The organism is Streptomyces sp. NBC_00207 (assembly GCF_045160965.1).
Taxonomy (GTDB): Bacteria; Actinomycetota; Actinomycetes; order Streptomycetales; family Streptomycetaceae; genus Streptomyces.
On record NZ_CP130715.1, the window covers coordinates 8,247,536 to 8,362,878 of the forward strand.

Annotated in this window: 93 protein-coding genes and 4 pseudogenes (2 of these 97 running past the window's edge); 51 read left to right on the forward strand and 46 right to left on the reverse strand. The window is 71.5% G+C overall.

The features are described 5' to 3' along the window. From OG472_RS38210 to OG472_RS38255, 10 genes are all read left to right on the forward strand, one after another. On the forward strand, window positions 1–537 hold the final stretch of the coding sequence (locus OG472_RS38210) for an amino acid adenylation domain-containing protein (protein WP_405942680.1). 3,888 nt of this gene lie to the left of the window's left edge; 537 of the gene's 4,425 nt are visible here — the last part of the coding sequence; the start codon falls outside the window, past its left edge; its stop codon occupies window positions 535–537. After that, entirely contained in the window at window positions 534–5,045 is a 4,512-nt protein-coding gene (locus tag OG472_RS38215) for a condensation domain-containing protein (RefSeq protein ID WP_405942681.1), read from the forward strand. The genes OG472_RS38210 and OG472_RS38215 overlap by 4 nt, the downstream gene beginning before the upstream one ends. After that, the gene (locus OG472_RS38220) at window positions 5,042–6,622 is read left to right on the forward strand and encodes a GNAT family N-acetyltransferase (protein WP_405942682.1); all 1,581 of its coding nucleotides are present in this window, start codon (window positions 5,042–5,044) and stop codon (window positions 6,620–6,622) included. Before OG472_RS38215 ends, OG472_RS38220 begins: the two co-directional genes overlap by 4 nt. A gap of 59 nt (window positions 6,623–6,681) precedes the next feature. After that, the gene (locus OG472_RS38225; protein ID WP_405942683.1) at window positions 6,682–7,998 is read left to right on the forward strand and encodes an MFS transporter; all 1,317 of its coding nucleotides are present in this window, start codon (window positions 6,682–6,684) and stop codon (window positions 7,996–7,998) included. Between the two features lie 196 nt (window positions 7,999–8,194). Then, window positions 8,195–9,538, forward strand: coding sequence for a class I adenylate-forming enzyme family protein (locus OG472_RS38230; RefSeq protein ID WP_401606092.1), 1,344 nt, complete (start codon window positions 8,195–8,197; stop codon window positions 9,536–9,538). After that, complete coding sequence (locus OG472_RS38235) at window positions 9,535–10,302, forward strand: SDR family NAD(P)-dependent oxidoreductase (protein WP_401606094.1); 768 nt, start codon at window positions 9,535–9,537, stop codon at window positions 10,300–10,302. Before OG472_RS38230 ends, OG472_RS38235 begins: the two co-directional genes overlap by 4 nt. Further along, on the forward strand, window positions 10,296–10,562 hold the full coding sequence (locus tag OG472_RS38240; protein ID WP_405942684.1) for a phosphopantetheine-binding protein: 267 nt from the start codon (window positions 10,296–10,298) through the stop codon (window positions 10,560–10,562). The genes OG472_RS38235 and OG472_RS38240 overlap by 7 nt, the downstream gene beginning before the upstream one ends. Before the next feature lie 12 nt (window positions 10,563–10,574). Next, window positions 10,575–11,354 (forward strand): thioesterase II family protein, encoded by a 780-nt coding sequence (locus OG472_RS38245; RefSeq protein ID WP_405942685.1) that lies wholly within the window; start codon window positions 10,575–10,577, stop codon window positions 11,352–11,354. Next, on the forward strand, window positions 11,354–11,812 hold the full coding sequence (locus OG472_RS38250; protein WP_405942686.1) for a hypothetical protein: 459 nt from the start codon (window positions 11,354–11,356) through the stop codon (window positions 11,810–11,812). Before OG472_RS38245 ends, OG472_RS38250 begins: the two co-directional genes overlap by 1 nt. Before the next feature lie 170 nt (window positions 11,813–11,982). Next, window positions 11,983–12,738: a thioesterase II family protein gene (locus OG472_RS38255; RefSeq protein ID WP_405833648.1), complete on the forward strand. Its 756-nt coding sequence runs from the start codon at window positions 11,983–11,985 to the stop codon at window positions 12,736–12,738. 75 nt (window positions 12,739–12,813) lie between these two features. Here the strand turns inward: OG472_RS38255 and OG472_RS38260 are convergent, their stop codons facing one another. Further along, on the reverse strand, window positions 12,814–13,233 hold the full coding sequence (locus OG472_RS38260) for an arsenate reductase ArsC (protein ID WP_405833650.1): 420 nt from the start codon (window positions 13,231–13,233) through the stop codon (window positions 12,814–12,816). Window positions 13,234–13,327: 94 nt separating this feature from the next. Here OG472_RS38260 and OG472_RS38265 point away from each other — a divergent pair, with 94 nt between their 5' ends. From OG472_RS38265 to OG472_RS38285, 5 genes are all read left to right on the forward strand, one after another. After that, window positions 13,328–13,642, forward strand: coding sequence for an ArsR/SmtB family transcription factor (locus OG472_RS38265; protein ID WP_405942687.1), 315 nt, complete (start codon window positions 13,328–13,330; stop codon window positions 13,640–13,642). Window positions 13,643–13,682: 40 nt separating this feature from the next. After that, complete coding sequence (locus OG472_RS38270) at window positions 13,683–14,459, forward strand: aquaporin (protein ID WP_405942688.1); 777 nt, start codon at window positions 13,683–13,685, stop codon at window positions 14,457–14,459. 71 nt (window positions 14,460–14,530) lie between these two features. Next, on the forward strand, window positions 14,531–15,265 hold the full coding sequence (locus tag OG472_RS38275; protein ID WP_405942689.1) for a hypothetical protein: 735 nt from the start codon (window positions 14,531–14,533) through the stop codon (window positions 15,263–15,265). Window positions 15,266–15,477: 212 nt separating this feature from the next. Beyond that, complete coding sequence (locus tag OG472_RS38280) at window positions 15,478–19,737, forward strand: trypsin-like peptidase domain-containing protein (RefSeq protein ID WP_405942690.1); 4,260 nt, start codon at window positions 15,478–15,480, stop codon at window positions 19,735–19,737. A 106-nt stretch (window positions 19,738–19,843) separates the two neighbouring features. Next, a complete protein-coding gene (locus OG472_RS38285) occupies window positions 19,844–20,227 on the forward strand; it encodes a CU044_2847 family protein (protein ID WP_405942691.1) in 384 nt (127 codons plus the stop codon). 40 nt (window positions 20,228–20,267) lie between these two features. On the opposite strand, the gene OG472_RS38290 is transcribed toward OG472_RS38285, so the two are convergent. Continuing rightward, entirely contained in the window at window positions 20,268–20,912 is a 645-nt protein-coding gene (locus tag OG472_RS38290) for a TetR/AcrR family transcriptional regulator (protein ID WP_401606122.1), read from the reverse strand. 127 nt (window positions 20,913–21,039) lie between these two features. On the opposite strand from OG472_RS38290, the gene OG472_RS38295 reads away from it, so the two are divergent. The 9 genes from OG472_RS38295 (at window position 21,040) to OG472_RS38335 (ending at window position 34,102) form a co-directional block, all read left to right on the forward strand. Then, window positions 21,040–22,734 carry an ABC-F family ATP-binding cassette domain-containing protein gene (locus tag OG472_RS38295; protein WP_405942692.1) on the forward strand — a complete coding sequence of 565 codons (1,695 nt, stop codon included), beginning with the start codon at window positions 21,040–21,042 and terminating at the stop codon, window positions 22,732–22,734. A gap of 58 nt (window positions 22,735–22,792) precedes the next feature. After that, window positions 22,793–23,710, forward strand: coding sequence for a virginiamycin B lyase (locus OG472_RS38300; RefSeq protein WP_401606127.1), 918 nt, complete (start codon window positions 22,793–22,795; stop codon window positions 23,708–23,710). Window positions 23,711–24,116: 406 nt separating this feature from the next. Then, window positions 24,117–25,175, forward strand: a complete 1,059-nt coding sequence (locus OG472_RS38305; protein ID WP_401606129.1) for a 3-oxoacyl-ACP synthase III family protein — start codon at window positions 24,117–24,119, stop codon at window positions 25,173–25,175. Window positions 25,176–25,178: 3 nt separating this feature from the next. Continuing rightward, on the forward strand, window positions 25,179–26,033 hold the full coding sequence (locus OG472_RS38310) for a hypothetical protein (protein ID WP_405942693.1): 855 nt from the start codon (window positions 25,179–25,181) through the stop codon (window positions 26,031–26,033). 5 nt (window positions 26,034–26,038) lie between these two features. Next, on the forward strand, window positions 26,039–28,093 hold the full coding sequence (locus OG472_RS38315) for a fatty acid CoA ligase family protein (protein ID WP_405942694.1): 2,055 nt from the start codon (window positions 26,039–26,041) through the stop codon (window positions 28,091–28,093). Further along, the gene (locus OG472_RS38320) at window positions 28,078–29,232 is read left to right on the forward strand and encodes an NAD-dependent epimerase/dehydratase family protein (RefSeq protein ID WP_405942695.1); all 1,155 of its coding nucleotides are present in this window, start codon (window positions 28,078–28,080) and stop codon (window positions 29,230–29,232) included. Before OG472_RS38315 ends, OG472_RS38320 begins: the two co-directional genes overlap by 16 nt. Further along, window positions 29,229–32,630, forward strand: a complete 3,402-nt coding sequence (locus OG472_RS38325) for an amino acid adenylation domain-containing protein (RefSeq protein WP_405942696.1) — start codon at window positions 29,229–29,231, stop codon at window positions 32,628–32,630. Before OG472_RS38320 ends, OG472_RS38325 begins: the two co-directional genes overlap by 4 nt. Further along, window positions 32,627–33,328: a formyltransferase family protein gene (locus tag OG472_RS38330; protein WP_405942697.1), complete on the forward strand. Its 702-nt coding sequence runs from the start codon at window positions 32,627–32,629 to the stop codon at window positions 33,326–33,328. Before OG472_RS38325 ends, OG472_RS38330 begins: the two co-directional genes overlap by 4 nt. A gap of 144 nt (window positions 33,329–33,472) precedes the next feature. Beyond that, window positions 33,473–34,102 (forward strand): hypothetical protein, encoded by a 630-nt coding sequence (locus OG472_RS38335; protein WP_405942698.1) that lies wholly within the window; start codon window positions 33,473–33,475, stop codon window positions 34,100–34,102. Window positions 34,103–34,191: 89 nt separating this feature from the next. Here OG472_RS38335 and OG472_RS38340 read toward each other — a convergent pair whose 3' ends face one another. Beyond that, complete coding sequence (locus OG472_RS38340; protein ID WP_405833671.1) at window positions 34,192–34,686, reverse strand: GNAT family N-acetyltransferase; 495 nt, start codon at window positions 34,684–34,686, stop codon at window positions 34,192–34,194. After that, entirely contained in the window at window positions 34,683–35,045 is a 363-nt protein-coding gene (locus OG472_RS38345; RefSeq protein WP_405942699.1) for an ArsR/SmtB family transcription factor, read from the reverse strand. Before OG472_RS38345 ends, OG472_RS38340 begins: the two co-directional genes overlap by 4 nt. A 112-nt stretch (window positions 35,046–35,157) precedes the next feature. Here OG472_RS38345 and OG472_RS38350 point away from each other — a divergent pair, with 112 nt between their 5' ends. Further along, a complete protein-coding gene (locus OG472_RS38350; protein ID WP_405942700.1) occupies window positions 35,158–36,519 on the forward strand; it encodes an NAD(P)-binding domain-containing protein in 1,362 nt (453 codons plus the stop codon). A gap of 13 nt (window positions 36,520–36,532) precedes the next feature. Here the strand turns inward: OG472_RS38350 and OG472_RS38355 are convergent, their stop codons facing one another. Beyond that, a complete protein-coding gene (locus OG472_RS38355) occupies window positions 36,533–37,420 on the reverse strand; it encodes a hypothetical protein (RefSeq protein ID WP_401606152.1) in 888 nt (295 codons plus the stop codon). Window positions 37,421–37,486: 66 nt separating this feature from the next. On the opposite strand from OG472_RS38355, the pseudogene OG472_RS38360 reads away from it, so the two are divergent. Next, a pseudogene (locus OG472_RS38360) lies at window positions 37,487–37,654 on the forward strand (IS5/IS1182 family transposase); the annotation flags it as partial. Window positions 37,655–37,672: 18 nt separating this feature from the next. On the opposite strand, the gene OG472_RS38365 reads toward OG472_RS38360, so the two are convergent. Together OG472_RS38365 and OG472_RS38370 are read right to left on the reverse strand one after the other, a co-directional pair. After that, window positions 37,673–38,326 (reverse strand): hypothetical protein, encoded by a 654-nt coding sequence (locus tag OG472_RS38365; RefSeq protein ID WP_405942701.1) that lies wholly within the window; start codon window positions 38,324–38,326, stop codon window positions 37,673–37,675. A gap of 67 nt (window positions 38,327–38,393) precedes the next feature. Further along, window positions 38,394–38,936, reverse strand: a complete 543-nt coding sequence (locus OG472_RS38370; protein WP_401606154.1) for a GNAT family N-acetyltransferase — start codon at window positions 38,934–38,936, stop codon at window positions 38,394–38,396. A gap of 170 nt (window positions 38,937–39,106) precedes the next feature. Between OG472_RS38370 and OG472_RS38375 the strand changes: the two genes are divergently transcribed. Continuing rightward, complete coding sequence (locus OG472_RS38375; RefSeq protein ID WP_405942702.1) at window positions 39,107–39,604, forward strand: DUF6069 family protein; 498 nt, start codon at window positions 39,107–39,109, stop codon at window positions 39,602–39,604. Between the two features lie 44 nt (window positions 39,605–39,648). Further along, on the forward strand, window positions 39,649–39,996 hold the full coding sequence (locus tag OG472_RS38380) for a hypothetical protein (protein ID WP_401606159.1): 348 nt from the start codon (window positions 39,649–39,651) through the stop codon (window positions 39,994–39,996). A gap of 130 nt (window positions 39,997–40,126) precedes the next feature. Here OG472_RS38380 and gdhA read toward each other — a convergent pair whose 3' ends face one another. Together gdhA and OG472_RS38390 are read right to left on the reverse strand one after the other, a co-directional pair. After that, complete coding sequence (gdhA, locus tag OG472_RS38385) at window positions 40,127–41,482, reverse strand: NADP-specific glutamate dehydrogenase (RefSeq protein WP_405942703.1); 1,356 nt, start codon at window positions 41,480–41,482, stop codon at window positions 40,127–40,129. A 280-nt stretch (window positions 41,483–41,762) separates the two neighbouring features. Further along, a complete protein-coding gene (locus OG472_RS38390) occupies window positions 41,763–42,530 on the reverse strand; it encodes a DeoR/GlpR family DNA-binding transcription regulator (RefSeq protein WP_401606164.1) in 768 nt (255 codons plus the stop codon). A 168-nt stretch (window positions 42,531–42,698) separates the two neighbouring features. Between OG472_RS38390 and OG472_RS38395 the strand changes: the two genes are divergently transcribed. The 3 genes from OG472_RS38395 to OG472_RS38405 are packed head-to-tail and all read left to right on the forward strand — an operon-like array spanning window position 42,699 to window position 44,553. After that, entirely contained in the window at window positions 42,699–43,925 is a 1,227-nt protein-coding gene (locus OG472_RS38395; RefSeq protein WP_405833681.1) for an MFS transporter, read from the forward strand. 26 nt (window positions 43,926–43,951) lie between these two features. After that, complete coding sequence (locus OG472_RS38400; RefSeq protein ID WP_405942704.1) at window positions 43,952–44,104, forward strand: hypothetical protein; 153 nt, start codon at window positions 43,952–43,954, stop codon at window positions 44,102–44,104. After that, window positions 44,101–44,553: an HAD family hydrolase gene (locus OG472_RS38405; protein ID WP_405942705.1), complete on the forward strand. Its 453-nt coding sequence runs from the start codon at window positions 44,101–44,103 to the stop codon at window positions 44,551–44,553. Before OG472_RS38400 ends, OG472_RS38405 begins: the two co-directional genes overlap by 4 nt. Before the next feature lie 61 nt (window positions 44,554–44,614). Here OG472_RS38405 and OG472_RS38410 read toward each other — a convergent pair whose 3' ends face one another. Together OG472_RS38410 and OG472_RS38415 are read right to left on the reverse strand one after the other, a co-directional pair. Then, on the reverse strand, window positions 44,615–45,265 hold the full coding sequence (locus OG472_RS38410) for a fasciclin domain-containing protein (RefSeq protein ID WP_405942706.1): 651 nt from the start codon (window positions 45,263–45,265) through the stop codon (window positions 44,615–44,617). Window positions 45,266–45,349: 84 nt separating this feature from the next. After that, a complete protein-coding gene (locus OG472_RS38415) occupies window positions 45,350–46,936 on the reverse strand; it encodes a sulfite oxidase (protein WP_405942707.1) in 1,587 nt (528 codons plus the stop codon). Window positions 46,937–47,304: 368 nt separating this feature from the next. Here OG472_RS38415 and sigK point away from each other — a divergent pair, with 368 nt between their 5' ends. The 5 genes from sigK to OG472_RS38440 all read left to right on the forward strand — a co-directional run bounded on the left by sigK (window position 47,305) and on the right by OG472_RS38440 (window position 50,845). Continuing rightward, a complete protein-coding gene (gene sigK, locus OG472_RS38420; RefSeq protein ID WP_405942708.1) occupies window positions 47,305–47,964 on the forward strand; it encodes an ECF RNA polymerase sigma factor SigK in 660 nt (219 codons plus the stop codon). After that, on the forward strand, window positions 47,961–48,710 hold the full coding sequence (locus tag OG472_RS38425; protein ID WP_401606178.1) for an anti-sigma factor: 750 nt from the start codon (window positions 47,961–47,963) through the stop codon (window positions 48,708–48,710). The genes sigK and OG472_RS38425 overlap by 4 nt, the downstream gene beginning before the upstream one ends. A gap of 57 nt (window positions 48,711–48,767) precedes the next feature. Continuing rightward, the gene (locus OG472_RS38430; RefSeq protein WP_405942709.1) at window positions 48,768–49,286 is read left to right on the forward strand and encodes a MarR family winged helix-turn-helix transcriptional regulator; all 519 of its coding nucleotides are present in this window, start codon (window positions 48,768–48,770) and stop codon (window positions 49,284–49,286) included. A gap of 106 nt (window positions 49,287–49,392) precedes the next feature. Next, window positions 49,393–49,857: a hypothetical protein gene (locus tag OG472_RS38435; RefSeq protein WP_405833693.1), complete on the forward strand. Its 465-nt coding sequence runs from the start codon at window positions 49,393–49,395 to the stop codon at window positions 49,855–49,857. A gap of 133 nt (window positions 49,858–49,990) precedes the next feature. Further along, window positions 49,991–50,845 (forward strand): NmrA family NAD(P)-binding protein, encoded by an 855-nt coding sequence (locus OG472_RS38440; protein WP_405942710.1) that lies wholly within the window; start codon window positions 49,991–49,993, stop codon window positions 50,843–50,845. Window positions 50,846–50,970: 125 nt separating this feature from the next. Here OG472_RS38440 and OG472_RS38445 read toward each other — a convergent pair whose 3' ends face one another. The 3 genes from OG472_RS38445 to OG472_RS38455 all read right to left on the reverse strand — a co-directional run bounded on the left by OG472_RS38445 (window position 50,971) and on the right by OG472_RS38455 (window position 54,740). Beyond that, window positions 50,971–51,669, reverse strand: a complete 699-nt coding sequence (locus tag OG472_RS38445) for a hypothetical protein (RefSeq protein WP_405942711.1) — start codon at window positions 51,667–51,669, stop codon at window positions 50,971–50,973. A 311-nt stretch (window positions 51,670–51,980) separates the two neighbouring features. Continuing rightward, entirely contained in the window at window positions 51,981–53,324 is a 1,344-nt protein-coding gene (locus OG472_RS38450) for a hypothetical protein (protein ID WP_405942712.1), read from the reverse strand. Between the two features lie 120 nt (window positions 53,325–53,444). Continuing rightward, complete coding sequence (locus tag OG472_RS38455; protein ID WP_405942713.1) at window positions 53,445–54,740, reverse strand: DUF2254 domain-containing protein; 1,296 nt, start codon at window positions 54,738–54,740, stop codon at window positions 53,445–53,447. A 232-nt stretch (window positions 54,741–54,972) separates the two neighbouring features. Between OG472_RS38455 and OG472_RS38460 the strand changes: the two genes are divergently transcribed. Then, window positions 54,973–56,820 (forward strand): glycoside hydrolase family 15 protein, encoded by a 1,848-nt coding sequence (locus OG472_RS38460; protein ID WP_405942714.1) that lies wholly within the window; start codon window positions 54,973–54,975, stop codon window positions 56,818–56,820. Here OG472_RS38460 and OG472_RS38465 read toward each other — a convergent pair. The 10 genes from OG472_RS38465 to OG472_RS38510 form a co-directional block, all read right to left on the reverse strand. Next, window positions 56,817–58,595, reverse strand: a complete 1,779-nt coding sequence (locus OG472_RS38465; RefSeq protein ID WP_405942715.1) for a cation:proton antiporter — start codon at window positions 58,593–58,595, stop codon at window positions 56,817–56,819. The genes OG472_RS38460 and OG472_RS38465 overlap by 4 nt on opposite strands. A 60-nt stretch (window positions 58,596–58,655) precedes the next feature. Continuing rightward, a complete protein-coding gene (locus OG472_RS38470; RefSeq protein ID WP_405942716.1) occupies window positions 58,656–59,708 on the reverse strand; it encodes a cytochrome d ubiquinol oxidase subunit II in 1,053 nt (350 codons plus the stop codon). Then, entirely contained in the window at window positions 59,708–61,195 is a 1,488-nt protein-coding gene (locus OG472_RS38475) for a cytochrome ubiquinol oxidase subunit I (protein WP_405942717.1), read from the reverse strand. Before OG472_RS38475 ends, OG472_RS38470 begins: the two co-directional genes overlap by 1 nt. 39 nt (window positions 61,196–61,234) lie before the next feature. After that, on the reverse strand, window positions 61,235–62,074 hold the full coding sequence (locus OG472_RS38480; protein WP_405942718.1) for an SDR family oxidoreductase: 840 nt from the start codon (window positions 62,072–62,074) through the stop codon (window positions 61,235–61,237). Window positions 62,075–62,234: 160 nt separating this feature from the next. After that, the gene (locus OG472_RS38485; RefSeq protein ID WP_405942719.1) at window positions 62,235–63,815 is read right to left on the reverse strand and encodes a GMC oxidoreductase; all 1,581 of its coding nucleotides are present in this window, start codon (window positions 63,813–63,815) and stop codon (window positions 62,235–62,237) included. Window positions 63,816–64,041: 226 nt separating this feature from the next. Beyond that, complete coding sequence (locus OG472_RS38490; protein ID WP_405942720.1) at window positions 64,042–64,965, reverse strand: cyclase family protein; 924 nt, start codon at window positions 64,963–64,965, stop codon at window positions 64,042–64,044. Window positions 64,966–64,997: 32 nt separating this feature from the next. Beyond that, window positions 64,998–66,572: a gluconokinase, GntK/IdnK-type gene (locus OG472_RS38495; RefSeq protein ID WP_405942721.1), complete on the reverse strand. Its 1,575-nt coding sequence runs from the start codon at window positions 66,570–66,572 to the stop codon at window positions 64,998–65,000. A gap of 139 nt (window positions 66,573–66,711) precedes the next feature. Continuing rightward, complete coding sequence (locus tag OG472_RS38500; RefSeq protein ID WP_405833713.1) at window positions 66,712–68,139, reverse strand: chloride channel protein; 1,428 nt, start codon at window positions 68,137–68,139, stop codon at window positions 66,712–66,714. 34 nt (window positions 68,140–68,173) lie between these two features. Next, the gene (locus OG472_RS38505; protein ID WP_401606207.1) at window positions 68,174–68,479 is read right to left on the reverse strand and encodes an SHOCT domain-containing protein; all 306 of its coding nucleotides are present in this window, start codon (window positions 68,477–68,479) and stop codon (window positions 68,174–68,176) included. Window positions 68,480–68,653: 174 nt separating this feature from the next. After that, the gene (locus OG472_RS38510) at window positions 68,654–69,394 is read right to left on the reverse strand and encodes a hypothetical protein (RefSeq protein WP_405833716.1); all 741 of its coding nucleotides are present in this window, start codon (window positions 69,392–69,394) and stop codon (window positions 68,654–68,656) included. An 89-nt stretch (window positions 69,395–69,483) separates the two neighbouring features. Between OG472_RS38510 and OG472_RS38515 the strand changes: the two genes are divergently transcribed. The 3 genes from OG472_RS38515 (at window position 69,484) to OG472_RS38525 (ending at window position 73,561) form a co-directional block, all read left to right on the forward strand. Next, on the forward strand, window positions 69,484–70,086 hold the full coding sequence (locus OG472_RS38515) for an HAD family hydrolase (RefSeq protein WP_405833718.1): 603 nt from the start codon (window positions 69,484–69,486) through the stop codon (window positions 70,084–70,086). Between the two features lie 82 nt (window positions 70,087–70,168). Then, window positions 70,169–71,287, forward strand: a complete 1,119-nt coding sequence (locus tag OG472_RS38520; RefSeq protein ID WP_405942722.1) for a serine hydrolase domain-containing protein — start codon at window positions 70,169–70,171, stop codon at window positions 71,285–71,287. 1,044 nt (window positions 71,288–72,331) lie between these two features. Then, the gene (locus OG472_RS38525) at window positions 72,332–73,561 is read left to right on the forward strand and encodes a serine hydrolase domain-containing protein (RefSeq protein ID WP_401606477.1); all 1,230 of its coding nucleotides are present in this window, start codon (window positions 72,332–72,334) and stop codon (window positions 73,559–73,561) included. A 46-nt stretch (window positions 73,562–73,607) separates the two neighbouring features. Here OG472_RS38525 and OG472_RS38530 read toward each other — a convergent pair whose 3' ends face one another. Then, window positions 73,608–74,438: an alpha/beta fold hydrolase gene (locus OG472_RS38530; RefSeq protein ID WP_405942723.1), complete on the reverse strand. Its 831-nt coding sequence runs from the start codon at window positions 74,436–74,438 to the stop codon at window positions 73,608–73,610. Window positions 74,439–74,594: 156 nt separating this feature from the next. On the opposite strand from OG472_RS38530, the gene OG472_RS38535 reads away from it, so the two are divergent. After that, entirely contained in the window at window positions 74,595–76,478 is a 1,884-nt protein-coding gene (locus tag OG472_RS38535; protein ID WP_405942724.1) for an APC family permease, read from the forward strand. A gap of 96 nt (window positions 76,479–76,574) precedes the next feature. Continuing rightward, window positions 76,575–77,523, forward strand: a pseudogene (locus tag OG472_RS38540) (hypothetical protein); the annotation flags it as partial. Between the two features lie 61 nt (window positions 77,524–77,584). On the opposite strand, the gene lysA reads toward OG472_RS38540, so the two are convergent. The 7 genes from lysA to OG472_RS38575 form a co-directional block, all read right to left on the reverse strand. Further along, window positions 77,585–78,919, reverse strand: a complete 1,335-nt coding sequence (gene lysA / locus OG472_RS38545; RefSeq protein WP_405833725.1) for a diaminopimelate decarboxylase — start codon at window positions 78,917–78,919, stop codon at window positions 77,585–77,587. Between the two features lie 13 nt (window positions 78,920–78,932). Then, complete coding sequence (locus OG472_RS38550) at window positions 78,933–79,268, reverse strand: SAV_915 family protein (protein WP_401606222.1); 336 nt, start codon at window positions 79,266–79,268, stop codon at window positions 78,933–78,935. 300 nt (window positions 79,269–79,568) lie between these two features. After that, window positions 79,569–82,076 (reverse strand): SpoIIE family protein phosphatase, encoded by a 2,508-nt coding sequence (locus OG472_RS38555; protein ID WP_405942725.1) that lies wholly within the window; start codon window positions 82,074–82,076, stop codon window positions 79,569–79,571. A 139-nt stretch (window positions 82,077–82,215) separates the two neighbouring features. Further along, a complete protein-coding gene (xdhC, locus tag OG472_RS38560) occupies window positions 82,216–83,082 on the reverse strand; it encodes a xanthine dehydrogenase accessory protein XdhC (protein ID WP_405942726.1) in 867 nt (288 codons plus the stop codon). A 1-nt stretch (window position 83,083) separates the two neighbouring features. After that, complete coding sequence (gene xdhB, locus OG472_RS38565; protein WP_405942727.1) at window positions 83,084–85,483, reverse strand: xanthine dehydrogenase molybdopterin binding subunit; 2,400 nt, start codon at window positions 85,481–85,483, stop codon at window positions 83,084–83,086. After that, window positions 85,480–86,955 (reverse strand): xanthine dehydrogenase small subunit, encoded by a 1,476-nt coding sequence (locus OG472_RS38570; protein WP_405942728.1) that lies wholly within the window; start codon window positions 86,953–86,955, stop codon window positions 85,480–85,482. Before OG472_RS38570 ends, xdhB begins: the two co-directional genes overlap by 4 nt. A 426-nt stretch (window positions 86,956–87,381) precedes the next feature. Beyond that, window positions 87,382–87,825, reverse strand: coding sequence for a cytochrome P450 (locus tag OG472_RS38575; protein WP_405942729.1), 444 nt, complete (start codon window positions 87,823–87,825; stop codon window positions 87,382–87,384). Between OG472_RS38575 and OG472_RS38580 the strand changes: the two genes are divergently transcribed. The 4 genes and pseudogenes from OG472_RS38580 to OG472_RS38595 all read left to right on the forward strand — a co-directional run. Then, entirely contained in the window at window positions 87,800–88,144 is a 345-nt protein-coding gene (locus OG472_RS38580) for a hypothetical protein (RefSeq protein WP_405942730.1), read from the forward strand. The two genes, OG472_RS38575 and OG472_RS38580, sit on opposite strands and share 26 nt — an antisense overlap. 66 nt (window positions 88,145–88,210) lie before the next feature. Then, window positions 88,211–88,456 (forward strand): annotated as a pseudogene (locus tag OG472_RS38585) (EF-hand domain-containing protein); the annotation flags it as partial. 77 nt (window positions 88,457–88,533) lie between these two features. Further along, entirely contained in the window at window positions 88,534–88,755 is a 222-nt protein-coding gene (locus OG472_RS38590; protein ID WP_405943263.1) for a hypothetical protein, read from the forward strand. Between the two features lie 93 nt (window positions 88,756–88,848). Beyond that, a pseudogene (locus OG472_RS38595) lies at window positions 88,849–89,037 on the forward strand (hypothetical protein); the annotation flags it as partial. Between the two features lie 18 nt (window positions 89,038–89,055). On the opposite strand, the gene OG472_RS38600 reads toward OG472_RS38595, so the two are convergent. The 3 genes from OG472_RS38600 to OG472_RS38610 form a co-directional block, all read right to left on the reverse strand. Continuing rightward, window positions 89,056–89,397 carry a HopJ type III effector protein gene (locus tag OG472_RS38600; RefSeq protein WP_401606243.1) on the reverse strand — a complete coding sequence of 114 codons (342 nt, stop codon included), beginning with the start codon at window positions 89,395–89,397 and terminating at the stop codon, window positions 89,056–89,058. Between the two features lie 373 nt (window positions 89,398–89,770). After that, entirely contained in the window at window positions 89,771–90,646 is an 876-nt protein-coding gene (locus OG472_RS38605) for an NADP-dependent oxidoreductase (RefSeq protein ID WP_405942731.1), read from the reverse strand. 109 nt (window positions 90,647–90,755) lie between these two features. Beyond that, window positions 90,756–92,432 (reverse strand): PucR family transcriptional regulator, encoded by a 1,677-nt coding sequence (locus tag OG472_RS38610; protein ID WP_405942732.1) that lies wholly within the window; start codon window positions 92,430–92,432, stop codon window positions 90,756–90,758. Window positions 92,433–92,716: 284 nt separating this feature from the next. Here OG472_RS38610 and OG472_RS38615 point away from each other — a divergent pair, with 284 nt between their 5' ends. Further along, window positions 92,717–95,107 carry a xanthine dehydrogenase family protein molybdopterin-binding subunit gene (locus OG472_RS38615; RefSeq protein WP_405942733.1) on the forward strand — a complete coding sequence of 797 codons (2,391 nt, stop codon included), beginning with the start codon at window positions 92,717–92,719 and terminating at the stop codon, window positions 95,105–95,107. A gap of 47 nt (window positions 95,108–95,154) precedes the next feature. Here OG472_RS38615 and OG472_RS38620 read toward each other — a convergent pair whose 3' ends face one another. The 7 genes from OG472_RS38620 to OG472_RS38650 form a co-directional block, all read right to left on the reverse strand. After that, on the reverse strand, window positions 95,155–95,412 hold the full coding sequence (locus tag OG472_RS38620; protein WP_405942734.1) for a hypothetical protein: 258 nt from the start codon (window positions 95,410–95,412) through the stop codon (window positions 95,155–95,157). A 297-nt stretch (window positions 95,413–95,709) separates the two neighbouring features. Next, entirely contained in the window at window positions 95,710–97,059 is a 1,350-nt protein-coding gene (locus tag OG472_RS38625; RefSeq protein ID WP_405833743.1) for a carotenoid oxygenase family protein, read from the reverse strand. Window positions 97,060–97,094: 35 nt separating this feature from the next. Continuing rightward, entirely contained in the window at window positions 97,095–97,535 is a 441-nt protein-coding gene (locus tag OG472_RS38630) for an SRPBCC family protein (protein ID WP_405942735.1), read from the reverse strand. Window positions 97,536–97,628: 93 nt separating this feature from the next. After that, a complete protein-coding gene (locus tag OG472_RS38635; protein WP_405942736.1) occupies window positions 97,629–99,119 on the reverse strand; it encodes an MFS transporter in 1,491 nt (496 codons plus the stop codon). A 112-nt stretch (window positions 99,120–99,231) separates the two neighbouring features. Beyond that, complete coding sequence (locus tag OG472_RS38640) at window positions 99,232–101,232, reverse strand: AAA family ATPase (protein WP_405942737.1); 2,001 nt, start codon at window positions 101,230–101,232, stop codon at window positions 99,232–99,234. 153 nt (window positions 101,233–101,385) lie between these two features. Further along, the gene (locus tag OG472_RS38645) at window positions 101,386–101,778 is read right to left on the reverse strand and encodes a nuclear transport factor 2 family protein (protein WP_405942738.1); all 393 of its coding nucleotides are present in this window, start codon (window positions 101,776–101,778) and stop codon (window positions 101,386–101,388) included. Window positions 101,779–101,825: 47 nt separating this feature from the next. Beyond that, complete coding sequence (locus OG472_RS38650; RefSeq protein ID WP_405942739.1) at window positions 101,826–103,067, reverse strand: cytochrome P450, cyclodipeptide synthase-associated; 1,242 nt, start codon at window positions 103,065–103,067, stop codon at window positions 101,826–101,828. Between the two features lie 287 nt (window positions 103,068–103,354). Here OG472_RS38650 and OG472_RS38655 point away from each other — a divergent pair, with 287 nt between their 5' ends. Then, window positions 103,355–103,900, forward strand: coding sequence for an SMI1/KNR4 family protein (locus OG472_RS38655; RefSeq protein WP_401606267.1), 546 nt, complete (start codon window positions 103,355–103,357; stop codon window positions 103,898–103,900). A gap of 55 nt (window positions 103,901–103,955) precedes the next feature. On the opposite strand, the gene OG472_RS38660 is transcribed toward OG472_RS38655, so the two are convergent. Next, the gene (locus OG472_RS38660; RefSeq protein WP_405942740.1) at window positions 103,956–108,539 is read right to left on the reverse strand and encodes a hypothetical protein; all 4,584 of its coding nucleotides are present in this window, start codon (window positions 108,537–108,539) and stop codon (window positions 103,956–103,958) included. Between the two features lie 508 nt (window positions 108,540–109,047). Then, window positions 109,048–109,620, reverse strand: a complete 573-nt coding sequence (locus OG472_RS38665) for a TetR/AcrR family transcriptional regulator (protein ID WP_401606272.1) — start codon at window positions 109,618–109,620, stop codon at window positions 109,048–109,050. A gap of 139 nt (window positions 109,621–109,759) precedes the next feature. Between OG472_RS38665 and OG472_RS38670 the strand changes: the two genes are divergently transcribed. Both OG472_RS38670 and OG472_RS38675 read left to right on the forward strand, forming a co-directional pair. Beyond that, a complete protein-coding gene (locus OG472_RS38670; RefSeq protein ID WP_401606275.1) occupies window positions 109,760–110,551 on the forward strand; it encodes an SDR family NAD(P)-dependent oxidoreductase in 792 nt (263 codons plus the stop codon). Window positions 110,552–110,673: 122 nt separating this feature from the next. Further along, the gene (locus OG472_RS38675) at window positions 110,674–113,133 is read left to right on the forward strand and encodes a CehA/McbA family metallohydrolase (RefSeq protein ID WP_405942741.1); all 2,460 of its coding nucleotides are present in this window, start codon (window positions 110,674–110,676) and stop codon (window positions 113,131–113,133) included. A gap of 21 nt (window positions 113,134–113,154) precedes the next feature. Here the strand turns inward: OG472_RS38675 and OG472_RS38680 are convergent, their stop codons facing one another. Next, window positions 113,155–114,273, reverse strand: coding sequence for a nucleotide disphospho-sugar-binding domain-containing protein (locus tag OG472_RS38680; protein ID WP_405833757.1), 1,119 nt, complete (start codon window positions 114,271–114,273; stop codon window positions 113,155–113,157). Between the two features lie 143 nt (window positions 114,274–114,416). Here OG472_RS38680 and OG472_RS38685 point away from each other — a divergent pair, with 143 nt between their 5' ends. Continuing rightward, window positions 114,417–114,770: a VOC family protein gene (locus OG472_RS38685; RefSeq protein WP_405833759.1), complete on the forward strand. Its 354-nt coding sequence runs from the start codon at window positions 114,417–114,419 to the stop codon at window positions 114,768–114,770. Between the two features lie 109 nt (window positions 114,771–114,879). Here the strand turns inward: OG472_RS38685 and OG472_RS38690 are convergent, their stop codons facing one another. Further along, a protein-coding gene (locus OG472_RS38690; RefSeq protein ID WP_405942742.1) for a PKD domain-containing protein crosses the window boundary here: on the reverse strand, window positions 114,880–115,343 show its end. Its footprint extends 1,222 nt past the window's final position; the window shows 464 of its 1,686 coding nt (coding positions 1,223–1,686); its start codon lies off the right edge, out of view — the gene reads right to left on this strand; the stop codon is at window positions 114,880–114,882.

Consider the following 115,343-nt stretch of genomic DNA (forward strand, 5'->3'; position numbering starts at 1 on the left):
GATCCCGTACACGCCACGATCGTCGGCTCGGCGATCAACAACGACGGCAACCGGAAGGCCGGTTACACCGCGCCCGGAACGGACGGCCAGGTGGGCGTGTTCCGCAACGCGCTGCGGTTCGCGGGCCGCGACGCCGGACACCTCGGATTCGTCGAGACCCACGGCACGGGCACCCGGCTGGGAGACGCGGTGGAGGCGACGGCGCTGGGCGAGGTCGTCGGGGAGCGGGCCGCTCCGCTGCCCGTCAGCTCGGTGAAGTCCGCGATCGGCCACTGCAACACGGCAGCCGGTATCGCAGGCCTGCTCACCGCGGTCTACGCGCTGGGGGAGAAGGTCCTTCCGGGCACGGTCAATTCCGGCGACCCGATCGAGGAACTCACGCAGAACGGGAGCCTTCGCCTGCTGACCGCGAACGAGGAGTGGCCGGCCGGGGACGCACCGCGGCTCGCCGGAGTGAGCTCGTTCGGAATCGGCGGTACCAATGCCTGCGTGCTCGTGGAGGAATTCATCGAGCCGACTGGGGGGACCCATCAGTGACTGTACAGAACAGGGTTGAACCGCCCTTCATCCTTCCGCTCTCCGCGCGGGGCGCAACGGCCCTGGCGCACACCTCGACCGGTCTTGCGGACTTTCTGGAAGACCGGTGGAACACCGGCCTGGGGGACGCGGCGCACACGCTCGTCCACGGCCGGGAGGGGTTCGAGCACCGCCTCGCCGTACTCGCCGATGACACGGAATCCGCCGCGGCCCTGCTCCGGCACCCGAAGGCCCCCTCGGCCGCCCTCCGGACGGGCGTGGCCGCCGAAGGCGCATGCCGTACGGTCTTCGCCTTCACCGGTCAGGGAAGCCAGTACACCGGCATGGCTGCGGGCGCGTACGCCGCCTACCCCGAGTTCCGGGAGTGGATCGACCGGGCTCACGCGCTTCTGGACGGCGTGATGCCGTATCCGCTCCTGGACTGCCTGTTCGACGCGGGCAGGGCCGATCAGCTCGGCCGCACGGACGTCGCGGCCCCCGCGCTGCTCGCCGTCCAGTTCGGTCTGGTGCGCGTGCTCGCGAGGTACGGCATCCGTCCCGATGCGGTCCTGGGGCACAGCGTGGGCGAGTTCGCCGCCGCGGCCGTCGCGGGAGCGGTGTCCGAGGAGGACGCGCTCCTGCTGGTCGCCGAGCGCGGCCGGCTGATGGTCGAGAAGACGGAGCCGGGCACCATGCTGTCGGTCCGCTGCCGCCCCGGTTCCGCCTGGGACACCGGCAGGGTGGCCGCTCTGGCCGCCGACGAACCCCTGGTGGCGATCGCCGCCGTCAACAGCCCCCGGGACCTGGTGCTGAGCGGTGACCGGCGGTCCCTGGAGCGGATCGAGGAGGTGCTGGGCGGCGAGGGCGTGCGGACGCGCCGGCTGCCGGTCTCGCACGCCTTCCACTCCCCGCTCCTCGACCCGATGGCGGACGACTTCCACCGGGCAGCGGACGCGATCACCTGGTCGGCGCCCACCTCCGCCGCGTGGTTCAGCTGCGCCGCCGGCCCGATGGACACGGCGCCCGGCGCCGCACACTGGCGGGAGCACCTGCTCCAGCCGGTGGAGTTCTGGAATGCCCTGTCCCAGGTGTGCACCGCGGGAACGCCGACCGTCCTGGTGGAGATCGGCCCGCACCCCACGCTCATCCAGCTCGCCGGCCAGCTGGCCGACCCGCCGGCGCTGGTGCCGACGCTCGACCGTGAGCGCGACGCGGCCGTCGCCGTGGCGGGAGCCGCTGCGCAGGCATGGTGCCTGGGCGCCCCCGCAGACCTCACCGGCGGCGGGCCCGGGCGCAGGATCCACCTGCCGGGCTACGGATTCGACCGGCGGGTCCACTCGGAGCGACCGGCACCGAAGCCGAACACGAATACGAGCACGAGCACGGCTCCGGCCGTCGCAGCGGCCGCCGCCCGGCCCGTGGCGCGTGACGTGCTCGAAGGCATCTGGACCGACCTGCTGGCCGTCACCCCCGACGCCTGTCCCTCGTTCGTCGAGGCCGGCGGGGACTCGCTGGCCCTGCTGCGGCTGCGGCAGCGGCTCGAAGCGGAACTGGGCACCGCACCCGGCCTGGGAGATCTGCTGGACGCCGGGACCTTCGCGGGCATGCTCGCGCTGCTGCCCGACCACGCGGAAGAGCCCTCCTCCACGCCCCCGGCGCCGGCCGCCTCCCCGACGGCGGTGACCTCGTACCCGCCGTCCCTGGCCCAGCAGCGCATGCTGTTCGTCGACCTGATGCAGGACGACTCCAACCAGCACAACGTCACGCTCGCGGTGGACATCGCCGGCCGGGTGGACCCGGCCGCGATGCGCGGGGCCTTCACCGACGCCCAGCGCCGCCACTCCGGTCTGCGCACCGTGTTCCACCAGAAGGGCGGACGGTTCGAGACCGAGATCCTCGGCGAGCCCGGCGTGGAGCTCTCCGTCCTCGATACGGCGCTCGGACCGGAGCGGGGAACGCCCCGTCCGCTCACCGGGGACGACGACGTCCGGGAATGGGTGCGCGAGCTGGGCGAACCTCCCCTGCGCTGCTTCGCCGAACCGCCCGTACGCGCGACGCTGGTCCTCGGCCCGGCACGGAGCCTGATGGTGATCACGGTGCACCACGCGGTGACCGACGCGACGTCCATGGGCGTCATGGTCGAGGACCTGGCGGAGGACTACCACCGCCGACGGGCCGGGGACGACACGCCGGCCCGGGCCAACCCCCACCAGTTCCACGACGTCCTCGCCGAACTGGAGCGGGCCGAGCAGAACGACACGACGCAGAGCAGCGCCTACTGGCGGGAACAGCTCGAAGGCGCGCCGGACCTGGTGCCCCTTCCCACCGACCGTCCCCGGCCCGAGGCGCGGGCGGGCGCCGGCGCGATGTGGGGCTGCGACCTGGACCCCGAGCTGGCGTCACGCATCCGCGCACTGTCCGCCGAGCTGAACGCCACACCGTTCAGCACGATGCTGGCCGCCTACGCGGTCCTGCTGCGCCACCACAGCGGCGCGGACGACATGGCGATCGCGACACCGGTCACCAGCCGGTCCACGGAGGCGTCGCAGCGGGCCTTCGGACTGATGCTGAACACCCTGGTGCTCAGGGTGGCGCTCGGCCGGGACGACTCGTTCGCCTCCTTGGCGAGGACCGTGAGCACGGTCGTACTCGACGGCATCCGGCACTCGGCGTTCCCGTTCGACAGGCTGGTCGCCGAGCTGAACCCGAAGCGCCACCCCGGCCGCACCCCGCTGTTCTCCGTGATGTTCGCGATGCCGGTGGACTTCCCCCTGCCCGCCTTCGACGGCATGCCCAGCCGACCGGTCGAACTGCCCGGCATCGGAGCGAAGTTCGACCTGACCCTGTACGTCACCCCGGCCGCGGACGGCGGTCTGCACCTGGACCTGGAATACGATCCGGCGCTCTTCGACGAGGGGACGATCCGGCAGTGGGCCGCCGACTACACGCGGCTGCTGGAAGCCGTGGTGGCCGATCCCGGCATCCGGCCGTCCCTGCCCGAGTCCGAGGCGTCCGCGGCGAAGGCCGGCACGACGGAAGGTTTGAGCATGACCAGAGGCGGCGACCGGCCGTTCAGCGACCTCGAACGCTATGTCGCGGACCTGTGGTCCGAGACGCTGCAGGCCGAGGTCAAGCGCCCCGAGGACGACTTCTTCGAGATCGGCGGACACTCCCTGCAGGTGCTGGCCTGCCTGGTCGAGATCCAGGAGCGCTACCCCGACACCACCATCCAGGACTTCTTCGCGTACCCGACCGTGCAGGAGTTCGCCGCCCGTCTGGCGGAACTGGACGCGCAGACGCCCGCGCCCTCCGCCCCGGAGACGGCCGGGCGCAGCGAGGCGGTCCCCGTGGCGCGACCGGTCCGGAACACCGCGCCGGCGCCGGCCGATGGCGGCGAGGTTCTCCTCACCGGTGCGACGGGATTCCTCGGCGCGCACCTGCTGGCCGCGCTGCTGCGCGAGCCCGGCCGTCCGCTGGCGTGCGTGGTGCGGCGGAGCGGGGACGTCCCGGCGATGGACCGGCTCGCGAAGGTGGTCGAGTACTACGCGCCGGACGTTCTCTCCGAACTGCCGGGGCGAGTACGGATCATCGAGGGCGACCTCGCCGCGATCAGCCCCGAAGAACTGGCGGCTGCCACCGAAGGGGTCGGGGAGGTCATCCACGCGGCCGCCGAGGTGCGCCACTACGGCCGCGACGACCACTACTCCGCGAACAACATCGTCCCGACCGCCATGCTGGCCCACCTGGCCCTGGCCCGCGGCTGGCGGATGGCCCACATGTCCACGCTGGCCGCCGTCGGCCCCGCGCCCGGCGACGGACCCCTGGTGACCCTGCGGGAGGACGACTTCGACCGGGGCGAGGCCTTCGACAGCCCCTACGCCCGGTCGAAGTACGAGGCCGAACTCGTCGTCAGGAAGGCGATCGCCGACGGGCTGGACGCGACGGTGCACCGCGTGGGCACACTGGTCGGCAACACCCGGACAGGCACCTTCCTGCCCGATCCGAGCGTGAACATGATGTACCAGATCCTGCGGGTGATCCTCAGCTGCGGCCTCGTCCCCTCGGCACCGGGGTGGGGCATGGACCTGACCCCCGTCGACTTCGCGGCCGACGCCATCCTGGAGCTCTCCCGGAACCCGGCCCACTCGGGCCGTACCTTCCACCTCTGCAACCCGGTGCGGCTCCCCTCGCCCGACCTCGTGACGATCCTCCGCGACCTCGGCTATGCCGTGATCCCCGCCGCCCCGGAGGCGGTGGGGGAGTGGCTGGGACGGCCGGGAGCCGACGCCATCGATGCCAACGCCTATGCGTTCCTGGCCCAGTTCGTCAAGCCCGTGCCGACCATGGTCGAGTACGACGCGCAGGCCACGGCGGACGCCCTGGGTGATCTGCGCTGCCCCGAGCCCGACGCGGCCCTGCTGCGCACCGTTCTGGGCCACGGCATCGAAACAGGTTTCTTCCCGAAGTCGCGGCTCTGGGACTTCGCCACTCACCTCGACAACCCGAATGCGTTTGGAGCAGCACAGTGATCTATGACGTCGTCACCAACGACGAGGGCCAGTACTCGACCTGGCCGGTCGGGCGAGAGCTGCCCGACGGCTGGAAGCCGACCGGCTTCCAGGGCGGCAAGGAGGAGTGCCTCGGCCACATCGAGGGCGAGTGGACGGACCTGACGCCTCTGTCGGTGCGCGAGCTCATCGAACCGCAGACCAACTCGCTCACGACGGAACGCCTCACCCTCCGGGAGCTGACGCCCGCCCAGGTGGCCGTGCTGCTCGACGAGAACGCCACCTCCGACGACTGGATAGCCGGTTACCCGCTGCCCGGCAGCAAGTTCGCCGCCGGGGGCTTCGGGCGCCGCACCGCCGACCAGATGAGGCACGGGTTCGGCATGTACCAGCTCGTCCGCGCATCGGACGGCCTGGTGATCGGCGAGATGGGCTTCCACGCGCCGCCGAGCGGCGGTGTCGTCGAGGTCGGATTCGGCCTCGCGGAGTCCTGCCGCGGTGCGGGCTACGCCACCGAGGCCCTGACCGAGCTCGTCCGCTGGGCCTTCTCCCAGGCGGGCGTCGACCAGGTGGTGGGTCGCACGATGGCCGACAACACGCCCTCCCAGGGTGTGCTGACCCGGACGGGCTTCCAGCACGTATCCCGAGACGGGGACATCGAGCGCTTCGTCCTCGGCGCGGCGGACCTCGCGCCCGTCTCCGCTCCCCTCGAACTCGACGACGAGGGCCGCGCCCTGATCGCCGGGGTGATCGAGGGACGCCTGTCGGGCGGCCGGCGCCACGAGCTGGCCTTCGCGCCCGGGACCGACCCGATGATCCGGGCGATCCGCGAGGACGGCCACACGCTGGCGTTCGTCCAGTGCGGCGGCCTGAAGGGCGTCGACGACCAGGACAACCACTTCCTGGACATCGTGGTGCGCCCGGAGGCCGCACGCCGCGGCCTCGCCTCGCGCCTGCTCGCCGAGGCCCGTGTCTTCGCCCGCGGCGAGGGCAAGACCGGCCTGGTCGCGGCCACCGCCGACGAGGACGAGATCTCCGGCGCCTGGGTGCGCAAGCACGGTTTCGAGGTGATCGGCCTGCACGGCGTGAGCAAGCGGACGCCCGACGCCCCGACCGCCGAGGCTCCCGCCCACCTGACCGTCGAGCATGTGGACCGCAGCGACGCCGAGGCCGTCGAGGAGTTCGTCGCCCTCGCGGTGGCGACCTTCGCCCAGGTGGTGCTGCCCGGCGGCGTGAAGCTCAGGCTGGAGCCGGAGACCGTTCGCCAGATCGTCCTCGGAGACGGCGGCGGCCTGCTGCTCGCCTGCCGTCGGGACGGGCGCGCCGTCGGCTGGCTCGCGACGGACTCGGTCCAGGACGGCGCCGTGAACCTGGTGGACGCCCAGCTGCTCGCCGAGTGCGCCGGCGACGGCGTGCCGGAGGCGCTGCTCGCCTCGGCGGCCCGCTGGGCGGACCGCGAACGGATCACGGTGACCGCCATCATCGAGGAGAAGGGGCAGGCCGAACTCGCGAAGGCCCTCGCCCGGTTCGGCTTCGATCGCAAGAGCGGCAGGACGATCTGGCGGCTCACCATCGACACCGCCGCCGCCCAGTCCTGAACCACTCTGCCGGAGCCCGGGCACCGGCAGTTCCCGTCGAAGCGAAAGATGCCTCCCCCATGTCCTCAACCAAGCAAAATCCGCTCCGCGTGATCGGGTTGCTGCCACGCCGCGCTCAGGCGCTGCTGGTGGCCAACGCGGTGAACTCGTTCGGCGCCGGGCTGGTCATGCCCTTCCTGCTGGTGTACTTCGGAGACATCCGCGGCCTGGACATCCGGATCGGCCCCGCCGCGATCGCCGTCACCGGCCTGTGCTCGTTCGGCTCCGGGCTGGTCTGGGGCCACCTGCTGGACAAGCTCAGCTACCGGCTCGTGATGCCGGTCGTCATGATCATCGCCGGTGTCGGAACCGGCCTCTACGCCATCGCGGACCGGCCGTGGATCGCGCTGGCCGTCTCCGCCCTCTACGGCCTCGGCATGGGCGGCGTGGGCACGGTCACCAAGACGATGTTCGCCACGGTGGTGCCGAAGGAGCAGCGCACGCTGACCTTCGGCCTCGAGTTCACGCTCTTCAACGCCTTCGTCGGACTCGGCGTCCTGGTCGGCGGCCTGGTGGCCTCGGGCACCCTGCGCAGCTACCAGCTGCTCTACCTGGGTGACGGGCTCTCCTTCGTCATCACCGCGGCGGCCTTCCTGGTCCTCCTGCCGAAGACCGCGGAGAAGCAGCACCCCAAGGCCGCGGCGGACGCCGACGCCCCCGCGCCCTCCTACCGCTCCGTTCTCCGCATCCCCGCGCTCGCGCTGGCCCTGTTCTGCATGCTGCTGTGCGCGACCGTCTCCCTCAGCCAGTTCCAGTCCGCGCTGCCCGGCTACGTCACGGTCAACGACGCGGTCACGCCGGGCGGGATCTCGGTGGCCTTCATCGCGAACGTCGTGGTGATCGTCCTCGCCCAGTTCCTGCTCATGCCGCGGCTGGACGGCGTGCGCAGGAGCACGCTGATCTCGGCTTCGGGCGTCCTCTCGGCGGCCAGCTGGGTGTGCGTCTTCTTCGCGGGCATGACCTCCGGGACCGCCGCGCTGGTGACGCTCATCGCGGGTGTCGCGATCTTCTCGGTCGCCGAGGTCATCGTGATCCCCATCGTCGCCGCCCTCATCAACGGACTGGTCACCGACGAGGTCCGCGGGCGCACCAACGCCCTGTTCTCCTTCGTCATCTCGGGGGGCATGATCCTGGGCCCCCTGCTCACGACCGCCCTCCTCGAGGTCGACCACGGCAGAGCGCTGATCGTGGTCCTGGCGGTCGGCAGCCTGCTCGTCCCCCTGGCCGGCCTCAAGCTTCGCCGGAGCCTGCCGGACGAGCAGGACATCCCCGCGGCGAAGGCCGCGACCACGGCCGAGGCCGAGTCGGACGGCGAACTGGCCGCCGCGACGGCCTGATCTCCGGGCTCCGGGCCGGACGGCATCGTGCCTTTCGGCCCGGCGGCCCGGCGGCCCGCGCCCCCGCGTCGGGCGCCACGAGCCGCCCTGGACGACGACCGCCTCGTCCTCGCCTGCGATGCGATGCCGGAGGTTCGCCGCCCCATGCCCTTTTCGAAAGAAGGCAACAGCTGATGACGAACACAACGAGGAAGCCGTGACGAGTTCACTGATCGATCGATTCCGTGCCTTCGGGGACGGTGACGCCCTCGTCGTCGACGGAGTCCGGTACACGTACGCGGCGCTGGCGGAACGCGTCCGGGACTGGCAGGCCTACCTCGACGAGCACGATGTCGGCGCCGGCCACGTGGTGGCCCTGGAAGGGGCCTGCGACGTCGACGTGGTCGCCGCGTTCGTCGCACTGGCCGACCGGGGCGGGATCGTCGTCCCGCTGCCCCGGTCCTCCGGTGCCAAGCGCGCCGAATACCACGAGACCGCCGAGGTGGAAGTGGCCATCACCGTGGCCGGCGAGGCGGGGCGCGCCATCGAGCGGACCGGCCTGCGGGCCACGCACGCACTCCACGGACGCCTCCGGGACGCCGGGACACCGGGCCTGGTGCTGTTCAGCTCGGGAACCACGGGGCGCAGCAAGGCGATCGTGCTCGACCTGGGCACGATGCTCGCGCAGTACGGCGAGCCGTCGCGGGCCCGCCGCACCCTGGGCTTCCTCAGCATCGACCACATCGGCGGGATCAACACCCTGCTGCACACGCTCAACCACGGCGGCACCCTGGTCACGGTCTCCGACCGCAGGCCCGACACGGTGTGCTCGGCGATCGCCGCCTTCGGCGTCGAGGTCCTTCCCACCACGCCGACGTTCCTCAACATGCTGCTCATCTCGCACGCTCACGAACAGCACGACCTGTCGTCGCTGGCACTGATCACCTACGGCACCGAGCCCATGCCCCAGCGCACGCTCGAGCTGCTCAACGAGGCGCTGCCGTCGGTGCGGTTCAAGCAGACGTACGGCCTTTCGGAGCTCGGCATCATGGCGACCAAGTCGAAGGGCGACGGGAGCCTGTGGGTCAAGCTCGGCGGCCCGGGGTTCGACTACCGGATCGTCGACGGAATCCTCTGGGTGCGCTCCGACACGGCCATGCTGGGCTACCTCAACGCGTCCGCCCCGTTCGACGGCGACGGCTACTTCAACACCCAGGACGCCGTGGAGACCGACGGCGACTACGTACGGATCCTCGGCCGCGTCACCGAACTGATCAATGTGGCCGGCGAGAAGGTCTACCCGAGCGAGGTCGAGAGCGTCCTGCTCGAAATCCCGAACATCGCCGAGGCCACGGTCTCCGGCAGGCCCAGCCACGTGACGGGCATGGTGGTGAAGGCCACCGTGAAACTGGTCAGCCCCGCGGACGCGCGCGAAGTCGCCCGCCAGGTCCGCGAGTACTGCGGCCGACGGCTGGAAGCGTACAAAGTGCCGCTCGTCGTGGAAGTCTCCGACGCCGACCAGCACTCCGACCGGTTCAAGAAGGTGCGTACTCCCGCATGACAGAGAATCTCAGCACAGCAGTGGAGAAGGGCGTCGGCGAAGGACGGGTGGCCGTCGTCAGCGGCGGCAGCCGCGGGCTCGGACGCGTCCTGGTCGAGCGCCTGCTCGCCGACGGATGGCGCGTCGCCACCTTCAGCCGCTCCGCCTCCGAATTCATCGCCGAATCGAGCGCGGCCCACCCGGAATCCTTCTACTGGGAGGCCGTCGACCTGGGTGAGCCCACGACGGCGCGGGCCTTCGTCCGGAACGTCCACCGCGTGTTCGGCAGGCTGGACCTGCTCGTCAACAACGCGGGCCTGGTACGCGAGGAACTGCTCTTCACCATGCCGCCGAAGGCGATCGAGGCGCAGATCACCGCCAACCTGGTCGCCCCCATCATGCTCACCCAGGCCTGCGCGCGACTGATGACCCGCCAGGGCGGCGGGAACATCGTCAACATCTCGTCCATCAACGCCGTCCGCGGCTATCGGGGCGTCTCGGTCTACGCGGCGGCCAAGGCCGGGCTCGACGGGTTCACCCGGAGCCTGGCCCGTGAACTCGGCGGCAACGGAATCCGCGTCAACTCGGTGGTGCCCGGCTACTTCGACAGCGCGATGACCGCGGAGATGCCCGCCGCGTACCGCCAACGCATCGAGCGCCGGACCCCCCTCGGCAGGCTCGCGGCGGCGGACGACATCGCCGACGCCGTTCTCTATCTCAGCTCACCCCGGGCGGAATTCGTTACCGGGCAATCCCTGGTCATTGACGGAGGTCTCACATGCTGAACGCACAAGAGTCGATCGAAGCGGAAATCCTTCGCCTGCTGCAGGGCGCGGACGGGGAAACCCCCACCATTTCCCCGACGAGCGACCTGGTCGGGCTCGGCCTCACCTCGCTCATGTTCGCCGAGTTGCTCATCGGCATGGAGATGGAGCTCGGAGTGGACCCCTTCCAGGGCGAGACCTCGATCGTCGAGATGCGGACGGTCGGCGACCTGGTCGACGCCTACGACGCTGCGCTCCGCGCAGAGTCCGCACGAGGGTGAGGGAGCGGGACCTTGAGCATCTGCGTTCTCCGCGGCCGGTCGACCGTCGCCGTGGAACCCGCTGAACTGACCTTGATCCTCCTGCCCCACGCGGGAGGGTCGGCGGGGAGCTTCGTACCTCTCCTGCCCCACCTGCCCGAGAGCTGGCGGATCCTGGTCCCGGAGCTGCCGGCGCGAGCGACCGCACCCAAGCAGCCGGTCTGCCCGAGCATCGAGAGCGCGGTGGACTCGTTCGCCGGGGACCTGGCCGGAGAACTGTCCGGACCCTACGCGGTCTTCGGCCACTGCCTCGGTGCGCTGATCGCCTTCGAGCTCGTCCACGAACTCGCGAAGCGGGGGCACCAGCCGCTGTGGACCGGTGTGTCGGGGAGCCCGGCGCCCCAACTCGTCGTCTCCGAACCGGCGAACGGCCGGCCCGAGGACTGGACGCGCGACCAGTACGTCGACTACATGCGCTGGCTGGGCAACACCCCCGAGGCGCTGTGGAACAACACCGTACTGGCGGACCGCATGATCGCCGCGCTCCGCAACGACCTCATCGTGAACCACGGATACCGGTACGGGGGCCACGAACCCTTGACCTCTCCGCTCTCCGTCATGAGGGGAGACTCCGATCCGCTGGTCAGCGCCGAGGAGATGCAGGCCTGGGCCGATCACGCGGGCGCCACCGATTTCCGCACCTGGCCGGGGGACCACTTCTACGTCTTCGACCGCGCGCCCGAGGTATCCGCCCGGATCGTCGGCGCGATCGCCGAAGCAGCCGCACAGACCGACATGATGGGGAGTCGTTGATGGCCACCAGATCTGCCCGCGCCGTATGGCGGGGCCCGTTGTTCGGCGACCGGCCGAAGGACGCCGGGGAAGGCACGGTCTCCCTCGATTCGGTGGGCGCCGACCTGCGGATGCGATGGAGCAGCAGGACCTCCGAGCCTGCCGGCGAGAGCACCCCGGAGGAGCTCGTGGCGGCCGCGCTGGCCATGGACTACGCGCAGTGCCTCACCCACAAGCTCGAAGAGCGCGGCCACCTCGCCCGCGAACTCGATGTCGAAGCCACGCTCCACCTGGAACTCGTCGAACCCGGCCGCCACTCCCTCACCTCGGGCTCCCTGACCGTCCGCGGTGTGGCGGACGTGCCCCTCGCCCTGTTCCAGGACCTTGCCGTGATCGCCCACAAGGAGTGCTTCCTCGTCATAGCCCTGGACCTCCCCATCTCGGTCCGGGCAACCCTGGCCGGCCCCGGCGAAACGTAGGCGGCACCGCCCCGGCCGGCCTCCGCATCGCCGGGCCCGACGGCCACGCCGTGCGGGGGCGGCCGCCCGGGCCCCGATCACCGGGGACGACACGTCCCCGCGGCCGCCCTGCGCAGCGGACCGCGTGCATACGAACAGCCGACAGACCCGACGACGAGGTGCACACGAGCATGACCACCGGTACGGACAGCGACACGTGGTTCCGCAGGTACTCCACGACGGCCACACCCCGCCGCCGCCTGGTGGTTCTGCCGCACGCGGGCGGCTCCGCAACCTTCTTCCACCCCTGGGGCAGCTCCTTCGGCAGTGACACGGAAGTCCTGGTGGCGAAGTACCCGGGCCGGCACGAGCGGCTCTCCGATCCCTTCATCTACACCATGGACGTGCTCGCCGACCAGGTCACCGCGGCGCTGCTGCCTCTCGCGGACGTACCCATGACGTTCTTCGGCCACAGCATGGGGGCCTCGCTGGCCTACGAGGTGGTGCAGCGTCTGGAGAAGCGGCACGCCGTTCTGCCCGCCGCCCTCCACGTGTCCAGTCGCGAGGCACCGCACCGGGTGCTGCCCCGTTCGCTCTACCGGGAGGAGGACGCGGCGCTGATCGCCGAGCTGCGCAGGCTCGGCGGGACCGACTCCGCCCTCCTGGACGACCCGGACGTCCAGGAGTTCGTACTGCCGGTGATCCGTGCGGACCTCACCATCGCGGACACCTACGGTCCGCGCCCCGCCACCCCGGTCGGCTGTCCCGTCCACGCCTGGATCGGCGACGCGGACCCGTCCACGCCGGCGGGGGAGATGAATGCCTGGGGCGATGTCGCGCCCCGCGGATTCCAGCTGCGGGTCCTGCCCGGCGGCCACTTCTACCTGGTCGAACAGCACGGCGTGGTGGTGCGCGAGCTCTCGGATCAACTGGCGGGCGTGGGCTGACGGTCGGCGGCGGTCAGGAGGCTTCCCCGGCTGCGCGCCGGTGGTGTGGAGGGGGTCGCGGTCGCGTCGTGCGCCTCAGGCCTTCGGCCTGGCGTCGATCTCGGCGATGAGGCCCACGACGAGGTCCCTGATCTCGTCGCGGATGGGGCGGACGGCCTCGACGCCCTGGCCGGCCGGGTCTTCGAGCTGCCAGTCGAGGTAGGTCTTGCCGGGGAAGTAGGGGCAGGCGTCTCCGCAGCCCATCGTGATGATGTAGTCGGAGGCCTGGGCGGCCTCGGGGGTGAGGACCTTCGGCTTCTGGCCGGAGATGTCGATGCCCAGCTCGGCCATGGCGGCGACGGCGGAGGGGTTGATCTGCTCGCCGGGCACGGAGCCGGCGGAGCGGACCTCGACGCGGTCTCCCGCGAGGTGGCGCAGGAACCCGGCCGCCATCTGGGAGCGGCCCGCGTTGTGGATGCAGACGAACAGGACGGAGGCGGCTGGGGCGGAGGGCATCTGTACTTCCTTGGGTTCCCTGGATCCCGTTCAAGGAGCCAATGAGGTCAGCTCGGGCTGGTGTCAGCCTCAGCTGATGTGACAGTATCAGTCCATGATGACGTCAGTCGACACTGATCTGATCCGGGTTCTGGCCGACCCGCTCAGGCTCCGGATCGTGACCCTGCTCGCCCGCGAGACCCTCTGCACCACCCACCTCGTGGAGGAGACGGGCGCGAAGCAGACGAACCTCTCCAACCACATGAAGGTGCTGCGGGAGGCCGGGGTCGTGGATACGGAGCCGTGCGGGAGGTTCGTCTACTACCGCCTGCGCCCGGAAGTCATCGAAGCCCTCTCCGGTCAGTTCGCCGACCTCGCCCGGACCGCGCGGGCCACCGCAGAAGCGAACGTCAAGCGGTCCTGCCCGTAGCCTTCCGCGCTTTGCCTCACCTGCCCGAGGAGAACCCGCCTTGACCGCCACCCAGCCCGTCGGCACCCCGATACCTGCCGACGTGCCCCAGCCCGCACCGGGCGCGACTCCGCCCCGCACCCCGCTGATCGCCCGCGCCGCCGCCGAGCTGGTCGGTACCGCAGCGCTCGTCGCGGTCGTCGTCGGCTCGGGCGTCCAGGCCACGAAACTCACCCAGGACGCGGCCCTGCAGCTGCTGGCCAACTCCACCGCCACCGTCTTCGGTCTCGGCGTCCTCATCGCACTCCTCGGCCCGGTGTCCGGGGCCCACTTCAATCCGGCCGTGACGCTGGCCGAGTGGTGGACCGCCCGCCGCGGCGGCGCCGGAGTCGGCGCCCGCGAGGTGGCCGTGTACGTGCCCTCGCAGATCGTCGGTGCGGTCGCGGGCGCGATCCTGGCGGACGCGATGTTCGGCGAGCCGCTGGTCAAGTGGTCCACCCACGACCGCTCCGCCGGGAACCTCCTCCTCGGCGAGGTCGTGGCGACCGCCGGCCTGATCCTGCTGATCTTCGGCCTGGCCCGAACCGACCGCCTCCGCTTCGCACCCGTCGCCGTGGCCTCCTACATCGGCGCCGCGTACTGGTTCACCTCCTCCACCTCTTTCGCCAACCCGGCGGTCACGATCGGCCGCGCCTTCACGGACACGTTCGCGGGCATCGCCCCGGCCTCGGTGCCCGGCTTCATCGGCATGCAGCTCGTGGGCGTCGTCGTGGGCCTGGCCCTGGTGGCGGTCATCTTCATGCGCGGCACGACGGACAGCGGGACGCCCGGGGCGTGACGCGGTGCTCGGATGCGCGGCACCAGCTGGGATGGCCAGGGATTGGCACCGCCCAGGGATATGGTCCAGTTGTGGCAGGAACAAAGTGGCAATTGCGGTGGATCGCGCTGATGTTCGCTGGCGCAGGCATGTTCCTCGCGGTTCTAACGATCTCCAACCTCGAGGTGGGAGGCGTACTCCACCGCCGTCCCGAGTCGGCCGGAATCTCCGAACCCGACGAGTCCCCATTCCGACGGGCCATCCTCAGGGACCGTACCCAGCTCTTTGACGGAGAGCTCGACTACGATCTCCCCTTTCGGGTGAGAATGGGCGATGACATCGAGGTACTGGCCTCGATCACAGCCGTGAAGCACGAGGCTTCGCTCAATCCGCCGGCCCCAGGACACGATTCCGTCGAACGTGAGTTCCGGGTGGGTGGAGTTCAGAAGGCATACCTCTCGGATCCGGGCGACGATCTCGTCATCAAGCAGCTCGGCTCGCCGAACGGCAGCAGCATCGCCGCCGTGGGGGACTCTGCACAGTGGCGTTGGTATGTCACACCTCGCAAGCCGGGCAGCTTCACGCTGGACCTCGTGATCGAGACCTACCAGCGGGACACCGATGTCCTCCTCGCGCGCACGGAGCCACCCGTCAACATTGCTGTGACCGTGACGAACACCTGGAAGTACCGCATCTCGTCGGCGAAGGAATGGCTCTTCGCCGCCGCAGCCGTTCTCGCCGCTCTCGGGGCGATCTCGGCCTTCTTCCGGAAGCCCTTGACGGCCTTCCTCGCCCGGTTCATGGCGGGCAGGGGCAATCAGCCCTGACCGCGGACGGGCTGCTGCGGAGGGGTTCGCCCGAGCTCATGTGGCCCGAACCGCAGGGTCGTGCGATGCGGATGTGGCGAGGTGGGTCTCCTGCGGAGCGCAGCCGTGCTTATCTGCAACTGGTGCTTCGGCAAGGCGAGTTGTGCAGGCTGGTCGCGCCGATGATGCTGGCCTGAGGCATGGCAGAGGACCGGTTGAATACGGGGGAGTTCATGGCCGCTGTGCGGGGGAGCGACGTGCTCGAGGCGTCGCAGGTGCGGGTCTTATCGACCGAGGGGGAGGTGGTCGGTGCCGGGTTTCTCATTGCCGCCGATGTGGTGTGCACCTGTGCCCACGTCGTGGCGCAGGCGCTCGGAATGCCGAACGGTGCGCAGGAGGCGCCGGGCGAGCCGGTGGATCTCGATTTTCCGCTCTTGGACGGCCGCCCCAGCGTGCGGGCGAGCGTGGTCTCCTGGCGGCGCGGCGGGCAGGATGTAGCGCTGCTGAGACTGGAGACGGCCGTCGAGGGCGCGCGGCCGGTGAACCTGGTCGACGGGAGCGGCGTATGGGGCCACACGTTCCGTGCGCTGGGATACCCGGGCGGCGCCGATCGCGGGGTGTGGGCCTCCGGCATCCTGCTCGCCGGGCAGGGGTCGGGCTGGGTGCAGATGGAGGTCCAGGGGCCGGGGCCGCGGATCTCGGGAGGGTTCAGCGGGTCGCCGGTCTGGGACGACGCGCAGGACGGCGTCGTCGGCATGACGGTCGCCGCACACGTGGGAGAGCGCACCGCCTACCTGCTGCCGTCGGCCGAGCTGATCGACGAAGAGACGCTGCAGTCGCGCTGCCCGTTCCAGGGCCTCGCGGCCTTCTCGGAGGGCAGCGCGGAGTTCTTTCACGGGCGCGAAAGTGACATTGCACGTGTGTACAAGGCCGTCCGCAGGCGGCCGGTGACCCTCGTCGCCGGGCCCTCGGGGTGCGGGAAATCCTCGCTGGTGGGGGCGGGGGTACTGCCCCGGCTGCGGGCCGAGGGAATGGGCGTGACGGAGCTGCGGCCCGTGCCGGGTGTACGGGCGTCCGCGGTACTGGCCACGGCGCTGATCGGAGTTCTGGAACCGGGTCTCGGCGAGATCGAACGGCTGACCGGGGTGGAGGAACTGGCACGCCTGCTGGAGAGCGACGAGGACGTCCCGGCAGGGTTGCGAGGACGGATCCTCGCCCGCGGTGAGGGAGCCGGCCATCTGTTGTTCGTCGACCAGTTCGAGGAATACGCGGGCGCCGAGCCGGCTGCTGCCCGCAACCTGTTGGAGCTGCTCGCCGCGCTGGCCGGCAAGGAGGGCGCGGCGGTGCTGCGGGTCGTCGCGACGGCACGGCCCGATTCCCTCGACGCGTTGGTGACGGCCGATACGTCCGATCTGGTCAGCGACGCCGTGGAGTTTCTGGCGCCGCTGGCCGCCGAGGGCCTGGAGCGGGCGGTGACCGCGCCCGTCGACAGCGTGCCGGGGCTGTGGTTCGAGCCGGGACTGCCGGAACGGATCATTACGGATGCGGGCGACGAGCCCGGCCGGATGACCCTGGTCCAGTTCGCCCTGACCGAGCTGTGGGAGCGGCGCAGCCGGTCGATGCTGACCCACGCGGCCTACGACGAGCTGGGTGGAGTGGCAGGGGCTCTGGTCGGATACGCGGATGACACGCTCGACAGGCTGACACCATCCCGGCAACGACTCGCCCAGCGGCTGTTCGTGCAGCTGGCCCGCCCGGACGGCGAAGCCTTCCTCCGTCGTCCTACCCCGGTCGCCGACCTGGCTCCCGAACTCGTCGAGTTGGCGAGGGAGCTGGCGCCGAGCAAGCTCGTCGTCCTCTCCCGGGCCCCGGGCGGCGCCGAAGAGATCGTCGATCTGGCGCACGAGGCCCTGACCCGGCTCTGGCCGAACCTTCGGGAATGGCTGGCCGACTCCCGGGACTTCCGCGCCTGGCAGGAGCAGCTCCGGGCCGACTTGCGACGGTGGCATGCACAGCAGAGGGAGAACGCCCGGCTGCTGAGCGGTACCGATCTGGCGGAGGCCGATCGTCGGCTGACCGCGCATGCCGACGACATAGCCGCCGAAGAGCGCGGATATGTCCTCCTGAGCCTGCGCCACTCCCGGCGCGGCACCCGGATCAAGCAGGCCGCCCTGGCGGGGCTGTCCATTCTCACCGTGCTGGCCTTCGTACTGGCGCTGTCCACCGTGCAGAGTCTTCGGAAGACCGAGGAGCAGTTACGGACCCAGGCGGCGGGGCTGCTCGCTCAGGACGCGGAGGACACGCCTGCCAGCAACCCCACCACTGCCATACAGCTGGCCCTGGCCGGGTGGAGGACTCAGCAGACCCCAAAGACCCGCGATGCGCTGATGCACCAGTACGCACGGGGGCAGTACCTGGTGGGCGCCTATCCGTCGGTGTGGACGGGCCAGGTCAAGGGCATGGACGCCACACCGGACGGCCGTACCCTTGTGGTGGTGTCGAAGCCGGCGGGCGGTGACGTCTTCACGTTCACCGTGGTCACGGGCGCCCTCGAAGGCAAAATCCGGACCAGCGAACTCAGCGGAGTCCCCGAGGGAAATTTCGTGAGCAGCATCAGCCCCGACGGCCGCCTTTTCGTCGTGGCCGCAGAGGATTCGATCCGGCTGTGGCGGTTGAGCAACCCGAAGGAACCCATCGTCCTGAACCGCGGCGAGCACAAGATTGCCCAACAGACCGGAGGGACCCTTGACTTCAGCAGCGACGGGAAGCGGCTGCTGCTCACGATGGACGACCATTCCGTGGACTGCAACAACGACGCCCAGCGGTGTGTGCCGGCCTTCGCCGAAGCGTGGGAAGTGCCCTCCGGCGACCGATTGCCCGTCGCGGACAGCCTCGTGGCCGGGCACAGGGTGGACGAGGCGGCCTTCACCACAGACCCCGGCACCGTGGCCGTGTCCAGCTTCGACGGGGCCGCTCGGCACGTCGAAGTCAAGGATCTGACCACCGGACGACACCTCTACAGTCCGGGCCCGATGCCCGAGGGAACCTCCTCTGCCGCGATTCTCGGAGCCGGAGGTGAGACCGCGATCTGGTCGGCCGACGGACAGACGTACAGCCAGGCACTGGGCCGTACACCCGGCCCGAGCACCGCGATTCCCGAAGTGGGCGAGCCCGACGACGCCACGGGAAACTACGAAGTCGAAGGCAGGGCGGACATCGGGGAAGTCGACGAGGGCGGGTACGTCGAATCGACCTTGACCGATGTGCGAACCGGACAGGTCTACCGCACACGCCTGCCTACCTCCGGTGGCCTGCCCGCTGGGTACACGGGTGTCGCGGCGGTGCCGGGGACGGACGGCGAGCTCACCGTTCTCGTGCCCGTCGGCACGACGCTGATGGCAGTGCGGGCCGAGCGGTCGGGCCGTGAACGGTTCCGGCCCGGGAACGGTAACGGCAAGGAAGGCAGGTTCGCGCTTTCGCCCGACGGGCGCGCCGTCGCCAGGGCCCACGAGAAGACCCTTGAGATCCTGGATGCCTCCCGCACGGTCCTGCGGTCCGTGGAGCTGCCGGCCCCTGCGGAGCGCAGCGACTGGATGGTCACCTGGACCCCCGACTCCCAATCGGTCGTGGTGTGGGGGCGCGAGGCCGGCCTCCATCGCGCCTACGCGGCATCCGACCTCAGCAGGAGTGTGCCGCTCCCCCAGGAGGCACAGAAGGGGGAGAGGATCGACAGCGTCGTCGGTGTGCAGCGGAGCGAGTTCGTCCTGTTGACCAAGAACGGCACGCTGGCGCGTCTCGACGCCACCCGTGGGACCGTCCTCACCCAGCCCTTCGCCTCCCACCCAGGACCCAACTCCAACGGCGGTCTCGGCGATCTCTTTCTGTACGGGCAGCTCATGGCCCGCCCCGGGCACCCCGGACAGGTCGCCGTCGTGACCAGGACAGGAGGCGGCCACGGCGAGATCATGCTGTGGGACACCCTCGCCCCAACGCAGGTCGCGATGCTGCCGGGCCCCGCCATCAGCGTCCCGTACACGGAGGATTCGCTCGGCAGCGGGATCGTCTTCACCCCCGACGGCTCGCGGCTCGCCGTACAGAACACCGACGGACAGGTGCGCCTCTGGGACGTCGACCGCCAGGAACCGCTGCGGGAAGAGGTGCCCCACCCGACCGGGATGCAGCTGATCGGGTTCACCCCGGACGGCAGACTCGTCACGTACCTCGACCGACGGGTCGAAGTCCATGACCTGACGGACGGCTCCTCCGTCTCGCTGGCCGTGGCGGACTGGAGCACGGAGGAGGTGACCGCGACGACGGCACAGCTCACACAAGACCACCAGCTGGTGATCGACAACAGTGAAGGGCGCCGCGCCTTCGACCTCCGGCCCGAAGCCCAGTTCCGTACCCTGTGCGCCGGCGCGGCACGCGACTACACCAAGGACGAACGCAAGCGCCTCCCGAAGGGAACCCCGTCCAGGCCGCCCTGCTCCTGAACGTCCCCTCGCGTCTCCGGCGGCTCGTGGAGCTCCAACTGCCACTGTCTTGTACCAAGTTGGTCTTTTCCCGGATCCCCCGGAATCCCTTCTGCACACTCCTTCCATGACCGGTTCAGAGAACTTCCATCTCAACGACGGCACCACGGTTCGCTTCCTGCTGACGAACGTCGGCCCACCTGCTCACAAGGACGACGACTTGGCTGACGGTCTCGGCCCGATCGTCCCCGTGGGCCGGCGGGCGGACGCCGTGGCCGCGGTCGCCGCCGACGCGCTGCGCAGCACGCTCAGGCCGCTGGGCACCCTGGTCCAGGAAGTCCACGCCGCCATGACCACGGTGCCCACACCACCCACAGAGATCAGCGTCACGTTCGGCATCCAGCTCACCCAGGACCTGAAACTCGGCATCGTCAACGGCAACGGCCAAGCCCACCTGACCGTCACCGCCAGCTGGAGCCCGGAGCAGGACGCCCCCGCCCCGCCCGCCTGACCGGGAGCCGCTGCGGCGGCGCAGCGGCGGGCCTGCGGAGTCATGGCGGCGTGCCGAAGGTGCCGGCCCGGGCCGCCGCGGCGGCGGCCCGGGCGGCGCGGTGCGGGAGCGCCGGGTCGGGGGCGGCCCGGATCAGCAGCAGTTCGTGGTAGAGCGGGGCGGTCGCCGCGACGAGCAGGGCCCGGCTGTCGGCGGGGCCCGGCAGTTCGCCCCGGTCGGCTGCTCGGGTGACGACCACCGCGCACCGTGCGTAGCGGTCCTCCCAGAAGCGTGACAGTGCCGCCGCCGCCTGCGGCGAGCGGAATCCGGCGGCGATCAGAGCGGTGGTCAGGTTCGGCCCGCCGCCCGCCAGCGCCTCGTACACCTCCTGGTTGAGGGCGGTCAGGTCGTCCTCCAGCGATCCGGTGTCCGGGGGGCTCCACGTGTCGTCGGACGCGGTGTCGAGTACGTCGGCCAGCAGGTGTCCGACGTCGCGCCAGCGCCGGTAGACGGTCGTGCGGTGGACCCCGGCGCGTTCGGCGACCGCGTCGACCGTCAGCCCGTCGTACCCGGCCTCCAGGAGCAGTGCGCCCACCGCCTCCAGCACCTGGGTGCGGACGCGGGCGCTCCGGCCGCCCGTCCGGCGCCGCCTCGTGGCCGGTTCCTGCCGGCCGGAATCTTCGCTTGCCTGCGCGGTGGAATCCATGCCAGCATTTTAACGCAACATTCGTCGCTTTAAAGGAGAAGTCCTGTGCTCATCCCCCGCGTTGCCGCCCACCACACCGCCGTCGTGCCGACCCCCGCCCCCGCCCCCGAATCCCTGGAGCCGCCCTGTGACCGCACAGCTCACCGCGTCTGACCTCACCAAGTCCTACGAAGGCCGCCTGGTCCTCGATTCCGTCGACTGCTCCGTCCCCACCGGCGAACGTCTCGGCATCGTCGGCGAGAACGGCTCGGGCAAGTCCACCCTGCTCCGGCTGCTGGCCGGGGCCGAGCGCCCGGACCGCGGCGAGGTCGTCCTGCACGCCGAAGGCGGCGTCGGCCACCTCGCGCAAGAGGAAAGCCTCCCCCCGCACCTGACCGTCCAGCAGGTGGTCGACCGAGGCCTCGCCGAGCTGCGTGCCCTGGAGCGGGACCTGCGCCGGCTGGAGGCCCTCATGGCCGGCGGCGACGCCACCGCCGTGACCCTCACCGCGTACGCCGAAACCCTCACGGCCTTCGAACTGCGCGGCGGGTACGAGGCGGACGCCCGTGTGGAGCGTTCCCTGCACGGCCTCGGCCTGCCGGGCCTGCCCCGCGAGCGCGCCGTCGGCGGCCTGTCCGGCGGCGAGGCCGTACGCCTGCGGCTGGCCGTACTGCTCGCCGCCGCCCCGGAGGTGCTGCTCCTCGACGAGCCCACCAACCACCTCGACGGCGCCGCCCTGACCTGGCTGGAGGACCACCTGCGGGCCCGGCGCGGCATCACGGTCGCCGTCTCCCACGACAGGGCCTTCCTGGAACGCGTCGCCACCTCCCTCCTGGAGGTCGACGGTGACCTGCACAGGACCGTGCGGTACGGCAACGGCTACGCCGGCTACCTGGCGGAGCGCGCCGCCGAGCGGCGGCGCCGCGCCGAGGCCCACGCCGCCTGGAGGGCCGAGGCGGCCCGGCTGCGCGAGGCCGCCGCCGTCACCGCCCGCCGGGTGGCGCCCGGGCGGGCCATGAAGGACGGCAACAAGATGGCGTACGACCGCGCCGCCGGCCGGGTCCAGCAGTCCGTCGCGAGCCGGGTCCGTAACGCCGAGGAACGGCTCGCCCGGCTGCTGGCCCGGCCGGTGCCCGCCCCCGCGGACCCGCTGCGGTTCACTGCCGTGCCGCGCACCGCCACCACCGCCACCGCCACCACCGCAACCGGGCCCGGGGCGCCCGCCGGGCCGGCCGGATCCGGCGACGCGCGACGGGTACTGCTGGCCGCGGCGGGCGTCGCGGTCGAGGGGCGGCTCGCGCCGGTGGACGTGACCGTGCGGGACGGCGGCCGGCTGCTGGTCACGGGCCCGAACGGGGTGGGCAAGAGCACCCTGTTGCACGTACTGGCCGGCGTCCTGGACCCCGACCTCGGGCAGGTCGTCCGGTACGGCCGGACCGGGCTGCTGGCCCAGCACACCGACGCCGGCACAGGCCGCGGGACGCTGCTCGCGGCCTACGCCGAGGGCCGCCCCGGGACTCCCGAGGAACACGCCGAACGGCTCCTGTCGCTCGGCCTGTTCGCCCGCGACCGGCTGTCGGCTCCGGTCGGCTCCCTGTCCGTCGGGCAGCGGCAGCGGCTGGCCCTGGCCCGACTGGTCACCGAACCGGCCGACGTCCTGCTGCTCGACGAGCCCACGAACCATCTCTCCCCGGCACTGGCGGAGGAACTGGACGAGGCGCTGGCCCGGTTCGCCGGCGCAGTGGTCGTCGTCAGCCACGACCGGCGGCTGTGCGCCCGCTGGCCGGGCGACCGGCTCACCCTGCGCGCCCCGGCGCCCGCCGCAGCCGGCGCCCGCCCGTGACGGCAGTCCGCTCCTCCGCTCCCGCCCGCACCTCCTCCCCGTCGAAAGGACGCCCCGCTTGACCACCTCCGCAAGCCCGCTCGGCACCCTCACCCCGCCCACCGCCGATTCCGGCCCGTACGCGCTCGCGGTCGGGCCTGACGGCGCTCTGTGGTGCACCCTCGTCCACGCCGGGCGCATCGCCCGCCTCACCCCGTCGACCGGCCGCGTCGAGGAGTTCGCACTGGATTCCCCCGACTGCGGCCCCACCCTGGTCACCGCCGGAGCGGACGGCGCGCTGTGGTTCACCCGGTACCGCGACCACCGGATCGGCCGGATCACCGTGGACGGCGAGACCCGCTCGTACGCGCTTCCCGGCGGTGCGGGCGGGCCGTACGGGATCGCGGCCGGCCCCGACGGCGCCGTGTGGTTCACCCTGACGAACACCGACCGCATCGGCCGGATCGACGCGGACGGCGAGGTCCGCGAGTTCCCCCTGCCGTGCGAGGGGGGATTCCCGTCCTCGCTCACGGCGGGCCCCGACGGTGCCCTGTGGTTCACCCTCAACCAGGCGAACGCGATCGGCCGGATCACCGTCTCCGGCGAGGTCCGGCTCCACCCCCTGCCCACGCCCGGCGCCGCCCCGGTCGGGATCGCGGCCGGCCCGGACGGGAGTCTGTGGTTCGCCGAGATCGGCGCCGGGCGGATCGGACGGCTCACGACCGGCAGGGCAGGCGTGGAGATCACCGGGTTCGCGCTGCCCGAAGCCGACTGCCGCCCCCACGCCGTCGCCGTCGCCGCTGACGGGACCTGCTGGTTCACCGAGTGGGCCACCGGCCGGATCGGCTCCGTCACCCCGGACGGGACGGTCACCGAGCACCCCCTCGCACGCCGGGACCGCGAACCCCACGGGCTCGCTTTCGGCCCGGACGGCACCTTGTACGTCGCGGAGGAGCGCAGCGGCATCTCCAGGTGGGCGGTACACCACGCCGCCTGAGACCCGAAGGGACGGTAGGCCGACAGAACGGCCAAGGCGGTGACGGCCTGGTCCACACCGATCCCGGCGCCGAGGCGGCCCATCGCGCCCCCGACGTCAACGCACGGGACGGCGGCAGGGGGGCACGCCCCGTGCAGTGGACCGAGTGGTTCCGGACAGGTTTTCGAGGGTGTGGGCGTCGCCGAGACGGGCCGAGGCCCTGGTTCTGCCTGGTATCGCGGTGGGAGCGGGTGGCCGGTATTGAATCAAATACTCCGTATTTGCGAATCTCCGGCGGCTCGGCAGCACCTCCGTACGCTACGGTAACTTGACTGTCCGTTACCTTCCGGACGTCCCTCGAATCCCCTGCCAACCACCGCCCAGGTACTCCCATGCCTCGGTGGACCGTCACGGAGAGCGACACGAAATGAGCACCACCGCACACAGCCGAATAGAAGCCTTAGGCGTCTGCCTTCCGGCAGCCGTCCAGACCACCCCCCAACTCGCCGCCCTGGTCCCGGGGCTGGGGGAGGCGGACATCGAGAAGATCACCGGGATCGCCGAGCGGCGCGTGTACGACCCCGAACCGGCCGCTGGCGAGGACTCGTTCGGGATGGCCCTGTCCGCCGCCCGGGACGCGCTGGAGTCCTCCCGCTACCGGGCCGCGGACCTCGACATCGTCATCTCCGCCTCGATCACCCGCTTCAAGGACGGCAACCGCTTCACCTTCGAACCGTCCTTCGCGGCGATGCTGGCCAGAGAGCTGGGCGCCGGCTCCGCCATCCACTTCGACGTCTCCAACGCCTGCGCCGGAATGATGACCGGCGTGTGGCTGCTCGACCGCATGATCCGCTCCGGTGCCGTGCGCCGCGGCCTGGTCGTCAGCGGCGAGCAGGCCACCCGTGTCGCACAGACCGCCGCACGCGAGATGACCGGCTCCTACGACCCGCAGTTCGCCTCGCTCTCCGTCGGGGATTCGGCGTCCGCAGTCGTCCTCGACGTTTCCGCCGACGCCGCCGACCGCATCCACTACATCGAGCTGATGACCTGCTCCGAGTACTCCCACCTGTGCATGGGCATGCCCAGCGACCGCACCCCGGGCATCGCCCTCTACACGGACAACAAAAAGATGCACAACCGCGACCGGCTCAAGCTGTGGCCGCGGTTCCACGGGGACTTCCTGGCCAAGCGCGGGCGGTCGTTCACCGGTGAGGACTTCGACTACGTCATCCAGCACCAGGTCGGCACCCGTTTCATCGACTACGTCAACCAGACGGCCGAGGCCGAGTTCGCCGCCCCCATGCCCGCCTCCCTCTCCGTGGTCGAGCGGTACGGGAACACCGCCACGACCTCGCACTTCCTGACGCTGTGCGAGCACCTCAGGGCGGGCAGCGCGCGCCCCGGGTCCAAGTACCTGCTGGTGCCGGCCGCCTCCGGCGTGGTCACCGGTGCCCTGTCCGCGACGCTCACGAACGTGGGGGTCTGAGCCATGGCCATGGTCATCACGGCAGCCGGCACCGCCCTGCCCGACACGTCCGCCCCGACTTCCGTCGTGGACCTCGCAGGCCGGGCCGCCCGCGGCGCCCTGGCCCGGGCGCGGGTGTCGGCATCCTCGATCAGCGTGCTCATCAACGTCGGCGTCTACCGCGAGCACAACACCTTCGAACCGGCCATGTCGGCCCTGGTCCAGAAGGAGGTCGGCATCAACCTCGACTACATCGCCGACCCCGAACCGGCCGCCGGCTTCTCCTTCGACCTGATGAACGGGGCCTGCGGCGTGCTCAACGCCGTCCAGGTGGGCCAGGCCCTGCTGGAGACCGGAAGCACCGAGCGGCTGCTGATCACCGCTGCCGATGTCCACCCCGGCGGCGCCGCGGACCGCGACACCGGCTACCCGTACGCGGACCTGGCCGGCGCCCTCCTGCTGGAGCGCAGCGCCGACCCCCAGGCCGGGTTCGGGCCGGTACGCCACTACACCGCCGACCGGCCCACCGATGTCGAGGGCTACCTCGACACCGACACCATGGGCCGGCACGGGCGGACCACGATCACCGTCCGGCGCGAGCCGGGCCACGCGGAGCGGCTGAGCGAGTTCGCGGCGAGTGCCGCCGCCGACTACGCGCAGGAGATCGGCATCGACCTGGACAGGACGCTGGTGATCGGCCCGTCCGCGACCGTCGACGGCGCCGGGGTGAGGGGCGAGCCGCACACCGCGGCGCCGGTCCTCGGCTACCTCCGGGCGCTGGACGCCGCCCGCCGCGACGACTACGAGCAGCTCCTGTTCGTGTCGGTCGGCGCCGGCCCCAGCGCGGCATGTGCCCTCTACCGGCCCGAGGGGTGGTGAGCTCCGTGCCGCAGACGACGTCGACCGGCGGCGGCCCCGCCCTGGAGCAACCGGCCACCGACACGGACAGCGTGGCCGGGTGGCTCGAGCGAAACGCCCGCGCCTTTCCCGACAAGCCGGCCGTCATCCACCCCGACGGCCGCGACTCCGGCGGCTACGCCACCCTCACCTACGGCGAGTTGCAGCAGACGGTCGAGGAGCTGGCCCGCGGATTCCGGAGCGCCGGGATCACCCGGGGCACCAGGACGGTGCTCATGGCCCCACCCGGGCCGGAGCTGTTCGCCCTCTGCTTCGCGCTGTTCCGGGTCGGGGCCGTGCCCGTCGTCGTGGATCCCGGCATGGGCGTACGGCGCATGCTCCACTGCTACCGGGCCGTCGGCGCCGAGGCGTTCATCGGACCGCCCCTCGCCCAGCTCGTGCGCGTCCTGGGCCGCCGCACCTTCGCCGCGGTACGCGTGCCCGTCACCCTGGGACGGCGCCGGCTCGGCCGCGGCCACACCCTGGCCGCGCTGCGCACCACCCCCGCGACCGGGAGCAGTACGGACGCGGCGGCACCGACCGGCGGGGACGACCTGCTGATGATCGGCTTCACCACCGGGAGCACGGGCCCGGCCAAGGGCGTCGAATACACCCACCGCATGGCGTTGTCCATCGCCCGCCAGATAGAAGCCGTCCACGGCCGCACCCGCGACGACGTATCCCTGGTCACGCTGCCCTTCTACGGAGTGCTCGACCTCGTCTACGGATCCACCCTGGTCCTCGCGCCGCTGGCCCCCGCCCGGGTCGCCCGGGCGGACCCGGCGCTGCTCGTGGACGCGCTGGAACGATTCCGCGTCACCACCATGTTCGCCTCGCCCGCCCTGCTGCGGAACCTGGCCGGGCACCTCACCGGATCCGCCCGCGGCCGCCACCCGCTGCCCGACCTGCGCTGCGTCGTCTCCGGCGGGGCCCCGGTGCCCGACGCGGTCGTCGCCGCGCTGCGCGGCGTACTCGACGAGAAGGCGAAGATCCATGTGACCTACGGGGCCACGGAGGTACTGCCGATCACCTCGATCGAGGCGGCCGAGATCCTCGGCGACGACGACGTCGGGAACGACCGCGAAGACGGTGGTACCGCGGCCCGCGCCGCCGCGGGCGAAGGGACCTGCGTCGGCCGGCCCGTCCCCGGCACCCGCGTGACCATCGCCCCCGTCACCGACGGCCCGCTCGCCCGCCTGGACTCCACAACCAGCCTGCCGGCCGGGCACGTCGGCGAGATCCTGGTCCACGGCGACTCCGTCAGCCGGCACTACCACCGGGCGCCCCAGTCCGACATCGCGCACAAGGTGACCGAGGAACGCCCCGGCGGCGAAGACCCCCGAACCTGGCACCGGACCGGCGACCTCGGCCACCTCGACGCCGAAGGACGGCTGTGGTTCTGCGGGCGCGCCGCGCAGCGGGTCCGCACCGGCTACCGGGACCTGCACACCGTGCGCTGCGAGGGAGTCTTCAACGCCCATCCCCTGGTCCGGCGCACCGCCCTGGTCGGCATCGGGCCGGCCGGCGCGCAACGGCCCGTCGTCTGCGTCGAGATCGAGACCGGGGAGGGCGGGGAATCCGGGGCAGCGCTCGACGAGGGCGCGTGGACGAAGCTGGTCGCCGAGCTGCGCACGATGGCCGAGGCGCACGCCGCGACCACCGGCCTCCAGGAGTTCCTGCGCCACCCCGCCTTCCCCGTGGACATCCGGCACAACGCCAAGATCGGCCGCGAGGAGCTGGCCCGCTGGGCCGAACGGCAGCAGGCCCGGCCCCTGTCGTCCCCGGGCTGGCGTGCGGTCCGGATCGTGCCGCTCGCCGGATGGGCGTACCTCGTCGGCGGGGCCGTGTGGGCCGCGACCGGGGGAGTCCCCGACGTCCCGGTGCTGCGGTGGCTGTGGTGGGTGGACGCCTTCCTCAGCATCGGCGTGCACGCCGCGCAGATCCCGCTCGCGCTGCCGCGCGGCCGGGCGGCCGGACACGGGACCGCCTCCGTGGTCGGGCGCACCATGCTCTACGGCGCGACCTGGTGGCGGGCGCTGTGAAGATCCTGGTCACCGGGGCATCCGGATTCCTGGGCGGACACCTGGTCGACGGCGCCCTGCGCCAGGGCCACCGGGTCCGCGCCCTCGTACGGCCCGGCAGCGACGCCGTACGGCTGCGCTCCCTGCCCGGCGTCGAGGTCGTCACCGGCGACCTCACCGACGACGGTTCGCTCGGGCGGGCGACACACGGCTGCGACGCGGTCCTGCACAGCGCGGCCCGGGTCGTCGACCACGGCAGCCGGGCGCAGTTCGAGGCCGCCAACGTCACCGGCACGCAGCGGCTGCTGGCGGCTGCGAGGTCGGCGGGGGCGCGGCGGTTCGTGTTCGTGTCCAGCCCGAGCGCGCTGATGCGGGTCCGGGAGGGCGACCGTCTCGGCATCGACGAGAGCACCCCGTACCCGAAGCGCTGGTTCAACCTCTACTGCGAGACGAAGGCGATCGCCGAACAGTACGTACGGGCGGCCGACGGCCCGGAGTTCACCACCTGCGCCGTACGGCCGCGCGGCATCTGGGGGCCGCGCGACCACGCCGGATTCCTGCCGCGCATGGTCGACGCCATGCGCGCGGGCCGGCTGCCCGACCTGTCGGGCGGCAAACGGGTCCTGGTCTCGCTCTGCCACGTCGACAACGCGGTGGACGCCTGCCTGCGGGCCGCACTCGCCCCCGCCGGGCAGGTCGGCGGCAAGGCCTACTTCGTCGTGGACCGCGAGGAGACGGACCTGTGGCCGTTCCTGGCCCGGGTCGGCGCCCTCTTCGACTGCCCGCCGCCCGCTCCGCGCATCCCGCTCGTCCTCGGCCGCGGGATCGCGGCAGCGGTCGAGACGGGCCGGCACCTGCGCCGCCGGTCCGCGGGCGGCGGCAGCGGCCCCGCAGGAGGTACGGACGCCGCTCCGCCCCTGAGCCGCTACATGATGGCGCTGCTGACCCGCTCGGCGACGTACGACACCCGTGCCGCCCGACACGACCTCGGCTACGCGGCTCCGTGCACACGGGCCGACGGGCTGCGAGCACTGCAGGAGTGGGTCACGGAGGTGGGCGGCGTCGCGGCCTGGACCGCCGGACCGGCCGCCTGGACCGGCACCACCGCATCGGCCGGCCCCGCACCCGACCACACCGAACAAGGGAGCACGCACTCATGACATCCCACCACGTCGATGCCGGCACCCGTGCCCGTGCCGGTGCCGACGCCCGCTACCGGCGTCCGGTATCGCCCACCGAACGCCTCTACCTCTCCGCCGGTGACACCCGCGGGACCATGGCCCTGCGCATCGTCGTCGAGGGCAACGGCGTACCCGATCCCCAGCGCCTCCAGGCAGCCCTGGCACAGGCCGCCGAGTCCTGCCCGGGGTCGCGGCTCGTACGCGCCGGGGCGATGTGGCGCGCCGAAGGGCCCCCGCCGCAGGTGCGGTACGACGTACCGCGCGCCGGTGCGTACGCCGACTCCGCGCCGGGGACGATCGAGTTGCCTGCCGAGCCGTGGCGACGAGCGGAGCCGCCGGGCTGCGAGGTGCTGATCGTGCCCGGCGCGGACGGGACGGCCACCACCGTCGTCTTCAGCGCCTCGCACGCCATGATGGACGGTCACGGCGCCCTGACCTGGGTACGGGAGGTGTTCCGAGCCCTGCGCGGCGAGCCCGCCCGGCCCGCGCTCGACGCGGACACCGACGCCGGGCTGCTGCGCAGGCTCGGCAGCACCGGGCCGCGGCCCACGCCGAGTCCTCCCCGCCGCTCCCCGCTCGGCACGGGCAGCCGCGACAGCCGCCCGCCCCGGACGCTGTGGCTGCGCCGCACCCTGCCCGGCCGCCACCTCGCGCTCACCGCCCGCCTCGCCCAGGCACTGACCGACGCCGCACGGCTCGACACCCGTGTCATGGTCCCCGTCGACCTGCGCCGCCACTGCCCCGGGATCGAGGCCACGGGCAACCTGAGCCTGCCGCTCTTCCTGGACCTGCGCCCGGGGGAGGACTGGACGGCCGCGCACACCCGCCTGCTGACCGCCCTGGCCGGGGGCCGCGAACTCGCCGCCGGATTCGAGACCGCCCTCGCACCCCTGCCGCTGCCCGTGACCGCGGGTCTGCTGCGCGCCGCCCAGGCCGTGGCGTCACGCACCGACCGGCACCTCGCCTCGGCCGTCGTCTCCCACCTCGGCCGCCTGGACCTGGCGGAACTCTCCGGCGGCGGCTTCACGGCGTCCACGGCCTACGCGCTGCCGGTGCATGCCCCACTGGTCCCGCTCTCCTTCGTCGCCGCCGAGAGCGGGACGGCGACCGAGATCACGCTCGGTGTCCGCGGCAGGGGCCGGGACCTCGAGGCCCGCGCCGCGGAGTTGCTGGACACGGTCCTGGCCGGCTTCGAAGCCGAGGACATGGCGGTGGTCCACCCTGCGCCGGCTGCCGAAGCGGAGCGCGTGCTCGCGGTGTCGCCCGAGGCCCGGTCGGTGACGGCAGCGCGGCTCAGCCCGGGCACCGGCACCGGATCCGGCCGGCGGGCGACCACTCCGGCGACCGCATCTCCTGTCGCGTCGGCGCCGATTCCGGCGCACGGTCCTGCCGGAGCGGACGCCTCGGCCACCGGCCCCGCACCACAGGCGGCGCAACCGAATCCGGCCGTCCCGGACCCGAATCCGGCGGCCGTCCCGGACCCGGACCCGGCCGTCCCGGATCCGGGGATCCCCGAGCTCACCGTCGTGGACGCCTTCCGCGCCCAGGCCGCCCGCACCCCCGATGCGCCCGCGCTCGACGGGCCCGAGGGCGTGGTCACGTACGCCGAACTCGACCGGCGCTCCGACGCCGTCGCGGCCGGGCTCGCACGGCGCGGCGTAGGGCGCGAGGACCTGGTGGGACTGGTCGTCGACCGCACGTCCGCCGGAGTGTGCGCCCTGTGGGGCATCCTCAAGGCGGGCGCCGCCTACGTGCCGCTCGACCCCGGCCATCCCGGCGCACGGATCGGAGAGATCCTCCATGGATCGGCCGTCGCCCTCTGCCTGACCGGGCGACACCTGGCCGAGGAGCTCGCCCCCTTCGTACCCGGGACCCTGCTCGCGGTCGAGGACCTCCTCGACGCTCCTGCCCCCGGCCCCTGCCCCGGCCCGGACACGGCTGCGGAGGACGCCCGCGAGGACCGTTCCGCCGGATCCGCCGCCGCAGCAGAAGTGCGGCCCTCGGACCTCGCGTACGTCATCCACACCTCCGGTTCCACCGGCCGCCCCAAGGGCGTGCAGATCGAGCACGGCAGCCTCATGGGATTCGTCCGCTGGATGACCGGCGTCTGCCGGGTCACCGGTCGCACGCGCTTCGGCTTCGCCTCCTCCTACGCGTTCGACATCTCGTGCTTCCCCCTCTTCCTGCCGCTGCTGGCCGGCGGTACGGCCGTCCTCGCCCCCGGCACACCCTCACCCGCCGCCCTGCGCGAGCTCGTCGCCGAGCACCGCGCGGACACCCTTGCGCTCACGCCCTCCCACCTCGCCCTCCTCGGCGCCGCGGGCAGCGGTCCCGCGCACGGCCTGCGCACCCTGCTGCTGGGCGGCGAGCCCCTCACGCCCACCGCCGTACGGTCCGCACGCGCCGCATTCGGGGCTGATTGCCGTGTGATCAACGCGTACGGGCCCACCGAGGCGACCGTCGCCGTGCTCGCCCACACCGTGGACGGCGGCGAGAGCGGCGCCACCGTGCCGATCGGCCTTCCCGGCCCGTACGCCCGGGTCGACCTCGTCACCGACGACGAGATCATCGGCAGCGGACCGGGCGACACCGGCCGCACCGGCGAGATCGTCGTACGCGGGGTCCAGGTGGCCCGCGGCTACCTCGGGGCGTCCGACGGCCGTCCCTCACCCTTCACCACCGGCCCCGACGGCGTCCGCGCCTATCGCACCGGTGACCTCGGACGCCGACTGGCCGACGGCTCCGTCGAGTTCGCCGGGCGCATCGACGAACAGGTGAAGATCGCCGGGCACCGCGTCGACCCCGCCGAGGTCGTCGCCGCCCTCGAAACCCACACAGCCGTCCGCCGCGCCGTCGTCGTGCCCCGCCGCCGCCCGCACTCCACGGCGTCCGTGCTCTGTGCGTACGTACTGCCGGCCGCCACCGTCGACCCCGCGGAACGCGCGGATCTGGCCCCCGCCCTGCGGACCGAGCTGGCCCGGACGCTCCCCGCGTACCTCGTCCCCGCCCACGTCGTCGTGATCGACACACTGCCCAGCACGGTGAGCGGCAAGGCCGATCTCGACGCCCTGCCGGACCCCTTCGCCCACACCGCGCCGACCGCCCCCCTACCCGAAACCCTGGAGGCGCGGGTCAGGCACCACTGGGCGGAGATCCTCGGCGTCGACGGCGCGCTGCTGTCGGCGGGCTCCGACTTCCACGCCCTCGGCGGCGATTCCCTGGCCCTCGTCGAAATGCTCACCGCCGTCTCCTCGGATCTGCTGACTCCCGGTCAGGCCCAGCGGTTCACAGGCCGTCTCGACTGCCTCGTACGGAACCTGACGCTCGAGCAGGTCTGCGAACACCTGACCACCGCCCGCGAGGAGGCCGCCGCATGATCTTCGTCGGAGAGGGAGCCCTGCTCCGCCGCGCCGTCACCCACGCGGCCGCCCGCGCCCACCCGGTCGACCTGGTCTGCTCCGCCGACCCACTGGACGCCGCGGCCGCCGACGCACCCCACCTCGCGGCGGCGGACATCAACGCCCACGCCGGCACGCTGGCACGGGCCTGCACCGACGGCATCGTCTGGTCCCTCAACAACCGGCAGATCTTCCGGGAGCCCCTGCTTCGGGCCGACGGTCTGCGCATCATCAACATCCACAACGGTCTGCTGCCACGGCATCGCGGACTGCCCTCCGTGGCCGTCCTGTTCGCCCTGCTGCAGGGTGACACGGAGTACGGCGCCACCGCCCATGAGGTCGACGCCGGCATCGACACCGGTCCGGTCCTGGCCGAACGCCGTTTCCCCATCGGGCCCGAGGACCGCTACCACCAGGTCATGCTCCGCGGGATCCGCGCCTGCCAGGACCTGTTCGAGCAGATCCTCCCGGCCGTCGCCGCCGGAACCGCCCACCCCGCACGCGCTGCGGCGGCGGAACCGTCCGCGTACTACGGCCTGCGCGCCCTGGACCGGCTCGGCGCCCATCGCGACCACCCCGCCTACGCCCGCGCCACCGACCTCGGCCCCTTCGCCGCCCATGCTAACGAGCTCACAAGGGCGCTGCTGCGGGTGTCCCCACCGGTCTCGGCCCCATGAGGGCCACCGGCGGGCCCGACTCTGCCCTGTCCTACGGACGTTCCCCGCGGAGATGGCGGGTTGCCGCCATAGCCCCACGGCCGGGATTCGACCGTGGGAAATCAAGGAGGGGCGGGACGGGCGGTGCGGCTAAGGTGGCGCCTCATGAGCGAGCACACCAGCCGGCCTGGATCAGCCGCCACCCGCGTCCGTATGCGTGTGGTCGGTGGCCTGCTGGTGTGTTCGGTGTTCCTGCTGGCCGGCTGTACGGCCAGTGGCGATCAGTCGGGCAAGCCGACGGGCGCCGCGCACTCGCCGTCACCTGCGTCCGGCACGCCCTCACCCTCGCCGACGAAGACGTGGAGCTCCCCGGCGTTTCCCGGTCCCAAGGCTGACGCGATCATGGGCCAGATCGCCACGCGGTGGGGCATGGAGGTCCACAGGACGGGCCGCTACGGCCAGGGACCCATGGAGGCGAAGCGGGTCCTCCCGGAGGGGTACACCCTCTGGGTGCGGATGAGCAGCGATGACGACGGCCGGGCGCGTCACATCGAGTGCATGGCCCTGAACTCGATGTCGGAGAAGGTCGCAGCCACACTGGCGGAGTGCGCGGACATCGCGTTGAACGGGAACGCGACCACTCGGCACAAGGAGTGGATCTCCGCGCAACTGGCCATCGCCGACAAGCCGGACGGCCCGCAGGAGTCCACCGGCACCCTCGCCGAGAACGGCTTCGACATGCGTCTCGTCGCACGGGTCACCGGAACCATCCTGACCGTCACCGCCGCTGCGTAGCCGACAACGCCCCACAGGAGCTCTTGGGCGCAGCGACGGATGGGCCATCGGCACGGCCGCCAACACCGCCCTCTACGCAGTCGAGACGTTCAGCCGATCCGCGGGCTGCGCCGCTCCAGCAGGACGACGTCGCGCCACACGCCCCGGTGGCGCCCGATGCGCTCGCGGGTGCCGATGACGCGGAAGCCGGCCCGCGCGTGGACGGCGAGGCTGGCGGTGTTCTCCGGGAAGATCCCGGACTGGATCGTCCAGATCCCCGCGGCCTCGGTCGACTCCACGAAGGCCGCCAAGAGCTGACCTGCGACACCGCGGCCGCGGGCGGTGGGGTGGACGTAGACGGAGTGTTCGACGACTCCGGCGTAGGCGCAGCGGTCGGAGACCTTGGTGGCGGCGATCCAGCCGAGCACCCTGCCGTCGGCGTCGAGCGCGGCGAAGCGGTGTTCGGGCAGCTTCGCGGCATCGAAGTCCGCCCAGGTCGGGGCGGTGCTCTCGAAGGTGGCGTTGCCCTCGTCGATACCGGCCTGGTAGATCGCCAGGACCTCGTCCGCGTGCGCGCGGGTCAGTGGCGTGATGGTGATGGTCATGTAGTGGCCGCGTGGGTGAGGAGCCGGCCCATGGCAGCGAGAACGGACGGCTCGACCCGGTAGTAGACCCAGGTCCCGCGCCGCTTGGAGGACAGCAGTCCGGCCTCGCGGAGCTTCTTCAGGTGGTGGGAGACCGTCGGCTGGGAGACGCCGACGTCGGAGATGTCGCACACGCACGCCTCCCCGCCCTCATGGGAGGCCACCAGGGAGAACAGCCGCAGCCGCACCGGGTCCCCGAGGGCCTTGAACATGACCGCGGTCCGCTCGGCTTCCTCGGCCGTCAGCGGACGCTCCGACAGGGGCGGGCAGCACGGTGCCACGGTCTCCGGCTGCAGCAGCGGCAACACCTTCGTCGTCATGCGTCCATCATCCCGGCAACTTCGACAGATGTCTATGTTGACGAACGTCGATATGGTGTCCACGCTGGAGTTCAGGACATCGGCAATCGTCGAATCAAAGGAGAGCCCCGTCGTGAACGCATCCACCGAAGCCCTGCCCGTGGTCGTCATCGGGGCCGGCCCCACCGGACTCGCGGCCGCCGCACACCTCGTCGACCGCGGCATCGAACCCCTGGTCCTGGAGGCCGGCCCCGCCGCCGGATCCGCCGTCCGCGCGTGGTCGCACGTACGGCTGTTCTCCACCTGGGGCGAGGTCGTCGACCCGGCCGCCGAGAAGCTCCTCGCCCCCACCGGCTGGGTCAGGCCCGACCCGGCCGCCTACCCCTCCGGCGGGGACTGGGCCGAGCGCTACCTCCAGCCCCTCGCCGACGTCCTCGGCGAGCAGGTCCGCTACGACGCGACCGTCACCGGCGTCTCCCGCACCGGCCGCGACCGCATCGTCGACGCCGACCGCGAAAGCCGGCCCTTCGTGGTCCAGTACGAGACCGGCGACGGACGTGAACGACGAGTCCTGGCGCGCGCCGTCATCGACGCCTCCGGCACCTGGTCCACCCCCGGCCCGGCCGGCGGCAGCGGCCTGCCGGCCCTCGGCGAGAAGGCGGCCCAGGACCGGATCTCCTACCGCATCCCCGACGTCAACGACCCCGCCGTCCGGTCCCGTTACGCCGGTCGGTGCACCGCCGTCATCGGCTCCGGCGCCTCGGCCTTCACCGCGCTCGCCTACCTCGCCGACCTCGCCAAGTCCGACGACGGCCAGGGGACTCACGCCACGTGGATTCTGCGCCGCGGGATCTCCGGCTCCACCTTCGGCGGCGGCGAGGCCGACCAGCTCCCCGCCCGCGGAGCCCTCGGCCTCGCCGCGAAGGCCGCCGTGGACGGCGGGTACGCGGACGCGGTCACCGGCTTCCGCACCGGCGCCGTCGAGCGGGACGGCGACGGCCTCGTCATCCTCGTCGGGGAGGACGGCCGCCGCCTGGACCCGGTCGACGAGGTCATCGTCCTCACCGGCTTCCGCCCCGACCTCTCCTTCCTCGACGAGCTCCGACTCGGTCTCGACGAGCGCCTCCAGGCCCCGACAGCACTCGCCCCGTTCATCGACCCCAACCAGCACTCCTGCGGCACCGTCTACCCCCACGGCGTGAACGAGCTCTCCCACCCGGAGAAGGACGCCTACCTCGTCGGAATGAAGTCCTACGGCCGCGCCCCCACCTTCCTGGCCATGACCGGGTACGAACAGGTCCGCTCCATCGCAGCCCACCTGGCCGGCGACCACGAGGCCGCCGAACGCGTCGAACTCACCCTCCCCGAGACCGGAGTCTGCGGCGGCGCGGGCCTCTTCGACCAGCCCGAGGCCGCGGACGAGACCGGCGGAGGCTGCTGCGCAGCCCCGACGACCCTCACCATCGGCGCCCCGGCCCGTTCCGGAGGCTGCTGACCCCGGAGGGCGGCTACGGACCGGGCGGGGCGAGTCGTGCGGGCGGGAGCGTCCGATGGACCATCCGGAGGACGAACGAGCGCGGAGGCTGCCAGACGTACCGTTCCTCGAACGGCCAGGCATAGATCGGGGCTCCGTCGCGGACGCAGCCGAGCAGGCCCGGCGCCGAGAGTTCGTGGGCCGACCACTCGTAGAGCTGTTGCAGTCGCGGAACGATCATCCCGAAATCGAGGAGGCGGCCGAACCCGATCTCCCTCTCGAGGTGGGACTGGACCGTGCCGCCGAGTGGGTACTCGTCGGGGAGCACACGCGACAGCTGCAAGAAGATCCCGGTCATGCCCAGCCTCGGATCACCGAGGAACGGGGCGAGCGGACGCAGCGGGCCGAGTGAGATCCGGGGCGCCGCGACGAGGGTGTGGGCGTAGAGCACGCGGCAGAGGACGACGTTCATGAAGAACCGCTCGGCCTCGTTCTCCGCCTCCGCGAGGCCGCGGTTCTCGAGATAGGCGGCGACCACGCTCCCGTTGTGCGCCCGGTACCAGGCCCGGGCGGTGGGGCGGTCGGCGAAGGACAGCCAGTGGTCGACCGTACGCGAGGAGGCCGGCCCGGAAAGTCCGCCGCTGAGGCCGACCGCCTCGCAGCCGTCCCGGAGAATGCGTTCGTTCACCGCACGCCACCACGGACTGCCGGGCCGGTCGTCCGACGGCGGCCGCAGCACGCCCCGCCGTACCTGCCAGCCCATGAACGACAACGCAGCCCGGCGGAACGGCAGGTGCCGGGGCGCCTTGCCGAACGGGCCGGAATAGCAGCGCTCCATCAAGGCCGTCCGCCCGGCGGCGTCATCGCGGACCCGGGCGACCTGTCGTGCCGCCCACGCCGCGGCCGTGACCTCGGACGTCATGCCCACAGGATGCCACGCACCAGGCCCGCGGCACCGGAACCGGACCCCGGTTCCGGCTTCGATGAGGTTCCACAAGCCCCGGACCAGGTCGCCAACCGCAAGCGGCTCGGCCGGCTCGGCAGCCGTCCGCCGGCCTTCGACCGCGAGGCCTACAAGCAGCGGAACACGGTCGAGCGCTGCACCAACAAGCTCAAGCAGTGGCGCGGCCCGGCCACTCGCGACGACAAGACCGCCACCATCCACCGCAGTGGGTCAGCCGGTGATCGAGAAGAAGATCGAGCCGTCCTCGGCCCACCACCAGGCGCCCTCGCCCTCGTTCCACTCCGAGGCCCAGCCGTCGAGGGCCTCGATGAGCTCCCCGAGGTCGTACCGTAGATCGGCGTCGACGCGGTCCAGCACCGCGCGGTAGGCCTCCACCGCGGGGCCGGCCTTCGCGAGGGGCCAGCAGCCGATCTCCGGTGAGCCCTCCAGGGGATGGGGTATGTGGAACCCGATCTCCGAGGGCGGGCCGCTGAAGACGTACTGGTAGGGCAGCAGGTCGGCCGGGACGCCCGCCGAGCTGAGGGCGTCGTCCAGGGCGGAGAAGTAGGTGACGGGGCTCCGGTAGCTCGCCAGGGTCGAGCTGTCGCTCGCGTTGTGGTCGATGATGATCTGGAGGGCCGCGTAGTAGGCGCAGCCGGCGTAATCGGCGGAGGAGTCGGCCCGGCCGGAGACCAGCTCCTCCAGGGCGTCCGGGACCGACAGCCCCCAGTCCACGCCCTGGTGATCGAGGCTGTCCTGACGTGCCTTCGCCCTGACGCGCATGTTGTCCAGGCGCCGTGATTCGTCGGCGGTCAGGTCCTGGGCAGGCACGAAGTGCACGACCTCGCCGCGGTTCGCCATGCTGTAGTTCACTACCTTGCTCATGGGCTCATGCTGCCAAAGGGCACTGACAGCCCGGTGTCCGGGACCGGCGTGATCCGGAAGGGACGGCCTAGCCCTGCGAGTCCGGCTTCCAGTCCTGGGCGAGGAGTCCGAGCAGCACGTCGTCCAGGAACTCGCCCATCACCCAGGCCGAGGACCGCAGCACGCCCTCGCGGACGAAGCCGTTGCGCTCGGCGGCGCGCAGCATCGCGGCGTTGTCGGACAGCGTCTCGATCTGCAGCCGCTGCAGGCCCCGCACGACGAAGCCGTAGTGACACATCACCGCCACCACGTCGGTGCCGTAGCCCTTGCCGCGAGAGGACGGCCGCAGCCCCATCCCGATGTGCGCGGACCGGTTGTGGTCGTCGATGCCCCACAGCGTCACCGTGCCGACCAGCGAGCCGCCGTCCAGCTCCACGACGGAGAACGAGACGTGCCCTTGCTCCTTGTCGTCCACCACCAGCCGCGATTCCTTCGAGCCGGGCGTGATCGGCCGCCACGGCCGCAGTTCGGACCGCGAGTAGTTGACCACGTCGTCGTAGAGCTCGGTCTGCAGGATCGGGATGTCGTCCTCGTGCCGGGCCCTGAGCCCGACTTTTCTGCCCCTCAACATGCAAGGTTCCTATCCGACCGGGCTGCTCGGCGGCAAACCATTTGGCAGGCCCGCTCTGATCTCGCAGGGCCGGGGCGGGGCTTGACCTCAAGTGAGGTTCGGGTCGGAGGCTTCCTCGTGTGCCGCCGGCCGTGGCGCGGCGCAGCAGCTCTCACGTTGGAGGAAGTCTCATGTCGAGCAGTGCCGTTCCCCGTTCCGGGCCCGCCGGGCCCGCCGTTTCCCCCGCACCCTCGGTCCGCCGTTCCGGCCTCACCTGGTGGAAGGCGCTGGTCGCCGGCGCGGTCGGTGCGGCCGTGGTCAATCTGATCGTTCTCGCCGTCGCCAGGCTGGCCGGTGCCTCGCTCATCGTCGCCGACGGCGGCGAAGAGCACCCGATCACGGTCGGGGGCGTCATCGGCGCCTCGGTCGTCCCGCTCGTCGTCGGGACGGGCGCTGCCCTCCTGACGGCCATGTGGAAGCCGGTGTTCCTGCGGATCGCGCAGTACGCGGGCGGTGGGCTGGCACTGTTGTCGGTCGCCGGCCCGTTGTCGTCCGACGCCGACGGCGGCACCGTCGCCGCACTGTCCCTCATGCACCTCACCCTCGGCGTGGCGGTCGTCGTCACCCTGAACCTCCACCGCCGCCACCGTGCGCGCGGGGTGAGTACGGGCGCACGTGCAGCTGAGTAGCCGGACGGACTGTGCCGGGCCTGAAGTCCCTGTTGGATCAGGGCATGAACACAGCCTCCACCTCAGCGATTCCCCCGGACCGGGCGACGCTCCCGGGAAGGGACCGCTCCCGCCTCTGGGCCGGCCTGGCGGCCGCGCTCTTCCCCGCGGCCTGCCTGGCGGCAGGCGTCCTGCTCCTGTCGTCCGTGCAGGTGTCGGGCTGCATCACGCACGGGGTCCAGTGCACCAAGGGGCTGCCCGGGTGGTTGTTCGTCTGGAGCGCCGGCATCGGCGCCGTGGCGTTCATCGTCGCCCTGGCCGCACCCGCCCGCCAGGTACGGCAGGCAGCGCTCACCACCCAGCTCCTCGCGGAATGCACGGCGCTGCTGGTGATCCTCAGCTACTACGCCTGAGGGGCCCGGCCGCACCCGCGAGGAGGCGGGACGCGGCAGAGCGGCCCGGGAGGCACGTCCCGGACCGCTCCACCAGGTCACGAGCGCAGCAGGCCCGCCCGGTGCAGCCGGGCGCGGCGTGCCCGCCGGATCAGATGACGCCCTGCGCCAGCATCGCGTCGGCGACCCGCTCGAAGCCGGCGATGTTCGCGCCGGTGACGTAGTCGCCCGGGGCGCCGTACCGCTCGGCGGTCTCGTGGGCGACGAAGTGGATCGAGCGCATGATGCCGGCGAGCTCGTCCTCCACCTGCTGCGCGCTCCAGGCCACCCGGCCGGCGTTCTGGCTCATCTCGAGGGCGCTGACCGCGACCCCGCCCGCGTTGGCGGCCTTGCCGGGCCCGAACGCGACCCCGGCCTCCTGCAGGATCCGTACGGCCTCGGGGGTGGTCGGCATGTTGGCGCCCTCGGAGACCGCCTTGACCCCGCCCCCGACGAGCGTACGGGCGTCCTGCGCGTCCAGTTCGTTCTGCGTGGCGGAGGGGAAGGCGACGTCCGCCGGCACCTCCCAGACCCGCCCGCCGGGCACGAACCGCGCCGAGGACCCGCGCCGTTCCGCGTACTCGCTCACGCGCCCGCGCTCGACCTCCTTCACCTGCTTGAGCAGTGCGAGGTCGATGCCCTTGTCGTCGACGACGTAGCCCTGGGAGTCCGAGCAGGTCAGCGGGTTCGCGCCGAGCTGCTGGAGCTTCTCGATCGTGTAGAGCGCGACGTTGCCGGAGCCGGAGACCACTGCGGTCAGCCCGTCCAGCGACTCGCCCCGGACCTTCAGCATCTCGGCGGCGAAGAGCACGCTGCCGTAGCCGGTCGCCTGCGGCCGGATGGCGGAGCCGCCCCAGCCCTGCCCCTTGCCGGTCAGGACGCCGGCCTCCCAGCGGTTGGTGATGCGCCGGTACTGGCCGAAGAGGTAGCCGATCTCGCGGCCGCCGACACCGATGTCCCCGGCGGGCACGTCGGTGTGCTCGCCGATGTGCCGGTGCAGCTCGGTCATGAAGGACTGGCAGAACCGCATGACCTCGGCGTCCGACCGGCCGTGCGGGTCGAAGTCGCTGCCGCCCTTGCCGCCGCCGATCCCGAGGCCGGTCAGCGCGTTCTTGAAGATCTGCTCGAAGCCGAGGAACTTCACCACACCGATGTCCACCGACGGGTGGAAGCGCAGGCCGCCCTTGTACGGGCCGAGCGCACTGTTGAACTCGACGCGGTAGCCGCGGTTGACGTGGACCCGGCCCCGGTCGTCCTGCCACGGAACGCGGAAGAGGATCTGCCGCTCGGGCTCGGTGAGCCGCTCCACGAGGGCCACGGCCGGGTCGGCGTACTCGGGCCGGGCTGTGAAGACGGGGGCCAAGGTCTCGAGGACCTCCCGTACGGCCTGGTGGAACTCGGGCTGTGCGGGGTTGCGGCGCTCGATCTCGGTCCGCAGTGCTTCCAGCCTGTCCTTCGAGTCCTTCACGTGTGTCCTCCAGGGAGTGCGCGGTGCGCAGACGACGGCAGGTGCATGGTGCCCGCGGGGCGGCGAGTACCGGTCGATTTCGAGTGCAGCGCCCTCCGAACGCACGCTTTCGGAAAAGACTTTCCGGAGGGCGGCCCCCTTGCGGAGGCTACCGCGCAGGGCGCTGCCCTGGGGAAAGCTTCTGTCCCGCGGACAAAAAACGTCCCGCCGGCACGTCGCCGGGCAGCGTGGTCGGCCGCGCCCGGCCGACCCGCGCGGCGCCGGCGGGCAACTGCCGGGTTCAGTCGTCCGCCGGATGGACGACCTCGACGCCCCGGTCGCGGAGCGCTTCGACCGCGGGGGAGTCCGCGGGGGCGTCCGTGACGACGAGGGCGATCTCCTCCATGGTGCAGATGCGGCCCAGTGCCGCACGGCCGATCTTGTCGGCGGTCGCGACGAGGATCACGCGCTGCGCGGAGGCGACCGCTGCCCGCTTCACCTGTACGTCTTCGAGGTTGTAGGCGGTGGCGCCCTGGACGGGGTCGACCCCGCAGCAGCCCAGGATGAACGTGTCGAAGCACAGGTCCTTGAAGGTCTGCACGGGTGCGTGGCCGTAGAAGGACAGCTCCTCGGGCCGCACCTGTCCGCCGGGCATCACCAGTTGGATGCCGGGGTGCGCGGACAGGGCGAAGGCCGCGTGCAGTGAGAGGGGCGCGACGGTGAACTGACGGTCCGACATGGCCTTCGCGACGGCGACAGCCGTCGTGCCCGTGTCCAGTGCGACGGTCTCGCCGTCGGTGAGCAGTTCGACGACGGCGCGCGCGAGCCGTTCCTTGGCCTGTGCTCCGGACATGGCCCGGATCGCGTAGGGAGGCTCGACGCCGCCGGGCAGGCTGCTCACGGCACCGCCGCGCACCCGGCGCAGCGCTCCCCGGGACTCCAATACCTCCAGGTCCCGGCGGATGGTCATCTCGGATGCCCCGGTGGCCTGGGCCAGTTCGGCCACCGTCGCGCGGTTCTGCTGCATCAGCAGTCCCACGACGAACTTGTGCCTCTCCATCACGTTCATGTGTCTGCTTTTAGCACATAGGGCGGCGGGGGCGTCTCGTTGAGCATTCCGCACATCCACACTGTTGAAACGAACATTCTTGGTGTGTAACGTGAGCGAAGTAGTGTGAATTTTCTGCCGCTGTGAACGTTGATTGTGTTCATTCGGCCGCGACCGATGAGGAGATCCGTGACCGTCACCAGCGAGGCCGGCCTGCCAGAAGGAGGGAAACCCCTCCTCAGCACCGTCGCGATCGTCGCCTCGTGCCTGGCGTTCGCGGTGATCGGCGCCCTCCAGGCGCTCTACGGTCCGGCGATCCCGGCCCTGCGGGCCGAGTACGGCATCAGTCCGGCCGTGGCCGGGCTGAGCCTCAGCGCGCACTTCGTCGGCGCCCTCCTCGGCGTGCTCGTCTACCACCTCCTGCGGGGCCACCTGACCAACCGGGCGCTGCTCGGCGGCTCCTACGTGCTCATGGCCGTGGGCGCGGTCGTCTTCGCCTCCTCCCCGAGCTGGGCCCTCGCCCTCACCGGCACGTTCGTCATCGGCCTGGGCTTCGGCGGCATCGACTACGGCCTCAACCACCTCTTCGCCATCGGTTTCGGGCACCGGAGCACCGCCATGCTCAACCTGCTGAACGGGCACTTCGGCATAGGCGCGATCGCCGGCCCGGCCCTGATCGGCCGGCTCGGGGCGGACAGTTACCCGGAGATCTTCGTCGGCACCGGCGTGATCAGCCTGCTGATCCTCGTCACCCTCGGCGGGGTGGCCGCCCGGGAGCCCGCTCCCGCCCCCGCGGAGGGAGCCTCGACCGGCGGCGCCCGGGTGCTTCCGATCATCGGGGTGTTCATCGGGGTCTACGTCCTGCACGTCGCCATCGAGACCGGCGTCGGCGGCTGGGAGCCCACCCACCTGGAAGCCGTCGGATACGGCGCCGCCACCGCCGCGACCGCGACCTCCGCCTACTGGGCCGCCATGACCATCGGCCGGTTCGTCGCCGCGCCGATCAGCCTGCGCTGGTCCGCGCCGTCGATCCTCCTCGTCTGCTGCGCCGGCATGGCCGGCTTCCTCCTCCTGGCGACGGTCCCGGCCCTCGCCCCGTACGCGTACTTCGGCGTCGGCCTGATGATCGCGCCGATCTTCCCGACCTGCCTGCCCTGGCTGAACCGCGCCGTGCCCGGCGTGGCCGCCGCCGGCGCCTACGTGATCGCCGCCTCGATGATCGGCGGGGTGGCGTTCCCGCCCCTGCTGGGCGCGGTCATCGACACGATGGAGGTGAAGACGGCGCCGCTGCTGCTGTTCCTGCTCGCCGTCGTCTGCGGCGCGCTGAGCCTGTGGCTGCGCCGCAACGCCCCCGACCCCGGCGGCACGCCCAAGCCGCGCGACCCCGCGCGCACGGACTCCGTCACCACACCCTGAACCCGTAGAACGTGAGGAACCGAAGGATGAAAGCCGTCCTCTTCGACCTGTTCGGTGTCATCGCGCGCGTCCAGTCGCCCGAGTCCATGGCCCTCCTGGAACGCACGGCCGGCGGCGACCCCGACCGCTTCTGGGCGGCGTACTGGTCACAGCGGCCCCCTACGACCGCGGCGAGGTGACGGGGCCCGGCTACTGGCGGGCGGTCTGCGCGCGACTGGGCGTCCCGTGCGACCGCCGGCTGACCGACGAGCTGACCGCCGCCGACCTGGCCGGCTGGAGCGAGGTCGACCACCGCACCGTGGACCTGCTCGGCCTCCTCGCCGACAGGGGAATCGTGCTCGGCCTCCTCTCCAACATCCCCGAGGACCTGGCCGTCCTCTACGAGGCCACCCAGCCGTGGCTGGAGCGGTTCGCGGTCCGCGGACTGTCCTGCCGGATCGGCAGCGCCAAGCCGGAGCCCGCCGCCTACGAGTGGTGCATCCGCGAGCTCGGACTGCCGCCCGGGGAGATCCTGTTCGTCGACGACCGGCCCGAGAACGTGCACGCCGCACGCCGACTGGGCCTCCAGGGCCATGTGTTCACCTCCCCCGAAGCGCTGCGGGACGCGCTGGAGGAGGTGTTGCGGTGACGGCGCCACGCAGTTCCACACCTGGCTGGGCCGCTGCCGTACGGACGGCCGCCGCCGGCTGCTACTTCGGCATGAGGACGGTGTCGATGATGTAGACGTCGGCGTTGGCGGTCTTCACGTTGCCGCACACCACCCCTGCGGTGTTGTTGACCTTGTAGGCCTCGCCGGAGCCCTTGGTGGTGACCATGCCCTTCTGCAGGGTCTCGAAGGAGCCGTTCTCCAGCTGCTTCGGAGTCAGCTTCCGACCGACGACGTGGTAGGTGAGGATCTTGGTCAGCAGCTCCTTGTCGGCCAGGACCTTGTCGAGGTCGGCCTTCGGGATCTTCGCGAAGGCGTCGTTGGTCGGGGCGAAGACGGTGATGTCCTTGGCATTGTTCAGGGTGTCCACGAGACCGGCCTGCTTGACCGCGGTGACCAGGGTGGACAGTGCGGGGTTGTTGGACGCGGCAGTGGCGACCGGGTCCTTGGCCATCCCGTCGAAGGAGCCGGCGCCTTCCCTCGGTACGCCTGCACAGGCCGGGCCGAAGGGCTGCTCCGTCGTCATCGCGTCTCCGGCAGGGGTGCTCCCACCCGTCGTGGCCGGGTCGCCGGCGGCCGCGCCCGGGGCGGCCTTGGTGTCGCTGGAGGCATCGGAGCAGGCGGCCAGGGAGAAGGGCAGCAGGACGGCTGCGGCCACGGCGATACCGGCACGGCGGATCTGAATGCTGTTCATGATCATTTCTCCTCGGGAGAGATGGTTCGGATGGCTGGGGTGGTTCGTGCCGGACCGTGCGTCGGTGAGGCCGGTCCGGTGGTCTCAGGGGACGGTGACGAAGACGCTGTGCCAGCCGCTCGCCCCGTCGGGGACGGTCCGGGCGCGCTGCTCGGTCTGCACCGCTCCCGTGCCGTCGGTGGCACGGACGGCGAGCGTGTGCCCGCCCGGGGTGGCCTGCCAGCGGTGGGACCACTGGCGCCAGGTGTCGAGGGTGTCCTGGGCGGCGAGGTCGGCGTCCTGCCAGGGCCCGTCGTCGACGCGGACCTCCACGCGGGTGATGCCGCGGTGCTGGGCCCAGGCGACTCCGGCGATCACGACGGTGCCGGCGGCGGGGCGGGCGAACGGCCTGGGGGTGTCGATGCGCGACTGGGTCTTGACCGGAGCCCGGCGAGCCCACTTGCGTGTGACCCAGTACGGGTCGTAGGCGTCGAACGTGGCGAGCTCGATGTCGGTGATCCACTTGCACGCGGAGACGTACCCGTACAGGCCCGGGACGAGCATGCGCACGGGGAAGCCGTGGTCGAAGGGGAGGGGCTCGCCGTTCATTCCGACCGCGAGCATGGCGTCGCGTCCGTCCATGAGGTCCTCGACGGGGGACCCGAGCGTCATGCCGTCCACGGAGCGGGCGACCAGCTGGTCGGCCCCGCCGCCCTTCGACGGCGGCTTGACACCGCATTCGGCCAGCAGGCCGGCCAGCGGAACACCGAGCCAACGGGCGTTGCCGGTGTACGGGCCGCCCACCTCGTTGGAGACGCAGGTGAGGGTGATGTCCCGTTCGATCAGCGGGCGGGCCAGGAGCTGGTCGAGGGTGTAACTGCGGGGACGGGTGACGCCCTTGCCGTGGATGCGCAGCCTCCAGGTGGCCGCATCGACCTTCGGGACGACCAGGGCGGTGTCGACCCGGTAGAACTCCCGGTTGGACGTGGTGAAGCCGCTGATCCCCGGAACCTTCAGCTGGGCCCCGGACGCAACCGCGGGAGCCGGTGAGGCGGGGGCGGGCAGAGCGAGCGCGTTGCGGGACGCGACGGCGCCCCGGCCTTGCCGCCCGGACAGGGCGCGACCCAGCGCGCCTGCACCGGTGGCGGCCGCGGCCGTCACGGCCGCCGCGGTGAGGAACCCCCGCCGGCTCCAGCCGCCCCCGGTGCCCTCATCACCCGACGGGGAGCCGGCGGGGGTGGCCTTGCCCGCCAGAACGTACAAGACGGCAGCGCCGGCAAGGGCGCCGGTGAGCGAGGGAAGCACATCACCGGCCCCGCCGGAGTCGGGCCTGCTCAGGGCCGCGGCCGCGCCGACGATCCCGAGCACCAGGACCCCGGCCGCCCCCGCGCTCCGATGGCGCAGGGCCACAGCACCCAGGACGACCGCGAACAGGGCCGACACGAGCAGGATGCCGAGCTGGAGGACGAGCTTGTCGTCCTCGCCGAACGTGCGGATCGCGAAGTCCTTCACCGAGGCCGGGGTCCGGTCGATGACAGCGCCACCGACCACCGTCACCGGTCCGGCGGCCGGCCGCAACAGACCCGCCACCAGCTCGGCCGCGGCCAGCGCGGTGAACCCGGCCAGAAGCCCGGCCAGTGCGCCGCGTGCGGTGCGGATGATGGTGTTGCGGAAGCTGCTCACACCCGGCATTCGGCTCGACCCACCCGGCGGATTGGTCTGTCACCCGAACGAGTGGCGGCCTCCGTTCCCGAGCACGTCAGGGCCTGCGTACAGGGGCGCCCCACGTCCCGACCCCTCCGCAGAACCTCACAAGGAAGGAATGAGGCCACCAAGTGCGGGGCCCGGGGCCGAAGATGAGGACGGGGACCTGGACCAGGCTGCCCGAGCCGACACCGGGCGCGTACGCGGCCGCAGCCTGCACCCCCGGGTTGTCGGCAATGGCCTCCCATCCGTACGCCCTTCGTCTACGAAGTACCGGTCAGACACCCACACGGCTCCGTGGCCGGACCGCCCCACGGCGGTGGTTCGGCCCGCTCTACGACAAGGACCGCCATGCGATGGACACCCCACCCCGGGGCGGCCGGCCCCGGCCGCCCCTTCGCCTGGTCGCCACAGCCGGAGTCCACCCGGTGAACCAGGCCCTCCCGCTCGGTTCCGCAGGGCACACCGGCCGTGCCGACCTCGCCGAGCTCATGCAGAGGGTCGCCCGCGGCGACAAGGAGGCCTTCTCGGCCCTCTACGACGCTCTCGCGCCCATGGTCTTCGGGATCGCGATCAGAGTCGTGCGCGACCGGGCCCAGTCCGAGGAGGTCGCGCAGGAGGTCATGCTCGATCTGTGGCGCCGGGCCGCCCGCTACCGGCCGGACTCCGGCAGCGTGAACACGTGGGCGGCGACCATCGCCCACAGGAGGGCCGTCGACCGGGTCCGCTCGGCGCAGGCCGCCGCCGACCGTGAGCACGCCCAGGCCGCACGCGAGCACCGAACGGCCTTCGACGAGGTGGCCGAGCAGGTCGAGACCCGTCTGGAGAGCGAGCAGGTCCGGCGCTGCCTGCGCGGTCTGACCGAGCTCCAGCGCCAGGCCGTGACCCTGGCCTACTACCGGGGCCTCACCTACCGTGAAGTCGCCCAAACGCTCCGCACGCCGCTTCCGACCATCAAGACACGCATGCGCGACGGACTGATCCGGCTTCGCGACTGCATGGGGGTGACCGCATGAAACACCATGCATCCGAGGTCCATGTCCTGGCTGCCGCGTACGCGCTGAACGCCCTGGAAGCCGATGAGCGCGAGGAGTTCGCCGCGCACCTCGCCGGGTGTGAGTCATGCCGGCGGGACGCAGCCGACTTCGAGGCCACCGCAGCGCGCCTGGCAGCTGCCGCGGCCGAGGTCCCGCCCACCGTGATGAAACAGCGGACGATGGCGACGCTCGACCACATCCGCCAGCTCCCGCCCCGCGTCCCCACCGCCTCCCCGGTCTCCTTCCGCGGCTTGCTGCGCCGCAGGGCGGTCCCTCTGGCCCTGGCTGCCAGTCTGGCCGCCGCCGCGTCGTTTGCGGGCCTGGCCGCCTGGCAGAACCAGGAGAAGCGGCAGCTCGAACAGCAGGCCCGGCAGAGCGAGCGGCGCCTCGACGACGTGAGCACCGTACTGGCCGCCCCGGACGCCCGCACCGTTCACGGGCGGGCCAGTAACGGGGCCTTCACCACCGTCGTCGCCTCCGACCGGCAGAACAAGGCCGTCTTCACCGCCACCGGCCTGCCCGCCCCGGCCACGGGCAAGACGTACCAGCTGTGGCTCGACCACGGGGGAAGCATGCGCCCGGCCGGATTCATCGGCCAGGACGGCACCGTCCTGATCGACGGAGACACCGCCGGCGCCGGCGCCGTCGGCCTCACCCTCGAACCCGCGGGCGGATCCCCGCAGCCCACCACCACCCCCCTGCTCCTGATGGCCATCCGCGCCTGAACCACAGCCCCCGGCCCCGCCCTTGCCGACGAAGTAGTTAGCTGCCATATTAATGACATGACGAGGAACGAGGCCGACGGCGAGCAGCCCACACTGGAGCAGGCGAGGTGGCAGGTCGAGCACTACGGCCTGCAGGCCGATCCGCAAGCCGTACTGGTCGCGGTGCGGCTGATCTCCGCCGGCGCGAGGGTGGGGCGGGCGGCCGAGGCGCACTTCGCGAGGTTCGGCCTGTCGACGGGGCGCTACCGCCTGCTCGCCGACCTCGAAGCCCACGGCGGGGAGAAGTCGCCTTCGCGTCTTGCGGCCGACCTCGACGTCTCCAGGGCCACGGTGACCGGCCTGCTGGACGGCCTCGAGCGTGAGGGCCTGATCGCCCGGCGCCCGTCCGTGGAGGACGGGCGCGGCACGGTGGCCATCCTGACGGCGCGTGGTGCGCAGCGCCTGCGGGACCTGGCGCCCGAGCATTTCGGGCGGCTGGAGGCGATGGTGGGCGGGCTTTCCGTCGAGGAGCGCGCGGTGTTCCTCGATCTGCTCGCCCGTGTGGTGCGCGGCAGTGCGGCCTTGGCCGACGACTGATCCGGCTGTCGGCCGGCTTGGCCCCGCCCTCCGGGCAGGGCCTTTTTCACACACTGATAGTTAGCCAGCTAATTACATGTCCGACGCGAACGAGAAAGAGGTCAGCATGCCCTCAACGAAGGACAGAACCGGCCGGAGCCGGGCGATCCCCCGGCCGTTCATCCTGTGGCGCGAGGTGCTGACCGCCTACGCCGCCCCCGCACTGACGGCCGGCGCCGCCGGAGTCGTCACCGGGCAGATGGACCTGGCCGTGGCCGCCTGCACCTCCATCGCCGGCACCTCCGCCGTGGTGGCGTTCCTGGTGGGCGCCTGGCTGCGGCACGGCGGGCAGCCCCGACGGTGGACCATCGCCCTGCCGGGCGCCGCCGTGACCGTCGTACTGGTCATCACCGCAACCGGCGCGGCGACCCTGCTGGGATGGTTCGCCGCTCAGTGGCTGCCCGCCCACACCCTCGTTCCCGCCACCGCCTGGCTGGAGCGCGTGCGCATCGACCTGCCCGTCTCCACGGCCCTCGCCACCACCATCGTCACCCTGCGCTGGCGAAGCACCACCGCGGCACCGCGGACGTAGCCGACCCTCACACCGGCCGGCCCGCGGACCTTCGGGTACGGGCCCCCGCGCCGCCGGCACCTTCGCCCGGCAGCCCGCCGGGCAACCCACCAGGCAACCCACCAGGAAAAGAGGACACCCGATGATCGTCGTCATGGGAGCAACCGGAGCGACCGGCAACGCCCTGCTCCACAGTCTCCTCGCACTCGGCGCACCCGTCCGAGCACTCACCCGCAGCCCGCACAAGCCGATCCCCGGCGTCACCGGCGCACACCGCCCGCCCCTGGAGGTCCGGTACGCCGACGCCGCGGACCCCCACTCGCTGCGCACCGCCTTCGAGGGTGCGGGGCAGCTCTTCCTCGCCATGGCCAACAGCCCCGTCCAGGTCGAACTCGAAACCCGCGTCATCGACATCGCCGCCGACAGTGGCATCGGACACATCGTCAAGATCTCCGCACCCGCCGCCGAACCAGGCTCTCCGGTCGCCGTCTCCCGCGGACACCATGCGGTGGAGGAACACCTGCGTACGCTCGGGATGAACCACACCGTCCTGTATCCCTACGCGTTCATGCAGAACCTCCTGCGCCTGGCGCAGGCCGTCGCCCAGGGCGCCATCCTCGGCGCGATGGGTGAGGCGCCCTGCAACTACATCGACTGCCGCGACATCGGTGATGTCGCCGCTGCCGCGCTCACCAGGCCCGACCTCGCAGGCGGCGCCTACACCCTCACCGGACCGGAAGCCGTTTCCCATCCCGAACTCGCCCGACGGCTGGCCATATTGACCGGCCATCAAGTCCGGTACGTGAACCTCGCCCCGGACGAGCTGCGCGACCACCTCGTCCACCGCGCCCGCATGCCCGCCTGGCTCGCCGACCACGTGACGGAGATCCAGCAACTCGCCGTAGCCCGGCCCGAAACCCCCACCGGCACCGTGTCCGACATCCTCGGCCGCCCGCCCCGTACCCTCGACGCCTTCCTCCACGAGAACCGCGACCGCTTCCGCCGGTAGGCCGGCGGCCCGGCCCGGCCAGCCCGACGATCACGCGCCGTGGTCGAGACGAGGCTGCCATGGCGGGGACGGCGTGTCCCGTGCCCCGCCATGGCTTCAACGGCCCCGAACCGGCTCCGGGCTGCTCAGCCCACGCGCTCGATGCGTGCCCGTCGGATCAGGTTCTTGCCCGGCTCCCGCACCTGGTCGAAGGCTGCGTTGTTGAGCAGGACGCAACTGCCCGATGGGCCGTTGACCGTGACCGTCGTCGCCTGGCCGTTGTCGAGGTTCGTCACCTTGAGCTTCGTTCCCACCGGGAAGGTCCCGCTGGTCGCCGCCGGCGCACCCGCCTCGCCCGACAAGGTGACCGTCGACCCCGGACACACCACCTCCCCGGTGGCCGGCGGCGCCTGTCCGCCCGCAGCTCCGGACGGGCCTGTCGCACCGGAGGCACCCGCCGCTCCGGACGGACCCTTCGCACCGGCCTGTGCGTTGCCGCCGCCGCCCACGCGCTCGATGCGTGCCCGTCGGATCAGGTTCTTGCCCGGCTCCCGCACCTGGTCGAAGGCTGCGTTGTTGAGCAGGACGCAACTGCCCGATGGGCCGTTGACCGTGACCGTCGTCGCCTGGCCGTTGTCGAGGTTCGTCACCTTGAGCTTCGTTCCCACCGGGAAGGTCCCGCTGGTCGCCGCCGGCGCACCCGCCTCGCCCGACAACGTGACCGTCGACCCCGGACACACGACGTCGGGGACGGAGGCGTTTCCGGTCGCCACCGTGGCGATGACCCCTCCGGTCACCAGGGTTCCGGTGGTGACAGAGAGCACGAGCTTCTTCGCAAAACTCATAGTCCGTTTCCGGGACATTGACACTCCTCAAATCCGATGGACGCTGTCCCCCGCGTCCTGGATACGCCCGCCGTCACAGGCGAGTTCATTCCTTGTCGCGGCATTACAAATCCGTCGGTGAGGAGGTTTCGGATGCTGCGCGGCAGGGCCGCGGTGGCTTCGGGGCGCATACGGAACGTTCAAAGGCACAGGTGAAAGCCCCGCTGCTCATGATGACGGACGCGTGCACAGCTCGCGTCGATCACCATGAGCAGCGGGGCGAGGAGGGGACCACAGACTGCCTTAAGGCTCAGTTGATCCCCGCTTAATGCTCAACCGGCCGTCCCGCCACGGTGTGCCGCACCGTCTGTCCCGTCCTCCTCGAGGAATTCCGCCAGGGCCATCGCGAACAGGAGCGCGAGTGCGATGCCGAAGATGACCCAGCCGGTCGGGTAGCTCCACAGGATGACGGTCAGCACGGCCGCGGCGACCAGGATCCAGGTGATCCAGCCGCGGTGGCGGTGGATGAACGGGCCGACCGGGCCGGTGCGCATTCCCGCGCGGTCCGCCGTGGCGCGGACGGCGCCGATGCCCGAGTGCCACCCCTGTCGTACGACCGTGGCCCAGCGGCCGGGGCCGGTCAGCCAGGCGGCCAGCGCGATCACCACGCCCAGCACCACGGCCATGCGGACCGTCGTACGGAGGTAGTGCGTCATCGCGTCGTAGACGCTTCCCGCCGCGGGCTGCGAGACGGTGTCCGGCAGCGCGTTCAGGTACACGACGCGGAAGACGGTCAGACCGACGCCGAGCATGAGCGTGGCGAAGGCGAAGGCGAGTGCGGCCGTCACGAGCACGCGGCGGCGGTGGCGGGAGAGGAGCACGCCGGCGGCGATCAGCAGCACCGAGAGCACCGGAAGCCAGGTGCCGGCGATCTGCAGGAGGCGGAAGTAGGTTTTGACCTTGCCGATGTTGTCCGCCTGGAGGACCGTGAAGTCGGTGTGGACCTCGGGGATCTTCGCGGCCACCGTCATTCCCTCGTCGACGAGGCGCTGTTTGACCTGATCGACGACCGGTCCCAGGTCGACGGTCACCGAGTCGTTCTTGATCTTGACGGCGCCTCCGCCGCTGCCCGTGAGGGCCTTCTCCACCGCGGTGTGGATGCGCCGGTTGGCCTCGGTCCAGATCCGCTCGAAGGTGTCGGAGGCGATGATGTCCTCGGCCTTGTCGTGGACGAAGCTGCGGACGGCGCTCTCGAGGGAGTTGCCGAGCTTGCCGAGCGCCTTCTCCAGGAGCGGCCGGTCGGAGGGGGCCACACCTTCCAGCAGGGCCGGGAGGTCGATGTGTTCCATCACCGCGTTGGTGACCCGGTTCGCCGCTGCCGCCTGGATGTCCGGGTCGGACGCGAGCGGGGCGACCGTCGCCACGTAGCGGTCCGTGTCGCCGACCTCGCTCGACGCCCACGCCGCGACGGCCGCGAGCGGGGCGAGCACACAGCCGATGATGATGAGCAGGGCGGCGAAGAACGACTTCCACCGGTGATGGGGCTCCCGGGCCGCCTTGTTCGCTTCCAGCGCCGCCACCCGCGTACGCAGGTGTTCGAGCTCCGAGCGCTCTGCGTCCGTGCCCGGCTTGCGTGTGGGCTCCCCGCCGGGGGCGGTGGCACCTTCGTCCGTCATGACGCGTCCTCTCCTGCCCGTGAGGGTTCACCCTCAGCGGACCTCACGGAGCGGGCGGACGCGATCCTTGCGCATCCAAACGAGTGACTGAACGAGTGGTGGAGCGGACGAGTGGACGACTCATCGTGAGGGTTCGCCCCGGGGAGGCCGTCCGCCGCCGATACCCTGCCGGTCGGCCGTCCGGGCGCCGGCGCGGCGGGCCGGGTCGGTGAACTCCCGCCGGACGGAATCCTCGAGGAGGGCGAGCTCCGCGCGCACCGCCGGCAGACGCTCGGCCGGCAGGGAGCCGAGGAGGTCCTCCAGCAGCGCCCGCAGCCGTCGGCACACCTGGAGGGACGTGGCCCCGTACTCACGGATTTCGGTGACGCCGAGCTGCAGGTAGTTCTCCCAGCCGCGGCCCTGCACCACCAGGCGCGGCCGGCCCTCGCCGTCGGCGAGCACGTACCGGCCGCGGAGCCGCGCCCGGCCGACCACGTGCAGGAACGTGTCGATGTGGTTGAGGACCTGCACGGCGGTCGTGGGGTCGTTCACGGCGGGGGAGAGGGCGCGGATGGCGATGTCGACGAGGATGCGCAGGGCGAAGGCGGGATCCTGCTCGATGGTGCGCTCGGTTCCGAGCGCGACGAGCCCGGTCACCCGCCGTGGATCGGGCGCCCTGGCGGGGCCGTGGGCCTCGACGAGGGTGGTGCCGGGCGGTACGAAGTCGCCGACCTGGTGGGTCAGGACGAGGACGCAGTCGTGGCGGACGGCGGTGGCGATCAGCCCCGCCGCATCGAACGCCTGGATGACTCCACCCCGTTCGGAGCGGATGAGGGCCGTCGGACCGGCAACGGGCAGGGGAGCCTCGTCGGGTGCCGAGGTGCGGTGGATGCGTTCCGTCGCACGGACGAGCACCTTCTGGCCCAAGCGCCCCACCAGGTCGGCGATGGCCACGGGCCGGAGGTTGTGGGTGAACCGGTTGAGGTAGATCAGCAGAAGCATGAGGCTGACGGAGACGGCCACTCCGGACAGGGTCACCCCCAGGTCCGGGACGGCGTTCGACTCGATTTTGCGCAACAGGGAGAAGGCGTATGCGAACGTTCCGGTGAACGTGGCCAGCACGGCCTTCTGCAGCCGGTCGCGGTACCACAGGCGCATGTAGCGCGGGGAGAGCGTTCCCGTGGCCTGCTGGACGACGAGTACGCCGATGGTCACGACGAACCCCAGCAGCGCGACCATGGACCCGACGACGGAACTGAGCACACTGCTCGCCGTCGTCGCGGAATACGTCCAGGTCTCCGGCAGCCAGCCGGGTCCGTCCACGCGGGCGGCCCATTCGGCCACCACCGCCCCCAGTACCAGCCCGATCAGGGGGATGATCCACAGGCTCGCCTTGGCGTACTGCCGCAACCGGAAGCGCGCCGCCCAGGACATCATCGCCGGCTCCCGTGCCGTCCACACCGGGGGCCTCTGCGGGTTTCCGGAGGGGGCGCAAGGTTCGACAGCACGGGCAGCCTCCGGATTCGGCGGTGCGATGCGGCCTGGACATCCCGTTCGTGATTTCCATGCTAAGGGCGATTCCCCGGGGATGCAGGGGCAGCCGGGCTCGCCGGGCTCGCCGCGAAATCCGCGCTTAACCTGACGGGGTGGCGTCGAAAGGGGTTCCCCCATGGCTGACTACCCGCTGATCGAAAACCACGGCCTGATCGGTGATCTCCAGACCGCGGCACTGGTGACCACGGAAGGAACCATCGACTGGTTCTGCTGTCCGCGTTTCGATTCGCCCAGCGTGTTCGGATCTCTTCTCGACTGGGAGAAGGGCGGGCATTTCACGGTCAGGCCGACGGACGAGACGTACACCACGAAGCAGTTGTACCTGCCGGACACCGCGATCCTCGTGACGCGGTTCATGACCGAGGCCGGTGCGGGCGAGGTGGTCGACTTCATGCCGGTGACCGGTACGACGGCCACGGACCGCCACAGCCTGGTCCGCATGCTCCGGTGCGTTCGCGGCAGCATGACGTTCCGGATCGACATCGCCCCACGGTTCGACTACGGCCGCAAGCCCCACACCCTGCACCTCACCGAGAACGGGGCGGTGTTCGCCTCGGACGACCTGGAACTCACCCTCAGCGTGGTGCGGGAGCCGGAGGACGAACGGGTGGTGCACACCCTCACCGGCGAGCACGACCTGCGCGTCACGCTTCCGCTCGAGGCCGGACAACAGCGGGGTCTGGTCATGGAGTCGGCCGCGGAGGGGCCGCCGCGCGAGATCCGTGTCGCCGAGTTCCAGGAACTCTTCGCCGACACCCGGCAGTACTGGCGGTCGTGGCTCCACCAGTCCCGGTACACGGGCCGGTGGCGCGAGATGGTGGAGCGCTCCGCCATCACGCTGAAGCTGATGACGTACGCACCCAGCGGAGCCCTGGTGGCTGCCCCCACGGCAGGACTGCCGGAGCAGTTGGGAGGCGAGCGCAACTGGGACTACCGGTTCACCTGGATCCGCGACGCGTCCTTCTCCGTGTACGCCCTGCTGGGACTGGGGTTCACGGAGGAGGCGAGGGCGTTCATCCGCTGGCTGGGCGACCGGGTGAAGGAGAAGGCCGGCAGCGACACCGACACGGGACCGCTGAACATCATGTACAGGGTGGACGGGTCCTCCGACCTCTACGAGGAGACCCTGGACCACTGGGAGGGGTACCAGGGGTCCGCCCCGGTGCGCATCGGCAACGGCGCGGCGACCCAGCTGCAGCTGGACATCTACGGCGAGGCACTCGACAGCATCTCCTTCGCCCACCAGCACGGCATCCACCTGGACATCCACGGCTGGTCATCGCTGCGCACCCTGCTGGACTGGCTCGTGGACCACTGGGACCAGGCCGGCGAGGGGCTGTGGGAGACCCGCGGCGGGCGCAAGCACTTCACGTACGGCCGGGTGATGTCATGGGTCGCGTTCGACCGCGCGCTGCGGCTGGCGGTCGCCCACGGCCGGCCGGCCGAGAGCGGCCGCTGGGCCGCCGAGCGCGACAACATCTACGAGCAGATCCTGGCGAAGGGCTGGGACCCGGGCCGCCGGGCATTCGTCCAGCACTACGGCAGCGATGTGCTCGACTCCTCGCTGCTGCGGATGCCGACGGTCGGGTTCATCACCCCCGACGACCCGATGTGGACGTCCACCCTGGACGCGATGGACCGCGAGCTGGTCACCGACAGCCTGGTCTACCGCTACAACCCCGAGGCCTCGCCCGACGGTCTGCGCGGCTCCGAGGGAACCTTCTCCCTGTGCACGTTCATGTACGTCGACGCCCTGGCGCGGGCCGGGCGGGCCGATCAGGCCAGGCTCGTGCTGGAGAAGATGATGACGTACGCCAACCACCTGGGCCTGTACTCCGAGGAGATCGCCCTGACGGGCCGCCAGCTCGGCAACTTCCCGCAGGCCTTCACCCATCTCGCGCTCATCGATGCGGCCATCACGCTGGACGAGACCCTGAACCGCCTGGGGCGGGCAGCCGGCTAGACCGGCGGCCGGGCAGGCGGGACGGGGCCGAGCAGAACGACGAGGTCGCCCTCGCGCGGGGTGACGGCCTGCGTCTCGTCGACCGGGTCCAGCCGGCCGTCGGCGCTGACCACGAACAGCCTTTCGTGTCCCGGCGGGACCGGGTCGGCGGCGGGCTGCACCAGGAACCGGGCGCCCTGCTCGTACCGTTCCGCCAGGACGTGCCGGACGAGTGAGCCGCCGAAGAGGACGGCGCCGCCCGTGTAGGGCGCGACGACACCGTGGCTCTCGTGGGGCGGTCCCACCCGGTAGACGGGCCCCTCGACGTTGTCCTCGACCACCACCGAGGCGAGCGCGTTGAAGTCGTCGTCATCGGTGAGCAGGAAGACGGCGTTGACCCCCTCCAGCCGTGCCCGGGGGTTGGTGGCCGTCGCCAGCAGGTCCCCTCTGGCCAGTTTGATTCCGGCGTCCTTGATCCTTTCGCGTTCCTCGCCCATTCCCGCCCACATCTGTACGTCGAGCCCCGCCGTCCGCAGGGCCCGGCCCAGCGCGACCGCCCACGGAGAGCCGCCCACGAGCAGGGGCCGTGTGAGGTTCGGCCGGGCGACGCCGAGCCGCTGGGCCACGGGGCCCGCGGTCAGGGCGTACAGCACCACCGTCGAGACGATCACGAGGAAGGTGATGGGAAGGACCTTGGAGGCGCCGCGCAGTCCCAGTTGGACGAGGCTCGCGGCGAAGGCCGCCGCGGTGGAGGCGGCGACGATGCCGCGCGGAGCCATCCATCCCGCGAACGCCCGTTCCCCCATGGTCATGTCCTTGCCCATGGTGGCGACGAAGGCCACGAGCGGCCGCACCACGAGGACCAGGAGCGCGACGAGGGCGAGCGTGGGAAGGAGCACGGGGGTCAGGGAGGCCGGGGTGACGCTGGCCGAGATGGAGATGAACAGCAGCCCGATGATCAGCTGGACCAGGGTCTCGAAGAAGGGCCGGCGCGCGGGCATGTCGAAGCCGCGGATGTTGGCCGCGGCCATGCCGATGACGATCGCGGCGATGAGCCCGGTGTCGTCGCGGACGACGTCGCAGCCCGCCGACACGGCGATCACCGTGGCCAGTTGCGCCAAGGTGCCGAGGGTCTCGCCGAGCCGGAGCACGCGCAGGGTCAGCCACAGCAGCGCGACCCCCACGGCTCCGCCGACGAGGCCGACGGCCATGCTGATGAGGAACTGGCCGATCTGGTAGCCGCGGCCGATGTCGATCTGGTGCGTCGTGTCGATGGCGTGGAAGACGAGTGCTCCGAGGATGGCGCCGATCGGGTCGGTCAGTGTTCCTTCCCAGATCAGCAGGCGCCGCACCTTGTCCGTCGGCCTCACGTACTGGAGCAGGGGCCCCACGACCGTGGGACCCGACACGACGAGGATCATGCCCACCATCGCGGCCACCCTCAGCGACATGCCGAACAGGGCCGGGCCGACGGCGCAGACGGCCAGGAAGGTGAAGGCCACGCCGAAGAGGAGCAGCCTGCCCACGATCCCGCGGGTGTGGCCGGTGAGATTGCGCAGGTCGAGGCCGAGGCCGGCGTCGTAGAGGATCACCGCCACGGACAGGGACACCAGGGCGGAGAAGGGCTCCCCGACCAGCTGGTCCGGGTGAACGAGGTCGGTCAGGGCGCCCGCGGCGAAGCCGACCGGCAGCAGCAGGATCAGCGCGGGGACGCGCAGCTTCCCGGCGAGGATCTGGCAGGCGGCGGCCAGGGCCACGACCAGGGCGATGCCGAGGAGGATGTCGTCCTCGCTCACAGCGGTTTCCTTCCTCGCCGCACGGGCGCGATCGGGGGCTCGGTCGCCGTCGGCCCCGGCTCAGTCGCCGTCGACCGCGTCACCCCTCGTGGGGCCGGTCCGTCGCAGGTCGGCGTCGGTGAGGGGCTCCAGTTCGCCATGGGTGTCCAGCCAGTAGAGGAAGAAGACGGCCGGGACGATGAGCAGCAGGGCGACGAGGCTGACCACCGACAGCCAGACCAGCGTCTGGGAGTCGCCCGCGGCATCCGCCACCGTCAGGGACGTGGGGATGAGGTAGGGATGCTGTGCGAGCCCCCAGGCGAGGACGGCCGCGCCGACGATGCCGACGGTGCTGAAGCGGGCCCAGTGCGTCCGTCCCCGCAGCACGAACAGTGCCGTGGCGGCGAAGCACACCGCGGACACGATCGCGAGGGCGAGCCCCGCACCGTGGGTCAGTCCGTGCCAGACGTGGGGTGCATCGCCGCGGGTGACGAGGAGCACGCCCACGGCGAGCAGGGCGACCGCGACGAGAGTGACGAGTGCGCGCAGCCGGAAGTAGCCGACGAGGTCGGGTGCGTCGAAGCGTGCGGCGTCGGCGGTCAGGAACACGGCGCCGAGGAGTGCCGTCCCGGCGACCGTGAGCAGCCCGAACAGGAGGGACGCGGGGTTGGCCCACGCGTCCGCCGAGGCCTCGGTACCCGGCGCGATCCGGCCGGTGGCGACGGCACCGACGGCCGCCCCGAGGAAGAACGGGGTGAGCAGGGAGGCGATGGCGAACAGGGCACCGTACAGGCGCCGCCGGGCCAGCCGGCGGCTGGGTTTGCGCAGGGCGAATCCGGCGCCGCGCAGGACCATGCCGAGGGCGGCCAGCGCCAGGGGGAGCCACATGGCGGTGAACACCGTCTGGAACAGCACGGGGAACCCGGTCCACATGAGGACGAGGACGAAGATCAGCCAGACGTTGTTGACCTCCCACACGGGCGCCATGGCGTGGTCGATCAGCCACCGGGGGCGCTTGCCGCGCTCGGCTCCGCCGGCCGTCAGGTCCCAGAAGCCCGCGCCGTAGTCGGTCCCGCCGCCACATGCGTACGCGGCCACCGCCAGCAGCAGAACGAAAGCGACGAGGTCGGCCATCACGTCCCGCCTCCCCCGGACGCAGGGGAGCCGTCGTCTCCCGAGGACGTGGCGTCGCCGGCCGGGACAGGGGGGCGCGGACCGTAGGGGGTGATCGCCTCCGGTGCCTCCGCCGTCCGCCCGTCCGTCTGCTCGTCGGCCAGGCGCCATCGGTCGCGCATCTTCAGCAGGATGGTGAGGAACGCCCCGAAGATGAAGACGTACAACACGATCACCAGGCCGAACATGATCCAGAGGGTGGTGGAGCGGGTCGAGGTCACGGCCTCCGCGACGCGCATGTTCTGGTAGACGATCCAGGGCTGGCGCCCCACCTCGGTCGCGATCCAGCCGCATTCGACGGTGACGACGGCGGCGACGCCGGCGCAGGCGGCGCTGCGGAAGAACCACTTGGAGGCGGGCAGCCGGCGGCGGCGCCACCAGATCAGGCCGTACCAGAGGGCGAGGAGCAGGAGCAGGCTGCCGAGCACGACCATGGTGTCGAAGGCCCAATGGGCGATCGTGGCCTGAGTGGCGTTCGGCCGGTCGTCCGCCGGTACGGAGGACAGCCCCGTCACCACGGTGTCCGGGCTGAACCCGGCCAGGATGGAGTCCAGCTGGGGGAACTTGATGCCGCCGGAGATAGATCCGTCCGGGTGGAGCCGGCCGTAGAGGTACTCCGGAACGTGGCTGTCGGTGTCCCAGACGATCTCCAGGGCGGCGAACTTCACGGGCTGCTTCTGGAACACCTGCCGGGTGATCGAGTCTCCCAGGATGAACTGGACCGGTGTGGCCACCGCGGCGAGGGTGAAGGGGACCGTGAAGCCGAGGCGGTGGTATCGGTCACGGCGGCCGCGCAGCCAGCCGACGGCGTAGACGCCTGCCACGACGTAGCCCGCGGTCAGCAGCATCGCCACCACGAAGTGCCAGTACTGCGGCCCGAACATGGGGGTGAAGATGGCTTTCCAGACGTTCACGTCGACCGGCTTGCCCTGGGAGTCGAGGGTGAACCCCTGCGGGGTGTTCATCCACGCGTTGGCCGCCAGGATGCCGAAGGCCCCCAACAGCGCGACGGCCGGCAGGGGCAGCCCGAGCAGGAAGTGGGTGCGCGGCTTCAGCCTGCGCCAGCCGTACAGGTAGATGGCGATGAGCACGGCTTCGAGGAAGAAGGCCCAGGCCTCGACACCGAAACCGATGCCGAAGACATCGCCCCACCTGCCCATCAGCCCCGGCCAGAGCAGACCGAACTCGAACGACAGTACGGTGCCGGTGACGACGCCGATCGCGAACTGCACGGCCATCACGGCCGACCAGCGCCGGGCCAGCAGCAGGGCCGTCGCGTCGTTCTTGCGCAGGCCGATGTAATGCATGATCAGGGTGATGAGCGGCAGTGCCACGCCCATCGGCACGAGGATGATGTGGGAGGCGAGGGTGAACGCCATGAGCTCCCTGGCCGGGAGCAGTTGGGCGGGGGAGTCTGCAGCCGCCAGCAGGTGGACCGTGGTGTGCATGCGTTCCTTTGCCGCTCGGGATGACGGGCCGGACGAGGGTCAGCCGCCGGTGGCGAAGCCGGGGAAGAGGGTCATCCCGCCGTCCACGTAGAGCGTGGTGCCCACGACGTAGTCCATGAGGTCGGAGGCGAGGGCCACGGCCGCGTACGCGATGTCCTCGGGGTCGCCGATGCGCACGTACGGGATCAGCCGGAGCAGATCCTCCAGGGCCTCGGGCGTCTCCCACGCGTCCCGGTTGATCGGTGTCCTGATGGCTCCGGGAGCGATCGCGTTCACGCGGATCTTCTTGGGCGCGAGTTCCTGGGCCAGGGTCGTCATCAGCATGTGCACACCGCCCTTGGAGGACGCGTAGTTCGCGTGCCCCGCCCAGGGGATGATCTGGTGGACGGAACTCATGCAGATGATCTTTCCGGCGGAGCGGGACACCTCCGGGACGACGCCGCGCCGCAGGAACTCCTTCGTCGCCTCCCGCGCGCAGAGGAACTGGCCCGTGAGGTTCACGTCCAGGACCTTCTGCCACTGGGCGAGCGTCATCTCCTCGAACGGGGCGTCGCGCTGCAGTCCGGCGTTGGCGACCAGGATGTCGATCGTGCCGAACTCCCGGACCATCCGGTCCATCATGGCCACGACCTGGTCCTCCTGGGACACGTCCGCCTCGTACGCGGCGGCGCGCACACCGAACGAGGTGATCTCCTCGACCACCTTCTCGGCCTCTTCCGCACCGGCCACGTAGTTCACGACGACGTCGGCGCCGGCCCGGCCCAGGCCGATGGCCGTGGCCTTGCCGATTCCGCTGTTGGCGCCGGTGACCAGCGCCTTCTGGCCCTTGAGCAGGTGGGCGGGGATCACTGCCCGCGGTGCGCCCTCGGTGGAACTCACGATCGACTGCCTCCTCGACTGCCCGATCCGGTCCGCCGGACCGCGGCCCGACAGGGTCCGAACGCCACCGAATCACCCTGTCCGGAGTTCGGCGGCCCGGGCGAGCTGCTCTTGGGCCACGCGGCCGAGCATCACCCCCCGGTCGGAGGAAGCCCGGGGGTCATCCCAGCCGTTCCACGAGGTGGTCGCCCACCCGCAGGGCGTTCGCGATCGCGGTGAGCGACGGATTGACCGCGCCGATGCTCGGGAAGAAGCTCGTGTCGACCACGTACAGGTTGTCGAGGTCGTGGGCCTTGCAGTTCACGTCCAGGGCGGACGAGGCCGGGTCGTCGCCGAACCGTACGGTGCCCGCCTGGTGCGCCGTGGCGCCGATCGGCATGCCCTTGTGGAGGTAGATGCTGCGCGACAGCAGCTGGTGCTCGTGCATCCCCAGATGGCCGAGCATGCCCTGGAGCTTGTGCCGCAGGCGTTTCAGCCCCGCGATGTTGTTCTTCTCGTCGAGCGCGAGACGGATGGTGCCGTCGTCCTCGAGGGTGACCCGGTTGTCGGGGAGGGGGAGGTCCTCGCCGCACAGCCAGAAGTCGACCGCGTGGTGGGCCATGACCTCGAAGGGCATGTCGGGGGTCACGGCACCCGCCCAGCGGGGCGCCTCGCCGTGGATCTGGTCGGCGTCCGACTTGCCGAGCATCTGGATGCCGCCCAGCGGGTAGTCCCAGTCGTCGGCGCCGAGGTACCAGTCGTGCAGGGCCAGGGTCTTCTGGAACCTGGTGTCGTTGGGCTCCTTCGAAATGGCCATCAGCGCAAGGTTGTTGTGGCGCATGTAGTGGCGGCCGACCACGTCGGAGCTGTTCGCCAGCCCTCGGGGGTGGCGGTCGTTGGCCGAGGCCAGGAGGAGGGCCGCCGAGTTGACCGCCCCGCAGGCGACGACCACGATGTCCGCGGAATAGGAGGCCTCGAGCCCGTCCGCGTTCCGGGTCACGACCGTGCTGACGCTCCGTCCGGTCGGGTCGGTCTCCAGCCGGACCACATGCGCGTTGGTGACCATTTCGACGTTCGGGTGCCGCAGGGCCGGCTCCACGCAGATCACCTGGGCGTCCGACTTGCCGCGCACCAGGCAGGGGAAGCCGTCCACGCGGTCGCAGCGGATGCAGACACTGGAGCCGGTCGCACGCCCGTGCTCGTCCTGCACCAGGTTGACGCCGATGGGCAGGTGGAAGGGGTGCAGACCCCGTTTCTCCAGGTCGTCGCTCAACTGCTGGATCCGCGGCTCGTGTTCGACCGGCGGATAGGCGTACTGGGCACTGTACGGCCCCTCCCACGGGTCCTCCCCGTGGCGTCCGTGGACCAGGTAGAGGTGCTCGGCCTGTGTGTAGTAGGGCTCCAGGTCCTCGTACCGGATCGGCCAGGCCGGCGACAGGCCGTCGTGGTGGCGGAGCTCCCCGAAGTCCTCGGGCCGCAGCCGGAAGAGGGCGGCGCCGTAGAACTTGGTGTTCCCCCCGACGTAGTAGTTGACCTCGGGCGGGAACTCGTCGCCGTGCTTGTCCAGCCAGAACTCCGGGGCACGGTACTTGCCCTTCACGAACACGGCGGTGGAGTCCCAGTTGTCCCGCTCGCGGGGGAGGAAGTCACCGCGTTCGAGGATCAGCACCCGTTTGCCGGACGGGGCGAGCCGGTGGGCGAGGGTACCGCCGCCGGCGCCCGAACCGATGATGACGACGTCGTAGTGCGGGGAGTCGCCCACGGCGACCACCGTCCTTGCGCTCGCGGGCCCGCCCTGTCACCGGCCCTCTCTCTGCGCGCTGCCGGGACGCGGCAGCCACCCCACCTCTTCGAACGTATCCCGCCTTCCCCGGTGCGGCGACCGGACGGCGCGGGACCCTACGGCGCGACCCGACCGAGTGACCGGACCGAGCGACCGGACCGAGTGACCGGACTGAGCGACCGTACGGCGCACCCGCGCCCGGCCGTCACAGGACGGCGATCGGGTTCACGGGCGAGCCGGTGGCCGACGGAAGTCTGAGCGGCGCGACCACGCACAGGAAGGACCAGCGGCCCTCCCGGGCACAGGCCCGGGTCAGCTCCTCGAACTGCAGGTAGTCCATCAGGTGCAGCCCCATGGCGTGCACCGCCAGCACGTGCACGGGAAAGTCCACCCCGGCCACCGCACTGGGGGCGGTGTCGTTGTTGCCGTCCGAGCCCAGCGCGGCGACCTGCCGATCGGCCAGGAACCGTACGGCCGCGGGATGAAGGCCCGTCCGGGCCTGCGCTGCGTTCCACGCCCCGCGCTCCTGGCGTCGGGGGCGATGCCCCACCCGCACGAACAGCAGGTCGCCCGGCAGGACCCGGACCCCCTGGGCCGCCTCCACCGCCGTCAGGTCGGCGGCGGTCACGTGGTCCCCGGGCTCCAGCCAGGGCACGCCCCGCAGCCGCGGAACGTCCAGGAGCACGCCACGGCCGACGATGCCGTCCCGGACGACCTCGACGGAGAGCGCCCCGGCGCCCTGGGACGTCACACTGCTCGCCGGAACGCCGTTGTAGAGCTCCCCGTCGAACAGCACGTGGCACAGCGCGTCGAGATGACTGTCCGCGTCCCCGTGCACGTTCATCGCGAAGCGGTCGCGCGCGAAGTGCAGCCCGTCGCCGCCGGTCTCACCGGTCTCACCCTCGGCGGGCGCGATCATCCGGTGGCGTGCCGGTTCGGGATTGTCGGGGCCGGGCAGGGTCTCGATGGGCGCGGCAAGGGACACCGTATGTCCGGTGCGGACCTCGGCGGCGGCGGCCACGACGCGCTCGGGCGTCAAGTGGCCCAGCGCACCGCGCCGGTCGTCCGGCGCGCGCGGGCTCCTGTCGCGCAGCTCCTCGTACAACGCGCGAAAGGCGTCACCGGTCATGGACCGCGGCGTCGACGGCCCGGTGTCCGGGGTCACCAGGACCCCCACGGGGCGAGGCCCCACCGGAAGACGTGGCTGTCGCCCGGCTGCAGGACGGCGAGCGCCGTGCCGCTGCGGAAGGCGTCGGCGGGACAGGACATCGGCTCGATGGCGACACCGCGCCGGCGCCGCCCGGTCTCGGACAGGGTGTCCCCGGTGTAGACCTGCACGTACCGGATGCCCTCGACGAGCCGTACGTCGATGCCGTGCCGCCCCGAAGGGTGCGCCAGCCGTACCGTGCAGTGGCCGGCGGGGTCCCGGTCGAGGCCCGTGTACGCGGTGTCCAGGTGCTCCACGCCGATGGGCCGGGCGGTGCGGAAGTCGTACGCCGTGCCCTCGACCGGCTCCTCACCGGTCGGCAGGCCGTGTTCGTCGGCGATCAGCCGGTGGCGGGCCGGCACGGTCAGCAGCGCGGTGTCCACCAGGTCGGTGCCCACGGTCAGATAGGGGTGCTGGCCCACGCCGTAGGGCGCGGCCGCGTCCCCCGCGTTGGTGGTGGTGACGGTGGTCTCGAGCCCCTCCGGGCCCAGCCGGTACTCGGCCGCCACCTCCAGCCGGTACGGGTACCCCGGCTGCGGGAAGAGGGTGGTGCCCACCGTGACCGCGTCCTCGCTGCGGGCCAGCAGCTGCCACGGCACCCACCTCAGGAGCCCGTGGATCGCGTTGCCGTTCTCCGGTTCGGTCAGCGGGAGTTGCAGCTCCTCGCCGCCGAAGCGGTAGCTCCCGCCGGCCACCCGGTTCGGCCAGGGCACGAGGAGCTGCCCGCGCCCGCCGGTGATCCGCTCGTCGGCGGTGAATCCGTCGAGGAGCGGCCGCCCGCCCACCGCGTAGTGGCGCAGGGCGCCGCCCAGCTCGACCACCACCGCTTCGTGCGCACCGTGGCGCAGCCGCCACTGTTCTCCTGATGCCGTCGGGGGCATGTGCGGCTCCTCGGTCGGTACGGCGCTGAGGTGGGCGAGGATGGCTGCGACCACGGCTTCCGGGGGCCGGTCGATGTCCACCACGCAGGCGTGCTCGTCGGGCTCCGGCTCCTGGAGGTCGGCGAACTGGCTGTCCAGCAGCCGTGCGGGGAAGAAGTGGCCGTGCCTGGACAGCAGCCGGGCCCGGATGAGCTGCCGTGAACCGTGCAGGTGGACCAGCCGCACTTCGGGCCGCCCTCCGGCCAGTTGGTCGCGATAGGCGCGTTTGAGCGCGGAACAGGCCAGGACGGCGGGTTCCCCCGCTGCGATCCGCCGGTCGATCCAGGCCGCGACGGAAGCCAGCCACGGGCGTCTGTCCTCGTCGGTCAGCGCCTCGCCGGCCGCCATCCTGGCCCGGTTCGCCGGCGTGTGGAAGTCGTCCGCGTCCTGGTAGGACCAGCCGAGCCGGTCGGCCAGCAGCAGTGCCACCGTGGACTTCCCCGCCCCCGCCACGCCTGTCACGAGGACCACGGTCGCGGGCGCTTTCGTCGTGCGGGCCCGCGGATCGGCCTGACCGGACGGGGTCGGGGGCATGCCGCCCGTCCGGACTCCGGGCGGCGGTGCCCGCGTGGGCTCGCGCACGTGGTCCCGCACGTGGTCCCGCGCCATGCGGCCTCCTTCGCGCAGTACGGCCGGCCCCCGTCCGGCCGCCGGAGGGGTACTTCCACTCTCGGCGCACGCGGGCCGCGGTGCACTTCGGCGACCGACCGTGCGACGGAAGCACGGCGGAGGCAGGGCGTGGCAGAGCTCAGGCGGAGCCGCCGCCGGACGTGCCCGACGTGCCGGGGGCCGGGGGCCCGGCGGGCGACGGCTGCGCAGGTCCGCCTGCCGGGGGACGTGCGGAACCGCGGGGCAGCAACTGGGTCGTCACGAAGGCCACGACGGCCGCCAGGACCACCACCGGGGTCATGGCGACGCTGTCGAGCACCAGGACGACGAGGACGATGCTGCTGACCGGCAGCCGCAAGGCACTGGCGGTCGCGGCTGCCATACCCGCGGCCATGGCCGGTACGACCCCCAGGCCCGGCAGGGGCGCGAGCAGCACACCCGCCGCAGCACCCAGGAACAGCGACGGGAACACGGGGCCGCCCCGCAGGCTGCCCAGGCAGAGGGAGTAGGCGACGCTGGTGAACAGCAGTACCGCGATCAGGGCCCCGACGCCCCAGCCGTGCGGATCGCCGGCCAGCTGGCCCAGAGTCCCCTGGCCGGAGGACGCCACGTTCGCGGGCGACCGGCCGGTGGTGAGCGCGTACACGGCGGCGCAGATGCCGGCCGCCAGCGCGCACAGGGTGGTGTGGAAGACGGGGCGCTTCGCGACGAACCGTGCGGTCAGCCGCCCCCCTCGCATGATCGTATGCACGAGGGCGCCGATGGCCACGGCCATCAGCACCGCCCAGATGACGTCCCCGGCGTCGAGCTGCGGAACGGGCACGCCCACCTTCACGGAGAGGCTGGGCGCGTCGAAACCGGTCCAGCGGCCGAAGCCGGTGAACACGAGTGCACCCACCCCGCTCGACAGCAGCGCGGGCAACATGACGGCGAACAGCTGCGGCCCGCCCACCCCGGCCACCTCGATGAGTATCACCGCGGCGACCAGTGGGCTCCCGAAGATCACCGCGACCGCCGCGGCTGCTCCCGCCGCGCCCAGGAGCGCCGTGCTCTGGGGGGTCGCCGGCGCCCGCGCCAGATCCCTGAAGAGCAGCGCCAGACCGCCGCCGAGAGCGATCAAGGGGGCCTCGGGTCCGAGCGTGGCGCCGAGGGGAAGGCTGAGCAGGGCGGCGAGGACCACGCCGGGCAGGGCTCCGGGCGAGACACCGCCGGTGTGGAGTCCCGAGGCGGGGATGTGGCCGCCCCCGCCTGGCAGGCGGGTGACCACGAGCCCGACGGTCGTGCCGGCCACGAGCAGCAGCGGCAGCGGCCACCACCACGGCGGGACGTCCCACCCCAGAGCCTCCGGCAGGTCGTCCCACATCAGGTGCTCCAGCTCGTGGAGCGCGACCAGGAACCAGAACGCGATCAGCGACACCGGAACACCGATGAGGGCGCAGAACACGAGCACCTTGAAATAGCCGGGACTGCGCAGCAGTTCACCCAGCCGGTCCGCCTCTTCGGGCTGTGTCACTTCGGGCCGTGTCGCTGCGGAAGGCCCTGTGGGGCGTGGATCCGACTCCGTCATGGGGTGTGTCCCGTCTCGGTTCCGGACGTCCGTATCAAGCGAGGAGCTTGGCCTTCTCGGCAGCGAACTCCTGCTCGGTCAGCAGACCTTGGGCCTTCAACTCGCCCAGCTGCTTGAGCTGCTCGATCTTGCTGCTCATTTCGTCGCCGGGGGCCGGGGCGGCGGCAGGGGCGGGGGCCGGGGCGGGTGGTGCCGCCGGGGGCTGCTGCTGATACGCCTGTTGCGGTTCGCTCTGCTGCGCCCATCGGCCCGCCTGCCGTCGCGAGACGCGGTTCGACACGGCGGTGGCGGTTCCGGCCACCACGGCTGTCCGGGCGACGCCGCGAAGAAGTCCAGGCATGTTCGTTCATCTCCCAGAGGTGTACGGGTCCGGGTCCACCGAAGCCGGGCCCTGCCCACGGCCCGTGGTCCTGGGACGTACGCCACGACATGCGGCGACGGGCAGCCCGCCACAGCCATTGCAACATCCAGCCGTGGGCTTCGCACGTTCGAGCGCGGGCTCACAGCCGACGACTCAGGCGTGGCAGAGCACGTCGAGGACGACGGCCTCGGCGTCGAGGTCGTCGAGATAGCGGTTGGCCCTTTCCCAGTGGCCGTCCGTGGACGCATCCATCCACGAGCCATCAAGGGTGACCAGGGCGAAGCCGGGCACGGCGCACTGGACCGACCGCAGCCGGGCTTCCGCGTGGTCCTGCGCGAAGTAGGCGACCGGGTCGTTGACCAGGAACGACATGCCGAAGTGCGGGTCTCCCGCGACGGCGCGCTGGGCCACCTCCTGCACCAGCGGCTGGGCCAGATGGTCCTTCCTGGCGTCTGCCGCGGAGTACCTTTCAGGATCAGCCTCGTGGCGGGCGAGGAAGTCGGCGAGCGGTTGCGCCGGCGGGTGCACCACGGTCAGCTCGGTCCACGCCGCGAGCAGGGCGTCGTGCGAGCGCGCCGCTCGTTTCCGCATACCGTCGAAGTCGAGCAGACCCCGAGGCCCGCCATGGCATTCCAGCGGCCCGAGGACATCGAGCCTGGCCTTCCTGCGCGGCACGGTCGACGCCGTCACGAGCCTGCGGTCGCCGTCGTGCGGAGGCAGCACGAGGTAGGCGCTGCCCGCGCTGGAATGGATGGCCCACGAGTCCCAGCGGCCGACCGGATTCCCTTCCCGGGTGGAGCTGGTGTCGTACGGCGCCATGGCGGCGGCTGTCGCCCGCGGAACCTTCCGGGGTGCGGTCGGCGGCAGGCACACAGTGGCGAAGAACTTGCTCATGCCCGGGAGCGTAAGCCCTGGGTGCCGCCCGCCTGCCGCCGAGCCCCGCACCTGCTCGACCGGGACGGCAGGGCGGCTATCGTCGGCGCATGCAGCCAAAGGTGATCTTCTTTGATCTCGGGGGCGTCGTCTGCCGGTTCCATCGCGAGCGGCGGCTTGCCGAGCTCGGTGAGGCCTGCGGGATCCCTCCTGAGCAGGTGGAGAGCGAGCTCTACGCATCCGGGCTCATCTCGCGGTGGGATCTCGGCCTTGATTCCGCCTCGGAGATCCACCGCACGATTCGGGAGAGGCTGGGGTTCCAAGGGAACATACGGGCACTCCAGGAGGTCTGGTGCCGTGCCTTCGAGCCGGATCCGGAGGTGCTCGTGCTGGTGGATGCTGTGCGTCCGCTCCGGACCGCCCTGCTGACCGACAACGACCCCCTGCTCCTGGAGGCGCTCCCGGGCCTGCTTCCCCAGGTCGCCTCCCGTTTCGACGCCTTGTTCTTTTCCTGTCGTCTTGGGGCTGCCAAGCCCGAGCCGGAGGTGTTCGGACAGGCCGTCGACAGGATGGGCGTCGCCCCGGGGGAAGCCGTGTTCATCGATGACAGGGCTGCGAACGTCGCTGCCGCCCGCGCGCTGGGGATCACCGCGATCCACTTCCGCGACGCCGGCGGACTCGGTGCCGCGCTGGACGCACTCCTGCCGCGGTGACCACGGGCAACGCGACGGCCGGCACGCAGAATCCGCCGGATCTTGATCGATTGGCCAGGGCATGGCCCCCGGAGGACTCTCGATGGGAGGGAAGAAGGTGGTCTGCGTGGATCGGATGGCGTCGTTGTGCACGGCATGGGGCGCCATGTTCCTGGTCGCGCTTTCCGGCGTCATGGACGCGCAGGCGTTGGCGGCCGACGACCGCGAGAAACGCAGTGCAGAGGTTCTCCAGGAGCTGGTGCCTTCAGCCGATGGCCCGGGCTGTGCGGCCGCGGTCGGCAAACGCGGTGTTGTTGTCTGGGAGGCGGGCAGAGGGAAAGCCGACCTGGCGACCGGTCGTGCCATTACCTCGAAGACGGTCTTCGACATGGCATCCAATTCCAAGCAATTCACCGCAGATGCCATTCTCCTGCTGGCCGGGCGGCATCAACTCGCACTGAATGACCCCCTGTCCGATTTCCTCGACAACCCGCCCGCCTGGACCCGGAACGTCACGCTGGGCGACCTGATGCGTCACACCAGCGGCATTCCCGACTACCAGGATCTGCTGGAGGCCAAGGGCATACAGGTCACGGATCCGGCCGACCAGCAGGACTCGACCGCGGCCATCCTCGCCTCACAGCCGGAGGACCCGCCGGGCAAGCGCTTCTCCTACTCCAACTCCAACTACATCCTCCTGGCCCATGTGGTCGAGAAGGTCACCGGCAAGCCGTTCCCCACGTTCCTCCAGCAGGAGTTCTTCACGCCGCTGCACCTGCGCATGACCTTGGCCCCGGCGGTGGACGTTCCCGGCAAGGCGAAGTCGTACGACGAGAAGGACGGCTCCTTCACTCCCAATTCCTCTCCCTGGAAGCAGTACGGAGACGGCTCCGTTCAAACCACTCCCGGGGAATTCGTCCGCTGGGCCGACAACTACCGCACCGGCCGCATCGGTGGAACGCAGCTGCTCACCGAAGTCACGGAGGGGGCAGTGAGCGTGGGAGACGTCCTGCGCCGGCGCGGCATCGAAGAAGGGCGGTACGGGGCCGGAATGCTCCTCCTCCCCGACAAGAGCCTGGTGCACCGCGGCGACTGGGAGCAATTCCACAGCACCTTCAAGGTGAGCCCGGACCGGAACACCGCCGTCACCGTGGTGTGCAACGCGGATGCACCCGACCATTTCCGTGCGGCAAACCAACTGCTGGACATCTGGACCAAGTGACGGGTCGGCCGGTGACCCCATGTGGGTCGCCGACTCATCCCACAGCAACTTCGCTCCCAAGCGCCGGAGCCGCCCGCGCCGTGCGTTCCAGAGCCCGGCCGGTGATGTGAGGAGTCTGCTGGGCCGGTTGTCGCGCGAGCAGCACCAGCTCGCGGTGTGTCCCCGTGCCCGGATGCCGACCGTCAGGCCGGCGACGCAGGCCAGCGCGATGGGGGCACCTCCCAGCGGTAGCTGGGGGAGTTCGCGGCGGCGATCGGGCACGGTGACGACCGCGATGTCGTCGTAGGCGCTGCCGAGGGAGTAGGTGCACGCGACGCAGAGGATCCGCCCCAACGGGCGTGAATCCAGGCGTACTCGGAGTACAGGTCGGCCAGTGCCCGAACGTCCTCGGGCATCAGCCGCCGAACCGTCACGCCACGCGGCGTCCGGAGCTGCTGCGGGGTGATCTCGATCATGAATGGTCTTCAGGTTCCGGTGGTCCGGTCGCAGAGCCATACGGCATGGCCGCGCCGGCGCAGGCGGCCGCGGAATCGGGCGGTGTGTCAGCGCACCGGCAGGTGAGCGGCGCGCGAGGCCGGGCGCACCGTGTGCGGTGGCTGGTCGTCGTGGCGTAGACCGCTGTCGCATCAGCCATCCAACTGCCGGGCGGGGCAGGGCTCAAGGGGGTGGGCCGACCCTTGACGAAGCTCTGATGCGGGCATGGCGCCGCCACTGCCGCCCGGCGTCCGTGCACCCGTTGCGCAGTATGCGTTCACGCCAAGTCCATTGCAATGTCGACCCCCTGATCGTCCGTTGCGTTCAGCTTAGACGTCATTGCAATGCGGTCTTATATGGCTGCTGGGATGGGTAGTTGGGTCAATCTTTGACGTTGACCAAATCGTGAACGCAATGTAGCGTCGCAGGCGTTCAACGATTCCCGAACGTTCGTCGGTGCCGGTGGCGCCGCAGAGGGGGTCCCCGTGATCGAGCTCCAGCTCGCCGAGGCCATGAGCGCCACGTCGGGACGGGTCTTGAAGGTCGAACGCTTACGCAAGGAGATTCATGATGGGAACGGGCAACGGCGGCTTCTCCAAGGCAGGGCTGCACCGAGTGCGCGACGTGCTGGCACGGCACGTCGAGTCCGGGAAGGTTCCCGGACTCGTCGCGCTCATCAGCCGGGGTGACGAGACGCACGTCGAAGCGGTCGGGACGATGCGCCACGAGGGCGGCGCCCCGATGCGCCGGGACACGATCTTCCGGATGGCGTCCACCTCCAAGCCGGTCGCGATGGCGCCGGTGATGGTCCTGCTCGACGAGTGCAGGCTGCGGCTGGACGACCCGGTGCAGCAGTGGCTGCCCGAACTCGCCGACCGCCAGGTGCTGAAGCGGATCGACGGCCCGCTGGACGACACCGTGCCCGCGCGGCGGCCGATCACCGTACGGGACCTGCTGACCTCCACGTTCGGGCTCGGCATAGACCTGACGGCGCTGGGTGCTCCGATCATGAACGCGGTGTTCGAGCGGGGCGTCTTCAGCCAGGGCGCGGTACCGCTGCCCGATCCGGACGAGTGGATGCGCCGCCTCGGCACGCTGCCGCTGATGCGCCAGCCCGGTGAGCAGTGGCAGTACCACCTCAGCCACGACGTGCTCGGCGTGCTCGTCGCAAGGGTCACGGGCCGGCCGTTCGAGACGTTCCTGCGCGAGCGCATCCTCGATCCGCTGGGGATGAAGGACACCGGTTTCCACGTGCCCGCCGACAAGATCGACCGGCTGCCGCCCAGCTACGCCCCCAACCCGCAGACGGGTGAGTTCACGGTGTGGGACGAGGCAGTGGGCGGCCAGTACAGCGCGCCTCCGGCGTTCCAGGCGGGCGGCGGCGGGCTGGTCTCCACCGCCGACGACTACCACGCCTACTTCCGGATGCTGCTGAACCACGGGATGCACGGGACCGAACGGATCCTGTCCCGGCCCGCCGTCGAGCTGATGACCACCAACTGCCTCACGCCCGAGCAGGAGAGCGCCCGAACCACTCTGGCCCGCAACGCCGTCCATGTGTCGTTCGGCCAAGGACAGCAGGGCGGCTGGGGCTTCGGGATGGCCGTGCGCACCTACCGCGGCGACTACGCCCCCATCGGCCAGTTCGGCTGGGACGGCGGAACCGGCACCTCGACGTACGCCGACCCGGCGAACCGGCTCACCGGAATCCTGCTCACCCAGGTCGGGCTGACCACGCCGGATCCGGCGCGGCTCATCCACGACTTCTGGACCACGCTCTACCAGGCGATCGACGACTGACGCCGATCCGCCGAGGCCGGTGCGCCCGAGGGTGAGCGGTTTCCGCTCATGCGAGGGCCGCCAGCCGGCCGGGGTGTTCCTCGACCACGAGGTGGCCGGCGTCCGGGATGACCTGCAGACCGGTGCCGAGCCTGGTACGGACCGCCGGGGCGAGTCGTCGCGGCGGCAGGAAGATGTCGTGGGCACCCGTGGTGACCAGTCGGGGAACGGTGCGCGCCGGCAGGTCCGCCGCGCCGGGTGCACCGCTCGATCGCGAGTGGCGTGCGACCAGGGTCATCCATTCCACCAGCTCTTCGCGGGGCTGGTGGCCGGGGGCCAGCATGGCCCGCAGGAGCCGGGTGCTGCGCGCCGGATTCGGTCGTACGAACCAGGCGGCGGAGACCGCGAGCAGCCCCGGTGTGAGGCGCAGTCTGCCCAGCCCGCCGGGGGAGACGAGTACCAGCCGGTCGATGCGCGGTGACGGGCTGGACAGGGCGATGGCGGCGCCGAAGGAGTGGCCGATCACCACCACGGGCCCGGTCGGGGCAGCAGCGTCGAGGACCTCGCTCAGCCAGGTTCCGTACCAGGACAGGCGGCCGCCGGAGGGGCCGCGCTCCCCGGAGCTGAGACCGGGTTGACCCGGGACGTCCGGCAGGACGAGCCGGTGGCCGGCCGTGACGAGGGCAGTGGCCAAGGGCAGGGATGCGGCGGCGTTGAAGTTCGTACCCGGTACGAAGACGACCGTGGTCGGGCCGGAGCCGGCGGACACCAGGTGGGTCCGTGCCCCGTTGGCGTTCACCGTCGTCCGCTCTTGCGGTACCGGCCATGCGTCGAGCCGGTCGGTGCACCAGCGGCGGATGTGCTCCCGGCCCGCCGTACTGCGGTAGATGGAGTCCATCCGGCGAGTATCGCCCCCCGACGGCCTCCCGGTCTTGCCGTCAAGAGTGCGTGAAGACCGGTGCGGCGGCCGTATGGAAACCGCCAAGCACCCTGGTATTCGAGCCGTGCCCTTTCGACGCTGTCCTCACTTTGTCCAACGGAGGAACCAGCGAAGATGGCCGTACACATGGGAAAGCCGAACACGGCAGGACAGGCCCCGGGCGCGGAGGAGCCGCCTGATACCGGCGCAAAGGCATCCTCGGGCGGGGATCGCCACCGGCTGACCGCCCTCCAGGGGCTCGCCGCGCTGTCGCTCGACGCGATGGCGTCCGTCGCGTACGGGCCCGAGTCGATCGTGCTGGTGCTGGCGGCGGCCGGCGCGCACGGCATGGGTTTCACCCTCCCGGTCACCCTCGCCATCGCCGCGCTCCTGGCGGTGCTGGTGGCCTCGTACCGGCAGGTGATCGCAGCCTTCCCGGACGGCGGCGGCTCGTACGCGGTCGCCAAGAGGCACCTCGGCCGGCGTACGAGTCTGGTCGCCGCGGCCTCGCTGATCCTCGACTACGTCCTGAACGTCGCCGTCTCCGTCACCGCAGGGGTCGCCGCCCTGACCTCGGCCTTCCCGGAGCTGTACGGGGAGCGGGTGTGGATCTGCCTCGGTGTCCTGGTCCTCGTCACCGCCGTGAACCTGCGCGGTGTCGTGGACTCGGCGAAGGCCTTTCTCGTCCCGACGGCCGTGTTCGTGGGGTCGATCCTGGCCATGGTCGTGGTCGGCCTGTTCCGGGACGGGCCGGTGAGTACCGCCTCGGCCGCCGGACACGCCTCGGCGCTCGGCGAAGGCGCCACCACCGTGGGCGCGTTGCTCCTGTTGAAGGCGTTCGCGGCCGGCTGCTCCGCCCTGACCGGCGTCGAGGCGGTCGCCAACGCCGTGCCGTCCTTCCGCGCCCCGGCCGCCCGGCGCGCCCAGCGCACCGAAGTGGCGCTCGGCGCCCTGCTGGGCGTGATGCTGATCGGGCTGTCCGTGCTGATCGGCCGCTTCCACCTCCAGCCCGTCGAGGGGGTGACCGTTCTCGCCCAGCTCGCGGACGCCTCCTTCGGCCACAACCTCGCCTTCTACCTGGTCCAGTTCGCCACGATGGTGCTGCTCGCCCTGGCCGCGAACACCTCGTACGGCGGACTGCCGGTGCTGATGAGCCTGCTGGCCCGCGACAACCACCTGCCGCACGTCTTCGCGCTCAAGGCCGACCGCCAGGTGCACCGCCACGGAGTGGTGTGGCTGGCGCTGGTCTCCGGCGTCCTCCTCGTCTTCTCCGGCGGCGACACCAACACCCTCGTCCCGCTCTTCGCGATCGGCGTCTTCGTCGGCTTCACCATCTGCCAGGTCGGCATGGTGTGGCACTGGTACGGCCAACGCCCCGAGGCCTGGCAGACCAAGGCCGCGCTCAACGGCTTCGGCGCGCTCCTGACCGGCGTCTCGGCGATCGTCGTCACCGCCACCAGGTTCACCGAAGGTGCCTGGCTGATCGTCCTCGCCCTGCCGCTGATCGTCCTCGCCTTCGAGAAGGTCCACCGTGCGTACACGGAGATCGGTGAACGCCTGGAGCTCGGCCGTATCCCGCAGGCGCCGAGGCGCTCCCGCTCCCTGGTCGTCGTACCCGTATCAGGGCTGTCCCGACTGACCTGCCAGGCACTGACCGCCGCCCGCTCCCTGGGCGACGAGGTCCTCGCGGTGACCGTCGTCCACCCGTCGCCCGAGGACCGGCCGACCGCGGAGGCGCTGCTACGGGACTGGGAGTTGTGGAAGCCCGGTGTCCGGCTGGTCGAGCTCTCCTCGGACACGCGCTCGCTCGGCCGCCCGGTGGCCGGTTTCGTGCGCGAGCTGGCGCGGACACACCCGGACGCGCAGGTGACCGTACTGATTCCGGAGACCGAACCCGCCCGACTGTGGCAGCGGATGCTGCAGAACCAGCGCGGCTCCGTCGTCGCCCACGCCATCCGCCGGGACACCGACGCGGTCATCTGCCGACTGCGCTTCCGCATCGCTGCCGACGCACGTTGACGTGCCGTTGCCGGCGGCTCGACGCAGCTCGTGCGCCGCCGTCATCGCCGGCGGCGACCGTGCGGAGGGTCAGCGGGAACCCGGCGTGCAGGGGCGGTGACGGCATCCGCGTTAACGAAGCGTCAGGATTCGCTCATCGCGTTCCTCGCAGCCGGTGTGCTGCCGCCGCTGGCGACCATCGTGCTCGTGCTGCTCACCTTCTGGAAGGGGAAGCTGTTCGTCCTGACCCTGCTCGGGTTCGCGGCGACCGACTTCCTCATCACCATCACCCTCTCGGCCGCGGACGCCACCGCGCACCTGGTGGAGAACCCGCACTTCACCAGCACCCTGCACGGCCACGAGGTGCTGATCACCCGACGCGCAGGGCGGTGCGTACGCCACCGGCGTCCTCGTCCTGATCACCTCGGCGGCGGTCGCCGTGACCATCGCCGCCCGCAGGGCGGGGGAGCGCGGCTGGACGATCGGCTTCGGCATCATCTCGGCGGTCTTCATCTACACGACCGCCGTCAACATCGTGGAGCGCCCCGACGGCGTGAAGATCGGCGCCTGCTTCATCGCCGGCATCATGGCGCTCTCGCTCCTCTCCCGGCTCGCCAGGGTCTTCGAACTGCGCGTCACGCACGTGGAGCTGGACGACATGGCGCAGCGGTTCATTCGCGACACCGCCAAGCGCACCATCCGCTTCATCGCCAACGAACCCGACAACCGGGACACGACCGAGTACCGCGAGAAGGTCGGGCAGATCCGCGCCGACAACGACATCCCGGCCGGTGACGACGTCATGTTCGTCGAGGGCACCGTCCTGGACGCGTCGGAGTTCGAGTCCGGGCTGAGGGTCCGCGGTGAGGTGCTCCACGACCGCTACCGCGTCCTGACCGTGGAGAGCTCCAGCATCCCCAACGCCCTCGCGGCCCTGCTGCTCCACGTACGCGACGAGACCGGCCAGCGCCCGCACATCTACTTCGAATGGACCGAGGGCAACCCGATGGCCAACTTCCAGCGGTTCTTCCTCTTCGGCCAGGGCGAGGTCGCCCTCGCCGACAGGAATCCCGCCGGACCCCCGCCAAGTCGGGGGTCCGGCGCGATCCTCGACGAACAGGGACGCCCTAGCCGCCGATGTCCCGGCTGCGGAAGTCCTCCAGGGTCTCGCGCCGGACCAGCACGCGGGCCGAGCCCTCGTGGACCGCGATGACCGCGGGCCGGCCGACGAGGTTGTAGCCGGAGGCCATGGACAGCTGGTAGGCGCCGGCCACCGGTACGGCCAGCAGGTCTCCGGGGTGGACGTCGCCGGGCAGTTCCACGTCAGCGGCGAGGACGTCGCCGGCCTCGCAGTGCCGGCCGACGACCGTGGCCGTACGGGGTCCGGCCGTGGAGCGGCGGCCGATCAGGCGGGGCGCGTAGCGCACCCCGTACAGGGCGGGCCGCGGGTTGTCGCTCATGCCGCCGTCCACGGCGACGAACACCTTCTCGCCGGTGTGCTTGACGGCGAGCACCCGGTAGAGGGCCACCCCGGCCGGCCCGACGACGGCCCGTCCGGGCTCGACGATGAGCCGCGGGACGGTCAGCCGGGCGGCCGCGCAGCCCTCGGCGAGCTCGGCCCGCAACCGCCGGGCCAGCGCCGTGAGGTCGAGGGCGGGCTCGCCGGGCCGGTAGGCGATGCCGTGGCCGCCGCCCATGTCCAGCTCGGGCAGGACGATGCCGTGCGCGTCGCGGATGCGGGCCATCAGCCCGACCATGCGGCGCAGGGCCACCAGGTAGGGCTTCACGTCCGTGATCTGGGAGCCGATGTGGCAGTGCAGGCCGGTCAGTTCGAGCTGCGGCTGGCCGAGGATCCGCGTGATGGCGTGCTGCGCACCCCCGTCGGTGAGGGACAGGCCGAACTTCTGGTCGTCCGTACCGGTACGGATCTTGTCGTGGCCGCCGGCCGACACGCCCGGCACCACCCGCACCATGACCTTCTGGTGCCCTTGGGGGCCGACGGCGGCCGCGATCCGCGCGATCTCGGAGGGACCGTCGATGACGATCCGCCCCACGCCGAGCCGCAGCGCCGACTCCAGGTCGCGCGGCGACTTCGCGTTGCCGTGCAGCACGATCCGCCCGGGCGGGAATCCGGCGGTGACGGCGAGCTCCAGCTCCCCGGCCGAGCACACGTCCAGGCCCAGCCCCTCCTCCCGTACCCAGCGCACCACGGCCCGCGACAGGAACGCCTTGGCGGCGTACAGCACATCGGCGTCGGGGAAGGCGTCCAGGTAGGTCCGGCAGCGCCCGCGGACCTCTCCTTCGTCCAGAACGTAGACCGGCGTCTCGAACCGGTCGGCCAGCTCCGTCAGCGACACCCCGCCGACGGCCAGGTCGCCGTGCGGGAGCAGTGCCGTGGACGCGGGCCAGATGGACAGGTCCTCCGCGCCGGTGGCGACCTCGGAGAGAACGGCAATGGTCATCGGGACTTCCCCCTCAGAGAGCGCGGACCGCGACTTCGGCCGACCGCGCCGGCACCGGAGTGACGGAAGGGGCGGTGAAGGTCGGGTCGATCGTCAGCGGGCACGCGCCGAGCGGGGCGGCCAGCGCGCGGAGCGCGGACTCGGACAGCCGGATCCAGGGCTGTCCTGCGCCGAGCGTCGCGGCCAGCAGGCCGGGGCGGGTGAATCCGACGGCGGTGCGGTCGCCCAGAGGGGTGCGGAACATACGGAGCACCACCTCCGTGGTCCCCGGCCGGACGGGCACGTAGAGAGGTCCGGCCGGGATCCGTTCCTCAGGCTCGGGGTCGTCGTCGTACCGGAACAAACACATGGGGCCCTCCCAGAGGAACCACGAGTGGCAGGTGAGGCCCCGGATGCGGGGAGGCGGTCCGGGGCGCGACAACGAAGCTATCCCCGCGTCCCCCCGCCCGAGGCCGCTCCGTAACGCGGCTCTTACGGAGACCGGCCGAGTCCATACGGATCCCTGACGCCCGTTCCCGGGCAGCGTCAGGGATCCGTCATGGATCAGGGATCCCGGCGTGAGGGAACCGTCAACAGCCGCACCGAACCCCGCGCAGGGCCCTTTCATGGGAACCCGTGCGGCCTCGGCGCCCCGGCCGGCTGCGGACGGTCAGATGGGGGGCAGGTGCTGTTCGGACCAGACGGTCTTGCCCCCCGTGGTGTAGCGGCTGCCCCAGCGGTGTGAGAGCTGGGCGACGATGTACAGGCCGCGGCCGCCTTCCTCGGAGCTCCTCGCACGCCGCATCCTCGGCTGCGTGTTGCTGGAGTCCGAGACCTCGCACGTCAGGGTGTCCGCCCGGATCAGCCGGAGCCGGACCGGGCCACCGGCGTGGCGAATGGCGTTGGTGACCAGCTCGCTGACGATGAGCTCGGTACTGAAGGCGAGCTCATCGAGGTCCCAGGCGGTCAGCTGATCGAGGACGAGATGGCGCGCGTCGCCGACGATCGCCGGGTCGGGGTCGAGCTGCCACGTCGTGATGGAGTCGGCCTCCACCGCCCGGGTGCGGGCCAGCAGCAGGGTGACGTCGTCCCGCAGCCTGCCCGGCGGCAACCCCTCCACGATGTCGTGCCGGGCCTGACGCAGCGGCCGGCCGAGCACGTCCGCGCGCAGCAGCCGGTCGGCCAGGTTGCGCATGCCCTCGTCGATGTCCCCCTCTCCGCGTTCGATCAGGCCGTCGGTGTAGAGCGCGAGGACGCTCCCCGGCGGCAGATCGCGTTCGACCGGTTCGAAGGGCCAGCCACCGACCCCCAGGGGCGGGCCCGGGCTCAGGTCGACGTACTCCACGGTTCCGTCCGGGCTCACCACGGCCGGGGGCGGGTGTCCGGCGCTCGCCATGACGCAGCTCCGGGTGACCGGGTCGTAGACGGCGTACAGACAGGTGGCCCCGGCCGGTCCGCTGGGCGCCAGCATGCCCGCTTCACCGTCCTCCGGGTCGTCGCTCTCGGCCTCGGCGACGACCTGCAGGACCATGTCGTCCACGTGCGCCAGCACTTCCTCCGGTTCCAGTTCCAAGTCCGCCATCGCGCGTACGGCGCTGCGCAGGCGCCCCATCATGGCCGTGGCGTACAGCCCGTGACCGGCGACGTCCCCGACCACCAGGGCGACCCGGGCCGACGACAGGGGGATGACGTCGAACCAGTCGCCGCCCACACCGCTGTCGGAGTCGGCCGGCAGGTAGACGCTGGCGGCCTCCAGTGCGGGCGTTTCCGCGGTGGCCGGCGGCAGAAGGCTGCGCTGCAGGCCCACAGCGGTGCGGCGTTCCTTGGTGTACCGCCGCGCGTTGTCCACGGCGACGGCCGCACGGGCGGCGATCTCCTCCAGAAGCGCCAGGTCGTCCGCCTCCAGCGGGGGAGCGTCCCCCGTGCGCCAGAGCGTGATCCTTCCGAACGCGATGCCCCGGGCGCACAGCGGCGCCGTCATCGCCGAATGCGCACCCGGGACGGACGTCGCCCACTCCGGGACCGTGCCGTTCCCGGGCCCCGAGGGCCGGGCCCCGAGGCCGGTGACCATCTCTCCCCGGCACTCCCGCGCCCCGGGCGCAGCCGGTTCGGGCACGCCCGCCCCGGTCACGGCCGGACGGGGGACGGCCGCGGGGAGCACAGCCGTGAACTGGGCCGTACCCGTACGCAGCACGTCCGCTTCCGCCCCGGCGACGGCCATCCGGACCAGGGGCAGCGTGAGATGCCCGTCAGCGGGCGGTTCACCACCGGTCAGAACGGTCTCCGCGAGATCCACCGCGGCGCAGTCGCCGAACGCGGGCGCCAGGACCTTGACCAGGTCCTCCACGGTGCGCAGGACGGACAGCGAACCGCCCAGCGCTCCGGTCGCGCGGTACAGCAGGTCCAGGCGCCCGCGCGAGCGCTCGTGGTCGGTGACGTCGGTGAACACCGTCGCCACACCCATCGGATGTCCGTCGGGTTCCTGCAGCCGGAACGCCTGGATGGTCACGATCCGGCCGCCTCTCGGGTCGTCCAGGGTGCGTACGGTCGTGTTGAGACCGATCAGGGGGACCCCGCTGTGCAGGACCTCCCGCAGCCGGTCGTCGATGATCCGCGCGTCCTCGGCCCACAGGAAGTCGGCCAGGCGCCGGCCGCTCAGATCGACCGGCACCCCGGTGTACGGCAAGAGGTGCGAGTTCGTCCGCAGCAGGCGCAGGTCCGCGTCGAAGACGGCCAGGCCCACTCGGCCCTGCAGGAACAGTTCATGCGTGAAGGCGTGGTCCTGCCGCCATCGGGCGACCAGCTCCATGGGCGCGCCCAGGACGAGGCAGCGGGCCGCGTCCCCCCGCGCGCCGTCGTCCAGCGGGATGGCGCGGAAGCCGATCTCCAGCTCGCGTCCTGAGCCGTGCCGCAGTGTGGCCCGGCCCTCCCAGCCTTCCTGCCACCCCTCCCAGCCTTCCTGCGCCCCTTGCCTGCCCTGGGCCAGCACCGCTTCCCAGCTGCCCGCGTCCGCCAGGAGGTCCCGTGCCGGCCGGCCGCACACGTCCGCGGACCGGCGCCCCAGGAGGGCTTCGGCCGCCGGGGTCCAGGCGACGACCGTCCCGGCGCCGTCCAGCAGCGCCGCGGCCGTGTTCGTGACAGCGAAGGGATAGTCCTGGTTGCTCTCAGTGGCGCGCATGCGTGCCCATCTCGTCCGCGGGTCCCGCTGTCCCCATGCTGGTCGATGTCCGGAGCGAGAGCCAGAGGCGTTGCGCCATCCGGTACCGATTCAGACGTCTGTCACAGGGGGCGGGCCGGGTGCCGCGGCCCGTGCCGGCTCACGCGCTGCTGGCCAGCGGGGGGTACGGCAGCGCGGCAACCGGGTTCGGCACGGACCGGAGACGTTCCTCTTCGAAGGTCCGGAGCAGGTCCGCCGCCACGCTCACCGCGATCGTGGCGGGTTCCTTGCCGGTGATCCCGGCCACTCCGATCGGGGTCTTGATCCGGTCGATGGCGGCGGCGTCGTGGCCGCCCTCGGTGGCCAGGCGCTGGCGGAACCGCGCCCATTTGGCGGCGGAGCCGATCAATCCGATCGAGCCGAGACCGGCGGTGCGCAGGGCGGTGTCGCACAGCGCGGCGTCCTCGGCGTGATCGTGGGTCATGATCAGGACGTGGGCTCCGGGCGGCAGCTCCGCGAGCACCTCCTCCGGCAGCAGCGGGGTGTGGTGCACGTGGACGTGCGCCACGGCATCCGCGAGCACGCCGAGCCGTTCGTCCGTGAGCATGTCGGGGCGGGTGTCGACCAGGTGCAGATCGAGGTCGTGGCGGGCCAGGATGCGCGCCAGTTCCAGTCCGACGTGCCCGACGCCGAAGACCGCCACCGCCTGGACCACCGGGAGCGGTTCGAGCAGTACGGTGACGGCTCCGCCGCAGCACTGCACCCCGTGCCGGCCGGTGACCTTGTCGTTGAGGGCGAACTCCATCAGCTCCGGCTCGGGATCGGCCGCGCCGTTCAGTTCGCGCGCCCGGTCGATGGCGACGGCCTCGATGTTGCCGCCGCCGATCGAACCCCACGTCTCGGTCCGTCCCACGACGAGTTTGGCACCGGCCCGGCGGGGCGCGTGGCCGCGCACGGTCGCGACGGTCACGAGCACGCCGGGTTCCCGGCGTGCCCGCAACCGTGCGACCGCGGCCACCCAGCTCATGTCAGGCATTGCTCAAAGCGCTTGCGTCGACGGGGGCTTCGCTGCAGCCCGGGGCGTGACCGCCGTGCTGCACGCCACCCGCGCGGGCCGCCTCGACCGCCCAGTACACCGCCTCGGGTGTTGCCGGGGAGGCGAGCTCCACGCTGACTCCGGTGGGCCCGAATTCCCCGGCCGCCTGCCTCAGTGCCTCCCGCACCGAGAACGCCAGCATCAGCGGAGGCTCGCCCACCGCCTTGGAACCGTAGACCGCGCCCTCCTCGGTGGCGTTCTCCAGCAGCCTGACGTTGAACTCCTCGGGCATCTCCGAGAAGCTCGGCAGCTTGTAGGTGCTCGCCGCCTGGGTCAGCAGCCGACCGCGGTTCGGCCCGTCGCCGGCGTCCCAGCGCATGTCCTCCAGCGTCAGCCAGCCTGCGCCCTGCACGAAACCGCCCTCGACCTGACCGATGTCGATCATCGGGGAGAGGCTGTCGCCGACATCGTGCACGATGTCCACCCGCCGGATCCGGTACGCGCCGGTGAAACCGTCCACCTCCACCTCGGCCGCGGCGGCGCCGTAGGAGAAGTACTTGAACGGGGAGCCCTGGAAGGCCTTCGGGTCCCAGTGCAGACCCTCGGTCCGGTAGAAGCCCGCCGCCGACAGCTGGACCCGCTGGAAGTACGCGGTGCGCACCAGCTCGTCCCAGGCCAGCTCCTTGTCGTTGCCGAGGACGCGGGCGGCGCCCTCGACGATGCGCACGTCCGAGGCGCTCGCACCCAGCTGGGTGCCGGCCACCTGCAGCAGCCGCTCGCGGATCTGCTCGCAGGCGTTCTTCACCGCCGCGCCGTTGAGGTCCGCCCCGGCGCTCGCGGCGGTGGCGGAGGTGTTGGGCACCTTGTCCGTGCGGGTCGGGGCCAGCCGTACCTTGTGCAGCGGAATGCCCAGCGTGGTCGCGGCCACCTGCAGCATCTTGGTGTGCAGGCCCTGACCCATCTCGGTGCCGCCGTGGTTGATCAGGACCGAGCCGTCCTTGTAGACCAGCACCAGCGCACCGGCCTGGTTGAAGGCGGTGAGGTTGAACGAGATGCCGAACTTGATGCCGGTGATCGCGAGCGCCCGCTTGGTGTGCGGGTGCGCGGCGTTGAAGGCCGCGATCTCGCGCTTGCGATCGGCGATGCCGGCGTCGTCCTGGACCTGCTGCCAGATGACGGAGATCTGCTCGGGGTGGGCGACCGGCTGTCCGTACGGCGTCGAATGGCCCTGCCGGTAGAAATTGCGCTCACGCAACTCCATCGGGTCCAGGCCGAGCAACGGCGCGCACCGGCCCATGATGTCCTCGATCACCAGCATGCCCTGGGGTCCGCCGAAGCCGCGGAAGGCGGTGTTGGAGACCTTGTTGGTCTTGGCGATGCGACCGGTGACGCGCGCGTTGGGAATCCAGTAGGTGTTGTCGATGTGGCACAGTGCGCGGGCCACGACCGGCTCGGACAGGTCCAGGCTCCAGCCGCCGTCCGCGGTCAGGGTGGCGTCCAGGGCCTGGATGCGGCCCTCGGCGTCGAAGCCGATCTTCCATGTGGCGTGGAAGCCGTGGCGCTTGCCGGACATGGTGAGGTCCTGGGTCCGGTTGAGCCGTACCCGGACCGGCCGGCCGGTCAGCCTGGCGCCGAGCGCGGCGATGGCCGCGAACCCGTGCGGCTGCATCTCCTTGCCGCCGAAGCCGCCGCCCATCCGCAGGCACTGCACGGTCACCTCGTGGCTGTGCAGGCCGAGCACGTGCGCGACGATCTCCTGCGTCTCCGAGGGGTGCTGGGTGCTGCTCTGGACGAACATCTGCCCGTTCTCGTCGACGTGGGCCAGCGCCGCGTGCGTCTCGAGATAGAAGTGTTCCTGATCGGAGAACTGGAACTCGCCGGTGAACACGTGCGCGGAGTCGTCGAAACCGGCGTCCACCTCGCCGGTCAGCATCACGGGCCGGGCGCCGTGAAAACTCTCCGCCGCGATCGCTTCCCGCAGGGTGATCACCGAGGGCTCTTCGTCGAGTTCCACCTCGACGGCCGCCGCACCGAGCCGGGCCGCCTCCAGGGTCTCGGCGAGCACCCAGGCGACGGCGTGGCCGTGGAACATGACCACGTCGGGGAAGAGCGGTTCGTCGTGCTTCATTCCGGCGTCGTTGACGCCGGGCACGTCGGCCACGGTCAGCACGCGGACCACACCGGGCACGGCGAGCGCGGGCTCGGTGCGCAGCGCGGTGATCCTGCCGTGGGCCTTCATGACCTGGACCGGGTGGGCGTGCAGGACGTCCTTGGTGCGGTGGACCAGGTCGTCGGTGTAGAGCGCGGCACCGGTGACGTGCAGGTTGGCGCTCTCGTGCGGCATCGAAACCCCGACGACGGGCTTTTCGGGACGCTCGGACAAATGGCTCATGACGACACCGCCTCGGTGGTTCGCGCGTACAGCTTCAGCAGGCTCTGGCCGAGCATCGCGGAGCGGTAGCCGGCACTGGCGCGGTGGTCGTCCATCGGAGTGCCCTCGGACCGGAGCACCCGGGCCGCGGCCGCGACGGTCTCCGCCGACCACGGCTCGCCCTCCAGGGCCGCCTCGGCGGCGAGCGCGCGGATCGGGGTGGCGGCCACGCCGCCCAGGCCGATGCGCGCCTTGCGCACGATGCCGTCCTCGATGTCGAGCGCGAAGGCGACCGCCACGCTGGAGATGTCGTCGAAGCGCCGTTTGGCGATCTTGTGGAAGGCCGTGACCGGCGACAGCGGCAGCGGGATGCGCACCGCGCGGATCAGCTCGCCGGGGCGGCGCACGCTCTGCCGGTAGCCGGTGAAGTAGTCGGAGAGGGGTACCTCGCGCTCACCGTCGGCGTCGGCGAGCACCACCGACGCGTCCAGCGCGAGCAGGACCGGCGGGCTGTCACCGATGGGGGACCCTGTGCCGAGGTTGCCGCCGAGAGTGGCACTGTTGCGGATGAGCCGGGACGCGAACTGCGGGAACAGCTCCGCCAGCAGCGGGACGCTGCCGTCGAGGCGGCGTTCGATCTCGGTGAGCGTCTGCGCCGCCCCGATCTCGATGTGGCCGGATTCGACGCGCAGCTCCCGCAGTTCGGGCAGCCGGTCGACCGCGACCACGCAATTCGCCCGGCGGGAGCGGATGTTGACCTCCACGCCCCAGTCGGTGCTTCCGGCGACGACCACCGCGTCGGGCCGCTCGCGCAGCAGCCGCAGCGCGTCGGCGAGGGTGCCGGGCCGCAGGAACACGCTGTCGTCCAGGGCGTATTCGGTGGCGACCGGTTCGGGCGGGGACTGCTCGCGACGCTGCGCCAGCGGGTCGTCTTCGGTGGGAGTGCCGACGGCGAACGCGGCGTCGCGAATCGGGCGGTAGCCGGTGCAGCGGCACAGGTTGCCGCTCAACGCGTGCAGATCGAAGCCGTTCGGACCGTGCTCGGCGTCGGTGTCGGCGTCGGAGCCGTCGGCCGATTCCGGGTGTGCGCAGCGGTCGGGCCGGTAGTACTCGGAGGCCATGCTGCAGACGAATCCCGGTGTGCAGTAACCGCATTGGGAGCCGCCGCGGACGGCCATTTCCTCCTGTACGGGGTGCAGCACGGCCGGCGTGCCGGATTCGCCGGCGGTGGCGAGGCCCTCGGAGGTGATGACCTCCTGACCGTCGAGTGCCGCGACCGGGACCAGGCAGGCGTTGACCGCCACCCAGTCCGTGGGCTTGTTCACCCCGGGACGGGCCACCAGGACCGAACAGGCGCCGCATTCCCCTTCGGCACAGCCCTCCTTGGTGCCGGTAAGGCCACGCTCGCGAAGATAGTCCAGCACCGTGGTGTGCGGTGCGGCCGGTGAAATCGGTGTTTCTTTCCCGTTGACCGTGATCCGCGCCGCTACCATGGCACGTCCTCATTCCGGCGTGCGGTGGATCTGACTGTCCTAGTCGCCATTTCAGGAGCTTTCTATTTCAGTGGCGCAGCTCGAAACCCGGAGCGCGGCACATCGGCACGCGACGGCGTGCCGTAAACGGTGACAGAGATGAAAAGGTGCCGGGGCCGCAAAAACGGGCACGCCGGCGAGGGGCTGCTCAGCAGCCGTGTGCTACACGACCCGGAGCCCAGGCGATCTGGTGAGCGAGGCGAAGCAGTTCGGAGATGGTCGACATCCGGCTTCGCCTCCTTCCAGCAGCTCATGGGTGGGTGCGGTCGAAGTTACGTTGCCGCGGGTTCATCGGTCAAGCGGATGTCGGTGGATTCCACGAATGCCGGCCGCTTCCTCCGGGGGTATTCGTACGCGAAACCAGTCGCGGCGCCATCGGTCGTGGCGCTACCAGCGGACATGGAGCAGGGTGGGCCGGCGCAGGACGAGGCCGGCCGGGCGGGGAGCGGGGGAGCGGGCGGTGAGAGCGAGTCCGGGCAGCGCCCGGGCCAGGGCGCTGAGGGTCCGGCCGGCGACGAGGCGGGTGTACCGGGCGCCGGGGCAGTAGTGGATGCCCGCGCCGAAGTTGAGCGTGGGGGGTGTGCCGGTGCGCCGGTGGTCGAACGTCTCGGGGGCGTGGACGCCGTGGGCTTCGTCGCGTGCGGCGGAGTGCATGAGGAGCAGCAGGCGGGCGCCCGCGGGGAGGTCGGTGCCGGCGAGGGTGAGGGGGCGGGTGGTGGTGCGGAGCCAGCCGATCAGGGGCGGGTCCAGGCGCAGGGTCTCCTCGATGGCGGCGGGGGAGCACCAGGGTGAAGCGCCGCTGATCGTGGACCTGTTCTGCGGTTCGGGCAACTTCAGCCACCACCTCGGCACCCGCTTCGGCATTGCCGTGCACGCCTCCGAACTCGACCCGGCCGTCCACGACGCCACCCGCCACAACCTCGACCGCATCGGAGCCGGCACCCGGCTGCACCTCGACGACATCCGCCGCTCGTGCGACGGCCGCCCGTGCCTGGTCGCCGTCAAGACCAACGACCGGATCGCGCACGACTCCCTCGACCGCTCCTTCGCGGGCGCCGAGCACCTGCGCAGCATCACCCCGCCCCCGGTCCTGCCCTACGGCGCCAACATGGACTTCCACCTCTACCGACTCGGCTCCGGGCACGGCTGAGAGCTGCCCGGCCCGCTACCTCCACCACCCACTCCATCTCCCCCACTCGACCGAGGAGTCACAGCCATGACCGACGACGTGATCACCCGCCGCTACGACCGCACCTTCGACCTCCTGGACACCAACGCGAACGGTCTCCTCGAGGAGAAGGACTTCACCGGCCTCGCGGAGAAGATCGCCCAGGCCACCGGAGTGTGTTCGTCGGCCAAGGAGGAGGCGCTGCTGAGGGAATGGCGCCGCTGCTGGAGGACCCTGCGCGAGCACGCCGACACCGACTCCGACGGGGTGATCAGCCGTGACGAGTTCCACCGGGCGATGGCGGGCGCCTACGGCGACGCACCCGGATCCAGGAGCTGCTCGCTCCCGGGCTGGAGGCCGAGTTCGCCGCCATGGACGGAGACGACGACGGCATCGCCACGGTCGAGCAGTTCGAGGCGTTCCTCGTCGGCTTCGGGCTGGAAGCGGAGGAGGCGCGAGTGGCCCGTACCCTGCTCGACGCGGACGGGGACGGCCGCATCACCCGCGAGGAGTACCTCAACGGCTGGACCGGCTTCCTCCTCGGCGAGGCCGGCGACGGTCCCGCCGGCGGCCTGCTCGGCCCGGTGAGCTGACCGACGGAGCCAGTGCGGTGGCGGCGGCAGGCCACCGGGCCCGCCCCACCGCACTGCCGCCTTCGGCCCCGGACAGGGCCCAGTGGGCCCGCCAGAGGTGGCCCCGGCCGACGAGCCCGCCGACCATGCCCTCGGACGGTCCCGCGGCGATGCCACCTGCGGCGTCGCGGGATCCGTACGGTCATCCCGCATCCCGCATCCCGAATCCCGCATCCCGCGGACCAGGCCGCGAACCGCTGGCGGCTGCGCAGCCGCGGCGGCAGGCCACCGGCCTTCGACCGCGGGACCGGCCTTCGCTGTTCAGCTCTTGCGGGCCAACGGTTGCCCGGCGAAGCTCACCCCTGCCAGGCCATGGGCCATGAGGTTGCGAATGTTGCCGTGATCGGTGTCGTTCGGCGTCGCCAGCACACTGCGATAGTGCTCACCGAATGCCTGCAGGGCCTCTTGGTCGCTCAGCCCTTCCAGCAGGGCCAGTCCCAGCGTCTTGCAGGAACCCTCGTTCTCACCTGCGGCATTTTCCAGTTCCCCATTGCGGAACGCCTGCGGCTGGTATTCGTAATGCGCGGTGATGAAGGCCAGGGTGTCGGCGAACTCGTGCTCACCTGACGCAAGGCTTGTCCGCAGCGAGTTCAGATCGGTCATGTCGGTTCCTTCGGTTTGGGCAGACGATCCGATTGCCGTCCGTGACCGGGGGACAATAGTCCCTTCGGGCCGGCCGGCAGGAATCGGGCCACATGTCGGAACGAGTGGCATCTCCGCAGGTCACGACGTGCGACGGTGCGACCTGCCGAGAGTCGGTTTCGGTCCGGGCGATCGGCCGCGAGGGCGGTGCCGATCAGCAGGCCGTGGCCTCAGAGTGCCTCGTTCGGATCGTTCTGCCGCCTGCGCGACGGCCTCTCGGCTGAGGGAGGCAAGTGGTGCCACGCGTGTCCGCAGGCGCGGTTTCATGTCCGCCGTCGTGATGTGCGCTTACGACTCCGCCCCGGGCCAACGCCGATGATCCACAGGAAACGGCCTAGGGGGCGGTGATGACGAGCTTGCCCCGGACGTGCCCGCTGGTGGACGCCGTGTGGGCGTCGGTGATCTGCGTCAGGGGGTAGGCGGTGGTCTCCGCGACGCGCAGGTCGCCCGAGGCGACGAGGTCGGCGAGGCGGGTCATGTCGCCGGGGGCGGCGCGGTAGAAGAAGTTGACCGCGGTGACGTCGTGCGCGGCGAGCGCTTCCGGGTCGGCGGCGAAGACGGTGGAGACCAGGCGTCCGCCCTTGCGCAGCAGCGGTGCGATGCGGCCGGCGAGCGTGTCGCGGTCGCTCGCGAGGTCCAGCACGGCGTCGATGCGGTCGGGGTGTGCGGCGGCCACGGCGTCGGCGACGTCCGTGGTGCGGTGGTCGATGACCTCGGCCGCGCCGAGGGAGCGGGCGTACGGGTGATCGTCTGCGGCGGCGGTCGCGATGACACGGGCGCCCCGGGCGCGGGCCTGCTGGACGGCGTAGGAGCCGACGCCGCCGGTGGCGCCGATGATCAGCAGGGTCTCCCCTTCCTTGATCTCCAGCCAGTCCAGTGTGGCGAGCGCGGTGCCGCCGGTCATGGGCAGGGCAGCCGCCGAGACGGGATCGAGGTCCTCGGGCCGCAGGGCGAGTGCGGTGTCCTGCGGGGCGGTCATGTACTCGGCGAAGGAACCGTGGCCGAACGTGTGGGGCCAGGCCATGCCGAAGACCTCGTCCCCCGGGCCGAAGGCCTCGACGCCGGGTCCGACGGCGGTGACCTGGCCGGCGACGCCCGACGTGCCCTGGTCGGCCTCACATCCAAGGCGAAGTCGATCCGCGGCCCCGTCCAGCAGCTGCGCGCGGGCATCGACGAGGAGTCCCTGACCGGCTTCACCCCGGCCGAGCACGTCCAGCTGCGCGACTTCCTCGCCCGCATCACCGGCAACCTCGACACCATGCTCAACTCCCCGCCGAAAGGCGGCCCCACCAGAGGCTGACGCGGCTCGAGCGGGCGACTCAGCAGGCCTTCAAGGCCGCGAGGAAGTCCAGCCTGGTCTCGAGCCGGGCCAGGTCCCGGCCGGTGAGCTGCTCGATGCGGGCCACGCGCTGGCGCAGCGAGTTGACGTGAAGGCGGAGTCGGTCGGCGCACGTGGTCCAGGATCCGTCGCAGTCGAGGAACGTCTTCAGGGTGTTCAGCAGGTCGGTCCGGTGACGGCTGTCGTGGTCGCGCAGGGGGCCGAGGAGACGGGCTGCGAAGGCCTGCCGGGCCTCGGCCGGAATGAGGAGCAGGAGCGACAGGACGTGCGAGGTGAGGTCGTCGGGGCCGCGCACGGTCACCCGTTCCGGCCCGTCGTGGGCCATCCGCAGCGCGGTGCGGGCCGCATCGAGTGCTCCGCGTGCGTTGCCCGGTGCTGCCACCGGAGAGCTGACGCCGACGGAGATGCTGCCCGTCGGGCCGAGCCAGCGCGCGAGCACCCCGGCGAGTCTGCGCTGGAGGGCCGCGCAGTCGAGGGCCGGTTCGGGGAGCCCGTCCGTGGGCTCGGGCACCAGCACGAAGAGCACGGCCTGTCCGTCGTCGACGGTGGCGGCGATGTCCTCCGGTGAGACCGGCACCGGGCCGTCCGGCTGGATCAGGGCCTCCTCCAGGAGGACGCGCAGGGCCGGGGCCGGAATGGGGCGGGTTGCGTGCCACTCTGCCCGGGCGACCACGAACTGGCAGCGCTGCCAGGTGTCCTTCTGGCTGACCACGGCCTGCGCGGTGCTGCTCAGCCGGACGGGGATCTCGTCGGGCGGGACGCGGCTGTGCAGCAGGTCGAGGAGCTGGCGGGCCAGGTCGTTCAGCGCGACCTTCGCCCGGTCGTGCGCGGATCGCGCGTCGGCGACCAGCTCGACGATCCGGTCGAGGAGTTCCGTGTCCGCCGGGGGCCAGGCCGAGGTGTCGGCTTCCACGACGAGCAGCCAGTCACCGAGCTCGCCGGCGTGCTCCGCTCCGCCCGGCGGGGTTGACGGTGCCGACCCCGTGGCGGCGCCGCGTACCGGCACGAGGGAGTAGAGCCGGTCCGCGAGCGTGACCCGATGGGGAGCCGCCTCGCACGCGCGGCGCGCGGCGAGGTACCTCCCGGCCAGTGCCGTCGCCGTCCTGGCGTGCAGGGGAGGGCGGGGCCCGGCGATCTGACGTCCGGTCACGGACAGGACGCGCACGTCGAGGCCGAGGCTGTGACGCAGCAGCTCCAGTACGGAGTCCGGGGCACTGCGGCCGGTGAGGAGCTGCCGGTGGCGTTCGACCACGGCGGCGAGGTCGCCGGCGTGGCGGCCGGGCAGACGGCGCAGGACGTGTTCGGTGACCGCGGCGAACGAGGTCTCCGGTTTCACGGCGATGAGGGGGAGGCCGTGGCGTCGGCAGGCGCGCACGAGGTCGTCGGGGACGAATCCGTACGCGGCCTCGCCGGCGGCGAGGGCGGCGACACCCGCCCGGTCGAGGATGCGCACGAAGGCCTCGGCGTCTCCGTCCTTCCGCCACCAGGAGAGTTCACTCAGGACGAGTTCACCGCCGGTCAGGAAGCGGGCGGGGTCGGCCAGGTCGATGGTCGGGACAGCGCGGATGGCTCGATCGAGCACGTCGCCGTCGGTGTCCCGGCCCACGAGCAGCAGCAGCCCCAGCTCGTCGGCGCCCAGGAGTTCACGTAGCCGCATGATCGCCACTCTCTCACGCGTCCCGAGTTCCCGTACGTGCATCGCTGCAGTTCACCGACGTGAGGCAGTGGGAAAGCACGGTTGTCCACAGGCGGCTGACAAGCCGGTACTGAGCGATCCGTGACTGCCTCGACCCCCTGATCGCGCTGTCTACTTCTGCGCATGCCGCGCACGGGGGTCGCGGCACTGACGAGGGCGGAGTCTCTCTGCCGGGAACGTCAGCAACACGAGAAACACCAGCAACACCATGAACACCAGGCACATCAGGAAGAGACGGTTTGATCATGGCTGGCACCACCACGGGTATTCCCACCAACGTCACCCAGGGCTCCCGGACCAAGGGCGGCGTCGGCGAGTCGACGCTGCGCCCGGACGGCACCCTGAAGGTCACCGGTGAGTTCGCGTACTCCTCGGACATGTGGCACGAGGACATGCTCTGGGGCCAGATCCTGCGGTCCACGGTCGCCCACGCCGAGATCGTGTCCATCGACACGTCCGAGGCCCTGACCGTGCCCGGGGTCCACGCGGTCATGACGTACGACGACCTGCCGGCCGAGATGAAGAACTACGGCATGGAGTTCCAGGACACGCCGGTCCTGGCCCACGGCAAGGTCCGCCACCACGGTGAGCCGGTCGCCCTCGTGGCCGCCGACCACCCGGAGACCGCGCGCCGCGCCGCCGCGAAGATCCGGATCGAGTACCGGGAGCTGCCCGTCGTCACCGACGAGGCCTCGGCGACCGCTCCCGACGCGGTGCTCGTGCACGAGAACCGCGACGACCACCACGCCGCTCACGTCCCGCACCCGAACATCGTCCACCGCCAGCCGATCATCCGCGGCAACGCGGAAGAGGCCCGCAGGCGCGCCGACGTCATCGTCGAGGGCGAGTACACCTTCGGCATGCAGGACCAGGCCTTCCTCGGCCCGGAGTCCGGCCTCGCGGTGCCGTCCGAGGACGGCGGCGTCGACCTGTACGTGGCCACCCAGTGGCTGCACTCGGACCTCCAGCAGATCGCCCCGGTCCTGGGCCTGCCGCCGGAGAAGGTCCGCATGACGATGGCCGGCGTCGGCGGCGCGTTCGGCGGCCGCGAGGACATCTCGATGCAGATCCTCGCCTCCGTGCTCGCGCTGCGCACGGACAAGCCGGTGAAGATGGTCTACAACCGCTACGAGTCCTTCTTCGGACACGTCCACCGGCACCCGGCGAAGCTCCACTACGAGCACGGCGCCACCAGGGACGGCAAGTTGACGCACATGAAGTGCAGGATCGTGCTCGACGGAGGTGCCTACGCGTCGTCCACGGCCTCGGTCGTCGGCAACGCCGCGTCCCTCTCGGTCGGCCCGTACGTCATCGACGACGTCGACATCGAGGCGATCGGCCTCTACACGAACAACCCGCCCTGCGGTGCGATGCGCGGCTTCGGCGCCGTCCAGGCCTGCTTCGCGTACGAGGCCCAGATGGACAGGCTCGCGGCGAAGCTGGGCATGGACCCGGTCGAATTCCGGCAGCTGAACGCCATGGAGCAGGGCACGATCATGCCCACCGGTCAGCGGGTCGACTCCCCGGCCCCGGTCGCCGAGCTGCTGCGCCTGGTCAAGGCCCGCCCGCTGCCGCCGGAGCGCCAGTGGGACGTCGCCGAGGGGGAGGCCGATGTGCGCGCCCTGCCGGGAGGCCTGTCCAACACCACCCACGGCGAGGGCGTCGTCCGCGGCGTCGGCTACGCGGTCGGCATCAAGAACGTCGGCTTCTCCGAGGGCTTCGACGACTACTCCACGGCCAAGGTGCGCATGGAGGCCATCAACGGCGAGGCCGTCGCGATGGTCCACACGGCCATGGCGGAGGTCGGCCAGGGCGGTGTCACGATCCACGCTCAGATCGCCCGTACGGAGCTGGGTGTCCAGCAGGTCACCATCCACCCCGCCGACACGCAGGTGGGCTCGGCCGGTTCGACCTCGGCGGGCCGCCAGACGTACATGACCGGCGGTTCCGTCAAGAACTCCTGCGAAATCGTCCGCGAGAAGGTCCTGGAGATCGGCCGCCGCAAGTTCGGTGCGCAGCACCGGGCGTGGGCGAACGCCGAACTCCTCCTGGAGGGGGGCAAGGTCGTCACCGACGGCGGCGAGGTCCTCGCCACCCTCGTGGACGTCCTGGGGGACGAGGTCGTCGAGATCGAAGCGGAGTGGCGGCACCGCCCCACCGAGCCCTTCGACCTGAAGACCGGCCAGGGCAACGGCCACGTCCAGTACTCCTTCGCCGCGCACCGGGCGGTGGTGGAGGTCGACACCGAGCTCGGCCTGGTCAAGGTCATCGAACTGGCCTGTGCCCAGGACGTCGGCAAGGCGGTGAACCCGCTCTCCGTCGTCGGCCAGATCCAGGGCGGCACCACCCAGGGCCTGGGCGTCGCCGTGATGGAGGAGATCATCGTCGACCCGAAGACCGCGAAGGTGCGCAACCCCTCCTTCACGGACTACCTGATCCCGACCATCCTCGACACGCCGACCATCCCGGTCGACTACCTCGAACTGGCCGACCCGAACGCGCCGTACGGGGTGCGCGGCATCGGCGAGGCTCCGACCCTGTCGTCCACCCCTGCCGTCGTCGCGGCGATCCGGAACGCGACCGGCCTGGAGCTCAACAAGACGCCGGTCCGCCCCGAGCACCTCACCGGTACCTGACCCCCGCCCCTGCGGGGCGCCGGCCGACCCGGCGGGGCCCGCACGCCCTACACGCTGTGGAACAGCGGCTTGCCCTCCCGCAGTCGGCGGCAGACCCGCTGGTGGCTCGGGCGGCGCAGCTTCGGCGGCAGGCCCTTCCCGGCCCGCTTCGCGCCGCCGTCGTCCACCTGCGGGAGGAAGACGTCGCGGGCGGCCCGGAGCTGCGCCTTGGGCGGGTGGTAGGACTCCACCTCCACCTCGAAGGTGAAGTCGTTGGAGTAGCCGTAGACGACGCCCTCCGCCCGCAGGTCGCTCCCGACGTACACCGAGCCTCAGGAGACCAGGTCGCGCACGACCAGGGAAACCGTGCACGATCAGGTCTGCCGCGACGGCGGTGCGGTGGGGCGCCAGGTCTCCGCGACGTCGTCGATGTCCATCCGCACCCCTTCGCGGTGCGCCGCGCCCCGGGCGGGGCGGGGCGGCCGGGGCCGGGCACCGGACCGCCCCGGGCGCGACCGGGAGCCGCATCCGGGGACGGTGACGATGCGACCGGCCTGGGGTGATCCTGGGACGGGGCTCTGACAGCGCCTCACACGGTCCGCCCGGAGGGACGGAGCGCCGTGTCAGCCCTCGGTGTCGGGGATCCAGGAGCCGTGGAGTCCGGCGGTCACCCGGTTGGGCAGGTGGACGGTGGCGACCCGGTCGAGGCCCGAGGCGTCGAGGACCAGCAGCTGCGAGGCGTCCTGCTTGAGGTCGGAGACCACGGTCAGGAGGTAGCCGTCGTCCTCGTTGGCGGCCCCGGCCGCGGGGACGAACACCGCTTCGCCGGGCATCCGGGCGTCGCCGGCCTGGTGGATGCGGCGGGCGCCGGTGGTGCGGTCGTACTTGACGACGCCGTAGCCGCCGAAGCCCTTCTCGTCGGGGAAGGCGATGGCGTACTGGTAGCGGTTCTCGGCGCCCAGGTACGCCTCGTTGAGGGTCGGGAACTCCACCGCGAGGTCGTCGATGATCTGCTCGTCGACGGTACCGGAGGCCATGTCGACCACCCAGCGGCGCGTGTAGGAGCGGGAGACGGGCTCGGAACCCCGCCCGGGAGCCCCGACCCACCAGTTCCAGGACAGCCGGAACCCCTCGCGGTCCACGGTGGGGCCTTCCAGGACGATGCGGCCCCGGCCGTCCTCGTAGGCGTTGGAGACGTGGAGCATGTTGCCCGGCTCGATGGAGAACCAGCGGATGCGGCGGGCACCGTCGTTGCCGCGCGGCATGACGCCGATGCGGGAGAGCTGCTGGTCGCTCCAGCTGTACGGGATGCCGGAGTGCTCGGTCGGGTCGAAGGTGACGTTGCCTTCGACGAAGACCACGTGGTTCCGGGTGAGGGCGAAGTCGTGCTTGAGGGAGGCGGTCGCTCCCGGGACCTCGGCGCTGTCGACGATCTCGCCCTTGGCGTCGGCGACGTAGTACGTCAGGAACGGCGGGAACGGCGAGGACCCGAAGAAGTGCAGCTCCCCCGTGACCGGATCCTGCTTGGGGTGCGCGGTCATCGCGGTGCGCAGTTTGCCGCCGAAGTCGTGGGCTCCGATCGTCTCCAGTTCCGGGGTGAGCTCGAAGGGGAGGTTGGCCTCGCACAGGGCGAGGAGGCGTCCGGCGTGTTCGATGATGTGGGTGCCGGCGGCGCTGGCCGTCAGGTCGGGGCCCTTCTCCGTCATGTACGGGGCCCCGTCCAGTGCGGGGGTGTGCACCCAGCGGTTGCGGTACCACTCGGCGCGGCCGTCGCGCAGCCGGATGCCGTGGACCATGCCGCTGCCCTTGAACCAGTGGGTGGGGGTGACGCCGGGCTTGGGGTTGTGGCTGTTGCGGAGCAGCCGGCCGGTCAGCTCGGTGGGCAGGGTGCCCTCCACAGTCAGGCCGGTGGTGGTGACCTCCTCGGCGACGGGCGTGAAGTGGCCGCTCAGGTAGGGCTTGTCGGCAGTCATGTCAGGAAGCCTCTTTCGCTGGATGTGATGGTTGATCAGGCGGGCTGTTCGGCACGCGACTTGAGGTGGGAGAGCCAGTTCTCCAGGGAGTCGTGGAGTGCCTTCGTGAGCTGGTCGGCGGCGGCCTCCACGGGGGCGCCGCTCCAGGACTCCTCGGTGCGGACGGTGACGTGGCCGCCGCTCTGCTCGAAGGTCCATACGTGGATGCCGGTGATGCCGTCGGCGGGGCCGCCCCACACGATCCGCTCGCCGGGCACCAGCTCGTGCACGGTGGAGGTGATGTCCAGGCCGTGGGTCCGCCAGCTGAAGGAACGGCCGGGCAGCAGCGGGCCGTCGAGCTCGGCCTGGTCGATGTCCGGGTTCCAGGTGGGCCAGGCCGCGATGTCGGTGTGCAGTGCCCACACCGTCGTGAGGGGGGCGTCGATGGTGGTGCTCAGGCGGGCGATGGCGGGGGCGGTTTCATCGATGGTGATCATGGCTGTGCTTCCTGTCCTGGTGCGGAGGCGAGCGGAGGTGACGGGTGCGGAGGTGGCTGGTGCGGAGGTGACGGGTGCGGCCGATCCGTCGGATCAGCCGACGTGCGAGAGACGGGGGGAGGCGTGCGGGTCGGAGGCCGGGCGGGTGGAGGGCGTCGTGGTGTCCGGGCCGGCGCGGCGGGCGAGGAAGAGGGCCAGGAGCGCGGTGGCGGCCATGACCGAGGCCGAGACCGTGAAGGCGGTGCGGTAGCCGGCGGTGAGCGCCTCCAGGCGCGGCTGCCGGACGGCGGCGTGTGCGGTGACGGAACCGGCCAGGGTCGCCAGGGCGGCGAGGCCGATCGCACCCCCGACCTGGCGGGTGGTGTTCACCAGTCCGCCGGCCAGCCCCGCGTCCTGGGGCGGGACACCCTCCACGGAGAGCGAGGTGAGCTGGACGAAGGCGATGCTCAGGCCCAGGCCGATCAGGATGCCCGGACCGAGCACGTCTGTGGCATAGCTGCCGTGGGCGCTGATCCGGGACAGCCACAGCAGGCCGGCCGCCTCGGTGAACAGGGCCGCGGTCAACGTCGTGGTGGCGCCGATGCGCCGGGAGATCCGGGGGGCCAGGGCCGCGCCGAGCATGTTGGCTGCTGCGAGCGGGAGTTGGCCTGCGCCGGTGACCAGTGGGCTGGAGCCGAGGACCTGTTGCTGGTAGAGCGGCAGGAAGAAGAACAACGCGATCCACACCGACCCGAGCAGTGCCATCAGCAGGTTGCCCGCGGCGACCCGGCCGGTCGTGAACAGGCGTGGCGGCAGCAGTGCGTCCGGCCGTCGGAGCTCGATCAGGGCGAAGGCCGCGAGCAGCACGGCGGCGGCGACGAGCGAGCCCAGCACCCCGGCGTCCGTCCAGCCGGCGCCGCGTGCGGTGGTCAGTCCCCAGACCAGGCAGGTCAGGGCGACCGTGACGACGACAGTGCCCAGCAGGTCGAACCGCCCGGCCACCCGGCCGGCCGTCCGTGGCACGAGGACCAGCACGGCGACCGCGACCAGAGCCGTCCCGAGCGCCACGGAATGGAAGATCCAGGGCCAGCCCCATGCCTGGGTCAGCACACCGCCCAGCAGAACCCCGCCCGCCCCTCCCGCACCGGAGACCGCGCCCCACACCCCGAGCACCCTGCCCCGCCCGGGGCCGGGCGGGAACAGGCCCATCGCCAGGGCGAGCGCGGCCGGGGCGATGGCCGCGGCACCGAGGCCCTGAACGGCACGCGCCGCGATCAGCACGCCCGCGGAGCCGGCCAGTCCCGCCGTCAGCGAGGCCGCGGAGAACACCGCGAGACCGAGGACCAGCACCCTGCGGCGCCCGAGGAGATCGGCCGCCCGGCCGCCCGCCAGGAGCAGCGCCCCGAACGCCAGGCCGTAGGCGTTGACCACCCAGGTGGTGCCGCCGTCCGACAGACCCACCCCGGCGCCGATCTGCGGAAGCGCCACATTCACGATCGAGGTGGCGAGCATGACCGTGAACTGGGCTGCGGCGAGGGCCGCGAGCGCGGCTCCCGTCCGAGGTGCGGGAGGCGCCGGGGCCGTCCGTGTGCGTGGGAGGTTCATGGCGCACAGACTCGTGCGGGGCGGTGTCCACTTTCCAGGCCGAGAACGCGTGGGGACTGTCCACTCCTGTCCGCACGTGCCCATCGGCCCTGAGCAGCCGCATGGGTTCCGGCTACGGAGCCTTGCCGGGGCCGTCCAGTTCCCACTGCCACAGGGCCTCGCACAGCAGGTCGAGGCCCTGGCGCAGGTGGCGCCGGTAGGTGCCGTAGGGGAGGCCGAGACGGCGGGCCGCGGCTTCCTGCGTGGGCGCACCCGAGAAGTAGCCCGCCGTCAGGGCCTCGCGGGCCCGCACGCCGCGCGGGTCCCGGGCGAGGTCGTCGACGGCCCGGCGTACGAGGGCGCGCAACTCCTCGACGGGATCGGCGAGGTCGGCCGCGAGACGGGAGCGCATCAGCGCGCCGGCGGCGAAGGCACCCGCGTCGCGCCAGTGCGTCAGTGCCTCCCGCACGGCCTGGTCGAACCCGGCGCGCGACACGGGCGGCGGCGCCGCCCGGACCGGTACCTCGGTGGCCGATATGAAGCGGCGGAGCCAGGCCTCCACGGATTCCCGGCGCCAGTCGACGCAGAACAGTCCGTAGGTGTGCTCACCCACGCGCGGTCGCGCCCCGGTGTCGCCGAGCGTGCCCCGGACGCGCTCGGCCCACGTCTCGGCGTCCTGGAAGACGGCGAAGCCGTAGGCGCGGCCGCGGGCACGGGCGGACTCCGCCTGGGCGCGGGAACTGCTCAGGTCGATGACGCGCGAGGGGACCTGGTAGCGCTCCGGGTAGATCGAGAAGCGGCTGATGCCGATGTGTTCGCCGGGGCTCACCGGAGCGGTCCGGTCGGTGTGCTCCCACGCCGCGGCGACGACGGGATCGGTGGCCAGGTCCTGGGGGTCCGGAGGGGCCGGCAGGGCGAGCCGGGCCGTGAACGCCACGATGCGGCCCGTGCTCACGAGGCGGTAGACGCTGAAGGCCTGCGGCTGGCGCTGCGCCCAGTAGCGGACCAGTTCCGCGGAGGCCGCCCCCTCGGTCTCCGCTGCCATGCGCAGGACGACGGCCATGTCGCCCGGGTGCAGCGGGCGGTCGTGCACCTCGTCCTCGCGGGACCAGGTGCGCAGCCGCGACAGGGTCTCGCCCTCCCGGAAGAGGTAGAAGAGCTCGTCGGTGACGGTCCACACCCGCTCCTCGGGCGCCTCCCGCAGGACGCGCAGGTACTCCTCCGCCAGGCGCCGGCGCATCGCTGCGAAGGCGGTGGGGGCCCGCCAGCGCAGGTCGGCGGCCAGGGTCTCGCGTGCCGCGTCGTGGGGGTAGAGCCCACGGTGCGTGGACTCCATGAACGGCAGGTCCCTCAGCCAGGAGAACAGGAGGTGGGCGTCCTCCTCGGGCAGTACTGCGGAGAGGAGCTCCTCGGAGGTCGCGTACGCCTGTGCCGCCACCTCCAGGGCGCGGCGGTGAGCGGCCGTGGGCACCTCACCGATCAGCCCCGCCAGCAGGGTGCGCAGGACGTCCGCCGAGGGGGCCCAGATCTCCTCCCCGCCGCAGCCCGTCGATCCCGCGGCCGCCGCGAGCGAGAGGGCCAGCGGGTTGCCCCCGGCGAAGCGGAGCACGCGGTCGGCCAGCTCGGGCCGCAGCTGCGCCGCGGTCAGCAGGTTCCGCGCCTGATCCTCGGAGAACGGTTCCAGCTCGGTCACGTGCAGGAGGCCGGCCCAGGCGGGGTCGGCGGCCCACTGCGGCTGCGGTGCGAGCCGACCGGCCAGGACGACCAGGGCGCCGTCCGCGGCACGGGGCAGGAAGTGGTGCCACAGCCAGCTCTCCAGCCACTGGCAGTGCTCGAAGGAGTCCACGACCAGGACCGTGCCGGGCGCGTCCAGGAAGGGCCCGGCCGCGCGCTCGAAATCGGCCGGGTCCCGGCTGACGAAGCGGCCGTCGAGTTCGACGAGCAGCCGGCCCGCCGCACGGGCGTGGTCCGCCAGACGGCGCAGCAGCGTCGACTTCCCGATACCGCCCGGCCCGTGCACGTAGAACGCGAACGGCGCCTGCGGATCACCGGCCAAAGCCTCGCCGAATCGCGCGAGTTGCTCGTCGCGGCCGATGAAGGCCCTGACGCGCGCGGTGCTCAGTCTCTCTCCCATGGACACCATGGCGGCTCCCTTTCCTCCTTCTCCCTGCGCCGGCCCGTTCCGGCCGGCCTGGCTCGTGCCGTGTACGCGTGCGCGGTGGTGCCGCATCCGGCACCCCGGCGCGGCGGGCCCCTCTCTGACGCGCGGAGAGGGGCCCGCCCGGTGTCACCGGATGAGTCCCAGGTTCTCGTCGTCGGAGTGACCGGTGATCAGGAGGGTGGTCTCCTCGACGCATTGGAAGCGGCCGTCAGGGGCGAAGCGGGCGAAGAGGTAGACCTCGGTGCGGGACGTACGGCCGTTGTTCCGGGTGAGGGTGACGATGTGCCGATCGGCGTAGCGCAGCCCGTCGCGGAGTTCGTCGTGGACCTCGACGTGCCCGCTGCGGATCAGGGAGCGGAGCCGCGTCATGTGCTGGGTGAAGCCGTCCCGGTCGCTCCAGACGCCATTGGTGCGCTGGCGGTAGTCGGGGGTGAAGTGCCGCTCTATGGCGGTGTCGAGGTCGAGGTCGGGGGTGAACAGCAGGTCGTTGATGGCTCGGGTGATGTCGGTCGGTGTCATCGCTGTCTTCTCCGTGTGAGGGGTGGGGATCCTGGCGGGGGTGGGCGTCAGCCGTGGCCGGTGCCGCCTTCGCGGACGGGGGTGAAGTCCAGGGAAAGGGAGACGGGACCGCGGGTGTAGAGGCCGGTCTCCTCGTAGTGGAAGCCGGGGCTGTAGCGGACCCGGTCCAGCAGGGGCAGGAGCATCGCGGTGACGGTCTCGATCTCGGCGCGTGCGAAGGCGGCGCCGACGCACTGGTGGAGGCCGGTGCCGAAGGCGAGGTGCTGGGCGGCGGCGGTGAACGAGCGGGCGGCGCCCAGGTCGGGGCGGTCGATGTCGAAGGTGTCCGGTGCGGTGAACGCGTCGGGATCGCGGTTGGCCGCGCCGATCACGCAGAAGACGGTGGCGCCGGGCGGGACGGTGGTACCGGCGAACACGGCCTCCCGTTCCGCGAGTCGGGGGATGAGCTGGACGGGCGGCGTGTAGCGCAGGGTTTCGGCGATCGCGGCGGGCAGCAGCGCCGGGTCCCGGCGCACCCGGGCCATCTGCTCCGGGTGGTTGATCAGATGCCTGAAGAGGAGGGCGAGCGTCTTGTCCGCCGGCTCGGTCGCGGCGACGAGAACGTTGACGATCAGCGCGGTGACTTCGCCGTTGCTCATGGTGCTGCCGTCGAACTCGGCCGTGCACAGCTTCGACACCAGGTCCTCGCCCGGGCGGCGGCGCCGCTGCTCGATGACCGGGACGAGGTAGGCCTCCAACTGCTCGGCGCAGTCCAGACAGTGCCGGCGGCGCTCGGGAGTGAGGACGATACTGGTGATGAACTCGGCGACCCCGCTGTGCCAGGCGGCCACCTGCCGCCAGTCCTTCTTGTCCAGGCCGAGGACGTCGAGCGTCATCTGCACGGCGAAGGGCCTGCCGAAGTCGTTGACGAGGTCCACCCGCCCCCGGGGGAGGAAGGGGGCGATGAGCTCGGCGGCGTTGGCGTGGACGGCGCGCGTCTGGTCCTGAAGAGCCTGTCCGGTGAAGCCGCGGACGAAGATCTTTCGCTTGGCGGTGTGCTCGGCGCCGGTCATCTGGGCGAGGACCGGACCGCGCATCACCGGTTCGGCGCGCACCTGGAGCGTCTCGGTGGTGAACGCCTCGTGGTCGGTGAGCACCCGCTTCACGTCCTGGAAGCGGGAGAGGAAGTAGCTGTCGATCGCAGGCTCGTAGTGCACCGGTGCGTGCTCCCTCAGCCATGCGAAGAAGCGGTGGGGGGCGGCGGCGAAGTCCTCGGACAGGACGCTGAAGCCGGAACCGACCATGGGCATGACACGGAACCTCTCGAAATGGGGGGAAAGGGCCGGCGACAGGGAACAGGGGTGGGGTGTGACGTCAGTGGAGAACGGGAGCCGGCCCACCAGAAGTTCTAGACGAGAGAGCGCTCCCATCGGTTGTCTCGGCAGGAACGTCTCTCGGAACGAATGCAGCACACCGGCTGTCCGGAGGCGATCCGGCCGGACCACCGACCCCTTGGCCGCCCCGGCCGCCGGATGGCGGGGACCGGCCCTACGATGGCGGCACAGGTGCCGCGTACCTCCGGGCGAGGAGAGACCGAGTGGATTCCTTCAGTGCCGAGTTGTCCCTGTTCACCGAGCATCTCGGTGTTCTGGCGCCGCGGAGCATGGCCGCGCTGCGCCCGCCCGCCGCGAGGCCGGCGCTCGAGCATGCCGGCGGGGAGTACGGAGTGCGGCTGGCACCCGAGCTCGTGAGTCTCTATCAGGCCCACGACGGCGCCGAGGCCATCGAGGCCGGGTGGTTCTTGCCGTCGGAGCGCAGACTTCTCCCGCTGGAGGACGCGATGCAGGTGGGCCGGCGCCTGACCGGGATGATCGACGGCGAGGACGTGCTGGGGACGTGGTGGCATCCTCAGTGGTTCCCGTTCGCGGCCAACCACGACGCGTGGGGCGTCGAGTTCCTCGACCTGCGCGAAGGTGATGCGTTCGGCAGTGTGGGAAGTTTCTTCGGCGAGGGCGCGAGTCCCGGTGTCTGGCCCTCCCTGGGGGCCTACTTCAAGGAGCTGACCCACGCCCTCGAAGGGGGCGATGCGCCGATCCAGCGCCGTACCCCCCTCGTGAAGGACGATGTGCTGAGCTGGGAGTAGACGGGCGAGGGGCCCACGGCACGTGGCCGTGAGCCCCTCTTCCGGCCGGCTCAGGTCACGGAATGGACATGGTGCACCGGGCGAGCGGCGCACTGACGTTGCAGTGCTCGAAACCGGGAACGGACACCCAGTACTCGTCGGTGTCCTGCAGCCGGAAGTGCTGGGCGAACCCGTAGAAACGATTCATCGAGCCACCGTTGGTCCACTGGGACATCGATGAGCGGCCGCACTTCTCGGTGAAACCGGGGAAATCCGCGCGGTCGTCGTCGGATAGCTTCCACGTGCCCTGGACGACACGGTGGGCCACCGTCTGGAGGCACTCGTCCCCGGACCCGACGGGGTTGCGCCCCTGCATCGCCGCGGGCATGCCCGCCGACTGGTAGGTGCCGGCGAAGGCGTATTCGTCACAGCTCATGACGTCGGGAGTGCCCGTCGAGACGAGTTCGTGCAGGAGCGTCGTGTCCGGGTGGTACGTGTAGGACGTGGGACAGATGACCTTACGGTTGTCCTCCGTGTCACGCTTGTACTTGTTCAACGCCCCCTTGTCCGTGTTGGGCAGGAAGTTCATGGGCTTGCCATGCTTCTTGGAGCCGGGGTGGCCCGGCAGCATCTCCTGTACCAGCCACGCATGCGCGGCCGCCGCCGGGTACTTCGCGGAGTTGAACTGGTACGTGGGGCTGTACGTCCCAAAGGTGCATCCGGACGTGTTCGTGATCGCGTAGTTGTCGCACTGGATGAGCAGGTCGTCGGCCGTCACCTTCACCGCGCTGGGTCCCGCCACGGGGGTGAAGCCCTGGTACCTCCAGTCGAGGGCGAGGGGGTCCCAGGTCTTCGTCGTCGAGGTGTTGTTCCAGGTGTGCGTCCGCGTCGCCGTGGACGTGTGGGCGTCGCCGGGAACCCAGGTGAGGGAGGCGCTCCACTGCTCGGGGGCCGAGGTGCAGGCGTCGTGGCAGTTCAGCCCGATGTCCAAGGTGATGTTGACCAGCTGGGGGTCGATCGAGATCGCCATGACCTTCAGCTGCTGCTTGAACTGCCCCGACTTCTGCTCCAGTTTGACCTGGTGGTACATGTCGAAGCGGGCCTCGCCGACCGAGCTTCCGTCGCCGGCGACGGCGAAGTACTCGTAGACGAATCGGAAGCAGGACTCGAAGCGCGTGTACGAGTTGAGCTCGTTGACCAGGGGGCACGTGTTCAGCAGGTCGCCGGCCTGGGCGGCCAGTACGGAGAACTTCGGCGGACTTGCCGCGGCCTTCTTCGCCGCCTCCTCACCCGAGAGGATCCGTGAACAGGCCTTGATGCCCCTGGCGTTCGGCGCGGAACACTTCAGGTCACCGGTCTTCGGGGCAGCGCTCCGCTTCTCCGGCAGGGCCGTCGGGGCGGCCTGCAGGGCACCGGTGCCCTGCGGCAGGGTGGGCGCGACTGCGACACCGACCGGCGGCTGCATCTTGATGCCGCCGTTGATGCTGTTCCAGTCGACGTTCGCGGCGTTGGTGTCCGGTTCCGGCAGGGTGATGTCCACTCCGGCGAACTGTCCGGGGAGGAACGCCACCGCGTCGAAGGCGATGTCCTGGTCCCCGGTGCCGTCCGAGGTGATGGTGGTCAGCCGTACCTCGGGTTCGACGTCCTTGAAGCGGTACAGACCCAGTTCCACCCAGCGGTTCGAGGTGCCCTTCTGGTTCACCTTCTTCTTCTTGACTCCGGTGGAGGTGACGATCTCGTACTCCGCCACGGCCGTCTGCGCACCGTGGTCCGGAAGGTGGACGAAGACCTTGGCCTGCTTCTCGGGGAGGGTCCGGCCCAGTTTCCAGCTGCCGGTGGTCTTCAGGCGCTCGCCCTTGGCATCGGCCTGCCGGGTGTGGCCGAAGTAGAAGTGGCTGCCGAAGCCCGCACCGAGCTGGTGCAGATCGACCTTGGCCGGCCATCTCTGGTAGCACAGCGAGCAGGCGTTCTCACCGGGGCCGAAGTCGAGGGTGAACGTGCCCTGGTTGGTCCAGGAACTGTTGGAACACCCCGATCTGATGACGGGTGTGCCCTGGGGCACGTCGTCGACGATGAGCGCACCGGCGGGCAGGCCGCTGGTCGTGCAGTTCGGCGGGTAGGCGGTGCCGTCGGCCTCCTCGGGCCAGGTCACCGGGAACCGGGTGAAGTCGATGCCGCAGGAGTAGTCGCAGTCGGCCTTCCACTGCACGGACTTGTGCCACCAGCACTTGTAGTCCACGTCGCGGATGCAGGGACCGGCTCCGGTGTTGTTCGAGGCGCCGTCACCGATCTTCGTCGGGTCGCAGCTGTTGTCGAGCGGGGTGCAGAAGAGGTCCTCCGGCGGCTTCACCCTGGCCCGGTTCTGGAGGGCCGAGCCGGCGACGGTCGCGTCACCCGGCGTGCCGTTCCAGGAGGCGTTGATGAAGGCGGGGACCATCTTGCCGGGGGATTCGAGGAAGGCCGGCGGGTGCGCCGCGAAGCCGAGGACCTTCTCCTGGTAGGGCCAGTGCTGCGGGCGCGCCGCGTCGGCGGGGTCCTCGTTGCCGAGGGGGTCCTCCATGAAGGGGGACCGGGCCGCGTCCCATTCGGGGTTGGCGGGGTTGTTGGCCCATCCCAGACCCCAGGGCGAGCCGTCGCCCTTGTCGGGGTAGAAGCCCGAGTTGTAGGCCCACAGGGCGAAGGTCCAGTTCTCCAGCTTGGCGGAGTTCCCGTTGTTCACCTTCAGGCCCGCGCCGTTGGTCTGCTGCCACTTCTCGGCGAGGATCCGCAGGCCCGCCGCCACGTTCGCGGTGTAGTCCAGGGCCACCGCGCGCTGCTTCTGGTAGTCCCAGGCCGCTCCGCCGTGCCCGTCCTCGCGTCCGGCCATGCGCATGTGGTCCGTCACCTGGGTGATGCCGTAACCGCAGTCGGCCTCGGCCCAGTTGACGTCCCAGTCGTTGGCCGGGTTCCCGTCGTAGAGGTCGATGCCGTAGTAGTTGCCGATCAGCGGATTGGCCGTGACACCGGGGACGGCGACGCGCGAGGCCTGCCACATGTTGGATTCCTGGGCGGTGATCCCGAGCATCACCTGGGCCGGGATCGTCGCTCCCCCGAGCAGGTCCGACGGATAGGGGAAGAGAGTCTGCGGCTGGTAGGCCGGCATGCCCAGGTTCTTCCAGTTCGCGGGGCGGCTGACGTGCGTGTTGAGTTTCCCGCGGATGGCCTGGTTGACGGCCCACTCGACCTGACGCGGCTTGGGCTGCATGGCCTGGTTGCCCGGGTCGTTGCGCGGAACGGAGCACACGCGCTCGGACTCGACGACCTCGTTGCGCCCGCCGGCGGTTGCGGCTGCCGATGCGGCCCCGGAGGCGGAGGCGGAGGCGCCGGTGTCGCCTGCACCGGCCGCCCGGCTCGCCGCGGCCCCGCCGTCGGCCTTGGCCTTGGGGGAGGCGAGCGCCGGGGTGCGTTCGCGGCCCTCCTGGATGCGCGGGCCGGTCCGCTTCGCCGGGTCGACGGTGAACCCGGTCGCGCCGCCGCTGTCCACGACGGTCATCCGCACGTGGACGGGACGGCCCCCGGACGGATCGGCGCCGTGCACGAGGGCGCCCTGGCCGTCGGCCCACGAGGTGCCCGTCAGCACGGCCTCGCCCCGGGTGGAGACCGTGGCGTCCATGGGTACGCCGCCGAGGTGGCGGACCGTCCGGGGCAGCTTCTTCCCGGACACGGGTCTGGCCTTGCCCGTCAGGTAGACGGTGCCCGCGTTCCGCGTCAGACCGGTGTCGTTCACCGGCCCTTCCGCGAGCAGCGCGGGCGGGGCCTTCTTGGCCTGGGGGTTCCTGATCCGGTCCGCTTCGACCCGCTTGACGCGGGCGGTGTTCTCCGGCGTCCGGTCCAGGAAGACGATGCCGCCGTCGGCGTCGGGGTTCAGGCGGTAGGGCACCGTGTCGGTGGTCACGACGGGCGTCTTGCGGCCCCTGGTGTCGATCTTGACGATCTGGGCACCCGCCGCGCCCAGCACGGAGCCGTCGGAGACCGGTACCGACGAGGTGATCTGACCGGAGGTCTCGATGGGCCCGGAGAGCGTGCCGGTGACCGTGTCCAGCCGGAACAGGCGGGTCGAGGCTTTGTCCTCGCCTCCGGACTGCGTCAGCACGGCGTCCTCGCCCGTCCCACAGCCGGGGTTGTAGTACGACAGGGACACCTGGACCGGGAGCTTGGTGACGTGCCCGGTGTCCAGCTCCACCACCGCGGCGAACGCGCCCCGGGCCATCAGCTTGGGGGTGTTGGTGAAGGTGCGCGGCGCGTAGACGACCACGGCCCGCTTTCCCGAACCGGTGACGCAGGTGTTGCCGATCCAGGAGTCCGTCTCGAAGCCCGGCTCGGACAGCGAGGCGACCGTGCTCCACGCGTAACCGGTGTTCTCGGGTGCCGTCAGGAGGTGCAGGCCCTGCGCGTCCGAGCTGGTCGTCCAGGCGATGTCCGCGGACTTCTTCCAGTCCCCGCCGAGCAGTCCGGCGCGGTCGCCGGCCGGTACCTCCGACGGCTCCGAGGGGGCCGGCGCGGGCAGGGGTTTCTCGGCGGCCCGGGCCGGGGCCGGGGCCGCGGCCTGGGTCAGCCCGGCGATGAGGGCGCCGGCGGCGACCACCGCCGAGACCGCTCTGTGTCGCTTGCGGAATATCAACTCTTCTCCTCGATAGGGCTGTTCGCTGCCGCGATGGGCATGGGCGACGCTCGTACGGGAGGGGGTGCGGCGGCCTGCCACGGCCGGTTCGGGTGAGAGAACGGACCCGGCTGCGCAGCACCGGAGTTCGTGTGGCCGGAGTGCGCTTCGGGACCGGTCGCCGGGCGTGACGGATCCGCCGCCCCGGTGACATCCGGTCAGTACCTCGGTGTGTCCTGCGTTCCTTCCCCCAGGAAAACGCCGCCCCTGTAGTCCCCCCGTTCACAGAGCTGACGCGAGGCTAGATTCCGTCGCTTCGGCGGGGCCAGGGATTTCTCGGCTCGTGGACGGTCGGCACGGCGCTCGTGGCCGATCACGGACCCTCGGGCGGGGGCACCGCACGACCCCGGCACCCCTTCCACCTCGGACGGTCGGTCAGAGGTGGTATCCGAGGTGCCGGCCTCCGGATCCCCAGGTTGGCGTGAAACGGCTCATGACCCCTGCGCGGCGGGTGGCGGCCCGCCGCCTTCTACGGGGTGTGCGCAGGGGTGAACTGCGTGAGGACCAGCAGGGTGTCGACGAGCTCCTCGGCGGGGGCGCCGGTGGCCAGGCGGCGCAGCTGCTGGCCGAAGACCAGGGCGACGGCCACGCCCGCCAGGCGTTCGGGGTCCGGTACGCCGAGCTGGGTGAGGATCCGCGTGGCCAGCAGGTCATAGGCGGCGAAGCACTCGGCCGCCGCGGCGCGCAGCCGTTCGTCGCGGCCCGCCTGGACGTACAGCTCGAAGGGTGCGATGTGGCGGCTGTCGAAGGCGTTGCCGCCCGCGACCTGCGCCACCACCTCGGCCGCCTGCCCGATGTCGAAGCGCTCGTCGGAGCACGCGTCGGCGAGCGCCGTGAAGTGCCGGGTCTCCTCGGCCACGAAGTGCAGCAGGCTCTCGCGCAGCAACTCGTGCTGGGTGGCGAAGTGGTAGGTGACGGAACCGAGGGAGACTCCGGCCTCTTTGGCGATCCGCCGGTTGGTGACGGCGGCGATGCCGTCCTGCCCGATGATCCGCAGTACGGCGTCGATGATGCTCTGGCGGGTGTCGGAGGCATGGGGCATGTCGACATTCTGCCTCATCGGGCGGCGCGACGGCCCTGCCGGGGAGGGGGAGTTGGGGGCCCGGGGTGTGGACAGGGCGCGGACCGATCCCTACTGTTCGTTCGAACGAACAGCCGAGGATCGCCGTACGGGAGTCGTCGTGGACATATCCGGATCGAACGTTCTGCTCACCGGGGCCAACGGAGGGATCGGCTCCGCCCTGGCCGGGCGCCTGACCGCGGAGGGGGCCCGGCTCACCGTCACCGGGCGGCGGGAGGAAGCACTCAAGGCCACCGCGGAGGCCTGCGGCGCCCGCACCGTGGTCGCCGATCTGGCCGTCCGGTCCGACGTGGTCCGGCTCGCCGAGGCCTGCGCCGAGGCGGACATCCTCGTCGCGAACGCCGCCCTCCCCGCCAGCGGCGACCTTCTGGACTACACCGAGGACCAGCTCGATCGCGCCCTCGACGTCAACCTGCGCGCGCCCCTCCTGCTGTCCCGGCTGCTCGCGGAGCACATGGTGGCCCGCCGCCGCGGCCACATCGTGCTGATCGGCTCCATCTCCGGCAAGGCCGCGACCAAGTCGACCTCCCTCTACAACGCGACGAAGTTCGGACTGCGCGGATTCGCCCTCGCCCTGCGCCAGGAACTCCGGGGTACGGGGGTGGGGGTCTCACTCGTCCAGCCCGGCTTCGTCCGCGACGCCGGCATGTTCGCGGACACCGGAGCCACCCCGCCGAACGGCATCAGGACCGTCACGCCCGGCCAGGTCGCCGACGGCGTCGTACGAGCCGTCCGCCGCGACCGGTGCGAGGTCAACGTGGCGCCGCTGGAGCTGCGGCTGCTGAGTGCCATCGCCGGGCAGTTCCCCGGATTCGCCGAGCGGGTCCAGGCCCGGGCGGACGTCGACGGCTCCGTACGCCAGATCGTCGACGCCCAGCGCACGCGCCGCTGACACCGCCGCCGCGCCCGCACGCCTGCATGCCCGTCCGCCCTCGCACCTGCATGCCCGTCCGCCCTCACACCTGCACGCCTGCACGTCTTCCCTGCCACCTCACGTGAACGGAGAACACGGCCGTGCCGAGTCGAACCCTCCCGAACGGCGCTCCCGACCCCGGCCCGGGTGTCGAGCGCAGGTCCCTGCTCCGATTAGGGGCCCTGCTGGCCGCGGGCGGAGCCGCCGCGCTCGTTCCCGCACCGATCGCGCACGCCGCGACGAGGGGCCGGGGGACCGACGTGGTGACCACCACTTACCAGGGCCGCGCCCCGTACGGCAACGACCAGTGGGCGTACGTCCCCTTCGAGGTCCCCGCCGGAGTGCAACGGATCTCCGTCTCCACCACCCACGACGCCTCCGCCGGCATCCTCGACCTCGGCATCTTCGGCCCTTCCGGCTTCCGTGGCTGGTCGGGCGGTGAACGGGCCGGGTTCACCCTCTCCGCGGCGGACGCCACTCCCGGCTACGTGCCCGGGCCTGTCGAACCCGGCAGCTGGTCCGTCATCCTGGGGCCGATGGTCGGCGCCGCCGACGGCATGGCCTGGCAGGTCGACGTCGCCCTCCACCACGGCGACCCGCTGCCCCGCACCCCGTACGACATCCTGCCGGCCTCGGTGGCGGGGCGGGGGCCCGGCTGGTACCGGGGCGACCTGCACCTGCACAGCGTGCACTCCGACGGGAAACGCACGGTGGACGAGATCGTCACGGCCGCCCGCCAGGAGGGGCTGCACTTCATCGCCACCTCCGACCACAACACCAGTTCCACCGGGGTGACATGGCGCGGCAACGTCCCGACCGACCTGCTGGTCGTCAACGCCGAGGAGGTCACCACCCGCCACGGCCACTGGCTGGCGGTCGGCCTGCCCCAGGGCGAGTGGGTGGACTGGCGCTACGGCCCCGCGGACCAGGGGGCGTTCGACGGCCACGCCCGGCGCGTGCACAGCCTCGGCGGGCTCACGATCGCCGCCCATCCGCTCACTCCGGCACCGGGATCCTTCTGGGAGTTCGGCCTCGACCGGGTGGACGCGCTGGAGGTGTGGAACGGGCCGTGGACCCTGGACGACGCGGCCAACATCGCCGCCTGGCACGTCATGCTCTGCCTCGGCAAACGGGTCGCCGCCGTCGGCAACAGCGACGCCCACAGCCCCACGGACGCCGTCGGCCGACCCCACAACGTGGTGTACGCCACCAGCCTGTCGACGCCCGCCGTGCTGGACGCACTGCGCCGGGGCCGGTCGTACGCCGTCGAATCCGCCGCCGTGACCGTGGACTTCACCGCGCGCGGGGCCGGGGCGGTCGCGGGACCCGGCGAGGAACTGCCCCTGTCGTTCTTCGACGCCGTCGACGTGACCTTGAACGTGACCGGCGCCCCGGACAGCATCGCCACGCTGCACACCGAGTGGGGCATCATGGCCGCCACCTGCATCGACGGCAGCGGCAGAGGACAACTGCGGTGGCGTGGCTGGGGCAAGGCCTCGCTGTTCGCCCGGGCCGAGGTCCGCCGGCCGAAGCCCGCCTCCACCACGCTGGACCAACTGGTCGCCCTCACCAACCCGGTGTGGTTCTACTCCGCGCAACTGCCCCCGTACGACGTCGAGCGGCGCGCGCTCTTCCACACCGAGCGCCGCCCCGACGGGGCGTGGAGCAGCATGCGCCCGCTGCCGGGCGCCGCCGCCGGAGCGGCCTCGTTCACGGGGATCCAGAGCGCCGCGGCCGGCATGGCGGACGGCTCCGTCGTGGTGCTGGGCATCGCGCCCGACAACGGTCTGTGGCTGACCTCCGTACGGGGTTCGACGACGCTCCGGCCCTGGCAGCGCGTCGCGGCACCGGACGGCTCGGCCGGGTTCACGGTACGGGACGCGGGCATCGCCGCCTTCCCCGACGGGACCTGCCAGATCGTGGTGACGGCGATGGACGGCGCCGCCTTCCACCAGCAGCGCCGCGCCGACGGCGGGCTGCCCGGATTCCGGCCCCTGCCCGGCTTCACCGCGAACAGCCGCTGGGGAGCGACGAAGGTCTCGATCGCCGCCATGCCCGACGGATCCGCCCAACTGATCGGTTACGGCACGGACGGTGCCATGTACCACTGCGTCCGCGGGCGCGACGGTGCGTGCACGGCCTGGGGGCGCCTGGACGGCTGCAACGGGGCCCCGACGTTCGCCGGCCCGGCCCTGGCGATCACCGGCATGCCCGACGGTTCCTCCCAGGTGCTCGCGATCGGGCTCGACGGGATGGTGTACCACCGGCTGCGGCGGCTCGACGGCTCCTGGACCGCCTTCCTGCCCCCGCGCGGCGTCACCACCGCCACCATGGCGGCCAGTGCCATCGGCATCACGGGGACGCCCGACGGCTCCGCCCAGGTCGTGGCGGTCGGGCTCGACGGACGGATCTGGCACAACAGCAGGAAGCCGGACGGCTCCTGGACCCCGTTCGCCCGCGTACCCGGCCCGAACGGTCGAGACCCCTTCCCCGCGGGCCAGGTCCGCATCACCGCCCTGCGTGACGGCACCACGCACGTGACGGCCGTCAGCGCAGGCTAGGTCGTCAGGCCGGGGCCGGTGTCACCCGAGCGCCTCGAAGGAGGCGACGAGGTCGGTGGGCGAGGGGAGCGCCGTGATGTCGGCCTGGGTGGCGGCGGCGCCCTTGCGGAGGTCGTCGTCGGTGAGGAGGCGGCTGAGCACGTCGGCGTCCACGCCGTCGCCGCTCGCGCGGAGGGCGAAGCCCAGGCCCGTCGCGGCATCGACGTTGATGAAGTGGTCGGCGCCCTGCGGGAGGATCAGCTGCGGTACGCCCCGGGCCGCGGCGGTGAGCATGGTGCCGGAGCCGCCGTGGTGCACGACCGCGTCGGCGGTGTCCAGCAGCTGGGCCAGGGGCACCCAGGGCAGGGGGCGGACATTGGGGGGAAGGGTGCCGAGCGGGCTCAGGTCGGTGTTGCCGACGGCGAGCAGGAACTCGGCGTCGACGGAGGCGGCCTCGGAGATCACACGGGCGATCGGGTTGACGCCCGCGTACGCGGTCACGACCGTTCCGAGGGTGACGGCGATCCGGGGCCGGGAGCCGCGGGCTATGAGGTCGCCCGGCACCGTGCCGCCGCCGTTGTACGGCACGTAGCGGACCCGCAGGCCGGTGCCGTCCCCGCCGAGGGAGGCGGGTACGACGTCGAGGACGGTACGGGTGGCCGGGCCTTCGATCTCGCGGGCCTGGTACTCGTCCGCCAGGACGTCGGCGAGCACGCCGACCATGCCGGAGCCGGACATCACGCCGAAGTTGTGTACGACGGCGGGTATGCCGAGTGCCGCAGAGACCAGTGGTGCGGCGGCCTGGAAGGCGGCGTGGACGATGAGGTCCGGCCGCCAGGCGGTGGCGACCGCGAGCAGATCGTCGATGGTGACCCGGCTGTGTTCGGCGAAGCCGGCCGCGGCCCGCCGCTGGGTCTCCTCCTCGCTCTTCTCGTGGGTGACGAACTGCGGTTCGGTGCCCTCCGAGGCGCGCCGGAAGGCCTCCATCAGCGTCGAGCCGTCGCCGATCTCGACGGTGGGGACGCCGGCCTGCCGCATCTGGTCGAGCGGGGCCGAACCGGCGAACAGCACCTGGTGCCCGGCGGCCTGGAGTGCCTGGGCGGTCGGCACCATCGGGAACAGGTGGCCTGCCGCGGCGGGGCCGGTGAACAGTACGCGCACTGCGTTACTCCTCGGGTGGAGCTCTTTGATTCCTCTGACAGATCGTCGAACGTACGTACCGCTGCGTCAGTTTCCATCGGAGCAGACGATTTTCGGGCCGTTCCTGACGAGCGGTCGGGTCGCCGTCCTGGCACGATGGCGGCATGGAACGCGTGCTTGGAATCGGTGGGTACTTCATGCGGGCCGCCGACCCGGCGGCCCTGGGCGCGTGGTATCGCGACTGCCTGGGCCTGGACACCGACGCGCACGGCCTGTGGCGTCAGGAAGCGGGGCCGACGGTGTTCGCGACGTTCGAGTCCGAGACCGACTACTTCGGGTCCCGGGCCCAGCAGGCCATGCTCAACTTCCGGGTCCGCGACCTGGACGCGATGCTCGCGCAGCTGCGCGCCAAGGGTGCGGACGTGGCCGAGGAAGCGCAGGACATGGAGGGTGTCGGCCGATTCGGCTGGGTCACCGACCCCGAGGGCAACCGGATCGAGCTGTGGCAGCCGGCCTGACCCCGTATCGGGGCCGCTCGGGCGAACGCCGTGCCGGGCGTTGCCGCTCCGGGAGGACGCGCACCCGGCAGAGGGGGGTGGCCAGCACGTGCTGGCCACCCCCCTGGAATCACTTCGACTGGTAGACGCCGAAGACGTCGAGCACCAGGTCGGCGTCCTGGTAGCCCTGGTTCCAGAAGGTGATGACGCCGTGGTCGCCGTCGCTCGCCTGCACCAGGTTCGGGACGGTCGCGCCGGCCGTCCAGTTCAGGGTGGAGGAGCCGGGGCGCGGCCCGGCGGGCGCGGCGGGTGCGCCCTCCGCCGGCAGCGGGTAGGCGCTCGGCGCCACCGAGAGGTATCCGGTGCCGCCGGTCTCGGTGACGGTGGTGTTCAGCACGTAGGCCTCGACACCCGTCGCGGCTTCGGGCGTGAACCCCTGCGTGATGTACTCCCGGGCCCGGAACCTGCCGCCGGGCCAGCCGTAGGCCTCCACGCGGGTGTCGAGCGTCCGGAACGGGGTGAAGGGCAGGAAGGCGGCCTTGCTGTCCTTGCTGTAGTAGCCGACGACGTCGACCACCACGTGGGCCGGCATCC

What these genes read in the sequence shown, in the direction of transcription:
- OG472_RS38390 (WP_401606164.1), bottom strand. Translation starts at nt 42,530, where the DNA reads ATGAACGTGATGGAGAGGCACAAGTTCGTCGTGGGACTGCTGATGCAG.
- OG472_RS38400 (WP_405942704.1), top strand. Translation starts at nt 43,952, where the DNA reads ATGAAAGCCGTCCTCTTCGACCTGTTCGGTGTCATCGCGCGCGTCCAG.
- OG472_RS38255 (WP_405833648.1), top strand. Translation starts at nt 11,983, where the DNA reads ATGACCACCGGTACGGACAGCGACACGTGGTTCCGCAGGTACTCCACG.
- OG472_RS38340 (WP_405833671.1), bottom strand. Translation starts at nt 34,686, where the DNA reads ATGACCATCACCATCACGCCACTGACCCGCGCGCACGCGGACGAGGTC.
- OG472_RS38430 (WP_405942709.1), top strand. Translation starts at nt 48,768, where the DNA reads ATGACGAGGAACGAGGCCGACGGCGAGCAGCCCACACTGGAGCAGGCG.
- OG472_RS38330 (WP_405942697.1), top strand. Translation starts at nt 32,627, where the DNA reads ATGATCTTCGTCGGAGAGGGAGCCCTGCTCCGCCGCGCCGTCACCCAC.
- OG472_RS38665 (WP_401606272.1), bottom strand. Translation starts at nt 109,620, where the DNA reads ATGCCCCATGCCTCCGACACCCGCCAGAGCATCATCGACGCCGTACTG.
- OG472_RS38225 (WP_405942683.1), top strand. Translation starts at nt 6,682, where the DNA reads ATGTCCTCAACCAAGCAAAATCCGCTCCGCGTGATCGGGTTGCTGCCA.
- OG472_RS38445 (WP_405942711.1), bottom strand. Translation starts at nt 51,669, where the DNA reads ATGAGTTTTGCGAAGAAGCTCGTGCTCTCTGTCACCACCGGAACCCTG.
- OG472_RS38450 (WP_405942712.1), bottom strand. Translation starts at nt 53,324, where the DNA reads ATGACGGACGAAGGTGCCACCGCCCCCGGCGGGGAGCCCACACGCAAG.
- OG472_RS38520 (WP_405942722.1), top strand. Translation starts at nt 70,169, where the DNA reads ATGGGAGGGAAGAAGGTGGTCTGCGTGGATCGGATGGCGTCGTTGTGC.
- OG472_RS38510 (WP_405833716.1), bottom strand. Translation starts at nt 69,394, where the DNA reads ATGAGCAAGTTCTTCGCCACTGTGTGCCTGCCGCCGACCGCACCCCGG.
- OG472_RS38285 (WP_405942691.1), top strand. Translation starts at nt 19,844, where the DNA reads ATGACCGGTTCAGAGAACTTCCATCTCAACGACGGCACCACGGTTCGC.
- OG472_RS38515 (WP_405833718.1), top strand. Translation starts at nt 69,484, where the DNA reads ATGCAGCCAAAGGTGATCTTCTTTGATCTCGGGGGCGTCGTCTGCCGG.
- OG472_RS38490 (WP_405942720.1), bottom strand. Translation starts at nt 64,965, where the DNA reads ATGACCGGTGACGCCTTTCGCGCGTTGTACGAGGAGCTGCGCGACAGG.
- OG472_RS38590 (WP_405943263.1), top strand. Translation starts at nt 88,534, where the DNA reads ATGGACGGAGACGACGACGGCATCGCCACGGTCGAGCAGTTCGAGGCG.
- OG472_RS38555 (WP_405942725.1), bottom strand. Translation starts at nt 82,076, where the DNA reads ATGCGCGCCACTGAGAGCAACCAGGACTATCCCTTCGCTGTCACGAAC.
- OG472_RS38435 (WP_405833693.1), top strand. Translation starts at nt 49,393, where the DNA reads ATGCCCTCAACGAAGGACAGAACCGGCCGGAGCCGGGCGATCCCCCGG.
- OG472_RS38630 (WP_405942735.1), bottom strand. Translation starts at nt 97,535, where the DNA reads ATGATCACCATCGATGAAACCGCCCCCGCCATCGCCCGCCTGAGCACC.
- OG472_RS38240 (WP_405942684.1), top strand. Translation starts at nt 10,296, where the DNA reads ATGCTGAACGCACAAGAGTCGATCGAAGCGGAAATCCTTCGCCTGCTG.
- OG472_RS38380 (WP_401606159.1), top strand. Translation starts at nt 39,649, where the DNA reads ATGAACACAGCCTCCACCTCAGCGATTCCCCCGGACCGGGCGACGCTC.
- OG472_RS38460 (WP_405942714.1), top strand. Translation starts at nt 54,973, where the DNA reads ATGGCTGACTACCCGCTGATCGAAAACCACGGCCTGATCGGTGATCTC.
- OG472_RS38505 (WP_401606207.1), bottom strand. Translation starts at nt 68,479, where the DNA reads ATGCCTGGACTTCTTCGCGGCGTCGCCCGGACAGCCGTGGTGGCCGGA.
- xdhC (WP_405942726.1), bottom strand. Translation starts at nt 83,082, where the DNA reads ATGAGCTGGGTGGCCGCGGTCGCACGGTTGCGGGCACGCCGGGAACCC.
- OG472_RS38425 (WP_401606178.1), top strand. Translation starts at nt 47,961, where the DNA reads ATGAAACACCATGCATCCGAGGTCCATGTCCTGGCTGCCGCGTACGCG.
- OG472_RS38550 (WP_401606222.1), bottom strand. Translation starts at nt 79,268, where the DNA reads ATGTGTTTGTTCCGGTACGACGACGACCCCGAGCCTGAGGAACGGATC.
- OG472_RS38525 (WP_401606477.1), top strand. Translation starts at nt 72,332, where the DNA reads ATGGGAACGGGCAACGGCGGCTTCTCCAAGGCAGGGCTGCACCGAGTG.
- OG472_RS38375 (WP_405942702.1), top strand. Translation starts at nt 39,107, where the DNA reads ATGTCGAGCAGTGCCGTTCCCCGTTCCGGGCCCGCCGGGCCCGCCGTT.
- OG472_RS38305 (WP_401606129.1), top strand. Translation starts at nt 24,117, where the DNA reads ATGAGCACCACCGCACACAGCCGAATAGAAGCCTTAGGCGTCTGCCTT.
- OG472_RS38410 (WP_405942706.1), bottom strand. Translation starts at nt 45,265, where the DNA reads ATGAACAGCATTCAGATCCGCCGTGCCGGTATCGCCGTGGCCGCAGCC.
- OG472_RS38260 (WP_405833650.1), bottom strand. Translation starts at nt 13,233, where the DNA reads ATGCCCTCCGCCCCAGCCGCCTCCGTCCTGTTCGTCTGCATCCACAAC.
- OG472_RS38685 (WP_405833759.1), top strand. Translation starts at nt 114,417, where the DNA reads ATGGAACGCGTGCTTGGAATCGGTGGGTACTTCATGCGGGCCGCCGAC.
- OG472_RS38345 (WP_405942699.1), bottom strand. Translation starts at nt 35,045, where the DNA reads ATGACGACGAAGGTGTTGCCGCTGCTGCAGCCGGAGACCGTGGCACCG.
- OG472_RS38645 (WP_405942738.1), bottom strand. Translation starts at nt 101,778, where the DNA reads ATGACACCGACCGACATCACCCGAGCCATCAACGACCTGCTGTTCACC.
- OG472_RS38470 (WP_405942716.1), bottom strand. Translation starts at nt 59,708, where the DNA reads ATGGCCGACCTCGTCGCTTTCGTTCTGCTGCTGGCGGTGGCCGCGTAC.
- xdhB (WP_405942727.1), bottom strand. Translation starts at nt 85,483, where the DNA reads ATGAGCCATTTGTCCGAGCGTCCCGAAAAGCCCGTCGTCGGGGTTTCG.
- OG472_RS38280 (WP_405942690.1), top strand. Translation starts at nt 15,478, where the DNA reads ATGGCCGCTGTGCGGGGGAGCGACGTGCTCGAGGCGTCGCAGGTGCGG.
- OG472_RS38415 (WP_405942707.1), bottom strand. Translation starts at nt 46,936, where the DNA reads ATGCCGGGTGTGAGCAGCTTCCGCAACACCATCATCCGCACCGCACGC.
- OG472_RS38530 (WP_405942723.1), bottom strand. Translation starts at nt 74,438, where the DNA reads ATGGACTCCATCTACCGCAGTACGGCGGGCCGGGAGCACATCCGCCGC.
- OG472_RS38265 (WP_405942687.1), top strand. Translation starts at nt 13,328, where the DNA reads ATGATGACGTCAGTCGACACTGATCTGATCCGGGTTCTGGCCGACCCG.
- OG472_RS38440 (WP_405942710.1), top strand. Translation starts at nt 49,991, where the DNA reads ATGGGAGCAACCGGAGCGACCGGCAACGCCCTGCTCCACAGTCTCCTC.
- OG472_RS38290 (WP_401606122.1), bottom strand. Translation starts at nt 20,912, where the DNA reads ATGGATTCCACCGCGCAGGCAAGCGAAGATTCCGGCCGGCAGGAACCG.
- OG472_RS38355 (WP_401606152.1), bottom strand. Translation starts at nt 37,420, where the DNA reads ATGACGTCCGAGGTCACGGCCGCGGCGTGGGCGGCACGACAGGTCGCC.
- OG472_RS38535 (WP_405942724.1), top strand. Translation starts at nt 74,595, where the DNA reads ATGGCCGTACACATGGGAAAGCCGAACACGGCAGGACAGGCCCCGGGC.
- OG472_RS38455 (WP_405942713.1), bottom strand. Translation starts at nt 54,740, where the DNA reads ATGATGTCCTGGGCGGCGCGCTTCCGGTTGCGGCAGTACGCCAAGGCG.
- OG472_RS38370 (WP_401606154.1), bottom strand. Translation starts at nt 38,936, where the DNA reads ATGTTGAGGGGCAGAAAAGTCGGGCTCAGGGCCCGGCACGAGGACGAC.
- sigK (WP_405942708.1), top strand. Translation starts at nt 47,305, where the DNA reads ATGGACACCCCACCCCGGGGCGGCCGGCCCCGGCCGCCCCTTCGCCTG.
- OG472_RS38610 (WP_405942732.1), bottom strand. Translation starts at nt 92,432, where the DNA reads ATGCGGCTACGTGAACTCCTGGGCGCCGACGAGCTGGGGCTGCTGCTG.
- OG472_RS38475 (WP_405942717.1), bottom strand. Translation starts at nt 61,195, where the DNA reads ATGCACACCACGGTCCACCTGCTGGCGGCTGCAGACTCCCCCGCCCAA.
- OG472_RS38250 (WP_405942686.1), top strand. Translation starts at nt 11,354, where the DNA reads ATGGCCACCAGATCTGCCCGCGCCGTATGGCGGGGCCCGTTGTTCGGC.
- OG472_RS38635 (WP_405942736.1), bottom strand. Translation starts at nt 99,119, where the DNA reads ATGAACCTCCCACGCACACGGACGGCCCCGGCGCCTCCCGCACCTCGG.
- OG472_RS38570 (WP_405942728.1), bottom strand. Translation starts at nt 86,955, where the DNA reads ATGGTAGCGGCGCGGATCACGGTCAACGGGAAAGAAACACCGATTTCA.
- OG472_RS38640 (WP_405942737.1), bottom strand. Translation starts at nt 101,232, where the DNA reads ATGGGAGAGAGACTGAGCACCGCGCGCGTCAGGGCCTTCATCGGCCGC.
- OG472_RS38235 (WP_401606094.1), top strand. Translation starts at nt 9,535, where the DNA reads ATGACAGAGAATCTCAGCACAGCAGTGGAGAAGGGCGTCGGCGAAGGA.
- OG472_RS38500 (WP_405833713.1), bottom strand. Translation starts at nt 68,139, where the DNA reads ATGACGGAGTCGGATCCACGCCCCACAGGGCCTTCCGCAGCGACACGG.
- OG472_RS38650 (WP_405942739.1), bottom strand. Translation starts at nt 103,067, where the DNA reads ATGCCCATGGTCGGTTCCGGCTTCAGCGTCCTGTCCGAGGACTTCGCC.
- OG472_RS38365 (WP_405942701.1), bottom strand. Translation starts at nt 38,326, where the DNA reads ATGAGCAAGGTAGTGAACTACAGCATGGCGAACCGCGGCGAGGTCGTG.
- OG472_RS38310 (WP_405942693.1), top strand. Translation starts at nt 25,179, where the DNA reads ATGGCCATGGTCATCACGGCAGCCGGCACCGCCCTGCCCGACACGTCC.
- OG472_RS38600 (WP_401606243.1), bottom strand. Translation starts at nt 89,397, where the DNA reads ATGACCGATCTGAACTCGCTGCGGACAAGCCTTGCGTCAGGTGAGCAC.
- OG472_RS38495 (WP_405942721.1), bottom strand. Translation starts at nt 66,572, where the DNA reads ATGGCGCGGGACCACGTGCGGGACCACGTGCGCGAGCCCACGCGGGCA.
- OG472_RS38335 (WP_405942698.1), top strand. Translation starts at nt 33,473, where the DNA reads ATGAGCGAGCACACCAGCCGGCCTGGATCAGCCGCCACCCGCGTCCGT.
- OG472_RS38615 (WP_405942733.1), top strand. Translation starts at nt 92,717, where the DNA reads ATGGCTGGCACCACCACGGGTATTCCCACCAACGTCACCCAGGGCTCC.
- OG472_RS38625 (WP_405833743.1), bottom strand. Translation starts at nt 97,059, where the DNA reads ATGACTGCCGACAAGCCCTACCTGAGCGGCCACTTCACGCCCGTCGCC.
- lysA (WP_405833725.1), bottom strand. Translation starts at nt 78,919, where the DNA reads ATGACCATTGCCGTTCTCTCCGAGGTCGCCACCGGCGCGGAGGACCTG.
- OG472_RS38325 (WP_405942696.1), top strand. Translation starts at nt 29,229, where the DNA reads ATGACATCCCACCACGTCGATGCCGGCACCCGTGCCCGTGCCGGTGCC.